Annotated in this window: 95 protein-coding genes and 3 tRNA genes (2 of these 98 cut by a window edge); 41 read left to right on the top strand and 57 right to left on the bottom strand. The window is 46.8% G+C overall.

Features of this window, described 5'->3' with window-relative positions; genetic code table 11:
* From FN124_RS19500 to FN124_RS19490, 3 genes are all read right to left on the bottom strand, one after another.
* Positions 1–1,897 carry the 5' portion of a GumC family protein gene (locus FN124_RS19500; protein ID WP_142686427.1) on the bottom strand. 455 nt of this gene lie to the left of the window's left edge, so only the first 1,897 of its 2,352 coding nucleotides appear in the window; it begins with the start codon at positions 1,895–1,897; its stop codon lies beyond the left edge, outside the window.
* Positions 1,898–1,900: 3 nt separating this feature from the next.
* A complete protein-coding gene (locus FN124_RS19495) occupies positions 1,901–2,635 on the bottom strand; it encodes a polysaccharide biosynthesis/export family protein (RefSeq protein ID WP_260607519.1) in 735 nt (244 codons plus the stop codon).
* Positions 2,636–2,834: 199 nt separating this feature from the next.
* The gene (locus tag FN124_RS19490) at positions 2,835–3,554 is read right to left on the bottom strand and encodes a response regulator transcription factor (protein ID WP_142686425.1); all 720 of its coding nucleotides are present in this window, start codon (positions 3,552–3,554) and stop codon (positions 2,835–2,837) included.
* Between the two features lie 333 nt (positions 3,555–3,887).
* On the opposite strand from FN124_RS19490, the gene FN124_RS19485 reads away from it, so the two are divergent.
* A complete protein-coding gene (locus FN124_RS19485; protein ID WP_142686424.1) occupies positions 3,888–4,604 on the top strand; it encodes a sensor histidine kinase in 717 nt (238 codons plus the stop codon).
* Here FN124_RS19485 and FN124_RS19480 read toward each other — a convergent pair.
* Positions 4,601–5,701 (bottom strand): T9SS type B sorting domain-containing protein, encoded by a 1,101-nt coding sequence (locus FN124_RS19480; RefSeq protein WP_142686423.1) that lies wholly within the window; start codon positions 5,699–5,701, stop codon positions 4,601–4,603. The two genes, FN124_RS19485 and FN124_RS19480, sit on opposite strands and share 4 nt — an antisense overlap.
* A gap of 175 nt (positions 5,702–5,876) precedes the next feature.
* Between FN124_RS19480 and FN124_RS19475 the strand changes: the two genes are divergently transcribed.
* Positions 5,877–6,827 (top strand): DUF6845 domain-containing protein, encoded by a 951-nt coding sequence (locus FN124_RS19475; protein WP_142686422.1) that lies wholly within the window; start codon positions 5,877–5,879, stop codon positions 6,825–6,827.
* Positions 6,828–6,890: 63 nt separating this feature from the next.
* On the opposite strand, the gene FN124_RS19470 is transcribed toward FN124_RS19475, so the two are convergent.
* On the bottom strand, positions 6,891–7,835 hold the full coding sequence (locus FN124_RS19470) for a DUF6607 family protein (protein WP_142686421.1): 945 nt from the start codon (positions 7,833–7,835) through the stop codon (positions 6,891–6,893).
* A 264-nt stretch (positions 7,836–8,099) separates the two neighbouring features.
* Between FN124_RS19470 and FN124_RS19465 the strand changes: the two genes are divergently transcribed.
* The 3 genes from FN124_RS19465 to FN124_RS19455 all read left to right on the top strand — a co-directional run bounded on the left by FN124_RS19465 (position 8,100) and on the right by FN124_RS19455 (position 11,529).
* Positions 8,100–8,813 (top strand): pirin family protein, encoded by a 714-nt coding sequence (locus FN124_RS19465; protein WP_142686420.1) that lies wholly within the window; start codon positions 8,100–8,102, stop codon positions 8,811–8,813.
* A gap of 138 nt (positions 8,814–8,951) precedes the next feature.
* Positions 8,952–10,493 carry a sensor histidine kinase gene (locus FN124_RS19460; RefSeq protein ID WP_142686419.1) on the top strand — a complete coding sequence of 514 codons (1,542 nt, stop codon included), beginning with the start codon at positions 8,952–8,954 and terminating at the stop codon, positions 10,491–10,493.
* The gene (locus FN124_RS19455; RefSeq protein WP_142686418.1) at positions 10,471–11,529 is read left to right on the top strand and encodes a response regulator; all 1,059 of its coding nucleotides are present in this window, start codon (positions 10,471–10,473) and stop codon (positions 11,527–11,529) included. The genes FN124_RS19460 and FN124_RS19455 overlap by 23 nt, the downstream gene beginning before the upstream one ends.
* A gap of 5 nt (positions 11,530–11,534) precedes the next feature.
* On the opposite strand, the gene FN124_RS19450 is transcribed toward FN124_RS19455, so the two are convergent.
* The 3 genes from FN124_RS19450 to FN124_RS19440 form a co-directional block, all read right to left on the bottom strand.
* Positions 11,535–11,915: a hypothetical protein gene (locus FN124_RS19450; RefSeq protein ID WP_142686417.1), complete on the bottom strand. Its 381-nt coding sequence runs from the start codon at positions 11,913–11,915 to the stop codon at positions 11,535–11,537.
* Between the two features lie 11 nt (positions 11,916–11,926).
* Positions 11,927–12,613, bottom strand: coding sequence for a hypothetical protein (locus tag FN124_RS19445; RefSeq protein WP_142686416.1), 687 nt, complete (start codon positions 12,611–12,613; stop codon positions 11,927–11,929).
* 183 nt (positions 12,614–12,796) lie between these two features.
* Positions 12,797–14,320, bottom strand: a complete 1,524-nt coding sequence (locus FN124_RS19440; protein ID WP_142686415.1) for an ArnT family glycosyltransferase — start codon at positions 14,318–14,320, stop codon at positions 12,797–12,799.
* A gap of 674 nt (positions 14,321–14,994) precedes the next feature.
* Between FN124_RS19440 and FN124_RS19435 the strand changes: the two genes are divergently transcribed.
* Genes FN124_RS19435 through FN124_RS19425 form a run of 3 tightly spaced genes read left to right on the top strand, consistent with a single transcriptional unit; the run spans position 14,995 to position 19,792 of the window.
* The gene (locus FN124_RS19435; protein WP_142686414.1) at positions 14,995–17,496 is read left to right on the top strand and encodes a cation-translocating P-type ATPase; all 2,502 of its coding nucleotides are present in this window, start codon (positions 14,995–14,997) and stop codon (positions 17,494–17,496) included.
* A 9-nt stretch (positions 17,497–17,505) separates the two neighbouring features.
* Positions 17,506–18,480 carry a 2-hydroxyacid dehydrogenase gene (locus FN124_RS19430; RefSeq protein ID WP_142686413.1) on the top strand — a complete coding sequence of 325 codons (975 nt, stop codon included), beginning with the start codon at positions 17,506–17,508 and terminating at the stop codon, positions 18,478–18,480.
* A gap of 49 nt (positions 18,481–18,529) precedes the next feature.
* Positions 18,530–19,792, top strand: coding sequence for an acetyl-CoA C-acetyltransferase (locus FN124_RS19425; RefSeq protein WP_142686412.1), 1,263 nt, complete (start codon positions 18,530–18,532; stop codon positions 19,790–19,792).
* A gap of 322 nt (positions 19,793–20,114) precedes the next feature.
* Here FN124_RS19425 and FN124_RS19420 read toward each other — a convergent pair whose 3' ends face one another.
* The 10 genes from FN124_RS19420 to lepB form a co-directional block, all read right to left on the bottom strand.
* On the bottom strand, positions 20,115–21,257 hold the full coding sequence (locus FN124_RS19420; RefSeq protein ID WP_142686411.1) for a TlpA disulfide reductase family protein: 1,143 nt from the start codon (positions 21,255–21,257) through the stop codon (positions 20,115–20,117).
* A 211-nt stretch (positions 21,258–21,468) separates the two neighbouring features.
* Positions 21,469–22,026 (bottom strand): DUF1543 domain-containing protein, encoded by a 558-nt coding sequence (locus tag FN124_RS19415; RefSeq protein ID WP_142686410.1) that lies wholly within the window; start codon positions 22,024–22,026, stop codon positions 21,469–21,471.
* A gap of 168 nt (positions 22,027–22,194) precedes the next feature.
* Positions 22,195–24,843 carry a GH116 family glycosyl-hydrolase gene (locus tag FN124_RS19410; RefSeq protein WP_142686409.1) on the bottom strand — a complete coding sequence of 883 codons (2,649 nt, stop codon included), beginning with the start codon at positions 24,841–24,843 and terminating at the stop codon, positions 22,195–22,197.
* 223 nt (positions 24,844–25,066) lie between these two features.
* Positions 25,067–26,476, bottom strand: a complete 1,410-nt coding sequence (locus tag FN124_RS19405; protein ID WP_142686408.1) for a glycoside hydrolase family 30 protein — start codon at positions 26,474–26,476, stop codon at positions 25,067–25,069.
* Positions 26,477–26,612: 136 nt separating this feature from the next.
* A complete protein-coding gene (locus FN124_RS19400) occupies positions 26,613–28,175 on the bottom strand; it encodes a RagB/SusD family nutrient uptake outer membrane protein (RefSeq protein WP_142686407.1) in 1,563 nt (520 codons plus the stop codon).
* A gap of 20 nt (positions 28,176–28,195) precedes the next feature.
* Positions 28,196–31,549, bottom strand: coding sequence for a SusC/RagA family TonB-linked outer membrane protein (locus FN124_RS19395; RefSeq protein ID WP_142686406.1), 3,354 nt, complete (start codon positions 31,547–31,549; stop codon positions 28,196–28,198).
* Positions 31,550–31,855: 306 nt separating this feature from the next.
* Positions 31,856–33,028 carry a FecR domain-containing protein gene (locus FN124_RS19390; RefSeq protein WP_142686405.1) on the bottom strand — a complete coding sequence of 391 codons (1,173 nt, stop codon included), beginning with the start codon at positions 33,026–33,028 and terminating at the stop codon, positions 31,856–31,858.
* Positions 33,029–33,111: 83 nt separating this feature from the next.
* Positions 33,112–33,702 (bottom strand): RNA polymerase sigma factor, encoded by a 591-nt coding sequence (locus tag FN124_RS19385; protein ID WP_142686404.1) that lies wholly within the window; start codon positions 33,700–33,702, stop codon positions 33,112–33,114.
* Between the two features lie 100 nt (positions 33,703–33,802).
* Positions 33,803–34,765 (bottom strand): YheT family hydrolase, encoded by a 963-nt coding sequence (locus tag FN124_RS19380; RefSeq protein WP_142686403.1) that lies wholly within the window; start codon positions 34,763–34,765, stop codon positions 33,803–33,805.
* A gap of 231 nt (positions 34,766–34,996) precedes the next feature.
* On the bottom strand, positions 34,997–36,184 hold the full coding sequence (gene lepB / locus FN124_RS19375; RefSeq protein ID WP_142686402.1) for a signal peptidase I: 1,188 nt from the start codon (positions 36,182–36,184) through the stop codon (positions 34,997–34,999).
* Between the two features lie 320 nt (positions 36,185–36,504).
* Here lepB and FN124_RS19370 point away from each other — a divergent pair, with 320 nt between their 5' ends.
* The 10 genes from FN124_RS19370 to FN124_RS19325 all read left to right on the top strand — a co-directional run bounded on the left by FN124_RS19370 (position 36,505) and on the right by FN124_RS19325 (position 47,476).
* Positions 36,505–37,482 (top strand): sugar phosphate isomerase/epimerase family protein, encoded by a 978-nt coding sequence (locus FN124_RS19370; protein ID WP_142686401.1) that lies wholly within the window; start codon positions 36,505–36,507, stop codon positions 37,480–37,482.
* Between the two features lie 222 nt (positions 37,483–37,704).
* Positions 37,705–38,928: a tetratricopeptide repeat protein gene (locus FN124_RS19365; RefSeq protein ID WP_142686400.1), complete on the top strand. Its 1,224-nt coding sequence runs from the start codon at positions 37,705–37,707 to the stop codon at positions 38,926–38,928.
* A gap of 125 nt (positions 38,929–39,053) precedes the next feature.
* Complete coding sequence (locus FN124_RS19360) at positions 39,054–39,689, top strand: 2Fe-2S iron-sulfur cluster-binding protein (RefSeq protein ID WP_142686399.1); 636 nt, start codon at positions 39,054–39,056, stop codon at positions 39,687–39,689.
* Positions 39,686–40,666, top strand: coding sequence for an FAD binding domain-containing protein (locus FN124_RS19355; protein WP_142686398.1), 981 nt, complete (start codon positions 39,686–39,688; stop codon positions 40,664–40,666). The genes FN124_RS19360 and FN124_RS19355 overlap by 4 nt, the downstream gene beginning before the upstream one ends.
* Positions 40,663–42,900, top strand: coding sequence for a xanthine dehydrogenase family protein molybdopterin-binding subunit (locus FN124_RS19350; protein WP_142686397.1), 2,238 nt, complete (start codon positions 40,663–40,665; stop codon positions 42,898–42,900). The genes FN124_RS19355 and FN124_RS19350 overlap by 4 nt, the downstream gene beginning before the upstream one ends.
* Entirely contained in the window at positions 42,897–44,051 is a 1,155-nt protein-coding gene (locus tag FN124_RS19345) for an XdhC family protein (RefSeq protein WP_142686396.1), read from the top strand. Before FN124_RS19350 ends, FN124_RS19345 begins: the two co-directional genes overlap by 4 nt.
* On the top strand, positions 44,051–44,644 hold the full coding sequence (locus tag FN124_RS19340; protein ID WP_142686395.1) for a nucleotidyltransferase family protein: 594 nt from the start codon (positions 44,051–44,053) through the stop codon (positions 44,642–44,644). Before FN124_RS19345 ends, FN124_RS19340 begins: the two co-directional genes overlap by 1 nt.
* 273 nt (positions 44,645–44,917) lie before the next feature.
* Complete coding sequence (locus FN124_RS19335) at positions 44,918–45,811, top strand: phytanoyl-CoA dioxygenase family protein (protein WP_142686394.1); 894 nt, start codon at positions 44,918–44,920, stop codon at positions 45,809–45,811.
* Between the two features lie 12 nt (positions 45,812–45,823).
* The gene (locus tag FN124_RS19330) at positions 45,824–46,636 is read left to right on the top strand and encodes an SDR family NAD(P)-dependent oxidoreductase (RefSeq protein WP_142686393.1); all 813 of its coding nucleotides are present in this window, start codon (positions 45,824–45,826) and stop codon (positions 46,634–46,636) included.
* A 99-nt stretch (positions 46,637–46,735) separates the two neighbouring features.
* Positions 46,736–47,476 (top strand): DUF72 domain-containing protein, encoded by a 741-nt coding sequence (locus FN124_RS19325; protein ID WP_142686392.1) that lies wholly within the window; start codon positions 46,736–46,738, stop codon positions 47,474–47,476.
* A 23-nt stretch (positions 47,477–47,499) separates the two neighbouring features.
* Here the strand turns inward: FN124_RS19325 and FN124_RS19320 are convergent, their stop codons facing one another.
* On the bottom strand, positions 47,500–48,279 hold the full coding sequence (locus FN124_RS19320; RefSeq protein ID WP_142686391.1) for an Fpg/Nei family DNA glycosylase: 780 nt from the start codon (positions 48,277–48,279) through the stop codon (positions 47,500–47,502).
* Positions 48,280–48,494: 215 nt separating this feature from the next.
* On the opposite strand from FN124_RS19320, the gene FN124_RS19315 reads away from it, so the two are divergent.
* Positions 48,495–49,250 carry a murein L,D-transpeptidase catalytic domain family protein gene (locus FN124_RS19315; protein WP_142686390.1) on the top strand — a complete coding sequence of 252 codons (756 nt, stop codon included), beginning with the start codon at positions 48,495–48,497 and terminating at the stop codon, positions 49,248–49,250.
* Between the two features lies 1 nt (position 49,251).
* Here the strand turns inward: FN124_RS19315 and FN124_RS19310 are convergent, their stop codons facing one another.
* The 4 genes from FN124_RS19310 to FN124_RS19295 form a co-directional block, all read right to left on the bottom strand.
* Entirely contained in the window at positions 49,252–50,811 is a 1,560-nt protein-coding gene (locus FN124_RS19310) for a L,D-transpeptidase family protein (RefSeq protein ID WP_142686389.1), read from the bottom strand.
* A gap of 314 nt (positions 50,812–51,125) precedes the next feature.
* Entirely contained in the window at positions 51,126–51,716 is a 591-nt protein-coding gene (locus FN124_RS31190; protein WP_221887831.1) for a hypothetical protein, read from the bottom strand.
* 419 nt (positions 51,717–52,135) lie between these two features.
* On the bottom strand, positions 52,136–54,673 hold the full coding sequence (locus FN124_RS19300; protein WP_142686388.1) for a phosphocholine-specific phospholipase C: 2,538 nt from the start codon (positions 54,671–54,673) through the stop codon (positions 52,136–52,138).
* Positions 54,674–54,871: 198 nt separating this feature from the next.
* Positions 54,872–55,288, bottom strand: coding sequence for a hypothetical protein (locus FN124_RS19295; RefSeq protein WP_142686387.1), 417 nt, complete (start codon positions 55,286–55,288; stop codon positions 54,872–54,874).
* Between the two features lie 79 nt (positions 55,289–55,367).
* Between FN124_RS19295 and FN124_RS19290 the strand changes: the two genes are divergently transcribed.
* On the top strand, positions 55,368–56,234 hold the full coding sequence (locus FN124_RS19290; RefSeq protein WP_142686386.1) for a helix-turn-helix transcriptional regulator: 867 nt from the start codon (positions 55,368–55,370) through the stop codon (positions 56,232–56,234).
* Positions 56,235–56,296: 62 nt separating this feature from the next.
* A complete protein-coding gene (locus FN124_RS19285; protein WP_142686385.1) occupies positions 56,297–57,166 on the top strand; it encodes a hypothetical protein in 870 nt (289 codons plus the stop codon).
* Positions 57,167–57,207: 41 nt separating this feature from the next.
* Here the strand turns inward: FN124_RS19285 and FN124_RS19280 are convergent, their stop codons facing one another.
* From FN124_RS19280 to FN124_RS19265, 4 genes are all read right to left on the bottom strand, one after another.
* Entirely contained in the window at positions 57,208–58,347 is a 1,140-nt protein-coding gene (locus FN124_RS19280) for a hypothetical protein (protein WP_142686384.1), read from the bottom strand.
* Positions 58,348–58,416: 69 nt separating this feature from the next.
* Positions 58,417–60,225 carry an STN and carboxypeptidase regulatory-like domain-containing protein gene (locus tag FN124_RS19275; RefSeq protein ID WP_142686383.1) on the bottom strand — a complete coding sequence of 603 codons (1,809 nt, stop codon included), beginning with the start codon at positions 60,223–60,225 and terminating at the stop codon, positions 58,417–58,419.
* Between the two features lie 15 nt (positions 60,226–60,240).
* On the bottom strand, positions 60,241–61,218 hold the full coding sequence (locus FN124_RS19270; RefSeq protein WP_142686382.1) for a FecR family protein: 978 nt from the start codon (positions 61,216–61,218) through the stop codon (positions 60,241–60,243).
* Between the two features lie 10 nt (positions 61,219–61,228).
* A complete protein-coding gene (locus tag FN124_RS19265; RefSeq protein ID WP_142686381.1) occupies positions 61,229–61,804 on the bottom strand; it encodes an RNA polymerase sigma-70 factor in 576 nt (191 codons plus the stop codon).
* A 409-nt stretch (positions 61,805–62,213) separates the two neighbouring features.
* On the opposite strand from FN124_RS19265, the gene FN124_RS19260 reads away from it, so the two are divergent.
* Positions 62,214–62,663 (top strand): OmpH/Skp family outer membrane protein, encoded by a 450-nt coding sequence (locus FN124_RS19260; protein WP_185937271.1) that lies wholly within the window; start codon positions 62,214–62,216, stop codon positions 62,661–62,663.
* A gap of 139 nt (positions 62,664–62,802) precedes the next feature.
* On the opposite strand, the gene FN124_RS19255 is transcribed toward FN124_RS19260, so the two are convergent.
* The 5 genes from FN124_RS19255 to FN124_RS30925 form a co-directional block, all read right to left on the bottom strand.
* A complete protein-coding gene (locus tag FN124_RS19255) occupies positions 62,803–63,096 on the bottom strand; it encodes a GNAT family N-acetyltransferase (RefSeq protein ID WP_185937270.1) in 294 nt (97 codons plus the stop codon).
* Positions 63,097–63,276: 180 nt separating this feature from the next.
* The gene (locus FN124_RS19250; protein ID WP_142686378.1) at positions 63,277–64,149 is read right to left on the bottom strand and encodes an SMP-30/gluconolactonase/LRE family protein; all 873 of its coding nucleotides are present in this window, start codon (positions 64,147–64,149) and stop codon (positions 63,277–63,279) included.
* A 670-nt stretch (positions 64,150–64,819) separates the two neighbouring features.
* Positions 64,820–65,143, bottom strand: a complete 324-nt coding sequence (locus tag FN124_RS19245) for a hypothetical protein (RefSeq protein WP_142686377.1) — start codon at positions 65,141–65,143, stop codon at positions 64,820–64,822.
* Between the two features lie 306 nt (positions 65,144–65,449).
* On the bottom strand, positions 65,450–65,821 hold the full coding sequence (locus tag FN124_RS19240; RefSeq protein ID WP_142686376.1) for a hypothetical protein: 372 nt from the start codon (positions 65,819–65,821) through the stop codon (positions 65,450–65,452).
* A gap of 462 nt (positions 65,822–66,283) precedes the next feature.
* Positions 66,284–66,442: a hypothetical protein gene (locus FN124_RS30925; protein ID WP_185937269.1), complete on the bottom strand. Its 159-nt coding sequence runs from the start codon at positions 66,440–66,442 to the stop codon at positions 66,284–66,286.
* Between the two features lie 161 nt (positions 66,443–66,603).
* On the opposite strand from FN124_RS30925, the gene FN124_RS19235 reads away from it, so the two are divergent.
* Positions 66,604–67,584 carry a DUF2157 domain-containing protein gene (locus FN124_RS19235; RefSeq protein ID WP_142686375.1) on the top strand — a complete coding sequence of 327 codons (981 nt, stop codon included), beginning with the start codon at positions 66,604–66,606 and terminating at the stop codon, positions 67,582–67,584.
* The gene (locus tag FN124_RS19230; RefSeq protein ID WP_142686374.1) at positions 67,571–68,743 is read left to right on the top strand and encodes a hypothetical protein; all 1,173 of its coding nucleotides are present in this window, start codon (positions 67,571–67,573) and stop codon (positions 68,741–68,743) included. Before FN124_RS19235 ends, FN124_RS19230 begins: the two co-directional genes overlap by 14 nt.
* A gap of 101 nt (positions 68,744–68,844) precedes the next feature.
* Here FN124_RS19230 and FN124_RS19225 read toward each other — a convergent pair.
* The 5 genes from FN124_RS19225 to FN124_RS19205 form a co-directional block, all read right to left on the bottom strand.
* A tRNA-Gly gene (locus tag FN124_RS19225) sits at positions 68,845–68,917 on the bottom strand.
* Positions 68,918–68,944: 27 nt separating this feature from the next.
* Positions 68,945–69,020, bottom strand: a tRNA-Gly gene (locus tag FN124_RS19220).
* A gap of 227 nt (positions 69,021–69,247) precedes the next feature.
* Positions 69,248–70,474, bottom strand: coding sequence for a PepSY-associated TM helix domain-containing protein (locus FN124_RS19215; RefSeq protein ID WP_142686373.1), 1,227 nt, complete (start codon positions 70,472–70,474; stop codon positions 69,248–69,250).
* 164 nt (positions 70,475–70,638) lie between these two features.
* Entirely contained in the window at positions 70,639–70,839 is a 201-nt protein-coding gene (locus FN124_RS19210) for a hypothetical protein (RefSeq protein ID WP_142686372.1), read from the bottom strand.
* 110 nt (positions 70,840–70,949) lie between these two features.
* On the bottom strand, positions 70,950–71,960 hold the full coding sequence (locus FN124_RS19205; RefSeq protein ID WP_260607541.1) for a glycosyltransferase family 2 protein: 1,011 nt from the start codon (positions 71,958–71,960) through the stop codon (positions 70,950–70,952).
* A 127-nt stretch (positions 71,961–72,087) separates the two neighbouring features.
* Between FN124_RS19205 and FN124_RS19200 the strand changes: the two genes are divergently transcribed.
* Positions 72,088–73,236 carry a sensor histidine kinase gene (locus tag FN124_RS19200; protein WP_142686370.1) on the top strand — a complete coding sequence of 383 codons (1,149 nt, stop codon included), beginning with the start codon at positions 72,088–72,090 and terminating at the stop codon, positions 73,234–73,236.
* Positions 73,237–73,317: 81 nt separating this feature from the next.
* Positions 73,318–73,401, top strand: a tRNA-Leu gene (locus FN124_RS19195).
* Positions 73,402–74,006: 605 nt separating this feature from the next.
* Here FN124_RS19195 and FN124_RS19185 read toward each other — a convergent pair.
* The 6 genes from FN124_RS19185 to FN124_RS19160 form a co-directional block, all read right to left on the bottom strand.
* The gene (locus FN124_RS19185) at positions 74,007–75,131 is read right to left on the bottom strand and encodes a TlpA disulfide reductase family protein (protein ID WP_142686368.1); all 1,125 of its coding nucleotides are present in this window, start codon (positions 75,129–75,131) and stop codon (positions 74,007–74,009) included.
* 41 nt (positions 75,132–75,172) lie between these two features.
* Complete coding sequence (locus FN124_RS19180) at positions 75,173–76,678, bottom strand: PKD-like family lipoprotein (RefSeq protein WP_185937268.1); 1,506 nt, start codon at positions 76,676–76,678, stop codon at positions 75,173–75,175.
* A gap of 57 nt (positions 76,679–76,735) precedes the next feature.
* Positions 76,736–77,416: a DUF4843 domain-containing protein gene (locus tag FN124_RS19175; protein ID WP_185937267.1), complete on the bottom strand. Its 681-nt coding sequence runs from the start codon at positions 77,414–77,416 to the stop codon at positions 76,736–76,738.
* Positions 77,417–77,495: 79 nt separating this feature from the next.
* A complete protein-coding gene (locus tag FN124_RS19170) occupies positions 77,496–78,938 on the bottom strand; it encodes a RagB/SusD family nutrient uptake outer membrane protein (RefSeq protein ID WP_185937266.1) in 1,443 nt (480 codons plus the stop codon).
* Positions 78,939–78,948: 10 nt separating this feature from the next.
* A complete protein-coding gene (locus FN124_RS19165) occupies positions 78,949–82,077 on the bottom strand; it encodes a SusC/RagA family TonB-linked outer membrane protein (RefSeq protein WP_185937265.1) in 3,129 nt (1,042 codons plus the stop codon).
* A 1,139-nt stretch (positions 82,078–83,216) separates the two neighbouring features.
* Positions 83,217–83,675 (bottom strand): FAD-dependent oxidoreductase, encoded by a 459-nt coding sequence (locus FN124_RS19160; RefSeq protein ID WP_260607540.1) that lies wholly within the window; start codon positions 83,673–83,675, stop codon positions 83,217–83,219.
* Here FN124_RS19160 and FN124_RS19155 point away from each other — a divergent pair.
* Positions 83,575–84,048 carry an efflux RND transporter permease subunit gene (locus FN124_RS19155; protein WP_312847232.1) on the top strand — a complete coding sequence of 158 codons (474 nt, stop codon included), beginning with the start codon at positions 83,575–83,577 and terminating at the stop codon, positions 84,046–84,048. The two genes, FN124_RS19160 and FN124_RS19155, sit on opposite strands and share 101 nt — an antisense overlap.
* 175 nt (positions 84,049–84,223) lie before the next feature.
* On the opposite strand, the gene FN124_RS19150 is transcribed toward FN124_RS19155, so the two are convergent.
* On the bottom strand, positions 84,224–84,550 hold the full coding sequence (locus FN124_RS19150) for a DMT family transporter (protein WP_142686357.1): 327 nt from the start codon (positions 84,548–84,550) through the stop codon (positions 84,224–84,226).
* 126 nt (positions 84,551–84,676) lie between these two features.
* Here FN124_RS19150 and FN124_RS19145 point away from each other — a divergent pair, with 126 nt between their 5' ends.
* Both FN124_RS19145 and FN124_RS19140 read left to right on the top strand, forming a co-directional pair.
* Positions 84,677–84,964 (top strand): hypothetical protein, encoded by a 288-nt coding sequence (locus tag FN124_RS19145; RefSeq protein WP_221887830.1) that lies wholly within the window; start codon positions 84,677–84,679, stop codon positions 84,962–84,964.
* Between the two features lie 138 nt (positions 84,965–85,102).
* Entirely contained in the window at positions 85,103–85,468 is a 366-nt protein-coding gene (locus FN124_RS19140) for a DUF2200 domain-containing protein (protein ID WP_142686355.1), read from the top strand.
* A gap of 48 nt (positions 85,469–85,516) precedes the next feature.
* Here the strand turns inward: FN124_RS19140 and FN124_RS31500 are convergent, their stop codons facing one another.
* The 4 genes from FN124_RS31500 to FN124_RS19125 all read right to left on the bottom strand — a co-directional run bounded on the left by FN124_RS31500 (position 85,517) and on the right by FN124_RS19125 (position 89,152).
* Positions 85,517–85,993, bottom strand: coding sequence for an alpha/beta hydrolase (locus FN124_RS31500; protein WP_260607514.1), 477 nt, complete (start codon positions 85,991–85,993; stop codon positions 85,517–85,519).
* 99 nt (positions 85,994–86,092) lie between these two features.
* The gene (locus tag FN124_RS31495) at positions 86,093–87,118 is read right to left on the bottom strand and encodes an alpha/beta hydrolase-fold protein (RefSeq protein ID WP_260607513.1); all 1,026 of its coding nucleotides are present in this window, start codon (positions 87,116–87,118) and stop codon (positions 86,093–86,095) included.
* Between the two features lie 269 nt (positions 87,119–87,387).
* The gene (locus FN124_RS19130) at positions 87,388–88,539 is read right to left on the bottom strand and encodes a FecR family protein (RefSeq protein ID WP_185937264.1); all 1,152 of its coding nucleotides are present in this window, start codon (positions 88,537–88,539) and stop codon (positions 87,388–87,390) included.
* Positions 88,540–88,582: 43 nt separating this feature from the next.
* A complete protein-coding gene (locus FN124_RS19125; protein WP_142686352.1) occupies positions 88,583–89,152 on the bottom strand; it encodes an RNA polymerase sigma factor in 570 nt (189 codons plus the stop codon).
* 243 nt (positions 89,153–89,395) lie between these two features.
* Between FN124_RS19125 and FN124_RS19120 the strand changes: the two genes are divergently transcribed.
* The 9 genes from FN124_RS19120 to FN124_RS19080 all read left to right on the top strand — a co-directional run bounded on the left by FN124_RS19120 (position 89,396) and on the right by FN124_RS19080 (position 102,052).
* The gene (locus FN124_RS19120; protein WP_260607512.1) at positions 89,396–92,872 is read left to right on the top strand and encodes a SusC/RagA family TonB-linked outer membrane protein; all 3,477 of its coding nucleotides are present in this window, start codon (positions 89,396–89,398) and stop codon (positions 92,870–92,872) included.
* A 24-nt stretch (positions 92,873–92,896) separates the two neighbouring features.
* Positions 92,897–94,879, top strand: coding sequence for a RagB/SusD family nutrient uptake outer membrane protein (locus tag FN124_RS19115; RefSeq protein WP_142686350.1), 1,983 nt, complete (start codon positions 92,897–92,899; stop codon positions 94,877–94,879).
* Between the two features lie 44 nt (positions 94,880–94,923).
* Entirely contained in the window at positions 94,924–96,135 is a 1,212-nt protein-coding gene (locus FN124_RS19110) for a DUF5000 domain-containing lipoprotein (protein WP_260607511.1), read from the top strand.
* A 30-nt stretch (positions 96,136–96,165) separates the two neighbouring features.
* Positions 96,166–97,371, top strand: a complete 1,206-nt coding sequence (locus FN124_RS19105; RefSeq protein WP_142686348.1) for a DUF4998 domain-containing protein — start codon at positions 96,166–96,168, stop codon at positions 97,369–97,371.
* A 287-nt stretch (positions 97,372–97,658) separates the two neighbouring features.
* Complete coding sequence (locus FN124_RS31185; protein WP_221887829.1) at positions 97,659–98,246, top strand: SHOCT domain-containing protein; 588 nt, start codon at positions 97,659–97,661, stop codon at positions 98,244–98,246.
* A gap of 382 nt (positions 98,247–98,628) precedes the next feature.
* Positions 98,629–99,921, top strand: a complete 1,293-nt coding sequence (locus FN124_RS19095) for a DUF2130 domain-containing protein (protein ID WP_142686347.1) — start codon at positions 98,629–98,631, stop codon at positions 99,919–99,921.
* 10 nt (positions 99,922–99,931) lie between these two features.
* Positions 99,932–100,552 (top strand): HAD family hydrolase, encoded by a 621-nt coding sequence (locus tag FN124_RS19090; RefSeq protein ID WP_142686345.1) that lies wholly within the window; start codon positions 99,932–99,934, stop codon positions 100,550–100,552.
* 202 nt (positions 100,553–100,754) lie between these two features.
* A complete protein-coding gene (locus FN124_RS19085) occupies positions 100,755–101,399 on the top strand; it encodes a DUF4136 domain-containing protein (protein WP_142686343.1) in 645 nt (214 codons plus the stop codon).
* Positions 101,400–101,431: 32 nt separating this feature from the next.
* Entirely contained in the window at positions 101,432–102,052 is a 621-nt protein-coding gene (locus FN124_RS19080; RefSeq protein WP_142686342.1) for an outer membrane beta-barrel protein, read from the top strand.
* A 77-nt stretch (positions 102,053–102,129) separates the two neighbouring features.
* On the opposite strand, the gene FN124_RS19075 is transcribed toward FN124_RS19080, so the two are convergent.
* Both FN124_RS19075 and FN124_RS19070 read right to left on the bottom strand, forming a co-directional pair.
* Positions 102,130–103,146, bottom strand: coding sequence for an FAD:protein FMN transferase (locus FN124_RS19075; protein WP_142686341.1), 1,017 nt, complete (start codon positions 103,144–103,146; stop codon positions 102,130–102,132).
* 36 nt (positions 103,147–103,182) lie between these two features.
* Positions 103,183–104,361 (bottom strand): acyl-CoA dehydrogenase family protein, encoded by a 1,179-nt coding sequence (locus FN124_RS19070; RefSeq protein ID WP_142686340.1) that lies wholly within the window; start codon positions 104,359–104,361, stop codon positions 103,183–103,185.
* A 314-nt stretch (positions 104,362–104,675) separates the two neighbouring features.
* On the opposite strand from FN124_RS19070, the gene FN124_RS19065 reads away from it, so the two are divergent.
* The gene (locus tag FN124_RS19065; protein WP_185937263.1) at positions 104,676–104,960 is read left to right on the top strand and encodes a YciI family protein; all 285 of its coding nucleotides are present in this window, start codon (positions 104,676–104,678) and stop codon (positions 104,958–104,960) included.
* A gap of 71 nt (positions 104,961–105,031) precedes the next feature.
* On the opposite strand, the gene pyrF is transcribed toward FN124_RS19065, so the two are convergent.
* The 3 genes from pyrF to FN124_RS19050 form a co-directional block, all read right to left on the bottom strand.
* Positions 105,032–105,853 (bottom strand): orotidine-5'-phosphate decarboxylase, encoded by an 822-nt coding sequence (gene pyrF, locus FN124_RS19060; RefSeq protein ID WP_142686338.1) that lies wholly within the window; start codon positions 105,851–105,853, stop codon positions 105,032–105,034.
* Positions 105,854–106,067: 214 nt separating this feature from the next.
* Complete coding sequence (locus FN124_RS19055) at positions 106,068–106,694, bottom strand: FMN-binding negative transcriptional regulator (protein ID WP_142686337.1); 627 nt, start codon at positions 106,692–106,694, stop codon at positions 106,068–106,070.
* 68 nt (positions 106,695–106,762) lie between these two features.
* The gene (locus tag FN124_RS19050) at positions 106,763–107,860 is read right to left on the bottom strand and encodes an Mrp/NBP35 family ATP-binding protein (RefSeq protein ID WP_142686336.1); all 1,098 of its coding nucleotides are present in this window, start codon (positions 107,858–107,860) and stop codon (positions 106,763–106,765) included.
* Positions 107,861–107,985: 125 nt separating this feature from the next.
* On the opposite strand from FN124_RS19050, the gene FN124_RS19045 reads away from it, so the two are divergent.
* A complete protein-coding gene (locus FN124_RS19045) occupies positions 107,986–108,654 on the top strand; it encodes a carboxypeptidase-like regulatory domain-containing protein (protein WP_260607510.1) in 669 nt (222 codons plus the stop codon).
* Positions 108,655–108,712: 58 nt separating this feature from the next.
* On the top strand, positions 108,713–109,597 hold the full coding sequence (locus tag FN124_RS19040; RefSeq protein ID WP_142686334.1) for a 3-hydroxyacyl-CoA dehydrogenase family protein: 885 nt from the start codon (positions 108,713–108,715) through the stop codon (positions 109,595–109,597).
* 159 nt (positions 109,598–109,756) lie between these two features.
* Here FN124_RS19040 and FN124_RS19035 read toward each other — a convergent pair whose 3' ends face one another.
* The 4 genes in view from FN124_RS19035 to FN124_RS19020 are tightly spaced (at most 57 nt apart) and all read right to left on the bottom strand, a layout consistent with a single transcriptional unit that may run on beyond the window.
* Positions 109,757–110,368: an Imm25 family immunity protein gene (locus FN124_RS19035; RefSeq protein ID WP_142686333.1), complete on the bottom strand. Its 612-nt coding sequence runs from the start codon at positions 110,366–110,368 to the stop codon at positions 109,757–109,759.
* Between the two features lie 20 nt (positions 110,369–110,388).
* The gene (locus FN124_RS19030) at positions 110,389–114,717 is read right to left on the bottom strand and encodes a DUF6531 domain-containing protein (RefSeq protein WP_142686332.1); all 4,329 of its coding nucleotides are present in this window, start codon (positions 114,715–114,717) and stop codon (positions 110,389–110,391) included.
* 57 nt (positions 114,718–114,774) lie between these two features.
* The gene (locus tag FN124_RS19025; protein ID WP_142686331.1) at positions 114,775–115,203 is read right to left on the bottom strand and encodes a hypothetical protein; all 429 of its coding nucleotides are present in this window, start codon (positions 115,201–115,203) and stop codon (positions 114,775–114,777) included.
* A gap of 11 nt (positions 115,204–115,214) precedes the next feature.
* Positions 115,215–115,343, bottom strand: partial view of a DUF6531 domain-containing protein gene (locus FN124_RS19020; RefSeq protein ID WP_142686330.1) — the 3' end only. It continues 4,209 nt past the right edge of the window; only the last 129 of its 4,338 coding nucleotides appear in the window; its start codon lies off the right edge, out of view; its stop codon occupies positions 115,215–115,217.

Here is a 115,343-nt window from a genome sequence, read left to right as displayed (position 1 = left end):
GGTAGTTGCTAATGCCGGGGTCTGCACGCATGTTCAGCATTTTACTGACCATTGGCTTTCTCAGGTCAAACTCCAGCAATACTACTTTCTTTTTTGCAAGCGATAAGCTCATGGCCAGGTTAACGGATATAAAGCTTTTTCCCTCGCCTGATATGGAAGACGTGATCAGTAATGTTTTCCGGTCGCCGTTCAACCCTATGTAAGACAACGACGTTCTCAATGCCCTGAACTGTTCTGCCACAGCCGTTCTGCTGTTGTTGGACATTACTATCGCTTCTTTGCCGTCGTGGTACATGATCTCTGATGCAATAGGCGCGGTTGTTACTTTCTCAATATCTGCACGGAACATTACTTCACGGTTCATCATATCCTTCACCGACACGCATCCTGCCACCAGTGTCAGTGCCAGCAGTACAGAGATGCCGACCACCATTGGTTTCTGCGGACTAAAAGCATATGCTGCCGCCTCCGCGGCATCCACCACACGGCTATCTGATACTGCCGCTGCATATGCCAGTGCGGTTTCTTCTCTTTTCTCCAGCAGGAAGGTGTAGATATTATTTTTGATCACCTGCTGCCTGCTTACCTCCAGCAATGCTTTTTCTTTTCCTGGCACGCTGCGGATAATACCCATATTGCGGCTGTTCTCTGCCTGGAGGCGGGCCAGGCCGGCCTGAAGATTAGTGCGGAGGCTCCCGATATTCTCCATAATAGCGGGTTTCAGGCGATCTACCTGCCGGGTTAAACTTGCCAGCAACGGGCTGTTTTCACCGGTGGTTTTACGCAGCCTTTCCAGTTGCAGCTCCGTTTCAGAAAGCCTGCTTACCAGCTCCAGTAACACAGGATCAGATAAACCCAATGTACCCGGAACAATATTACCACCAGGGTTTTGGCTGGTAACGTATTTTTCAATGGCATCCAGTACAGATAGCTGCATATTGGCTTCGCTGATCTTGCGGTCATTTTCCTGTACGCCGGCAAGGAATATTTTACTTTGCTCACTGATATCAACAATACCCTGCGCGGTTTTGAAATGTTCCACTTCTGTTTCCGCCTGCCCCAGCTCTGCACTGACAATGCGCAGGCGCTCTTCCACAAACCGCATGGTATTGGCGGAGGTCCTGTTCTTATCTTCCACAGCTGCCTGGCTATACACACGGATCAGTTCATTCACAATATCTTCTCCACGTTCCGGTGCGGCATCAGTATATTCAAGATCCACTACACTGCCGGCTTTTGCGGCAGGCATAATTTTCATGGTAGCGAGAATGATCTGCATCCACGTTTTTTCATTCATGATATGCAGTACATAACCGGCGGTTGTATCTGCATGTTTGCCCTGCGCTTTGATAAACATCTTTCCCCAGCGCGTTTGTATGGTATCATTCAGCGGATATTTCTTACCGTCAATGGCTACACGTTTTTGCACAGGATCGTATGTAAAAGGCCAGTTGCCGGTAAATGCCAGCTGTATTGCTTCCGGTTCCAGGAAAATGAATTTCAGCGGACTGTCTTTATAAAGAACCACATCTCTGATCTTTCCTTTTTCTATTACTTCTCCATAAAGATTAAGATTCCTTATTACTTCTTTTGTAAGGGTACGTGATTTTAGTATTTCAATCTCATTCTCCATTACCGTTTTGTTGCCACCCATAAGATCAAGCGATTGCAACATATCACTGGCAGCAAGACCATTCGTAGCTTCCTGTACCAGGAGCACGCCGGAAATTTTATATAAAGGAGTAGCATAACGGATATAAAGAAAAGCAACTGCCAATGCTATTACTACCGCTCCTGCAAAAAAAGGCCAGTAAGGCAGATAGCGCGAGCGGATAATAGTAAGCAAACTCTGGGGAGTTTCCGCGTGCTGGATTTTATGTCCGTTAACTTTTTGCATAGCCTAATTATTAATAACTAACCGGTCGAGGATAATAACGAGTAAAGAGAGACTGCTGAGAATAATAGGCAGTATCTGCCGGGAACGGTCAGCCGTCGCTACTTTTGATTTATTGGGCTCCACATACAGGATATCATTTGGTTGCAGAAAGTAATAGGGAGAATTCAGGACACGCTTGTCGTTCAGATCGATGCGCCGTATAATCCGCTGCCCGTCTATCTCCCGGATCAACAGGATATTATTGCGTTTACCAAACACTGTTATATCACCCGCCATTCCCAATGCTTCCAGCACTGATATTTTTTCATTGGTTACATTTACTACGGTCGGTTTATTCACCTCCCCCAGTATAGTTACGCGATAGTTAAGAAACCTTATGCTCACCACCGGGTCTACCAGGAGTTTTCGTTCAACGAGCTGATCATGCAGGTATACAGTGAGTGCTTTCTTAGTAAGGCCGGTTACTTTAACAGCGCCCAGTATCGGGTACTGTATATATCCCTGTTCGTCTACCAGGAAACCTCCCAGCATAGCGCCGGCTCCTGCATTTGCGCCACCTGCACCGGAAGCGGAGGTCATATTGGATACATTATAGATGATCACATCCTCCGGGTTCAGACTGCTTACATTGATCTGTAGTATATCGTTCTTCTGGATACGGGGGTCCAAACTGCTATCTGATGGTAATAGCACCGTATCTCTCACATCATTGAAATAAACAGCATTTTTGGTTGACACGCACGAAGTAAACAAACAACTTAAGCATAGCAATCCCAATCCCATCCAGGTTAAGCAGGTTTTCAATATCATCGTATGGCATTTAACATCATCACTTACACTGTCCGTTCACCGCAATACAATATTACTTCAGAAGCAGGTGGCATTCAATTACTCAACACAGTACAAATGAGGATGATCGGCATGATGTCCTTACTTATCAAAGTAAGTTAGCATCCACAGCCATGAACATATCAAATAAATTAAAATCTGAACTAATTGCTTGAAGTAAGATAAAAAAGAGGGTGGTGAATAAATTATTTGAAAGAATTTTTGAGATTAATTCAGCTTTGGTTGAAACGTTTAGTTTAAAATACACTTTTTTCAGATGTTGGTTTACTGTAAACACGGTTACAAACAACTTGGCTGCCATTTCCTTATATGAGTAACCTTCTTTCAGAAGAGCCACCAATTCATATTCCCTGCGGGTAAGTTTGTCTTTGATACTTTCCAGCGGATCTTTATTAATATGAGTAATGAGTAAATGTGCAGCCCGTGGTGATAAAGAAGCGCCGCTTTGCACGGTATCCATCACCGACTGATAAATATCACTGAGGCGGCTGGATTTAATAACATAACCGCTGGCGCCGTTCTTTATGGCTTCAATAATGTATTGCTGCTCTTCGTGGCCCGACAATACGATCACCTTTGTATCAGGGTATAGCCGCTTTACTTCGCGGAGCCCTTCAATACCGGATATTCCCGGCAGGGTAATATCAAGCAGGATTACTTTCACATCTGGATAAGTAATGGGCAAGGCCATAAATTCCTCTATTGATTTACAGGCAAACATCACCTTACATTCCTGGAAATCTTCCAGGAACTCACGGTAATTACTTAGCAGAAAATGGTTGTCTTCTATGATTCCAAGGTTGATCATGGCAAAAAAGGGGTATGGTTCGAAATGATATGGTTTATTAAGATAATCTGACAGTAAATATAACTGTAAAAACGATAGCTAAATAGTATTAATTATTATTAATGTATTTCACGTTAATAAACAATGAATAATAAAATATAAGGTTTTTATCAATCAAATTATAAAATATTATATGTAGATAAATAATGAGCACATGTTAATTAAATAATACCAAATCATACTTTTTTAAAAATATAGATAAGTTTCGTATATTGTGTGCATAACCAGTATTTGTCCGCTAACCCGATATTCTTCGAAATAGGAACCTTATTCAGAATCAACCAAAATAAAAGTATGCTGAACGATATCAACAGGCATGCAGAAGACCAGAGATCGTTACCCGAAATGCGATCGGACCTTATAGCAATGGCTACGCATGAATTTAAAACACCGATCACCGCCATCTCATCTTCCATAGAATTACTGGAAACGAAAATGCAGCGGGACGAGTTAATGCTACCGTTTTACGAGCGTAACCTATCCCGGATTAAGGAAGAAATAGGCATCCTGAGCAACATGGTAGACGATATACTTGCTACCGGCAGCATGGTGGCCGGCAACCAGGTAGCCCAACCGGAAGAAACAGATCTGCCCGTATTTGCTACCATGATCCGGCAACAATATTTCAGTCGCCGTACCGACCAGCGGCAGCTTCGTATCAGGATATACGGGCGCCCCCGCACTATACTTATCGACAGGAGCCACCTCGCTGGCATTCTTACCAATCTCATTGGCAATGCTTTTAAATATTCTTCCGGCAATCCGTTGCTTAGCATACATTACCGGAAAAATAACCTATGCATCAAAGTAAAAGACAATGGTATCGGTATACCGGAAGCGGATATACGTTTTTTATTCACACCTTACTTCCGCGCCGCAAATGCACGCAGTAAAGAAGGCACCGGCCTCGGGCTTGCCATTGTAAAATCCTATGTAGCAGCCAACAACGGGCATATTACGGTAAACAGCGATACTACCGGTTCTCTTTTCATAGTTACCTTTAATTATTAACGGATCAGCGTTACTGTTCCTTTAAGCATATGCTGCCCGCCCCGGCTGTCGGTATAGGTACATATATATACATAAGCCTGCACTCCTGCCGGCATTCCTTTATAATTTCCATCCCATCCTGCTTCAGGTGCCTCAGCTGAAAAGACCAGTCCCCCCCATCTGTCGTATACCCGTAACCGGTAGTCATGTATGGCATCGTATACCTTTGGCCGGAACAAATCGTTTTGCCCGTCGCCGTTAGGACTGAATGCGCCGGGCATTACCACCATACAGTTTTTCCAGGGAGATTCAACTTTAATATTATCACCGGCGCTGTAATCATGCGCGTCTGCAATTTCCGCCATATGCATACCCGCTGCAAGCCCCGGGAAAACGCTGTCCGTTTGCCATTGCCCGTTGTCCAGGCGATACCTGTATGGGGGCGCTCCCCCCGATACATGCAGCATGATCCGTCCGTCGGCCACATCGCCACAACTGCAGGGCTTCACGCTGGCCTGTATCACCGGTGGTATGAGCGGATCAATAGCAGAAAGGTTGTCCATCAGCAGGGCAATACCATACATGCTTTTGTTACAGGGAGAAGTTGGATACGCCCAACAGGAAATATAAGCATAGTTATGATGTGGCCTGAGCACTGCATGGTACCGCCGCCAGTTTTCATGGGTAAAATTCCCCGACATCCATAACAGTTCCGCAGTATCACCAGGCGCATTACCTCCGAAAATGGCCATGTTGCCATAACAGGCCGGGTACAAATAATAAAGAGTATAGGCCAGATCCATGCTCAATATATAGGCGCTATCCTGCCTAAGCGGAACCGGTAATTGCTGTGCAATCCCCTCCAGGAAACCCTTCCCGCTGTGCATACCTATATAACTGTTACCTGCTGAAGGAGCCAGCAGGATCTCAAAAACGCCCGGCTGCGTATCCGGCGTACCATCTGCCACCAGCCAGTGAGCCGGGATAAGGCCTTTCCCGGTACGGCCTTCCAGCGAAGGGTTATTCAAGGATATTCGCTGTGCCTCCGCAGGCACATGCAACGCCAGAAACAGCCAGCAGCAAAGTATTCCACCTATAATCGAGAGATCTGAAAACATGCCGCCTATTTACCACGATAAAATTACCGGTTATAAAAATGACAGCATATACTCATAAGAGTAGTTTGTTACCCTACTTTTCTTTTGTTTTATGTGCCTGAAAAAATATCTTTGCCCACGTAAAAAGCCCCGGCACACCGTTGTGCCATTGTTTTAATCCGAAAAAATCTTTATCATGAAAAGATCCGTACTGTATTTTGCCCTGGGAGCCTCCCTGCTCACCACTTTTGTGTCATGTAATGAAACCGGCAAAAAAGACGGTAACAGTGCTTACGCGGATAAATCCGCATCATCAGCAAATGACGTGATTGAGTACACCAACCTGATCGTAGACCTGTCGAACAAAAACTCCGATTATGTAGAGCGCCTGGTAAACAATGCCGACCGCGTTACCGAAATGTTATCAGGGAAAGGCAATCCTACGTTTCTCAGCACTATTATCAAACCCGTAATGATCGGCATGATCAGTCATGGAAAGGTGAAAGTGGAAGAACCGGTAGATGCCTTAAATAAGGAAGATCAACAGTTCTTCAAAGAAAAAGTAGCCAGTTTTAAAGGCTCATTCGACAAATTAAAAACCACTTACACCCAGCTGGATGATTACCTGAGAGCACAGGACTATAAAGACGATAAAGGCGCAAAAGGCCTTGCACTGGCAGATTCTATCCGCAGCGGCGCCCAGGTGTTCTTCGAACAGAAAACCATCCTGATGAAAAGAGTGAGCGAAGTAGCAGACGCCAGTGAAGCCATCATCCTGAAAGACAGCCCTTTAAAAGATTATGTACTGGCCATGAAAGGTGATATGCAGGCAGTGCGTGATTACATTAACCTGCTTGGAGAAAACGGTGCGGACTTTACAAAAATCAGCGACAAAGCACAGGCAGCCTATGATGCCCTGGAAAAAAACCAGGCTGCACATGCCGGGCTCGATATGGCCAATGCTGCGAAAGAAAGCAAAGAAGGCTATTATAAGAGCTTCTACGACAGCTTCCACGACTTCCTCATCACTGCCAAAAGAATTATGCGCGATGCCAAAGAAAAAGGCCAGATGACGGACAGCCAGCTCGAAAGCCTCGACAGTGCACTCGATAGTATGATCAGCAGGTATAACAGCTTTACTAAGTAGGTTTTCCAAAAAAATAAAAAACCGCAGCCAGGAATGACTGCGGTGCTTTTCTTATCCACTCGTTTATCGTTGTAAACTCAACGCTGTATTATGCGAAAACTGTTGTAATGTAGCCGCTATGGTCTTTTCCAGTTCAGCGCCCGCCAGCTCTTTACGGAACGCTTTCTCCTCCAGTGCCAACATCACCTTATATAACGGTTCATTATTTACTTTCTTCTGCAGGTTAATTTCACTACTCTCACCATAGATCTTATCCCAGCTTTTGCGTACCACTGCCCAGAAAGATTTATGTTGCTCCCACCACTCTTTCGCCTGCCGGCATCTGCTTTCACCGGTGCGGTTGTAGGTGTTCAACCCCTTTTCTCCTACTATCACCTTATCCACACCATTGGCGCGAACCACCTTTTTGTTATCCTGCTCATGTATGGAACCCGTAGCAGTAATTTCATGATGGTTTACCCGGTGCAACACGTTATAGTCCTTGCGGGTAGTGTACTCCCTGCGAGGCAATGGCGCATCGGATGCGGCTTCCCAGTAATGACGGCCATCAGTGTGTACCCAGGTGGCGGAACCCTCGTAGCGGGGCTCATCATCCACGCCATATACCTTCTGCGACCACTGACCTTTTACCTGTGCAGCGGGCAGCGTTATCTTCTTCCACTGGTTATCCTGTGTATAGGCCAGCAGCTGCTGGTTCTCGTACTGCCAGTCTTCCGTCCAGTGCTTGATTACAAAACTATCTGCAATGAGCAGATGCTGCAATACAATACGGTGCGGATCTTCTGCAGCTACTGTTACATATTCAATAGCATCAACAATTTTATGATATCCTTTGGGTCTATAGCCGGTATCCGCCGGAAATGTTTCTGTATACTCAAAAGTCACCTCCTGGCAGCCGCACATACTTTTGATAGCAGCTTTGTCCTGTGCCAGTTTATCCCCTCCTTTCTGAGCGGATGCTACCAGCGTTGTGAATGTAATGATGATTAAAATGGAAATACGTTTCATAAAAAATAAAATGAGTGGTTAGCTGAAATTACGTGTGCCGTTAGACTGATAAGCAAACCTGAAATTATAATAGCGGCTGACAGAATTCTGGTCCGGTGCAGCCGGAGCGTCTTTATAATAGCTGCAAAAGTACGTGCATAAAAACAAGCGCCCTTACCAATTTGGGAAAGTTATTTACGAGATCCGGAAATTTGCATTTAACTTAGTTAACCCGGAAGACCACCGGTATGGAAATATTCTACATCAATACCTGATCATTAAATTATGAAAACAAAATACTTCCCCGCGGCCGACAGGGGCATTAAAGACATAGGCTGGCTGAAAAGTAATTTCTTTTTCAGTTTCAGCGATTTTTGCGATCCCATGCGCAGTGCTTTCGGAACCCTGTTCGCTTTTAACGACGATTATGTGGAAGCCGGTAAAGGATTTGGTATCCATCCGCATGTAAATATGGAAATCATTTCCATTTTACTGAAAGGAAAGATGAACCATAAAGATACCATGGGATACAGTACCGAAATAACTGCGCCCGCCGTACAGATCATGAGCGCCGGCAGCGGGTTAAGGCATGAAGAGTATAATATAGGTACGGAAGAAGTAAACTTCCTCCAGGTATGGATTGCTCCCAAACAACAAAACATTGCACCACGATACCAGCAGAGAAATTTCCCGCTGGAAAAAAGAAAGAACAAACTGGTAACGGTGGTATCAGGCGAGGAAGGAATGGAGCATTGCTGGATCAACCAGAATGCAAAACTGTCTCTGGGTTATTATGAACAGCCAACCAGCATTACCTATACTTTTAACCCGGTAAATAAATGCCTGTTCATTTTCTCCATTTCCGGCGGACTGAGAATACAGGAACAGGTGCTGCAGCCCCGCGACGCATTTGGAGTATGGGAAACCGGTGAAGTGATACTGCAGTGCGGGGAAAAAACCGAGTTCCTGATCATCGAAACACCTGTCAATCAAAAGTAAACGTGCTTAATACATATTAACTACAAACATATTATTACTTTTATAAAATATAACGTTCCTATTTTCTCATACAGGTAATTTATTCCGCCGGGAATCATTAAATTTATATAGCACCGCTCCAAAGGGTCAATTACCTGTATGATTAATATCTCTCAAAATAATTACATAGGTTTCGATGTACTCTTTAACCACGCCGCCACCAGTATACTGGTAGCTGACAACCAGCACCGCATCCTGATGGCCAACCCCTTCCTGCTTAACCAGTTTGGCTATACGAAAGAAGAATTAACGGGTCAGTTGGTAAGCCTGCTTCTCCCTCATAGCGGTAAAGAACAACAAGCCATACGGAAAAACGGCAGCCAGTTCCCTGCGGAAATAAGCCAGTCGGAGCACGCTACACCGGAAGGAATACTAACTATTATCCACATTACCGATACTACAGATCGCCGCAATGCAGAGATGACATTACGGGAGCTGTCGCAGCAGCGGAAAGAAGCTGCCGTGAAAGACAGGTCCCTTCAGCGGATGACCAGCTTCCTCAACAGTTTATGGACCAGCACCGGCGCTATGATCATCGTCATCAATAACGATGGCTTTATCAGGTGGTTCAATCCTGCTGCTGAAAGGATACTGGGATATAAAGCCAGCGAAGTAGTGGACGTATATACGCCCATGCTGTTCCATGATCCGGAAGAGGTAGCCCTGCGGGCAGAAGAATTTTCCGGACAGCTGAACCAGCCTGTTGCCCCAGGCATAGAAACCCTTATCATTAAAGCCAGGCTAAACCTGTGCAACGAATATGAATGGCAGTATATCCGGAAAGACGGCACCAGGCTCCCGGTATCTCTTACGGTATCCGCCATAAGCGATGCCAGCGATATTACCGGTTATATTGGTATTGCTATTGACCTTTCCCGCATTAAAATGGCCGAATCTGAACTGAGGAGCTCCCTGGAAAAAGAACGAGAGCTTAATGAGCTCAAATCCAGGTTTGTATCCCTGGCCTCCCACGAATTCAGAACACCACTCAGCGCTATCCTGTCTTCCATTTACCTGGTATCCAAATATGAATCAGATGATGATGTAGCTAAACGAAGCAAACATATCCAACGCATTATTTCTTCAGTGAATATGCTGACAGATATACTGAACGACTTCCTGTCTGTAGGAAAAATAGAAGAAGGAAAGATACAGGTACGCCATAGTGTTTTCGACGCCGGGAAACATATCAGCAACATCCTCGGCGAAATGGACGGACTTAAAAAATCAAAACAGAATATTTACTATGCCCACCATGGCGCGGCCCAGGCCTGCATGGATCCTACACTGTTAAAGCACATTGTTATGAACCTTGTATCCAATGCCATCAAATTTTCCCCGGAGGGGGCCATTATTTCCATCCGTTCACAATGCAGCGACGGCGCATTCCGTTTGTCCGTAAAAGACAAAGGGATAGGTATCTCGGTAGAAGACCGCCAGCATCTTTTTGAGCGGTTCTTCCGCAGCCAGCACGTATCCAACATCCAGGGCACGGGACTGGGATTACATATTGTAGCCAGGTATGCAGAACTGATGAACGGCTCAGTTTCCTGTGACAGCAGCCCTGAAAAGGGTACTGAATTTATTGTTACGGTTCCTTTCCCCAAAACTGATCATAATGGAAAAAATATTGCTGATTGAAGATAACCCGGCTATCTGTGAAAACGTAGCGGAAATCCTGGAACTGGCCAACTACCAGGTGCTTACCGCCACTAACGGAAAAGAAGGAGTGGCCATGGCGCTGGAACACCTTCCGGATCTGATTGTATGCGACATTATGATGCCCGTGCTGGATGGCTATGGCGTATTGCACATGCTGCATAAAAACAAAGCTTTGCAAACAACGCCGTTCATCTTCCTTACAGCCAAAGCAGAAAGAACAGATATGCGGAAAGGAATGGAACTGGGGGCAGATGATTATATCACCAAGCCTTTTGAAGGCACAGAATTACTCAGCGCTATTGAAAGCCGCCTGAAAAGATGCGCAGAGATCAAACAGGATACGGTAACCGGTTTGCATGGGCTCCAGGTACTGCTGTCTGCCAGTACCGGTAAAGATCCGCTTACCATGCTCAGGGAAGACCGCAACACCAATCATTATAAGAAGAAACAAAGCATTTATGCGGCGGGCAACCGCCCGGACTACCTGTATTACCTGCTGCAGGGAAAAGTAAAAACATACAAACGTAACGATGAAGGCAAGGAACTGATCATCGGTTTGTATAATAAAGGAGATTTCCTGGGATATAATGCCTTACTCGAAGGCGGTAATTACCAGGAATATGCCGAAGCTATGGAAGACACACTGCTGGCGGTTATCCCGCAAAAAGACTTTGAACAGCTGATCAGCAGTAACCCCGAGGTGCTGGGTAAATTCATCCAGCTGTTATCCAAAGAAATGGCAGAGAAAGAACAGCAGCTGATAGGACTGGCATATAATTCACTTCGCAAAAAAGTAGCAGAAGCATTACTGACACTCGACAAGAAATATAACACTGAAGGCAATAAACACTTTACGATTGATATCAGCCGGGAGAACCTCGCCGCAGTGGCAGGGGTGGCAAAAGAGTCGCTGATACGGACATTGGGCGACTTCAGGGATGAGGAACTGATTACATTAAAGGAGGGACAAATTGCCGTGCTATCTGTCAAAAAACTGGCAGCACTGGTTAATTAAGGGAGCTACACTTTTTCTGCCGCAATAAAAACAAGGAAGGCCACTCTCAACCGTTCATATTCCTGCATCATTCCTTCCATATCACTTTTCAGCACGGCATACAAGTGAGGGGAAGGCACTCCTGCCGGTTGCTTATTCAGCCACTCCAGCTGCTCGCCAACTTCATGTCTTAACAGGATAAGCGATTCCTCCCTGTCCAGCATGGTAAGCTGGAACTCTTCCGCCTCTTCAATAAATGACCGCCGCGTTGTTTCCTTCAACGCTGCCGCCAACCGGTTGATCAGCGAGGCATTATCTTCTCTTAAGGCTTTCAGTATCCTGATCCAGTTACTGCATGCTTCCTTGTAAGCGGCAATATCTGCTTCAGTCAGAGGTTCATAAGACATATTGATAATTGCTAGTTGTAATAGGTTTGCTGCATCTGCAGGCCCTTATCCGCACTCCATCTCTTCAACAGCTGACATAAATGTTGCTGATGATGGTTCATCTGGCGGATGCCGGACATTAAGCCCATTAAATGCCGGAGATACTGCTCACCCGGCAAATAATTCTCCTTCTTTGCCACATCTTCCAGCGCAACCATCATTGATTTACTTTGTAAAACAAATTCCCTTACTACTTTATATAACTTGTTAATATGTTCCTGCCCCGGTTCTGCAACAGGTTCCCTTTTCCTGGATCTTACAGACGGCTGCAATTCCTGTTTCATGTTACGCAGGATCACATTATGGTAAATGGACACTTCCCGGTAAAAATGAATGAGCAGGTCGCTGAAATCGATATACAATCCCGGCAAATTACCTGAAGACGCCTGCACCTGTGTGTAAAAATCCTCCAGCATTTCCAGTACCCTGGCTGTTTCGGGCCCGGCTTTCTCCACAATACAACGCTGTATCTCCTCAGCATACCGGTCGTTGTTGCCCGGCATTCCCAGCTGCATATCCAACAATGTTTTCACACCGGCATGACGACCATATTGCCTGAAAATATAATTCCCATATTTACGCAAATGCCTGATGGGGAAAAAAAGAAAACCTTCACAAAATTTCCGCTGACGGGAGGTAGGAGTTAATCCGCTGAACATGATTTGCATTTTTTTAAGAGGTAAAAGTACCACCGCTGATAGAAACGATGATACCTTCTCAACAGCACATCTCACTTTTTGTTTACACCAGGGAATCCAGGTGGATGTCCAAATGTTATAACAAAACTAACCAAGGATCTGCTATTGAACAATGACGCACATTACCCCTCCCGATGACTGTCATCATTTTTTAAGATGACGGGGATCATTCTCTCCCTGCGGAGGCTGGTAATCCATGCAGCGGTAAACAAGGAATTTCCTTACTACACGGCCATGCTGGGTAACAATAATAGGGGGCAGGGAACGGATGGTACTGAAATATGGCGTCAGTTCCTCTTCTACAAACTCCCGCTCATCCACATCATCATTTACATCGGTGAGCGAATTGATGAACAGGGCATTCTTTCCTTTTAAGGCATGTATATCAGTACCTATAAAATCGAACTGCAGGGCGTTTTCGCCGATGATATTGCGGGAATAAACCATTCGGCCCAGGTACAGGTTCAGCATTGCGCTGGTCTTATAATCATCTGCAGAAAAAATAAAATCATCAGGATATTCCTTTGCCAGTGTTTTTACGCCTGCTCCCAGCCCTTTCCACCCTATCATGGTATCATCGGAATGAATAGGCACCGGGTAAAAAACAATTTCCACCGCCAGCGCAAGATGTATTACTAATGAGCAGATCCACTGCCAGCGCACATATTTGAAAGTGATCCAGGTGCTCACCCATATAATGCCTGTAATATAAGCGGGCATCATCCAGTTGATCTTTACCCAGTAAATGGGGGAGATCAACAGGAAAATGGCAAAAATGGGGATAAAGAAACATAACAGGAACAGCGGCCGGGCAGAGATCCGGTGAATATGCCATCCGTATTTGCGTACCAGCCTGTACACGTAATACAACAAGGCAAAAAATAACACTGGTAACAGGATGGCCGCCTGGTGGCCAATTACTCCAAAGAAATCCAAGGGGCGGAATTCTATTCCGCCTACCCTTTCGGACGACTGGAACCTGAAAGAAGCGAAGTTGTTATCTACATTCCAGATCACTACCGGTAAAATAGTAATAAAGAAAAAGAGAATGCTGGCAAAGAACCAGGGCGACCATAAATACCGCCGGTGCTGCCCGGACAGCAACAGGAAGAGCACTGCGCCGGCTGGCAGGAAAACAGCCGTATATTTACTGTCGAAGGCCAGTCCCATGGCAATCCCCGCCCATATCCAATAAGCTTTACGCTGTTCAAACACTGCCCGGTACACGGCTATCAGCGATAGGGTCCAGAACAGCAGCAAAGGCACATCCGGTGTGGATACCAGCGATAAAATGGTGATCATCAGCGTGGCCCCCAACAGCAACAGGCCATTCCAGGCCCGCTCTTTAGGAAGGAAACACCGCGCCAGGGTATAAAAAGCCAGGAGCGTACCAATGGTTACGAGGGTATCTGCCAGTTTGATCACAAACACATGACTGCCCAGCAGGTCTGTAAAAGCACGCAGGATCCATGCAATGGCCGGGGGATGATCGAAATACGACAGGGCAAAATGCTGCCCGTAAAAATAATAATACGCATCCTGGGGCATGGCCCCCATAATGCCTATAAAGGAAAATCTTAGCAGTACGATGAACCCTATCGCAGCGGCCATCCATTTATTTGCTGTGATATAGGCAACAAAATGCTTACTCCCCGATAGTTCCTGCATATTTAGGCTGACAGTTAGTTGTGACAGATGTTGTGACCAGATGCTCCCGTTTTCCGCAATCTCTGTGCCGCTTGGTAATTTTACCAGGCGGCTTAACTATAATTAACATAAGTATCCTCTTCCGGTTCAGTCTTAAATACACCCGGATGCTGACAGGCCTGGCAGATTATAACAGCTGTAAACCCGTAACGGTAAAGGCTTTGAAAAATGCACCGGCAACCGTTATTGCCGGCAGGTACCAGTTGAAATTGCCTGGCAGGTAATTCAACTGGTACCTGCGTTTGAGTAAATACCAGGCTATGGGTTACAGCTATCAGCGCAGGGAGGATCACCAGTTTGAGGAAATCCCCTGACAGCAATGCCACAATTCTTTCCTTACTGGCAACTGATACCAATTTTGCGCGCCTATGCCACGTAAACGCATCAACGTTTTTACCAGCTACAGGTTACCGGGATCCGGGCGCCTCCGCGCAACAAACCAACCGGCATTTTATTTAGTCACAGGAATACGACGGCCCGCCTCCTGGTATTACCCCGCGCTGACCTTATCAAACACTATCTTTTTAAAACTCAAAAAAATAAATCCATATAATCCGCACAATCATGAGTCAGACAAAATCCGCGCTTTTAAAATTCGTAAATTTATTGCAGCACTTTCACCAAAACGACCCTGCATGGCTGGACAGATCAATTTACCGGAGCATATCAAAGGTTTGGATGAAGCAGCTGTTACAGCTTCAAGACAACAATATGGCAGCAATACCCCACCGCAGCCCGCTACCAGTCCACTGATGGCCGTACTGAAAGAGATCATGGAAGAACCCATGCTGGTGCTGCTGATAGTGGTTACCGCCATTTATTTTATAATGGGCGAACTTGGCGAGGCCTATTTCATGCTGGCCGCCATTGCACTGGTATCGGGCATCTCCTTTTACCAGGACAGCCGTAGCCGTAAAGCGCTGGAAGCACTGGAAGAAATGAATGAACCACTCAGCAAGGTTATCCGTAATGGGGAACTTGTCAGTATCCCAACCAGCGAAATTGTTAAGGGAGATATGATGCTGGTCTCTGAAGGGAATACGATCAATGCCGATGGGATTATTGTACACAGCAACGATTTCTCGGTCAATGAATCCGCCCTTACCGGCGAGGCCTATGCCGTATTCAAACAGGCCGGCAACAATGATAGTAATGTATACAGCGGTACCATGGTAGTATCCGGGCTTGCCATCTGTGAAGTGCAGGAAATCGGCGTGCAAACAAAGATCGGCAAACTAGGCACCGCTATGCTGAACATCAAAGAAGAAACCACTCCCCTGCAATTACAGATCCGACAGTTCGTAAAATGGATGGCCGTAGCCGGTATAATCGTTTTCCTGGCAGTATGGCTGTTCAACTATATCCGCAGCGGCAGCGTTACCGATAGTTTGCTGAAAGGCTTAACGTTGGCCATGTCTATCCTGCCGGAAGAAATACCGGTAGCCTTTACCACTTTTATGGCATTGGGTTCCAGGCGACTGATGCAGATGGGCATCATTGTAAAAAAGATCCGGACTGTAGAAGCACTTGGCAGTGCCACGGTGATCTGCACCGATAAAACGGGCACCATAACTGAAAATAAAATGAGCCTGCAGGCGGTATATAACGGAACCGACTATACGCTATATGAAAAAGAACACTTTCCTCTTGCGCTGATCACTACCGCCATGTGGGCCAGCGAGCCGGTACCGTTTGACCCGATGGAGAAAACACTGCACCGGCTATACGAAGAAATGACACCGGCAGATGAACGGAGCAGTTATACAATGGTTCATGAATACCCGCTGGAAGGCAAGCCTCCGATGATGACGCATATTTTCGGCAATGCCGCCGGGAAACGCATCGTGGCAGCGAAAGGAGCGCCGGAAGCGATACTGCAGGTTTCCCATCTCCCGGAAAAAGAAAAACAGCAGATCCTTGACCAGGTAAATGAGCTTGCCGCAAAAGGATACCGGGTACTTGGCGTAGCTACTTCCGGCTTTACCGGCAACAACTACCCCGCTACACAACAGGAACTGCCCTTTGTTTTTACAGGTTTACTGGCCTTTTATGATCCGCCCAAAAGCAATATCGGTGAAGTATTCAGGCACTTCTACCAGGCAGGCATCAAGGTGAAGATCATTACAGGCGACAACGCCGTTACCACCCGCGTGATAGCCCGGCAGGCAGGATTAGAGCAGGCAGATGAAGCAATAAACGGTGACACGCTGATGCAAATGGAAGAGAAAAAGATGCAGTATGCCCTGCGGTCCGTCAACATCTTTACGCGCATGTTCCCCGAAGCTAAACTTGCTGCCATCAATGCTTTGAAAGCAGACAACGAAGTAGTGGCCATGACCGGCGACGGCGTAAATGATGGCCCCGCACTCAAAGCGGCCCATATAGGCATTGCGATGGGCAAAAAAGGAACGGAGATCGCCAAACAGGCGGCTGCGCTGATCCTTGTGAACGATGATCTCAGCGGTATGGTGGATGCCATTGCCATGGGACGCAGGATCTATACCAATATCAAAAAGGCCGTGCAATATATTATCTCCATCCATATCCCTATCATACTCACGGTATCCCTCCCACTGTTCCTGGGCTGGGTATACCCGGACATTTTCACACCGGTGCATGTTATTTTCCTGGAAGTGATCATGGGGCCCACCTGCTCCATTGTATATGAAAATGAGCCTATGGAAGAAAACGCCATGCAGCAGCCACCACGGCCTATTACACAAACTTTCCTGTCTTTCCGGGAAATGAATATCAGCATCCTGCAGGGGCTCATGATCACCGCCGGCGTAATGGCCGCCTACCAGTGGAGCGTAGCACGCGGAGCAGATGAAGTGCTCACCCGCAGTATGGTATTCACCACGCTGGTATTCGCCAATATTTTCCTTACCTTGGTTAACCGTTCATTCTATTATTCCTTTATACACAGCATGCGCAACCGGAATCAGCTGATGGTGGGCGTTATCGGCATCACCCTGCTGCTGCTGGCTGCTATGCTATATGCACCCCCGGTGGCGCGATTCTTCAGTATTACTGGTCTTTCACCATATGAGCTGCTGCTATGCACAGCTATCAGCGCAGCATCGGTATTATGGTTTGAAATATGGAAACTGGGGAAAAGAAAATTTCAAGGCAATTAAACCGATGATATGAAGGTATTCACAACAAGGGTCATCCCGGAAGAAGGATTACAACTGCTGCAACGTGCAGGCTTTACCGTTACTCAATGGCAGGAAGAAAAAGAGATGACGCCTGCACAGAGAGTGCAGTTCTGTAAAGAAAGTGACGCCATGCTTTTTGCCGGTGGCGAAAAACTGGACCGCGCATTTTTAGAACAATGCAGGCACCTGAAAGTGATCAGTCTTTTATCTGTAGGATATGACAACGTAGACCTGAAAGCAGCAACAGAACTGGGATTGCAGATCACCAATACACCAGGCGTGCTGAGCAACGCCACTGCTGATACCGCTTTTTTACTGATGCTGTCCGTAGCCCGCAAAGCATTCTACCAGCACAAAAGGATTATAAAAGGCGAATGGGGGTTTTCCACACCCACTGCTAACCTGGGAATCGATATAGAGGGGAAAACGCTGGGGATATGGGGATTAGGCAATATAGGAACGGTAATGGCTAAACGCTGTAAAGCAGCTTTTGGTATGAAAATCATTTATTGCAACCGTCATCGCAATGAGGCCGCCGAAAAAGAACTGGATGCCACCTTTGTTGGTTTTGATGAACTGCTGCAACAAAGCGATGTTATCAGCATACATACCTCCCTTACCCCGGAAACAAAAGAAAAGTTTAATAAAGACGCCTTCCGGAAAATGAAGCCCACCGCTATTTTTATTAATGCGGCAAGGGGAGGCATCCACAACGAAACAGACCTCATTGCCGCACTGCAGGACGGCGAAATATGGGGCGCAGGCCTGGATGTTACCAACCCCGAGCCCATGCAGCCCAACAACCCGTTGCTGAACATGCCTACAGTAGCGGTACTGCCGCATATCGGCTCGGCTACGCAGGAAACCAGGAACGCCATGTCCAGGATCGCGGCACAGAATGTAATTGCCGCATTAACCGGCGAACCGGTGCCCAACCCGGTAAATCATCTTTACAACCTGTAAAGGCTGCCGGTTAATACATATTCATTAACTTTAGTGAAAGCTCACCGGCATGAAAAAGGTCGCTATCATAGGCGGGTTACGCACCCCTTTCGTAAGGTCCTTTAAAGAGTACAATCATATCAGCAACCAGGAGATGCTGACCACCGTACTGAATGCATTGGTCGATAAATACCAGCTATCAGGGAAACGGTTGGGAGAAGTGGCGCTGGGCGCATTGCTTAACCGTTCCACCGACTGGAACTTTGCAAGGGAATGCGTATTGGGCACTGCACTGGACCCGCATACGCCCGCCTATAGTGTACTGAGGGCCTGCGGCACCAGCCTGGATACCACTATACAGCTGGGCCTGCGCATCGGCTGCGGGCAAATCGATACCGCCATCAGTGGCGGCAGCGATACCAACAGCGATATACCCCTTCTTTTCCAGCAACAGCTCGCGTGGAAACTAACCGATCTCCGTGCAGCCAAAACCTTTTCACAACGATTGAAAATACTGGCCTCCATTCGCTTCAAAGATCTGAAACCACTGTATCCTTCTATCGTGGAACCCAGAACAGGGCTGTCGATGGGACAGCATACCGAAAAGATGGTGAAGGAATGGGGCATTACACGCGAAGCACAGGACGCACTGGCCTACCAGAGTCATATGAATGCCGCAAAAGCATATACCGAAGGCTTCTTCGATGATCTTATTGTTCCCTGTAAAGGTGTTAAAAGAGATACCATTGTTCGTGCAGATACCACCCCTGAAAAACTGGCCGCATTGAAACCGGCTTTCGACTTCAGCGGCAACGGTTCCTTAACTGCCGGCAACAGCACACTATACACCGATGGCGCCTCCGCCCTGCTGATGGCTTCTGAAGAATATGCGCAACAACAGAACTGGCCGGTACTGGCCCACCTGGTGGATGCGGAAACCGCCGCTGTGGATTATGTTAACGGCGAGGGCCTGCTGATGGCCCCTACCTATGCCGTAGCCCGCATGCTGAAACGCAATCACCTGAAGCTGCAGGACTTTGATATTTACGAGATCCATGAAGCTTTCAGCGGGCAGGTACTCTGTACACTGAAAGCCTGGGAAGACCCTGCCTACTGCAAAAAACTGGGTTGGGATACGCCGCTGGGCAGCATCGACCGCAGCAAATTGAATACAAAAGGCGGCAGCGTGGCCATCGGCCATCCGTTTGCCGCTACCGGCACCCGCATTGTGGCACAAACAGCCAAGATCCTGCAACAGCGCGGCAGCGGACGCGCCCTGATATCTATCTGCACTGCCGGTGGTATGGGCGTAACCGCCATACTGGAAAGATAAATACTATACACGCCAAAATACAACCCAGGAGTTTTTTGATCCTAAATTTCTTCGCTCACGCACAGGCAACCTGGCCGGAAATAGTTAATTGTTAATATTACACGCATTTTTTCTCCCATAAAAAAACCGTCCCGGGAAACCGGGACGGTTGGTCCATTGTCATCCATTTCACCGAATAAATAATTCGTACCGCCTGTAATGCAGATACCATGCCGGAAATGATTCACCAGGGGCGCCTTCAGCGCGAATTTTATCTGACCCGGTATACTATTTTTTATTCTTTGATGAAGGACAATGAGAATAATTTAATGGAACAGGAAACTTAATGCAGTACTTTCTCAAGTTCTTTCTCCAATGCTTCTCCTCTCAGGTTGGTAGCAATGATACGTCCCTGCGGATCGAGCAGGAAATTCTGAGGGATGGAACGGATCATGTATAATTTAGCGATATCGCTTTTCCACCATTTCAGATCGCTTACATGATGCCAGGCAAGACCATCTTCTTCAATAGCAGCAGTCCACTTCGCAGCATCACCGGTTCTGTCGAGGGAAACACCCAGGATATCAAAGTTCCTATCCTTGAATTTATTGTATGCTTTTACCACATTGGGGTTCTCCGCACGGCAGGGACCACACCAGCTGGCCCAGAAGTCGAGCAACACATATTTGCCCCGCAGATCGGACAACTTCATGGTTTTACCATCAGGAGTAGGCGCCGAAAAATCAGGAGCTACCTGGTTCTTACCAAGCAACGCAGATGCTTTCAGCAGCGCAGTAGCTTTTTGTCCAACACCGGACTGGCGTAAAGCCAGCGGAAATTTATCCAGCAATTGCTGCGTACCTTCAATATCTTCCACGCGGCCTCCCATATTTTCATAAAGCATAATAAGGCTTACATAATAATTGGTGTGCGACAGCATGAATTTTTCCTGCAATTCGTCCTTTTCTTTTGCCAGTTTCATGTAAGCTACAACCATAGCGTAATAACCGGTGGTATCTTTGTTTTCCTGCATCATCATTTTCTGCGCCAGCATGTTGAGCGAATCCATACCTTTTGTAGCAGGTGCCAACGCAGCATCCATTTCAAGTTGCTGCCGGGTAAGTTCCGATCCTTTAATCACTGCACCGGACATGGCATTGGGTCCTCCGGGTGCCTTCAATGTAAAGGTCATCTTGTCGCCGGGCGTGATGAATAACGGCTGGTTGCCACCCAAAGGCTTATCTCCTTTGGTGCTAAGCGACAACATGGCCTGCAGGGTATCCGCTACTTCATACTGCAGTTTAAAAGCACCTTTCTCCACCAATGCGGAATCCAGTTTCTGGTACCCGTTTTCGGATGCGCTGAAGAGATAGATATATTCGTTGTTAAAGGCAGCCGGTACTTTACCTGTGATGACCGACTTCTTTTGTGCAAATGCACCTGAAACAGCTACCATTGTAAGGCAGCCGAGCATTAATTTTTTCATAATGATCAATGATTGGTTGGTTTTGCCCGAATGTATAAAAATGCAACAGCGCTTTCAAGTGCTTAATGACAGGCGGTCGTAGGGCGGTGACTACCGGCATGGCCAGGGGAGAGCAGTACCAGCCTCCTCCGTCCACGCCGGGAATAAATGGCTCATCGCCACTGGTAAGAGAATGTCGCCTTGGCAATGGGCCCTAACCGTGGCGACGCCCTCATAACTTATGCAGCTGAAAATATCCCAAATGAATCTGATCGGGTACTATATCCGTTACCGGTGTAATCTCCAGTGCGTATTTATCTTTCAGATGCGCCGGTAAAATATCCTTCACGGCATGCACATCATCCACATCCACACCGTATTTGTCATCCACGTGTGAAGTGGCTTCTCCGAAACCTGTATGTTTAAAAAAAGTAGTTTGCTTTGATGCCCGTATAGATGCTCCTATATCCTTTTGCACACTGAGGATCTTGTAATGGAATTCTTCCATCTCATCCGGCTTATAACCACCCAGGTTCAGGAAAAATAACTGCGCGCCCTGTTGTAAAGGCGCTTTCTTTTCTACTACCCTGATCCGGTGGTCGTCCACGAAATTAACCTCCCGGTATCCGTCAACATGCAGTTTATCTTTGGCTTCCGGCCAGAAGGCTTTCATATCGGGAACCAGGTCGCGCAAATGTTGACCGATTCCGAAGAATACGTCGTGCTGCTCGGTATGACGCCCTTCCAGTGTACATCCCAGCACTACCATGAACAATTTTAACGTTGCCATCTTTTACTGTTTACAGTAAGAAAGATACAGCATTTTCAGCTCCCGCTCATGCTTTCCTGAGTTGTTGTTCTTTACCTGCGTTTCCCGGTATCTGCAATCCAGGCTCATTTAAAACGGAAGAATAGAAATATAACTGCCACGGGTATATGAAAACATATTTTCATAGAATTATACAATAGTAAGATGAAGTTGCTGACCTGCCTCCAGCTGCAGCGGTGTAGCCAGCTGAATAGTTACGTAACCATTTTCTTCCCTGAAGGTGGCCGGCGTTTTCTTATCTCCCAGTAATACTTCTTTCACACCGGTATGCTGAAAACACAATGTTTGTAGTTGTAACCGGCCATACTTCAGCTGCAGCGTATGGCTACCGCCTTTTTGCGTATAGGTGCCCCATCCTTCCGCAGTAACAAAGGGCGCTTTAAAATTCTCCTTGTTCATAGCTGGTGCAAAGGCAATAAAGCCTTTAGGACCATGATAACGGAACCCGCTGGCAGTAATGAAAGTGCCATAGCTCGCCATTGCCCGTGCGTAGTGGTCGCTGCATTCTATTTCATTGAATGGATTGCGCTTCGCTGCGTGATAACGGTCGTGGATGGCGCGGGTAAGCGTGAGCGCTTCATCTGTCATGCCTTCTGCCATCATATGCGCCGCTACCTGGTGCTCAAAGCCACTCATACATTCATTAAAGTAGCCCAGCTGCCATGCATCTTTCACACCAAAAGGAAATTCTTCATTGCGGGGGTTTGTATTCATGATCATGCCTCCTTCTCCTGCGAGGGCATAGGGCCGGCCGCCGGGATGCGCAGCAATATAAGGCCCTACATCCGGCATGAAATTATATTTATACAGTGCCTTTAAAGCCGACAACGTTTTTGCTTTGTCTAACACCCGGTCCATGCCTACCTGGAATGCCCAGCTCTGGCCATATACCTGGTCTATATGACAGGTATTGTAAGAGCCGATGACTGATCTTCCCTTTACCTTATCCGGCTGGTGAATAAAGTACTCGCCGTTGAACAGCTGGGTTTCCATGTTCCGTTTTCCTTTTTCCGTATAGTCGTTACAGATAGCTGCAAAGGCAGTATCATTTACTTCTGTTGCCATCAGAGCAGCGGCTTTAACAGCAGCAATGCAGAGCCCTACGATCCATGCAATTTCCCCGTCCCATATGGCGTCCAGTGTATTTTCCATAGGCGTGTCTTCCATGCCGTCGTTGTTACGGTCCTGGCGAATGAGGAACAGCGTGGCCTTTTTAATATTAGGCCAGTTCTTTTGCAGGAAAGTACTGTCTTTACTCATCTGGTGCTCGCGGTAAATACGCAGTATGGTACCTGCCTGTCCGTCTATAGCCGGTCGTTTCTCAGCTTCTCCACGGAACAGGATACCGCCGTCGGGCATCTGCCCGATGCCGAGATCCACACGTTGCCGGGTATCGCGCTCAAGTGCAGGGAATATGCGGCCTACGGCCTGTGCATACTGCCATACATGTGTGCAGGTACCTTCGCAGGTACCTACGCCTTCCCAGGCATAGAAGCGGCCGGAGCGAAAACGATGAGCGGTGGTAGTAGCCAGTGTGGAAATATTGAGGAAAGTGCGTTCCATAAACCACCATGGCAGCGATGCATCATACCAGGTGTTTTTCCAGAGACGGCTTTCAGTACTCAGGCGGGCATAATTCTCCTGCACATATTTCATAACTGCTGAAGCATCAGCAAATTTATTGGCATAATAACGCCCTTCTCCCTGTATGTCTTTGAAATGCAGGTTAGCCGCATACCAGCTGATAGCAAAATCGGTACGTATAGTCTTCCCCGGTAGTATGTTATGACGTGTGCCTACGGCGCCGGTCAGCTTCTCTTCCACGTTCCTTACCACCTGCCTGGCAGGCATCGGTGAAAAATGCGCAGCAGTTAATTCTCCCCCAGGCATGGCAGGATTTAATATTACTTTATTACCTGCGGCTGCAATACAAAAATTTCCGTAATCATACTGTTGCTGAAAGTATTTGCTGCTGCCATTCTTTGTACGCACGGTTTCATAAACACCCTGCCAGTTCTTTCCTTTCACGATAGTATTTACACGCTCGTGCGCATCTCCGGCAGAATAAATCGCTGTTTTATTTTCCAGCCATCCGAGTATGGTAGCGGTTACCGGTGTTGTACTTTTATTTTCTATTTTATAAGATAAAATGGTTACCGGCAAACCGGAATCATCTTCATTCAAAGGAATAAAGGGCGAAAATGCTTCCAGGGTAATGGCTACCGGCAGTACAGGGTCGGTATAACGGATAGTGGCTATAGGATAAGTTGCTTCAAAGCTGATCTCCGGCCAGCTTTCCTCATCAAATCTGCGGATAATGGATTGCCCGTTCCAGGAAAGCTGTAAAGCAAACCCCTGGTCCAGTGGCCGGATATTTTTGGAGGGTTCAATATAACAGGCGCCATCACGGGAACGTACTTTTTTTCCGCCATCCAGCACATTGGCGCTGTAGTTAACCACCTTGGGCTCTATCCCTTCCTGGTTCTTATTGAAAATATCCCAGAGCCACAGGCGCCCGTCTCCACCAAGGTATACGGTACCACACATGATACCGCCCACCGGCATACCGATATACTGCAATTCATTTTTGCTTTTCAGATAAGTGGTAACGTTGCCCCGTTCATACAGGGAAGCGATCCATGCCGCATCCGGCCCAGGGGCAAGCGGCAACCGGCCGCTGCCTGCGAAGGCGCCGCCTAATACCGGCAGACGCACTGTCAGCGCACCAGCCATTGTTAAGCCTACATTTCTTAAAAATTTTCTGCGTTCAATACCCATAAAAAAAGAGTTTTATTTCCAGGCAGCCGGCATTGGGATGGCAGGCGCTGGCGCAGGTATAATGCCTTAAAGGCATTACTATCATTGTTCAATGTTATATTTCTCTGCGAGATGATCATAACGAGTGGAACCAATATAGGCAACCTTTGGGGAAGGTTCACCCGCTATGTTAATGCAGTGCCATAAAATGTGAAGAATTCATTAGTGATTGCATCTTTGGCAGTTACCAGACAAACGTAGCCACTTCCCCGCCTCGCAGGGTTGCAGCAGCCACCCGGTTCTTTTCCCTGATCTGGAAATCCTGCGTAGCCGTATCCGTGTTTACCACTACCAGTACGGTTTTGCCAGCCGGTGTTAAAAACGCTACGTTGTCCAGCGGACCGGTTATACCGGAAGCAATCCTTACAGAGCCCGCAGGCACAAATTTGGATGCATGACCTATCACGTAGTATGATGAATTGCGGGAAATTGCCTGGCCATCAATGGTAATGCCACCCAGGCACCGGGAGCATCCGCCCTGGTCGGTATGCGGGTTCCATTGTGCATCTGCAGCCAGGTTCCATTGCAATACGTTGCGGCTCCAGTTACGGGTAGCGCCTACAATCAGTTTGCTCACATTATTTGTTAGCTCACGGGAAAAACTGCCTTTACCATCGGACCATTGCTCGGTGAAATAAAGATGCTTCTCCGGAAACTCATCATGTACCTTACTCAGTGCATCGATGGTGCCTCCATACAGGTGAAAGGCAGAACCATTCACATAAGGATAGGCTGCTTTGTCTCTCAGGATGGTGAGCGGGTATTCCGGCTTATCACAGTTATGATCGTACAGGATGATCTTTGTTTTCACACCGGCCTTTTTAAATGCGGGGCCCAGGTGATCTTTGATGAACACGGCCTGGTCTTCTGCCAGCATCAGCATACTGGGATTATTTTTAGGATGCAGCGGTTCATTTTGTATGGTGATGGCATCAATGGTAATACCTTCGGCCTTCATGGCTTTTACATACTTCACAAAATATTGCGCATAAGCGCCATAGTATGCTGGTTCCAGGCTACCGCCAATAAACGAGTTATTCGTTTTCATCCACGCGGGTGGTGTCCAGGGGGAGCCCAGTATTTTTATAGCGGGGTTCAACGCCACAATTTTTTTCAGCACAGGGATCAGGTCTTTCTTTTCTTCATCAATATTGAAATGCTTCAGCTCCGGATCTGTTTGCCCCCCGGGCATATCGTCATAGGTGAATACGGATGCGCTCAGGTCTGAAGCGCCAATACTGAGCCGCAGATAGCTGATGCCTATGCCATTACCTTTCGACAGGAACAATTCTTTAAGCAGCGCATCCTGCTGTGCGGTAGCCAACTGATGAATGAGGGTGGCACTGCCGCCGGTAAGGGTAAAACCAAAACCGTCTATAGGCTGGAACTTCTTTGTGGCATCCACTTCAATGGTGGCAATACCTTTATTCTGCGTGGTAAAGAGCAATGTGGGCTGCTGTTGCAGTGCTGCAGATCTATCGGGAGATGTTAACCAGTAACTGATCCGGTTATTCTTTTTCTGCTGACCTTGGGCCGTTTGTAAACCTCCCGCCAGTAAGGCAACACATAACAGTAGTCCGGTTCTCTTTATCATAGCAAAACGAATTATTAATCGGTAAAAATATCAAGGATTTCCCGGATTTTCATATGAAAGAACGGTTGTTCCCGGCAATATTTTTCCGGGGAACAACCGTTCTTTATCAGCTATACAGAAACGCCGGCATAAAGCGCTACTCCCACTCCTTGCTCTGCTTCAGACTTGTGTTTTGCAGCTCCAATGCAGGAATAGGCAATATTTCATTTTTAGGTTTAAAGCTTCTTTTATCAATAGCGTTCAGTACCGCCGATGCCTGCCCGGTTCTTACCAGGTCGGGGAAACGGTGTCCTTCTCCTGCCAGCTCAAGGCGTCTTTCTTTAAAAATATTGTCGAAAGTAGCATCAATAGGCGCGAGCCCTACACGGGCACGCACGGCGTTGAGCAGCTGGTAGGCGCGACTGCCGCTGCCTCCTCCTTCACCTGCTTTTACACGGGCTTCTGCTTCCATCAGGTAAGTATCTGCCAGGCGGATCTCATACAGGTTTTGCGGGAAATTCAGTTCCATATTGCCACCGCCTTTGGAAATATTGGCAGTGCGGCCCACAAACTTATTCAGGAAGAAACCGGTGTTGTCAAAACTTTCGGAATATGTTGCTTTACCCGCTGCTACAAGGCTTTTCATATCCAGTATGGTGGCGTTATAGCGTGGATCATTATGCATAACGCTTTCCAGTTCTTTGGATACAATGAGGAAGCCCCAGCCGGCCACATACTGGGAAGCTTCGCTGGTAGCGGGCGTTGCCACCAGGCTACGCGGACCGCAAAGGATGTTCAAAATATTGCCGTCGGTATTGGCAACACCCGAAGTCCAGTTGCCACCGGAAGCGGAAGTATAGGATATTTCAAAGATAGATTCGCTGTTGAACTTAATCACATCGTCTGATCTCCAGAGATCAGCGAAGTTAGGGATCAGGTTGTAGTTGTATTTAGCGCTGGGCTGACCAGGCGTTTCCCCGTTTACTTCTTTCAACTCAGCAGCAGCTTCCGCCCATTTTTTTTCATACAGATATACTTTCCCAAGCAAGGCATGCGCGGCGCCTTTACCCACACGACCGCCTTCAGTAAGGCGCGGCGGTACATCAGGCAGGTTGGTTTCGGCGATCGCCTCTTTCAGATCCTGCTCAATCTGCTTATACACTTCTTCCGGTGCAACCTGTGTTACTTTCTTTATATCAGCAATAGGAAGCGGCGCCGTCATCAATGGCACATTCCTGAACAAGCGCACCAGGTCGAAATAAAAATATGCCCGCAGCAATTTGGCTTCCGCAGCATACCTCTTCTTCAGATTTTCATCCATAGGTACTCCCGGCAGCTTGGACAAAAGGATATTGGCACGGCTAACGCCGGAGAAATTTCTCTTCCACAGCTCGTCCTGCGGCCCGGTAAGCGGGGTAAGCAGGTCTAACCGCGTCATTACCTGGAACACATTGATATCACCAGGTCCGGCGCCGCCTGTCCAGTGGTCGTCGGATGCGGCATCCATAGCGCCTACTTTGGTAGTATAGTTGCCCGCCTGGTAACCCACCATGTCGTAAATGGCCACCAGCCCGTTAAATGCTTCCTGCTGGTTGGAGTAATAAGTGCTTTCCAGGAAACTGCCTTTGGGAGGAACAGTGATGAATTTATCACTGCAACTGCTCATCAACTGCATACCTGCCGCTATTGCGATAATATATTTTAAATTCCTTTTTTTCATTTTTGATCAGCTTTAAATTATCAGAAAGTAACATTCAACCCACCTATAAAAGAACGCGCCTGCGGATATACGCCTCGGTCTATACTCAGGGCGTTAGTACCGCCTATCTCAGGATCGAAGCCGGTATATTTAGTGATGGTGAACAGGTTTTCGCTCATTACATATACACGTATTTTCTGTAAACCGGTTCTCTTAACAACAGTCGACGGCAGTGAATAGCCAACCTGTAATGTTTTAACCCTGAAGTAGCTGCCGTTTTCCAGGTAGAAGGAAGATGGCCTGCTGTAGTTTTTATTGGGATCAGATACGGTGAGCCGTGGATAAGTAGTGGATGGATTTTCCGGTGTCCAGCGTTCCAGTGCTTTGGTTTGCCAGTTGGCTTTTGGAATATCCAGGCGGCGTAATCCCTGGAAAATCTGGTTGCCGTTAACGCCCTGGCCAAATACAATGATATCAAATCCCTTGTAAGCTGCATTGATGGTAATGCCATAGGTCCAGCTTGGAGTTGGGTTACCAATAAATGTCCGGTCTTTATCTGAAATACTGCCGTCTCCATCAAGGTCTGCGAACTGGAAGTCGCCCGGTTTGGCAGACGGTTGTATCTTACCCCCGGCTTTGTTGGTATAAGCATCTATTTGTTGCTGGTTCTGGAAAATACCCATTAATTCGTAACCATAGAAAGAGTTGAATGCATGTCCTACTTCTGTTCTTACAATTTCAGGCATGTTCTGGAATTTTTCTTCTTTATCATTCAAACGGATTACCCCTTCGCCCAGGTAGGTAACTTTATTTCTCATGTAAGAAGCGTTACCATTGGCAGAAAATTCCACTTCGCCGATCTTCCCCCGATAGCCCAGTTCCAGTTCCACGCCACTGTTTTCCATGCTGCCTACATTGGCCGCGGAATTGGCAATAGCGCCCACAAATAAAGGCAGGCGGGGCTTCATCAGGATATCTTTTGTTTTCTTGTTGTACCAGTCGAAACTTAAGGTGATATTACGTAACAACGTGGCTTCAAAACCAATATTGGTCTGGCTGGTCGATTCCCATTTCAGGTTGGGATTGGCCGGTGCATTCGGACTGTATCCAACGGTATATCCCAGCGGACCGAAATTATAATTCCTGCCACTGCCAATGGTGGAAGCAAACGCCTGGTCGTCGATCTCATCGCTACCCACCGTACCATAGCCTCCGCGGAATTTCAGGAAATCCACCACTTTATTTTCCGGCCAGAAATTTTCTTTGGATGCTACCCATCCCAGTGAATAGGAAGGGAAGATACCATACTGGTGATTGGGGCCGAAGCGGGAAGAACCATCGCGGCGCAGGATACCTTCTACCAGGTATTTTTCAGCGTAGTTATAATTAATACGTCCGAAGAGGGAAGACACCCGGTGATCAATATTTTCTTTACCATCGGAGATGCGGTTGGCCGCTGCCGATTTAAAGTTAAGGGAAGCCTCTTCAAAGGTGGTGGCTGGAATATCGTAGAACATTACATTCAGCTCTTTTAACCGGTTATCCATGTAAGCGCCCTGCCCTGCCAGCAATGTGATGTTATGCTTATTAAAACTGCGGGTATAGGAAACAATATTTTCGATGTTCCATGCATAGCTTTGGTGCTGACCACGGTTAAAGGAAGTGCGGGTATTTTTGGAAGAGCTGTTCAGGTAATACACCGGTGTAAATGTTTCATCGCCCCAGAAGGAAATTTTTGCGCCCAGTGTAGAGCGGAATTTCAGTCCTTTCACGGGTTCCATTTCCAGGAAAGTGTTACCTACTATATTGTGCGACCAGTCATAATTTCCAAGACGGGTACTGATATAAGCCAATGGGTTGGTAATTTCCTGTGCCACCTGGTCGGAGATACCATAAAACTGGCCTGCTGCATTTTTCCTGGCCCCTGTTTGTGTATACTGGCCTCCGGCAGATTCTGCGGGATCAGTGATCACGGGTTTGGTAAACGGATCCAGGTTGATCGCAGAGCTCAGCGGTCCACCGAATTCATTATTGGTGTTGCCTATGCCGGTTGATTTTTCATAAGAATAGCCAACATTTTCGCCCCAGGTGAGCCAGGGAGTAATTTTATGGGTGGAATTCAACCGGAAGTTAGCCCGTTCGTATTTAGAGATATCCGAGGCTACCACACCTTCCTGTTTCAGGTAACCAAAAGAGGAATAGAAGGTAGATTTTTCGCCGCCACCGCTGATACTTAATTCATGATTCTGCCGGATGGCGCTATTATTGAAAATTTCCGCCTGCCAGTCGGTACCCTTGCCATAGGAAGATGGATTGGCAAAGGGCGCAGTGCCGCCATCGTTGGTAACCGCTTCATTTCTTAATGTAGCGTATTGGGTGGCATCCAGCAGTTTCAGTTTATGCGCCGGTGCGGAAGTACCGAGGTAGCCATTATAGCTGACAGAAATTTTACCGCTCTTACCTTTTTTGGTGGTTACCAGGATAACGCCGGCTGCAGCGCGTGCACCGTAAATAGCCTGGGAAGCAGCATCTTTCAATACTTCCACGGATTCAATATCGTATTGATTGAGGTAACCGATGCCTCCATTATCTACCACTACTCCATCTATTACCCACAGGGGATTATTGTTGTTGAAAGAAGTGATGCCTCTTACACGCACAGATGATGCGGATCCTGGCTGACCGGAACTGGCGGCTATTGTTAAACCGGAAGTACGGCCCTGAAGTACCTGTTCTATGCGGGTTACCGGCTGCGATTCAATATCGGAAGCACGAACGCTGGAAATGGCGCCGGTAACTACGCTTTTCTTCTGGATACCATATCCTACCACTACGGTTTCTGTAAGCGCAGTGTTGGAAGGTTTCAGGTGAATGTTGAGCGGACTGGCAGAAACGGCCACCACTTTGCTGTCGTACCCAATAAAGGATACTATCAGCAGGCTCCTGTTGCCGGGCACTTTAATACTGAATTTACCTTCGGCATCAGCTGCTGTTCCGCTATTGGAGTTCTGCAGGCGGATGGTGGCCCCGGGAATGGGCTCGCCCGTTTCATTCAGCACCCTGCCGCTGACAGTGATACTGGAATCGGCAGCGCTTTTACCGGGAATTTTTACCAGCGTAATGCGCTTCCCTTCCATTACGTAAGCCAATGGCTGATTTTTCAGGCAGATGTCCAGGGCTTCCTTTACCGATACATTGCTAACATTTACGTTAACAGGTGCAAATGAAGATAATAGGGCTTCGTCGTACACCACGGATACACCGGCCTGCCGGGCCACTTCTTTCAGCACTTTTTTCAGGGGCGCATTTTTTTCCGAGAGCGTAATCTGCTGCGACAATCCTTTTGCGCTGATATGCAGGCAAGCTGTAAGAAGCAAAAAGGCGGTCATTTTCATAACGCAGAACATTTTGGTTGATAGTAATTTCCGGGTACAGGAAATTATACCACTAAAGTTTAATTGCATACTTTTGTAGTGTTTGGGAATTCTTGTAATGAAGTTCTTTGATTAAGGGACTGAAACTCAAAGGAATGCCCAGGCCATACCGGGAGTGTTGCGAGCACTTCCGGTTTTTTTCGGACATACCTTTCCCGATTAACTTGTTCCGGTTGTTGTCATCTGTTTAAAATTTATCGGTTCTTTTACGTGGATCGCCGCAACGTGGAAACAGCAATAACTGTGAATATTAAAAGTGTTGTCTTGTTACTTTATTACGGTTAATTTTCTTCCTTCCAGGTTAAACCTGGCACCACTGGCTTCCAGTAGTTTCAGCATTTCCGATAATGGCAGGTTCCTGTTGATCCTTCCGCCAAACAGCCTGTTGTCTGCATTTTTTATATCTATTTCTATATCATACCAACGGGCTAACTGTCTCATGATTACATTTATATTAGCATTGTCAAATTCAAAAAATCCGGTTTTCCAGGCGGTTACCGCGGCTACATCCACCGGGTGTACCAGCACAGCTCCCGTGCTGCTGCTGATCGCAGCCTGATCGCCGGGATGCAGCAATTTTTCCGCTTTGGCCGACTTCACCTTCACTGCACCGCTGATCAACGTGGTTTTTACTGCATCTTCATCAGAATAGGCCATGATATCGAAAGCGGTACCCAGTACCTGTATTTCTATCGCATTCACTTTTACCACGAAAGGGCGTTTCGCATTTTGCTTTACCTCAAAATATCCCTGTCCTTCCATTTCCACGGTACGGTTGTTACCGGTAAAAGCGGTCGGATAACGCAGGCTGGATGCGGAATTAAGCCAGGCAATGGTGCCATCTGGCAACTCAACGGTAAATTGCCCGCCCCGCGGTACTTTCAGCGTATTATATCCTACCACTGCATTCCCTCCTGATACGGCGTATTCCAGCTTTCCATTCTGCTGCTTTACAACAGTAGCACCCTGTTGTATCACCTGTTTGCCGGTACTGTCGAGCGTTACCACCGTTCCATCGGCCAGTGTAAGTACCGCTTTGTTGGTTCCCGGCATTACATCTGCCACCTGCGCGGCAGCCGGCAAGGGAACTGCCGGCCTGCGCAGGGTGTAAAACAAAGTAATGCCGGATGCTACCAACAAGGCTATTGTTGCCGCTATCGTCCAGTTACGGCGGAACGATACCCGCATCGGTACCGTTTCCTTCTTACTGGTGTTGATAGACTGCAGCAACCTGCTTTCTATCCGGTTGCTCAATTCTTCAGGAACTACCGGCCGCTCCTTCATAATACGCTCAAAATCCTGCTGCATTACAGATAACAGCGGCCGATGCGCATCGGAGGTAAGCAGCCAGCTGTATAAGGTGGCTATTTCCTCCGGCGTGCATTGGCCATCGAGGTATTTTTGCAATAGTGCTTCCTGTTGTTCTTCCGGTAAGTTCATTATAATACCAGGCGCTTTAATACAGGCCCTGCATATAATATCCGGAAATAAAGAAAGAGGGTACCCCTCGGGAAAAATATTTTTCAGATAATAGTGGTAAGAAGATAGGTGGCTACCAGAATGTCGCCATGACGGAAGATATAATCCTGTATGAACCGCATACTGAGCACCATGTGCTTTTTAACGGTATCGCGGGAAATGCCCAGAATGGCGGCAGCTTCATCATAGGTTTTGCCTTCCTGCCGGCACAGGCGGAACACATTTAACCGCTGGCTGGTCATCCGGCTCAACGCTTCCTGGAAAAGGCGGTCGTATTCCCTTGACCGGATAGCAAGATCGGTTAACCCCGCATCATGTTGTGAAAGCTGCCGGAACAATTGCTCGCGCATCTGCTCATCTGTGACCAGTTTGGCAATAGTCTTAAAAACGTGGTTACGGGCAATCCTGTAGAGGTAACCACTAAAAGAGAGCTGTGGGTTAATCCGCTCCCTGATCTCCCATATTTTCAGGAATACATCATGAACAAGGTCCTCCGCCAGGGAAGGCACTTTGCAAAAGCGTAACAGGTAGATATAGAGAGAAGAATGGTAGTGCCGGTAGATACTGGAAAAAGCCAATTCATCACCGCTTATCATCCTCAATAACACCTCTTCTTCAGATGGCATTCGCTCCATATGTGTTTTACTGATTTAAATGTTGCACACCGTTCCGCTGTAAATTATAAAAAACCACGGGAAATACAAATAACACTAATTTGACTGCCTGCAGGTGGGTTTACATCTGCTGTATAAAGGCCAGCGCCCTTTTTTCGGACCAGTAAAAATCTTCCCCGAATCTTACAAATCCAACATGACCACCCTGGTGCGGGGTTTCCAGGAAAACATACTTACTGCCGGCCGCTATTTCATAAGGATAGCATTCTTTCCCCAGGAATGGGTCATCTTTCGCATTGATCACCAGTACCGGTATACGGATATCCGGCAGCAATGGCCGGGAGCTGCATTGCTCCCAATAGGTAAGGGCATCTTTAAACCCATGCATGGGCGCAGTATAGCGGTCATCGAACTGCCGGAAAGACCGGACCTCCGCGTAGTGGTCAAGATTGATGCTCCCCGGGAATTGCAGTGCTTTCAGTCGCAACTTCTCTCCCAGGTCCCGGATAAACCGCTGCATATATATAATATTATGCCTTTTCTCCAGCTCTGCGGAGCCGCTTTTCAGGTCGCAGGGCACAGATATGGCTACCGCCGACCTGATTGTCCCATCCACCGTTGCGCCCCTTTCTCCCAGGTACTTTAAAGTCACATTCCCGCCCAGGGAAAAGCCTACCAGATGAATAGCCGTATATTTCTTCAGCGATACCAGGTACCCGATCACAGCATGCAGATCTTCCGTTTCGCCGCTGTGATAAAAGCGGAGATTTTTATTAGGCTCGCCGCTGCATCCCCGGAAATTCATGGATACGGTATCAAAACCGGCGCCATTGAAAATATGCACCATTCCCAGTACATACTTGCGGCTGGCATTACCTTCCAGTCCGTGCAGGATCACCACCAGGCGACTGCTTCCCCTTTCACTGAAATCCAGGTCCAGGAAGTCCCCGTCGGGCGTAGTGATCCGTTCCCTCCTGTATGCCGCCGGCCGTATGCTGCGGAATAAAGATGGATAGATGGTAAGCATATGGCGGTTCTGCAGTAAAAACGGCGCCTGGTAATCTGAGTTATGTAATACGGGCATCCCACAAAAATACGAATTCAAACGCGAAGGTTGCCGTATGCGGATTTTGTCTTGGAACACTGATCACACTGATTCTGATGATTTCGCTGAGGTTTTTTTAATCTTATAATAATAAAGAGAGAAAGATGTGGATTTTACCCACATATCTCTTCCTGCTTTTTATAAACCACTTAAAATAAAATCAATGAAATCATCAGAATCAGTGTGATCAGTGTTCCAAGACAAAATCCGCTACTTTATCGCCGAAAAAAGCCGTCCCCACCTGATACGGTTATGATGAATGCTCATCCAGATGATCCAGGCTTTTCCCACAATATGATCCTCCGGGACATAGCCCCAGAAGCGGGAATCCATCGATTCCCGGCGGTTATCCCCCATCATCCAGTAGTAATTCATTTTGAAGGTATAACTGTCTGTTTCCTGGTTATTGATATAGATTTTTCCGTTTACAACACGCAGTGTGTTGTGTTCATAAGTAACTATAATACGGCTGTAAAAAGGCAAGGTAAGCGTGTCCAGCTTTACTGTAGCGCCTTTACGGGGAATATACAGGGGGCCGAAGCAATCCTCGTTCCATTCATAATGCCTGGTATCAAAAGGGAACACCCTGGAGTCGGCAAACGCATCGTATACATACCGTTTTACGATGCCTCCCATAGCTTTCAGCGTATCAATGTTTGCAGTGGTAAGGTTGTAGATGAACCTACCCGAATCCCTGGTGGCACGCTGGATATGATCTGTTCCCAGTACATCGCGCATAGAGTCACTGAGCTCTTTTTTATCCGGCATCGTTACATAATACCTGGCTTCAAAATGCTCCGGGGATGCCATAGCAGTATGGTTGATATACACAATACCGTCAATGATCTGCAGGGTATCGCCGGGTATGGCAATACAGCGTTTGATCCAGTTCTCCCTTTTATCTACTGGCCGGGTAACCGGCGGAGGATAATTTTTACGCAGATACTCCGCTCCCAGTGAGCGCATATTTGTATAGTAATCCTCATCATCCCCGGCGATGGTTTTCAGTACCGTATCGCCGCAGGGATAATTGAATACCACCACATCATTACGATGTACGCTACTGAAACCGGGAAGCCTTGTATAAGGCCACTGAACAGCGGTAGAAAAGGGTTTGGTGTTTTTGGTAAGCGGGAGGGTATGATGGGTGAAAGGCCAGGCCAGCGGGGTAATGGGAACACGTGGGCCATAACTGATTTTGCTGACAAAAATAAAATCATTGATCAGCAGCGTTTTTTCCATTGAGGAACTGGGGATAACAAAAGCTTCAAAGATAAAGGTACGGATAAGGGTAGCGGCAACCACAGCAAAAAGAGCAGCTTCTATCCATTCTCTCAACTTCGACTTCTTCCTGGCGCCTTCTTCCGGCTGCTTTACATCGCTGAAAGAAAAATTCATTTTAAACGTGGTTTTGGATCAGTAACTACTAACAATTTAATTAATTATACCCATATCTTTTCAAAATTTATATAAGCCAAAATCCCTGCTGTAGCGGCGCAGTAAGCAACATGCAGAATTTCTCCCCCATTGTATCATTACTACTGCGATGAGGCATCACCGTTATAAAAATCAGTATTATTATACCCGATCCTGCAAAAAAGTATCATGCCTGGTTTTTCTTTTTAAAAATTTTCAGGAAGATAAAATCGTTTTATTAAATTGCTCTGCGTAACCACTTCAGTAGTTATACATTTACCCACGTTACAAACATATTTACCATGCATACGTCGAGGCGTTCATTCATACAACAAACTGGGCTGATAGCCGCCGGTATGATGTTACCGGGCGCTTTGTCTGCCATGACCGGCAACAAAGCGCTGCCAAAGAAAATAGGTTTGCAGCTGTACACCCTGCGCGACCAGCTGGCCAAAGATCCTAAAGGCACATTGGCCAAAGTAGCGGGCATCGGCTATAAGGAAGTGGAAACCTTTTATGGCTTCCAGGGCACGGGCGACAAAGGCGAGTTCTGGGGATTGAAACCTGCGGAGTTAAACGCCGTATTGAAACAACACCAATTGAATACGCCCAGTGGCCACTATCAGCTCAATGATTATCTGACCAAAGGCAATGGTAACGCCGATGCCCTGCAACCGCAAATCGACCTGGCAGCAGCACTCGGCCAGCAATACTTTATTGTACCCGTATTACCGCTCTCCCTGTGGGATAAAAAACTGGGAGCAGATGATTATAAGTTCATGGCAGAACAACTGAACAAAGCCGGTGAACAATGTAAAAAAGCAAATCTGAAGATCGGTTATCATAACCACTACTGGGAATTCAAACCACTGGCCGACAGCAACAGCACCGGATACGAAGTAATGCTGAAAGAAACAGACCCTTCACTGGTTACCTTTGAACTGGATCTTTTCTGGGCCGTAAAATCAGGACGCGATCCCATCACCCTGTTTAAAGAAGCACCCGGCAGATTTGTAGCCTGGCATGTGAAAGACATGGATAAATCGAATACTGCCAGTCTTACCGCCACAGGCACTGAAAATAAAACCTCCATGGAACTGCTCTCCGGCGTCACCTTCGCAGAAGTGGGAACCGGCAGCATCGACTTCTCAAAGATCTTTGCCCAGGCAAAACTTGCCGGCGTAAAACATCTTTTCGTAGAACAGGACAAAATCACCATCGAACCATTCGATAGCATCACCCAAAGCTATAAATACGTAAAGAACGTATTGCTCAAATAGCGGGATTTGTCTTGGAACACTGATTACGCTGATTTTGATGATTACTTTGATTTTACTTTAAATGTTTTATAAAAAGCCGGGAGATATACGGGGATAAATTCGCCTATATCTCCCTTTATTATTTCAAAAATCAAAAAAACAAAATCAATGAAATCATCAAAATCAGCGTAATCAGTGTTCCAAGACAAAATTCGCGTAACTTGCGCCCAAAGCAAGTAACATATGGCGATGCATGAATTTGAGACACTGGTGGAACTGTCTGTTCTTTGCCTGGATAAAAGCCAGGAAGAAGGATTGGATCGCAGGAGCCTCTTTTTTAACCTGTACAAATTACAACAGCAATACGATACCGCGTTTACACATTTCCGGGTGATGGACGTGTTAATCAAACATCATTTCGTATATACTTTTCCCGTTAGCGCGCATCCGGCGTATGCCACCCATGCAGCCTGGTTCGATGCACTGGCCGCCAGCCGGAAATTCAGCTTCATATACCGTAACCCCACTGCGGAATGGGACCAGGAAAGCAATCCTGTGGCCGGTTACGCCAATTTCGATTTTGCTACCCAGTCTTACATTATGTACTGCGATGCCGGCTCTTTTCTCTGGGCCGATATGGTAGCCAATGGCACGCTCACCGGTGATGATGCCATAGCGCCGGAAAAAACGGATGTTTTCTCTCTTGCACATGAAGTGGCAGAAGCCGCAGGCGAACAAAAAGATAAAGACGTACTGGGCCTGTGGTACCAGTTGCTTCCTTACATGGTAATGGAAGCCGAACAGGAAGGTGAGCTCATTCACTACAAAGCGCTTGAAGCTATCCTCGACCTGGTGGTAACCAACGATGCCATACCCAACGAAGGATTGCCGCCGGCAGATGAACTGCCCGTTGGTGGTGAACTGGGCAAATTCTGCCAGTGGTGGTACGCTCCCGCAGCAGATAAAATGCCTGCCACTGCACCGGAGCAGGCAGAAGAAGAAATAGACCTTGAAGCTGTACCTTTTAAAGCACAGGTGGAAAAAAGCGCTGCATGGTACGAACAACAGGTAGTGGAAATTTTGCAGGAAGCTAATACCGCTATCACTGAAATGGAAGACAACGGCGTCAGCGAAGCTACAAGGCAAAGTGTTTTCAGCCGCCTGCAGGAAGGGCTGGCTTACGCTGATAAAGGATTGGAACTATCACCCAACGAGCCGGGATTACTGATGAATAAAGGCTCTATTCTCATGTTGCTGGAGCAGTACAACCAGGCGCTGGCTATTTACGATAAGGCACTGGCGCTTGCCCCCGATAATGCCTATGTGCATCTGAACCGGGCAGTGCTTTTTTATCATATGGAACAGGTCCCTGAAGCCATCGCCTCATTTGAACGGCTGCTGCAGCTGGAACCGGGAAATGAATTTGCACAGCAATGGCTCTCACACCTGAAAAACGACGGACAATAAACAGATACAACACTATCTTCTTTCGTGGTGGCAGTGGCGGCGCCCGGTGAAGCGCCGCTCATCTATTTTAAAAACCAAATACCGGATTTATTTACTAACTTATTAGGGATTAAATCCGGTAGAAAATGCCACAGGAAAACGACCAACAACACTATCCGCCCGGGAAGGGCAAACATGAAGCCCGCCGCGACTTCCTGAAACAATCTTCCGCAGTGATGGCACTGGCGCTCACGCCGCCGCTGGTAATAAAAGCGGCTCAGCACGATGAAGCCATCGCCGGCATTTTTGAGAAGATGCCCGTAAGTATGGAGATCAACGGAAAAAAAGTACAGGTTTCCGTAGAGCCACGCGTTACATTATTGGACCTGCTCAGAGAACAGCTGCAGCTTACCGGCACAAAAAAAGGTTGTGATCATGGCCAGTGCGGCGCTTGTACGGTGCATGCAGATGGCCGCCGCATCAACTCCTGTTTGACGCTGGCGGTAATGCAGGAAGGAAAAAAGATCACCACCATCGAGGGTCTTGCTAACGGTGAAGAGCTACACCCCGTACAGGAAGCGTTCATTAAACACGATGGCTTCCAGTGCGGCTATTGTACCCCGGGGCAAATCATGTCGGCTGTAGCCTGCATCCGTGAAGGCCATGCCGGATCTCCTGAAGAAATAAGAGAGTTCATGAGCGGTAATATCTGCCGCTGCGGCGCTTATGATAATATTGTTCATGCCATTATGGACGTAAAACAGGGAGGGAAAACAGTATGAATCAATTCTCCTATGTACGGCCTTCCAGCCTGAAAGCCGCTGTAGATGCCGTGGCGAAAGACAACTCCGCCCGCTTTATTGCCGGCGGTACCAACCTGCTGGACCTGATGAAAAGTGGCGTGGTAATACCGGAAAAACTGGTAGACATTAACCGTTTACCATTGAAAGATATACAGCTGAATGGCAACACACTTCATATAGGCGCCCTGGCGCTCAACAGTGAACTGGCTGCACATGAACTGGTAACCACACATCACCCGTTACTGGCCCAGGCCCTGCTGGCAGGCGCCTCGCAGCAACTCCGCAATATGGCTACTGTAGGCGGCAATATGATGCAACGCACCCGCTGCACCTATTTTTACGATACTACCATGCCCTGCAATAAGCGCAGCCCCAATAGCGGCTGCGGCGCTATTGGCGGCATTAACCGTATGCACGCCATCTTCGGGGCCAGCGATAGCTGTATCGCGGTACATCCCAGCGACATGTGCGTGGCGCTGGCTGCGCTGGATGCCACCGTACTGGTAACCGGCCCTAAGGGTAACCGCCGCATCCCTTTTACGGATTTCCACCGCCTGCCGGACAACACCCCGCAGCTGGATAACAACCTGGCAAAAGGAGAACTGATCACCGCCGTGGAAATCCCCGCTAACGCCTACACGAAAAATGTATATTATCTGAAAGTACGCGACCGCGCCTCTTATGCCTTTGCTCTGGTATCAGTGGCAGCAGCACTGGACATCAGCAATAACATGATCCGGAGCGCCCGCCTGGCCATGGGTGGGGTAGCGCATAAACCATGGCGACTGTATGAAGCAGAGAAAGCACTGGCGGGCAAAGCCCCCACGGAAGAAAATTTCCGCCAGGCTGCAGCTATCGCATTGCAATCCGCCAAAACATACCAGCACAACCAGTTTAAAACAGGTTTATCCGTAAACAGTATTCAAACCGCTTTACTAAAAGCCGCCAGCGTATGAAAAAGCAACAAACAGGACAGTCGATGGACCGTGTAGATGGCCGCCTGAAAGTAACCGGAGGAGCCAGGTATTTCGCAGACCATCACCTGCCGGATCTCTTATATGCCGCACTGGTATGCAGCCCTATCAGCAGTGGCACCATTAAAAGCATTAACACCACTAAAGCATTAAAGGCCCCCGGTGTGGCAGATGTAGTATCCCACCTGAATGCACCACCTGTGCCGGGGTATAAAAATGCCGATCCCGGCGCAAAAGATGGTCTTAAAATATTTAAAGACAACCGCATCTATTCCAACGGGCAACCCGTAGCCGTAGTACTGGCCAACACGCTGGAACGCGCTGTGCATGCTGCTTCCCTGGTGGAAGTACAATACAACCAGGAAACGCATTATACCGATATGAATGCCAGCATGGACAAAGCATTCCGGAATAACCGGATGAAAGACTATGTGCGCGGCGACGCAGATGCCTGGAAAAAAGCAGCTGTTACCGTGGATGCCACTTACACCATTCCATTGGAAGTACATAACCCTATGGAACTGGCCGGTATCATTGCCCACTGGGATACGCCGGATACACTGGTGCTCTACGCGAAAACACAGGGCGTAAAAAATGTGCAGGACACCGTGAAAAGATTATTCCAGTTACCGGAACAGAATATCACCGTTCACTCCCGGTTTGTGGGCGGAGGATTCGGTATGGCGTTGCGCGTATGGCCCATGGAAGTAGCCACCATACTGGCCGCTAAGAAAATACGCAAACCGGTGAAGCTCGTCATCACACGCGATCAGATGTTCACACTGGTAGGTTACCGCCCCAGTGCCATACAAAAGCTGAGCCTTGGCGCTACCTCCGATGGTAAGCTCACAGGCATCACCCATGAAGCGGTAGCCGTTACCTCTCCTTATGAAGATTTTACAGAAGGCATTGTGGCCATGAGTAAATTCATGTATGCATGCCCCAATGTAAATACCCGTTACAAACTGGTACCGCTCAACCTGAGCACGCCCGTCTGGATGCGTGGGCCCGGAGAAGCTACCGGCGCATTTGCGCTGGAATCAGCCATTGATGAGCTTTCTTACAAACTCAATATAGACCCGCTCCAGCTAAGGATACTGAACCACGCAGATACCGATCCTGAAAAAGACCTGCCTTTCTCCAGTAAATATCTGAAAGAAGCCTATGAACTAGGTGCTGAAAAAATCGGGTGGACTAACCGGAAGGCAGCTCCCCGCAGTATGCAGGAAGATGGAATGCTGGTAGGATATGGCATGAGCAGCGGTACTTTTGGCGCCTTCCGTGGCAGGGCTACGGTATCGGCTACACTAAAATCCGATGGGTCCCTTATCCTCCAGAGCGCCGCTGCTGATATTGGCCCGGGTACCGCTACTGCCATGGTGCAGATAGCGGCAGATGTAACCGGCATTGCTCCTTCAAAAATACAATTCATGCTAGGTGAATCTGCTTACCCTTTTGCACCGCAACAGGGAGGCTCTTCAACCGTGTCTACACTTGGAAGTGCTGTAACAGACGCCTGTAAAGCATTGCAGCAAAAGCTGGCATCACTGGCGGTCAGTAATGTACCAGCATTTAAAAACGCAACACCGGAAACAATTGTTTTTGAAGATGGACAACTGCTGAAAGCCGGGGGACAGGAAAAAATCACCTACGAATCCCTCCTGCAACAACAGCAGTTACCGGAAGTAAATGTAGTGGCTACCTCGCAAAGCGGGGAAGAAAGGAAAAAGTACTCCATGTACTCTTTCTCCGTACACTTCACCAAAGTACATGTACATCCTCAAACCGGTGTGGTGCGTATAAAACATATTGTGAGCGTGGCCGATGCAGGCACCATTGTAAACACTAAAACCGCGCGCAGCCAGATGATCGGCGGCGTAGTAGGCGGCATTGGCATGGCCCTCACAGAAGAAGCAATACTGGATCACCGCTTCGGTCGTTTTGTAAATAACAACTATGCCGATTACCACGTTCCCGTAAATGCAGATACACCACCCACCAATGTGTATTTCATCAATAAGAAAGATCCTTACATCAATCCCATGGGGTCTAAAGGCATGGGGGAAATAGCGCTGATCGGCTTTGCTGCAGCGGTTTCCAATGCCGTGTATCATGCAACCGGCAAACGCGTGCGCGATCTCCCCATCACCCCGGATAAGGTGCTGGATGAAAAAGCTGCACAGCAATGGAAAGTGGAAAATAAACTGAATACATGAAAGAACTGGAAGACATCGTAAAATCATATTACACTGCCTGCCGCCAGGGAATAAAAACGGCGCTGGCAACAGTAGTGCATGTAGAAGGCTCTGCTTACCGCCAGCCCGGCGCAAAAATGCTGGTAACGGAAAATGGTACGCTCACCGGCGCTATCAGCGGGGGCTGCCTGGAAGGCGACGCCCTGCGGAAAGCACAACTGGTAATGATGCAACAGCAGCCTATGCTGGTAACCTACGACACCAATGATGAAGACGATGCCAAACTGGGCGTAGGACTTGGATGCAACGGCATTATCCATATATTGCTGGAGCCTGTGAATGCAGAAGATCCGCTCAACGCAGTAGCCATGCTGGAGGAAGTAATATCCCATCGTGCGCCTGCCATACTGGTAACCCTGTTTACACTGCACCGGCGTAAAGGGCCACAACCCGGCACCTGCCTGGTGCTTACCGCAAATGGAAAAATGCATCAACGTATACCCGATCAGCATCTGCAGGATGCTATCATCACCGATGCAAATCACGCGCTGCGGTCACGCAGCTCTTTTACGAAAACATACCTCTCTACCGGTAACGATTATACGACACATACGTCCTACATACCACCAGCACCGCAACTCCTGGTTGCCGGCGCCGGCAATGATGTGATCCCGCTGGTGAAAATGGCCGCCCTTCTCGGATGGCATACCATTGTTATTGATGGCCGCCCCGGTTACGCCACCACCATGAGGTTCCCGGAAGCCACGCAGGTACTCATGGCCAAACCCGCGCAGGCGCTCTCCCAGCTGCAAACAGACCAGTATACTGCCGCTCTGCTGATGACGCATAACTATAATTATGATCTCGCCCTGCTGGCACAACTGTTGCCGCTGCCACTTGCGTATATTGGCGTACTGGGCCCTGTTAAAAAGCTGCAACGCATGCTGGACGAACTGGCGGAAAACAATATCTCTATTACCCAGCAGCAACGGGCACGCATACACGGTCCTGCAGGACTGGATCTTGGAGCAGAAACCGCAGCCGAAATTGCCCTGTCGGTGATCAGTGAAATAAAATCAGTGCTGTCTGCCGCCGCTGCCACTTCATTGCGGGAAAAAACAACATCCATCCATTCCCGCGAACAACAGGTCATCCTTCAACAGCAACTATAATGAAAACAACCGGTATCATTATCCTGGCCGCAGGCGCCTCCAAACGCCTTGGAACTCCCAAACAGCAACTCCCCTACCAGAACAAAAGCCTGCTGCAAAATGTAGTGCACACTGCCCATCACTGCGATATGCCCACCGTAGTAGTGCTTGGCGCCTTCGCCACACAGATCAGGGAGCAACTGATAACCGAAAAGGTACACACCATTGTAAATCCCCACTGGCCGGCCGGGATGGGCGGTTCTATCCGTACGGGCTTACAACACCTGCTGCGCATTGCGCCCCATGTAAATAATGTATTGCTGCTATTATGCGACCAGCCCTTTATCACCCCCTCCCTGCTGGAGGAAATGATAACGTTGAAAAATACCTCCGGTAAAGCCATCGTTGCCTGCACCTATGGCGACGCCACTGGTACCCCTGCCCTCTTTGGAAAGCCATTCTTTCCACAGCTGCTGGCGCTGAACGGACAGGAAGGCGCTAAAAAAATATTGCTGCAACACCCGGAGCAGGTGGCCACTGTGCACTTCCCGCAGGGAGCAATAGATATAGATACCACCGCCGACTATGAACAACTGCTCACCAGCGGGAAATGATCAACCCTGGAAATATTTTTTTGGTAAATAAAATGACATGCTTATATTTGTCTACAAGATTAGTAGACTAATAAATCGTATTCACCATGAACACAGATCAAAATCATCGGAATCCGCGCCTGTTAAGCGCATCAACCAACCGCCCCATAATAGCGGCGTCTTATTGTTGTTGTTAACACCCACCCCACCCTGCGGCCACTCCACCAATTGCCGCTATAGCATTTACTATTTCAACAACTGTTTTATTCACTGTCAACACAAAAAATTTTCGTCATGAAAACGACAAACCAACCCGTGTTCTCCCTCGCCGGGGGAGTAACTGCAGCACATCTTGCATGGTTCCGTACCTATGGTATCATACAGTTTAAAAACTTCCTGGACAAAAACGCTCTCGCCGCCGTACACGAAGAAGTACAACGCGTACAGGAACTACTGATCCGGAATAATATTCAGAAAGTAAACGGCATTCCCCTGAAATTCGGTACAGACGTGGATGGCAGCCCATTGATCCAACGCATCGCTTTCGCCTCTCACTACAGCAACGTGTTACGTGAATTATTGAAAGACCAGAGACTTCAGTCACTCACTACTTTACTGGGCCCCTACTCCGGCAGGATAGGTGAAAACGAAAAAGACGGCCTGGTGGTAAATCATTATGTAAACACTACCGAGAGCCAGTTCAAACAACTGGGATGGCATACGGATAGCCCGCGGGACCTGTTTCTCGGTTCACGTATCCTTCCCATGCTGAACGTGGGTATTCACCTTGACAACTGCCCGCTGGGTAACGGCGGACTGAGAGTATTACCCGGCACGCATGAGCAGGGCTTACTGAAACTCCTGTTCAGGAAAAAGTACTTCATCGATAATAATCCCGATGAGAGGGAAGTAGGTTTTGATATTGAGGCCGGCGACCTTACCGTTCACGATGGGCGCCTCTGGCACCGTGTGCAGCAATCGCCCTATACCGGCGAAAAAAGCCGCAGAAGAGTGATGTACATACCTATTATCACCGGTGCTTACCAACCAAAAACAGCGAATAGCCCTACCCCTTTTTATCATAAACTGGCGCATCTCAAACAACATCTGTATGGCGGCAAGCCGCAATGGGCGAATATAAAAGCCCGGCCCGAAAGCCTTGCAGAAGTAAACACTCCATCTCTCTAAAAATATAATCCGATGTCATACGCATTAATAACCGGCGCAGCCAAAGGAATAGGAAAAGCCATTGCTGCACAACTCGCGGAAAGAAACTATCATTTGCTGCTGGTAGATATGGATGCAAAAACCCTATCTGCCACAGCAGAAGCAATTGCAGCGCAGTATCACGTTAATGTACATACGCTGCACCAGGACCTGTCGGCCCCCGATGCCCTGCAAAACGTCACTGCCTGGAGCAGTACCTGGCATGATTCGCTTTCCGTGGTGGTGAACAACGCCGGTTATGGCGTCAACGGGCCTTTTGAGCAGCTTACGCTACAGGAGCAGTTCAATATCATTGATGTAAATATCAAGGCACAGGTGGGTTTGTCGTACGCCTATATACCGGTACTGCGGAAATTCCCAAAAGCATACCTGCTTAATCTGGCCAGTACTACTGCTTATCAAACGGTGCCTTATCTTAACATCTACGCATCTACGAAAGCCTTTGCGCTTTCCTTTACCCGCGGGCTCCGGTATGAGCTCAGGCATTCGCCCATATCAGTGAGCGCACTGAGCCCCGGCAGTACCGACACCGATTTTGTAAACCGGGCGCGCATGGGCGATTATACCCGCAACGTGGCCAACCGTTTTAACATGACGCCGGAAAGGGTAGCAAAAATAGCTGTGGAAGGGCTCTTCAAAGGCAAGGCCGAAATTGTACCTGGCTTTACCAATAAACTGAATGCCTGGCTACCAAAATTCTTCCCGAAATTGTTCGTAGAAAAAATTGCGGCGGGCATTTATGAGCCCAAAGAAAAAGAGGCTGGCACCATTGCACTCACTACCTGATACACAGGGCCCTGCTTAATGAGAAAGCGGCACCGGAAATGGTGCCGCTTTCTTATGTATTATGGGAATAACATTTGTAGTGCTGTTATAAAAAAAGATATGGCAACTACAGGCATTCATATAGGCACATCGGGCTGGAGCTATAAACACTGGAGGGAAGTATTTTATCCTGCCGGGCTGAAGCCTGCCGGTTATCTTTCTTTTTATGCAGAAAAATTCAAGGTCACAGAAATAAACACCAGCTTCTATCATCTGCCCAAACCATCTACTGTAAAAGGATGGATAGAAAAAGTACCAGCCCGTTTCTATTTCTGCCCTAAGATCAGCAGGTATATCACCCATGTAAAAAGGTTGCTGGACCCCGAAGAATCGTTACCCAGATTCTTTGACATTTTTGATCCCTTTATAAAACACCTGGGGCCGGTGCTGATCCAGTTGCCTCCTTCTGCTGCGTTTGAAACAGAAAGGGTGGACCACTTTTTCAGGGTACTTACAAAAACCTATCATGGCTATCATTTCGCACTGGAAGCACGGCATAAAAGCTGGCTCTCCGATGAAGCCATGGCAATGCTGCAGCAGTATAAGATCGCCTGGGTTATTGCCCTGTCGGGACAGCGGTGGCCATTTGCAGAAGCCATTACCGCAAAGCATATTTACGTTCGTTTCCACGGGCCGGACGGCAGGTATGATAAACTATATCCTGAAAAAACGATGGATACCTATGCGGGAAAGTTCAGGGAATGGCAGCAGGACAAACATACTGTCTGGGCATTCTTTAACAACGACGGGCACGGCTATGCGCTTCAGAATGCAATACAGCTCATCACATTGCTCAAATAATTCTTTGTCTACAAGCGATTATCTTATTCAAATAATTCCTGCTCGTCGGTATAATAGGTTTTCCGGCCTCCGCTGCTGTCTTTCTTAATAGGCGCTCCTCCCGGGCTTTCGCTTAATTTGGCATTGTGTACCAGCATAAAATCGCGCACTTCACCGTTGATGATATCAGGATTACTTTTCAGGATCTTCTTTTCAGCGGCTTCCAGGATTTTCTTTACAGATTTCAAAAGCGCTTTGATCTTAGGTGCGGGTATTTTATTGGAGATGGAAAAAGGAGAGATCTTTGCGTCCCACAGGATATCATCTGCATAAGCATTCCCGATTCCCAGCACATTGTGCTGATCCAGCAGGTATTTCTTAATGGTAATTTTTTTCTTTGCCAGTTGCTCTTTGAGATAACTTTCGTTGAAGTCGTCCGACAACGCATCAGGCGCTGTTTTTTCTTCCGGATCCAGTTGAACATTAGCAGCGGCCTGGAAGTCTGTTAATGCCAGCCCTGTGCCATCTGCAAACAACAACTCTACAATGGTATGCTTTTGTTCATTTTCCTTTTCAAATAAATACAGCTTTCCATGCAACATTAAGTGCATTCCCAGCACGTGTTTGTTTTTGAATACAAAATGCAGCTCCTTGCCCACCCGTTGTATGTGCTCTAAAAACTGCCCCTCCAATGCAGCTCTCAGGTCGGCTTCTTTAACACGCAGCTTCTTTGCATTCTTCACTGTAACGGATTTCAGCTTTTTATGCAACAGCGCCTTTTCCAGGTTATGACGGAAGGCTTGCAGATCGGGTAATTCAGGCATAACACTATTTTTTAAAGATAAATTAAGGATTATGACGGAAATAACCACCTATACATATTTTTCATGTATGTGAACAACCTGTTAAAAGTAACTGTCCAGCAGCCTCAGACGGCACTTTTAGGGCATTTTCACTCCAAAAAAGGTTATCTTTGCTGTCTATGTTTTTTCTAAAGCAGTTATATTTTCTCTAAACCAATAAACCACGGAGTGTGAACATGAAATTGAAGCAAGTGATCAGACCGTTGATTTTTATAATTACTATTAGTCTTTTCGTATTTCTATTTACAAATTTTACAAATCTGGGTCCCGCGAAATCCACAGCCACTGCGCAACCGGCTACTGCTGTTAAAACGGATTCCGTACAACGGGAAAGCCTCTACGATATTATGCGGCTGGATACCACCGGTCTTTCAAGAGACGCATTTGAAAATGCCATGACCGGTTACGAGCATCTGCAGGAAAACGGACGGATTAAAAACCCGGATGTATTGTCTATTATCGACTTCTCCCTCCCCAGTACCCAAAAGCGTTTGTTTGTAATAGACCTGAAGAATAAGCTGTTACTTTTTAACACGCTGGTATCCCATGGCCGGAATTCCGGTAAAGACATGGCCAATACGTTTTCAAACAAGATGAACAGCTTTAAAAGCAGTCTTGGTTTCTATATCACCGGCGATACATATAACGGCGAACATGGCTATTCCCTTCGCCTGGAAGGAGAAGAAGCCGGCATTAATGATAACGCCCTCAGCAGGGGTATTGTCATGCATAGCGCCGATTATGTAAATGACAAGCTCGGTAAATTACAAGGCTATATCGGCCGTAGCCTGGGATGTCCCGCCATTCCTGAAAATGTGCACCGTAAAGTGATCAGCAGCATCCGTAATGGTACCTGCCTGTTCCTTTACAGCCCCGACAAATATTATTCCGCACATACAAAGATCCTTGTGAAAGACAGCAGCGCGTCTTAAACTATTTAAACAGCTTTTGTTTAAATACTACATCATGCGCATATACATCGGAGGCAAAATGTAATTTGCCTCCTTCCATCCAAGCAGTGAAATAAGTAATGATCACTGGTACCGGATCTTTTACCGCCACAAATTTTTCTTTCCCGCTATTCATGGCACTGTCAATTTTTTCGTTGGTCCATTGAGGTGAGTCCTCCAAAACAAACTGCGCCATTTTTACAGGGTCTTTTAACCGGATACAACCATGACTATAAGCCCTGTTATCCCGCTCAAAAAGCGCTTTCTCAGGCGTATCATGAAAGTAAATATTGTAGCTATTGGGAAACAGGAACTTAACCCTACCCAACGCATTATGCGCTCCGGGCTTCTGGCGGATGACCGGCAAGCCATTGGCCTCCCCTGTTACTTCCATGTGTTTGGAAGCCAGGTAGCCCTTGTTACGCTGAACTGCAGGCAGGATCTCTTTCCGCACAATGCTGCGGGAAATATTCCAGTAAGGGCTGAACACCACCTGGTTCAGCATTCCTGAGAACATAGTAGTACTATGCCCTTCTTTTCCCACAACAATATCCATATCAAACAGGCGCTTATCCCCATCCGTCACATGCAATACAAAGGCCGGTATATTTACGAGGATCAGCTTTCCCTGCGGCTTTACAGGCATCCATTTCATACGCTCCATATTCAGCAGCAGTTGTTGTAACCGTTCTTCAGCGGAAATATTCAGGGCGTTGATCACGGTATCGTTCAGCATCCCGTTCGGCGTGTACCCGTTACTGTTACGGAAGGAATTGATAGCCGCTTCCAGTTCGTCATTAAATACATCTGTACTGTCACCGGGCTTTAACTCGCCGGTTATCTGCAGGCGTTTTTTTACGGCGATGATTTCCGGAGCTGATTGTCCTTTCTTTAATCCCTTCTTTACTGGCTGCAAGGGCTGCCAGCCTCCTTTGCCGACATATTCCCGGTAGGCTTTGAGCGGTTCTTTCATGGGGGCTACTGCCGGGAATACTTTATCATTGGTTCGAAGCATGGAATCGGCCAGTTCCATCACCGGATAGCGCTGGGCCGGCACCATATGCTCGAGTTGACCAATACTGCCGCCGGTTTCCCGGAAATAATTGATAAGCCGCCAGGTAAGCTGCAGCTCTGTTTTAATGATCTCTTTATCCGAAGAGCTGATCACCAGGCTGTCTTCATTCATCAGGTCATCCAGCCGCCTGTCAAGCGCTCGGTTGCTTATGCTGTCCCTGCTGTAATTATACAGGCTCCGGAACGCAGCTGTCTGTTCCACTGGTCCCCGGCTGTCGAACCATGCAAATTCAAAATTGCGGGCATTATAAAAGCTGCGGATCCTGTCGGCAATGGTGTCGTTCAGTTTTTGCGAAGTAATGAATGCCGCTATCGCTGTGCTGTCCAGGAACAGGTCGTTATAGGCGTTTCCGGGAGTAATTCCCGTATTGCGTGGGCTGATATGTTCATCAGAGCTGGCCGGGGCTGAAGGGGAACTACAACCATGCAGCATGTATGCAAACAATGTGATCAACAGGAGCTTCTTCATACCCTGTTTCCTATCAAATTAAAAGCCGTTTACAGGAATAGGCCGCTATACAGGATCCACGCTCCAGCGGGCGTAGCCGCTACGGAACAAACTGTGCATATACTGCAACAAAGAGAGGCTGTATCAAAAGTAATCTGAAGGTCCTGAGAATTGCGTAAACGAAAATTCTCACCATCAGGTACCCGAATAAAATCGAGTAAAAATTACTTTTGATACAGCCTCTCTTTTGCTCAGTTACCCGGATGGAGGCGGCAGCCGGTTAAAGCAAAACGCCTTCATTTATTTTTGATACCCCTTTCATAAGGCATACGCTGTTAATCTTTTAACCCCAGGTATTTTTGCACTGATTTATAATCTTTCCAGTCTACTCCACCACTGGCGCTGCGGGCAGCCACACCTCCCGGTACCAGCACATAGCGGAACTGCCGGATCACTTTTTCACCGGGGAAACTGCCCGAGCTGAGATCATGACTCGAAAGAATGAGAATTCCACCCTCAGCCGCCTGGAAGCTCACAAACATGTAGGGATCCAGGTATGGCAATGGCACAATGTAAGGTGCATCTGCAGAGTCGAGGTTAAAATAAACATTGACAGCGCCATTGGTCAGTATTTCTTTGGTAAGCTTTGGGACTTCAATGGCGCCAACAAAACCATCGCCGGTGGGCACCCCGTTCTGATCGCGGATACTGTCGAAAGCTACATCAAGCCAGTCAGAATAAATCACATTGGCCACACCGGTATCCCCTTTAGGGCCGGCAGGACCAGCAGGGCCAGCAGGACCACCGGGGCCGGCAGGGCCAGGATTACCGGCAGGCCCCTGGGCTCCGTCTTTGGAGCAGGCAGCAAATGCCAGGATTACGGCAAACAGGAACATTAAAGGCAGGTGACGGGAAGATAGTTTCATAAAGGACGATTTTGGATGATTTAATATATTTAATGATATGTGGAGTTTCGAGGCATCGGGATCTTTACACGTTAGTTAAGATACAAAAAAACAAATAACAAAAATGTGATAATTTAATTCGGTTAGTTATCGTTATCATGAAACAAAATAATGACCCTCTTGGTTAAATAAAACGTCCCCATTTTTTAATCTTTTCCCCGTTGCAATTTACCGACTACAAGTAAATGATGATGTTCCTACGGGTTAAACACATTTGTTTTCAATTCCAGGATACATGACGGATGATATGGATACAGCTGGAACCTGACAGAAGAAATTACCCCTGGAGATGGTAATGTAAAATACTGGTGGCGGCAATAAAAAAGGAAAGCGCTTCCTTTAAGGGAAAACGCCTTCTTTCCTGTCGTTGTGAATAAAAATTATACTCTTCCCATTACCGGGTCGCTGATGCTTTCCTTACCTGTTTCCACCCTGCCGGCATAACGCTGCGAGAAAAGATCGCTGCCGGAAGTCTTTACTGAAAAGTCGTACCAACCCTGGCTCTTAGCCAGGTCTATTACCAGTGTGGCGGTGGTGCGTGCAGCCACCGTTTTCTTCAGCACACCTTTTTTATATCCCAGGTCAGCAATGGTAAATGTAGCCGGTTGTATACCACGATTTACCAGTTTCAGCTCCACGTTGCCGGTTAGTTTTTTGCTGTTGGTAATACTGCGTTGGTAATTGCATATTATCTCCACCTCAGGATCGGAGGCATCACCGGTAAATTCCCGGTAAAACCCGTTAGGGCCATATACCCTCAGGTGATAATGCGCGTCTTCAAAAGATGACAGCGGCCAGGTATCTTTCAGCTGATCGCCCGCCTTTACGGCATAGGACCAGGTTCTTACAGGCTCCATCGTTTGTGTGTCTTCCTGCAAATATTTACCTGGTGCATACACGTTGAAAGGAGCGCCTGCCGCGCGATCGCCAAACACTTTGTTGCCGGCCTCAAAACTGATCCCGAATGATCTTTTGCCGGCATCCAGTTTTCCTCCCACATACAGTTCATAAGGCAGTGCGTTGGAAACACGGGTGCCCTTTTCCTGCTGTGGCATCCATTCTGCCGTAGCGGGGTTGGCATTGATCTTTGCAATTTCTTCTGCGGTAAGCAGCTTGAATTCATCCGGTAGTTTCTTGAACTTCGCGTTATAGATAGTTTCAATAAACTCGTTCCTTTCCGGGAAAGGAACTGAAATTTTTTCACCGTTAAAAGGCCGGAATACAGAAGTAAGATCACTGCAAACAGTACGGCGCCAGGCGGAGATATTGGTTTCCTTAATTGGCTTGCCGGTTTTATGTTGCAGGAAATGCTCCATCAGCTGCAGGATGGACGTATGGTCGCATACCTGTGAATTCACATAGCCACCACGGCTCCAGGGCGATGCTATGACCAGTGGAACACGGTATCCCAACCCGATGGGGCTTTCGCGGATCTCGTCTGCTTCCAGGTATTTCTTGGTCTGCTCTTCTTCGCGTGTTACATATTCCAGGCCGGTGTCAATTCCTGCGGATACCTTGCCGGTACCAGGCTTATGCGGCGCGGTGAACGGAGGTACGTGGTCGAAATAACCATCATTCTCATCATAACATAAAATAAAAATGGTTTTCTTCCATACCTCTTCTCTGCGGGTGAGGATATCCAATACCTCAGACACATACCAGGCGCCATACCATGGTGATCCCGGGTGGTCTGAGAACTCACCCGGCGCTACCAGCCATGAAATGGTGGGCAGCTTGCCCTCATTTACGTCTGTTCTGAACTGGTGCAGTATATCGCCTTTAGGCACCTGTACGGTTCTTTCCGTATCCCCATCCTTATAGGTAAGGGTTTCCAGCTCGTGGTAGTCGGGGTCGGCAATGTTGGTAGTAAATGCTTTGTTATGGAGATTTTGTGCGCGCCGGGATAATTTGGTAAAGTTAGCTGCGGTAAATTTTTCAGCATCCACCTTTACCTGTTCCAGTGCTGCTTTCTGCCGCTCCAGTTTCTTTTGCAGTTTGGCGGCTTCTTCTCCTGAAGCGATGCCCAGCTTTGATTCCAGGCTTTTTATTTCTTCCGGAAGTTCTTTTATTTTACGTTGCAGGTATTGAATATGACCAGCAGCAAAACGTACATTATAGGCGGCAAACCATTCTATGGGATTATCTGTAAAGTTAGCCAGCATCCCGTCTTTCTCCCCTTCCAGGCCGGCTGCACTGATTTCATTCTGATAAATTTTCCAGGAAATACCGTTGTCTTCCAACCGTTCGGGAAAACTGGTCCAATGCGCTTCACGTCCGTAATCCACATCCTCATTCCATACATTGGCTTTGGCATCTGCCTTTTGTTCGTCGCGCAGGGTGCCCGTCCACAGGTAAAGCCTGTTTGGTGTGGTACCGGTTAAGGAAGAACAGAAATTCTGATCGCACACTGTGAAAGCATCGGCCAGGGAATAATAGAACGGGATATCTTCCCGGTTATAATAACCCAGGGTGAGCGGCATAGGCGCCCATTCTTTATTGCCTGATTTCTTTACCAGCAGCCACTGATCGTATTTACCGTTGTTACGGGCATCTACCTGGTTGCCCCATGAATGCGGCAGGCTGCTCATCCAGGTGGCCTTTGTGTCCTTCATATTAAGCCGGAAAGGGGCATAAGTTTCATTCTTTGCATTACTCTGCAGCCATACCAGGTTCTTGTTGGGCAGTTGTATAGCACGTGGATCATTATAGCCCCGCACTCCCCGGAGCGTTCCATAACAGTGGTCAAACGACCGGTTTTCCTGCATCAGCACTACAATATGCTCTGCATCCACGAAAGTGGTACCGGGCTTCGGGTCAATGGCCATTGCCCGCTGAATAGAGGCTGGCAAGGCGCTGAAAACACCGGCGGCCCCGGATAGCAATGCTGCCTTTTTAATAAAATCTCTTCTGTTATCCATTAGTCGTTATAAATTTTCATGCACACTGTAAAGGGATCATACGAAAATGGAAAATAGTAAAATTCCCGTGGTATCTGCTATTTACTATGAAGAATGGTCGTTATCTTATTATTATGGTTATGCAGTAACGGGGCATAAAAAAAGCTTCCGCTCAATACGGAAGCCTTTCTATATATGTTGAGAAATGGTAAAGCCGGTTTACTGCGCGGAAGGCACCAATACGATTTTGATCCTCACTTTGGTAGCTGGCTTCTGTGAAGCAGCGCCATTCACCCCTTTGATATCTACTTCTACTGCCTTGTCATCATGGATAACGAAATAAGATTGATTGTCATACACCTGCGGCAGTAATTCAAATGCCTGCGGCTCCACTGTCGAATTCGCCGCATCATACCTGGCCATGGAAACAATTACGCCATCCAGCTGGTTTACGTTATTTAACTCGGGTACCTTAATAAGATAGAAGAATTTTCCGTCAGGATCCTGTTCCCAGCTGTTCGGGTTTACATCAACCAGGATCGTTTGGTTAGGAATAACTACTTCATTGGTGGTTTTGGTGCAACCGGGCAATATAAAACCCAGTAACAGCAGCGGCAGGTAGAACCATGTTTTCATATTGTGTTGCGTTTAACATCATTTCACCAAATACAATGCCATAAACATATAATTCCACGCTAATCCGTACTTTTATGGCATGTTACCACGATACCCGAAAGCTTTTGAAAATATCCCCGCCGTTCAGTTGCAACACGCCGGGAAATCGGTGGTAGCCTGGTTCAGGCAATCGGCCGAGGCGGGCAAAGAACAGGGCTTCCTTACAGAAAACTGCCTGGTATTCATTCTCCGGGGCACTAAACAACTGCACTTCCGGGAAGGCGACCTGATTGCTCACGCGGGCGACCTCCTGCTGCTGAGAAGGGGGGTGTATTTTATGACTGATTTTATTACGGATGGTACCGATTACCAATCGCTGATGGTATGCATGGATGATACGCTCCTGCGCTCCTTTGCCAGTGAAGACGGCGCCCACGGCCCTGCCATCAAAACAACACTGCCGGTAGTCATCCCCTGTAAAACTGAATTGCTACAGGTGCGCAACAGTATCCTGGGCTACCTGGAACATCCCCACATACATACCAACCGGCTGCTGGAATTAAAAATAAACGAGATCTTACTGCTGTTGCTCTGCGGCGAATACCGGCAGGAGGTCCGGGCTTTCCTGTCGCGCCTTTTCGAGCACAGTGCGGAAAATATTTCCCTGGTCATCCGCAATAATCTCTTTCAGCCTTTTACCCTGGAAGAATATGCGAAAATGTGCGGCCTAAGCCTAAGCAGCTTTAAAAGAGAATTTGCCCGCCTCTATGATGCCCCTCCCAAAAAATGGATCAATGAAGAGCGCCTGAAACATGCCCGTGAACTGCTGCTGCATTCCAGCAACAATGTCAATGAAATTGCCTATGAGTGCGGTTTTGAAAATGTATCTTACTTTATAAAACAATACCGGCAGATTTATGGCGTTACGCCCAAAAATGCACAACGAACCAAAAATGCTATTTTTTGAACGATTCCTGCTATTGCTTCATTCCCGGCTGTGATACCTTTGATAAAAAATAACAGATAACTATGAAACGTATACCGATGATGGCTTTCATCCTGATGACCAGCCAAGCCTTTGCACAGCAGCGGCTCAATAACGCATCCTTTATGCATGCCCCCGAAAGCGTGGCTACGGATAAAAGCAGCTACTTTATTGCCGATATAGGCGAAGGTGCAAATCCTACCAAAAAAGATGGTAACGGGATCATTTTCCGGATGAACAAAAAAGGGGATCACCAGGTATTGGCCACGGGACTGGATGCCCCCAAAGGCGCATTCATCCTGCATCACACCCTTTTTGTAGCAGATATCGATAAAGTGAAGGGATATGATATTATTTCAGGTGCGCAATTATACAATATAAACCTGGCGCCCACCACTGCTTTTCTCAATGATATTACAGCTGTTGATGATTCCACACTGGTGGCCTCTGCTACTGATGTAAATAAACTCTTCCTGGTACACCTGGGAAAAAATCCCCGCACGGAAGAACTGGTATATACCAATCCCATAAAAGGCACCAATGGCGTAGTGTACGATGCGCACAGCAAAAAACTGTATGTATGCGGCTTTGGCAGCAATAATACTCCAGGCGGGCAAATAGGATATATAGATATGAATACCGCAGAAAAAGTGTTCACTCCACTTACCAACCGGTTGGGTTATTATGATGGCATTACACTCACGGATCACAATAAACAACTGGTCATATCCGACTGGGTAGCTTTCGAGAAGAAGGGAGTACTGCTTAAACTGGATCTGGCCAGTGGCCGTGTTAGCACACTGAATAAGGAACTGATTGCTGGTCCGGCCGATTTTACACTGGATGCTGCCGGCAACGCTATTGTGCCTGCAATGCTGGAAGGAAATGTATTGAAATATACTATCTCAAAATAAAAAAGTAGCGGAGGAAGCCCGTTTCCTCCGTTAAATAACAATTATATCCTTACCTGTACACCCGCTGTCCCGCCGATGTATCCTCCATGGAACTTATCGTTCCTCCTGTATTCCGACCAGATATAATGGGTACTTATTCCCTGCCCGACACCATGTTCTGTTTGCACAAAATTAAATGTAGGACCGGCAAATACTTCTACCCTGCTGCCAAAGCGATAGGCGGGAAATATACCCAGCGATTGCCGGTGATAATATCCTTTTTTGAAATCAGTGAGCACCAGGGTGGTAGCTTCTGCATTGATCCTGAAATGTGACAACAGCGGCCAATGCGCGCCGATACCAGCTTGCAGGGCATACAAAGGATTAGGGTTATCCTTTAAATTATATCCTGCCCCAAGGATACCGTACAATATTTTTCCACCGGATTTGAAAGAAGCAATAGTGGTAGCCGTTTCATCGATGCTTACACTCACCTGCATTTCTCCGCCCTTCACAATGTTCACCGCACCTATAGGGCATTCGCTGCTATCGGCAATATTGATAAAACCTACCTGCACGCCCTTTACCTTTTTCGCAATATTGATAAACCCTGCTACCTGTGAGTGCACATTTTTAGCCGTGTTCATAAAGCCTGCTACCTGTACATTGGCGTCTTTTTTTGCTATATTGATAAACCCCGCTACCTGTACCTGCGAATTATTAGCTGCCATATTCATAAAACCGGCTACCTGTGTACCATCTGCATTATGCGGCACCAGGTTGGCAAACCCCGCCATCTGGACACCATGCATACTACCGGCCGTATTCAGGAATCCCGCTAACATAGCGCCGTTGCCGCTGGTTTTTACCTGGTTCATGAAACCCGCCACAGTAACAGCGTGAAATGTTTTACCGATATGATTGGAGAAAGCAGCTACCTGCGCGCCGGTAGCGTTGTCTTTAATGATATTGGAAACACCTGCGATAGCTGCGCCGGTTTCAGCTTTGGATACACCGGCAATAATATGTAAGGAAAAATGATTGGTATAAGCTGCTGCATTTTTTCCGTTGCTGCTCAACGGATACACAAAACCAATATGCGCAGGACTGGTCAGCGGCGTTTGTGCATACGCCGCAGTAGCAAAGAATAAAACGGAAACAAAAAAACAAATGATCCGGCTGCTGAAGTAAAATGTTCTCATGGTGTGTTAGTTATTTCGTACTGTATAACGACACGTTGAAGAACTTATACCCCTATGCAAAAATTGAAATTAAAAAAGGCTGATGCCAGCCTGCCATCCCAACCATCCGGTAACAGCATTACCTATCTTAAAAGAGGGATAGTGCGCGCCAAAATCGGTGGACTTATAACCCGGCATGGGCACTACTGAATCATCTGTATAAATAGCCAGCGCAGGTCCTGCGAACAGGGTGATCCGTTTGGATAATTTTATATTGAGAGAAGGTTGTATACGGAAAATCTGTGCATCGTTTTCCCAGGCGCCCAGGAAAAGATTCTGCCCGGTGATTTCGGTGGATAAAGACAATCTTTTATTGAATGGAATAATTTTTCCTATGCCGTAACCCAGCGACCACGCCTTGCTGTTTTCACCGAAGTCGGCGCCTCCCAGCAGGATGCTATACAGCTCACTGCGACCGGTTTTCCAGGCAATATTAAACGGCAGCACATCCGTGCTGAACAATACTACTTTCTTATAACCCCTGCGCACAATACTGATGATGCCGATACTGTACCCGTTTACCGTATCTGCAATATTCACCAGGCCAATCTGTACCCCGTCCATTTGTTTTGCATAGTTAAAAATGCTGGCAATCTGCACCCCTTTCATCACTCCGCGGTTGATGTTGCCTACGCCTGCAATCTGGGCGCCGTGAGCGTCTTCTTTATTGTAGTTGCCAAGGCCGCTCAACTGCAGCCCATCAAGGTTTTTGCCGTTATAGGTGAATGCACCTGCCACCAGCCAGCCCTGCGTATGGCCGCGGTTAATACCGCCTATGCCACTAACGGATACGCCCTCCATATTCTTACGCACCTGGCCAATAGCGCCGGTAAGCTGCACGCCTTCCATATTTCCCTCCGTAATATTGCTAACACCTGCTACCTGCAAGCCTTTCATGGAATCCAGCACATTGTTGTGCAACCCTGCCAGCTGAACGCCCTTCGTTTTTCCTCCCACAATATTTACCAGGCCCGACACCTGTACATGCTGCATATCATTTTTCACAATATTGAACACGGTGCCTATTTCCACACCATCTACCCCTGCAGCATAACCGCCCAGCATATTCATAGAAAATTTATTCACTACCTGCCCGCTCATCCGGCCATGCGTACCCAGGCCCGGTGTAAGCGATACCTGGTAAGGCTTATCAGCCAGGAAGCCGCCAATATTCAAACTGGTTAATTTCTGACGGGAGGATAAAAACATATTTCCCAACCAGGTTTTTTCTACCCGTGCATGCCCGGTAATATCCACCACTTTCAGCTGGTATGTAGCAGGGGCAATGCTTACCGCTATCTCCTGGTCGTAGCCTGTGGTAAGCAGCAAAGAGGTATCTGCATAGAGGTCCTTACTAACACTAATGGCTGCGGTAGGATATTTATCCCTTAACCGCAGCCTGAAGTAGCCGTCGTTGTTTGTTAGTGTAGAAATGAGTTGCTGTCGTTCATACACACTCGCATTGGGTAGCCGTTGTCCTGTTTTCCGGTCCGTGACTATCCCGCTGATCAGGTAGTAAACCTGTCCCTGTGTTTTTTTCAACAGGATGATATAGTTCCCTGATTCTTTATATACAAAATCACCGTTGAATAAAATATCGAGTACCTGTTTTACACTTTTATTTTTTACGGAGATGTTCACCAGGCTGTCCTGCGGGAGGATAGTACTGAGATAGGAGAAATAAAAATCCCCCTGTTTGCTGATAGTGGTCAGTACTTCCGAAAGCGGCCGTTGCTTTACGTCGATGCTGACCGTTTTATTAAGCAGCTGCTGTGCAGCCAGTGGTAATGAAAAACAACAAACAAATAAAAATGTCAGCAAATGCTTAGGTGGTAACATACAGTACGAAGGCTATTATTTCAGTGTAATTTGTGATCCCTGTTTTTCAACGGCAATCTCATAAGTAAGCCCGATCACTTTTAAAGTACTATCCAGCGAACTGTTGGTAAAGGTAGAATTAATCTGTAAATCGCGTTTGTCATTGTTAGCAATAACGATGTTTACACCATACGCTTCATTGAGGATCTCTACCAGCTTCCATAAAGGAGTATTGTTGCACACAAACGTTTGGGTGCGGTAATAGCTGTACAGTTCATCTGTATTGCTTTGCTTGCTGGGCGCTTCCTGCTGCTCGGTTACCACTGCTTTTTCATGTTGTTTCAGCTGCACACTGTTCTTGTTCTTGGTTACTTCCACGGCACCGGTTTCCACAATTACTTCGGTTTTGCCGCGTGTACTTTTAACATTGAAGGAAGTGCCCAGTACCCGTACCGTCACATCATTTACTTTGATCACAAAGGGTTTGCCCGGATCCTGCGTCACGTTAAAAAATGCTTCTCCTTCCAGTTTTACCAGGCGTTGTTTATTATCGCCTGCATAGGTGATGGTAGATTGTTTATTCAGCGTTACCTGTGAGCCGTCCGGCAGCACATCCTGTTTAATTTGTTCGCCTGAGCTTACGACTAACGGGGCGTTACGCTGGCTGGAAATATACCACGCGCCGGCAGCGCCTATCATGATAATGAGTACTGCTGCAATCCGGAGAATAGGTCGCCAGGCGAAGCCCGTATCCATTTTTACAATGCGGGTAGTATTTTCGTCGGCTCCTACCCGTTGCTGAAAGCGCGACCATGCGTCGTTTTCATTCACAGTGCTTACAGCAGCCAGTTTCCGGCTCTCTTCCCATATCAGGCGGAAATGTTCAAAGTAGCGCTGGTGCTCCGCTTTCTCTGCCAGCCATGCGGTTACAGCTGCCTTTTCGGATGGTGTGGTGATATCCAGCAGATGTTTTACCAGCAGGTCGTCATTTATATGTGTAGATGTATTTTTCACGGAAGCACTTTTACAGGTGGAGCAAAATTATTAACAAGGGCAGGAAATCCACCAGGTTGAGCCGTAGTAAGCGCAATGCCTTACCCATCTGGTTTTCCACAGTTTTTATAGAGATATCCAGGCGATCTGCTATTTCCTGGTATTTCAGTTCTTCAAAGCGGCTGAGCTGAAAAACGGTACGGCATTTCTCCGGCAACGCCATCAAAGCTACTTCCAGCTTCTCTTCCAGTTCACGCAACATTACCTTGCCTGATGCGTTTCCAATATCCTGGTCGTTGCTCATCTGGTACTTTGTGTGCGCCTGGTGGGCTGCTTTTACTTTCTGATGCCGCAGGTAATTAATACATTCATGATATACCGCCCGGTACAGGTATCCCGAAACAGATTGCTTTATCTTTATATCACCTGATTTTTCCCACAGTTTACAAAAGACATTCTGTACCATCTCTTCTGCCATCACTTCGTCTTTTAATAATGTACATGCATAGGCATGCAAGCCTTTAAAATGAGTTTTAAAAACCTGTTCAAATGTTAATGAGTTTTCTATTACCGGTACTGCAGCGTTAGCCGGATTTATAAATTCCATGCCCAGGGTTTGATATCTAACGTCAAATATAATTCCTTCTGCCAATTGAACTGATTTATTATACGACACCTTTCTATGCGTTTACCCCTACGCGGAAATTGTCTTGGGACACTGATTTAGATGATTATGATGATTCCGTTGATATTTTTCTAAACATAATATAAAATTACATTCATAACATAAACGTTATCAAGTAAAATTAATGGTTATTATTAACTGGTATCTTAATCAGCAGAATCATCATAATCATCTAAATCAGTGTCCCAAGACAATTTCCCGCGTTACTTTAACATTACTTTATATTCGTGTTAAAGAATATTTCACAACTGGACTATTATCATTGTAGAAATTATCCCGGATGAAATATATCTGTACACTTTGCATTTTACTGTTAGGGAAAACTGTTCTTTTGGCCCAATCCAAAACGGGCTATATCAATTTTCAGCAAATGATTGCCATGATGCCGGAAAGTAAACTGGCAGGGGATTCTCTGAATATTTTACAGGATAAATTAAATACAGACGGGCAGCAGCTGGTAGCCGAGTACACGAGAAAAGTGACGGAATACGACAGCACGCAGAACAAAATAAGCGAAACGCTGAAAGAAGTTAAGCTTAACGAGATCAAATCATTATCTGCCAATATCCAAAAATATAAAGAGATGTCTGAACAGGCCATGAGTAGCAGGGAGCAGCAGTTGCTGGCACCTATCCTGGATAAGGCAAAAAAGATTTTAAAGGCGGTAGCTAACGAAAAGGGCTATACGCTGGTGATTGATAACTCCAGAGACGCGGTATTAGTATCCGCAGAAGCCGACGACCTGATGGGTGCAGTAAAGGCGAAGATGGGGATCAGGTAAGAGGACATTTGAATATTTAGTTATTTAGTTATTTGACTGGTATCTGTGTCTGATGAATCTTCCGCCATTCTTACTCTCTGATGATACAGACGGGCCGGCAAATAATTAAATAACTAAATGTCAAATGTAAAATAAAGAGCTATATATGTAAACCGTGCGCCAGCAGGGTTTTCCATTTAGGATTACTGCGAACAAATTCTGCTACTTTTTTACTGGACGGCACCATGCGGATATTCTGTGCAGAAATTTCCTCCATAACCTTTCCCAGCATCATTGGTAACACACCTTGCTTTTCCAGCACCGGCGGCACTTCAGCCCCGGTCAGGAAAATACGGGTTCCATTCCTCTCATAAATTACTTTAGCCAGCTGTCCGGCAATATGCGCCTCAAACTGCCTGGCCTCTTTGTTGTCAATGATTTTAAAATCCTTCATGATCATAATTATTTTTTACATGATGTTTCTAGCGGTAGAATACTAAGGGAAGTATCTGCAAAGGGAAAGTCGAAATAAGATAGTACGAATGGTATTAAAGTACCCTGAAAAAGCCGATTCCGTCTGCAAATATACTAATAATATAGCAGAAAACCGTGAAACAATAACATGTAAAAATAACTAATACCTAAAGTAGTTGGCTGGTAAGCCTTTAATTGGAAGTCTCACGTGAAACACACTACCACTAAGGGGATATTCAGCCATCTGTTCGGCAGTCATATGCTCCCGGGCGGTAGTGATCAGCATCTCATCCATTCCCGGGCCACCGAAAGCGCAGGAAGATACATGTGGTGCCGGCACTTCCACCTTTCCCAGCAATTCACCTGTTACAGGATTCCAGCGATACACGCCATAGCCGCCCCAATGAGCAATCCATAGCATGCCTTCACTATCTATAGCCATTCCATCCGGCCAGCCCAGTTCCGGCGGAATGCGTACTGCCACCCTTGTAAAGGCAATGGCGCCTGTTGATTCATCGTAACTGAATTCCTGTACTGTACGTGTATGCGTGTCGTTATAATACATTTTGTTTCCTGCCCATACCAGCCCATTGGAAATGGTAACACCGGCCAGTTTCAGCTCCGGTGCGGCCTTTCCGCTGATACAATAAAGATTGCCGGTCCCTTCTTCGGGTGGCATCTGCATCGTACCAATCCACAACCTGCCAGCGGGATCACATTTGCCATCGTTGCAGCGCACCCCCCTGTGTTCTTCCAGTACAGCGATACGACTGCCCATTCCCTGCTCCGGCGAAAAAAATGCAATGCCATCTTTTAATCCTGCCACCAGTTCATTCCTGCCGGCTACCGGCGCCAGTGTGGTTACATAACCGCCGGTGTCAAACCGTTGCTGAAAACCTTTTGCATCCCGTATATAAATGGTAAAGCCAAGTATATCCACCCAACACCAGCTGTTCCTTTCCTTCCACCAGCAGGCCCCTTCGCCTAATTCGCAGGTCAAAGCAGATAATATGGAAGCCTGGTATGTTTTCATATTTATATTGTTGATTTGATAAAAGCTGCGCTGCTGTTCATTTCTATATCTCAAAAATATAGTTTTGTGCGTTGCAATGAAATAATGTATGCTTTGTGAGCCATCATAGAGGAGATAGACGTAGCAAATAAATTTTATGACTAATCTGGAGGCCAATAAAAGAATAAATAGAATTGTAATGTATATGTATGTTATATTGACAATCAGAAATATTCGCGGTTAGTATTAGGCGGTTCACCAGTTATCCTTTCCGGAAAAATCCTTATTTCCTTTCATAGTCTTTTTTAATTCATCAATAAACAAATTGATATCATGATTTGTCTGGACTTTTAAGCGTTTCCAAGATTTTAGAGGTAAGTTAATGTGTCCACAATCAGGTACCTCATTTGTTAGTAACCCACCGGAATCATGTATAGTGCTGGTTGCAGATTGGTTATGAATCAAATCTGTAACCGAGTATTTATACCTGCCTGGACGGCACTGCACGGTAAAGAAGTCTAAAGAATTTATTGAGAACAAAGAGGCTGTCTCAAAAGTAATTTTTTCCCGATTTTATTCGGGTACCTGATGGAGAGAATTTTCGTTTAAGCAATTCTCAAGGCCTTCAGATTACTTTTGAGACAGTCTCTTTTGAACATTGAATAAAACTTATACCTCTTTTCAAATTGAACTACTCATCATCTGGTTCATCTGGATCGGGTGTGGGAGGTGGTTGAATTGCTCTTTCATAAGAAGAAAACTCCACTATCTCAAGAGTAGAAAAATCTTTAAATTTTGTGGCCAGTAATTGCAGAATTTCCAAAGGGCACGAATCTGCGGTTAAATATTTGGAATACTCTTCACGAGTAATCAAAAGCGCTTCTGCAATTTCATCGTCTGCGATAGGCGTTCCCGCTTTTTCAGACTTATTCTTTATTTCGTTAACAGCGAATGAGAAAACGCTTTCATGAGGGCCACTTCCGTCCCTATACTTTATAGTTGTTTGATGCTCCATGATTTGACCTTTAAAACAAAATTATTTACAAATCCTAATATCCGTAAAATACTCCTGTTCGGTCTTAGGTGGTGAATATGGAGCATATACAAAGTAACAACTAATATAGTAATTCCACTCGCATATTGAAACTGGTACATTAATAAGACCAGGAACAAACGTTAACCCTATAATAGTAGCAGTCCGTGTTACATAATAACCCCCATAGCGATAATAAGCAGACTTGTTTCTTGTAATTTCTACCCAGGGCCTCGCGAATCCTACTATCAAATTTTCTGCTTTAAGTAAAGTTACGTGGGGTCGGGTCTATACTTGAGGCCCAATTCCATCCTTTTCATCTTCCCTATAATAAATAATACCAGGATATTTTCCAATAGGATACTCTGGCGTTGGTATAGGAGCTTCTGGAAAAGTAGCCTCCACCGATGTTTCACCTTCTATTCTACCACTACTCAAACTCTCCTGTGTTACAAAAGGTGTGGAATCAATTGGAATTTTCTCAATACTCTTAGTCCCATCTGTATATTCGATGGTCATAACTCCTTTTGTAAAATCCCTGATAGTGTGTTTTCTTACTTTATATACAGGAGCATCCTCGTTTGCTTTTTCTTTGGTACAGGAAAGCGCTAAAGCAATGCTGGCGAATGCCACACTAACCACTTTAAAATTAAACTTCATAGTCTTATTGTTTATGGTTGGTAAATTAATCCTTACAAATAGGTAAAGTTTTCTGGGGTCCAGGTTAACCACTTCTTTCCGAAGATAAGACATAAAACGGCAGTTGGTCTTAAACTTGTATATTTATACCGTAGTACTATGCTTATATATATTATATTGACTTCAACGAAATAAACCAGGATAAAAGATCCCACACCAGGTAAAAGCGATATATTCCACCAGCGACAGATTCAGCACGAAAGTAACCTGCTCAAAGGCCCCAATGTTTTCACCCCCCCCAATCCCAAAACTTATTTATAATACCCTCAGGCGCGTTTGGCGCCAGGCTGTAGTTACCAACTTTCTGCCCCCGCTGTTATAGTTATGGCTACTTGCGAAAGGATACACCGTTACATCTGGCTGCATTCCGTGATAAAATAAGACCCGCATATCCCAACTACTATATTTCCCGGTTTTCCCATATTAGTTTCCTGTCTGGTTGACCGTTGGAAGTAACGCCTGTACATAGGAACCATCCGGCATCCTGCGCCAATCCTTTAACCGCTGGCTCACAGGTGTAATAGCCGCCTCTATGTTGTCTGTAATGCTGGTCGGCTCATAGTCGTAGATGTTATCGGCCAAAAATTCCCAACGGTAGCATGCATGGGAGTGTTAATTGGGAAAGTGGCGCCCGTGTGAAACCTGCCTGGATGAGTTATACACCGAAGCCAGTAAATTTTGCCGCCTGATATTGTATATTGCAGCGTGTAATGATTGTTAATTCCAACTTCTTAACGCCATCTATGAATATCAAAGTATTTGAAAAACTCCGTGCAGCGGAACTGATAAATGACACGGAGCTTGGGGCAGTGAAAGCTGCGGAAGATCAGCGGCTATTCTCCCTCCACTGGGAAATCAAAACATTGCTTTATCTCGGCGTACTGTTGCTGAGCGGCGGCTTAGGTATCCTGATCTATAAAAATATCGATACCATTGGCCACCAGGTGATACTGCTGATCATTGGGGCTATCAGCGCCGGTTGTTTCAGCTATTGTATCCGGAAAAAAGCGCCCTTTTCATGGGAGAAAGTAAATTCGCCCAACGCCTTTTTCGATTATGCGTTACTGTTAGGCTGTCTTACCTTTGTTACTTTTGTGGGTTACCTGCAGTTCCAGTATACTGCCTTTGGCACTGCTTATGGATTAGCTACCTTTATCCCGCTGGCCGTACTCACGGTAAGCGCTTATTATTTCGATCACCTGGGGGTACTGTCTATGGCCATCACCAACCTGGCAGCCTGGATGGGTATTGCGCTCACACCTTTCCAGGTGCTGTCGGCCAACGACTTTGGCAACGAGCGGCTTATCTATACCGGCGCCATACTTGGTGTGCTCCTGCTTTCGCTGGCGCTTATATCTGCCCGGAAAAATCTTAAAAAACATTTTGCCTTTACCTATCAGAATTTCGGTGCGCATATTATTTTCATTGCCTCTGTGGCAGGCATGATCGTGTTTGACACAGGCTGGATTGCCTGGTTTGCATTTATGGCAGTTGTTGCATACTTCCTGTACCAGGAAGCATTTAAAGAACGGTCTTTTTACTTCGTGCTCATCACCGTGCTGTATAGTTATGTGGCTATAAGCATTGCCGTGGTGCGCTTGCTTATTTTAACAAATGATATTGGCGGTATATACCTCGGACTGTTGTATTTCATTGCCTCCGCCATTGGTGTAATTGTGTTACTGATTAACCTCAACAAAAAAATCAAACATGCTCGCGTATAATTCCACAACACTCGATAACCTTGAAATAAAAGAAGAAGCAGAAAAAGCACTGCGCAAAAATTGTATAGAGCTATCTACCTACAAAGCCATTGAGGCTGCACACCCGGTAAATTTCTATACGCCTAACCCGGTGATCAAGATAGGGCTGTTTATACTTACCGTTGTTATCGTGTCCTTTTCGCTTGGCTTGTTATCGCTGATGATGCTTGATCTTCTCCGGAATGAAGATGGCTTCGCCGGGCTGTGTATCCTTGCAGGACTGGTATGCTACGGCGTCCTGGAGTTGTTTATCAGGGAGAAGAAATTATTTCGTGCAGGCGTAGACGATGCCCTGCTGTGGGGAGCCGTTTTACTGATTTGCAGCAGCATGGCCATAGTTGATCATGTTTCTGCCGGCACCATCTGCTTTGTGGTATGCTTTGTTACCCTGTTGGCCACCTTACGCTTTGCGGATATGGTGATGGCTGGAGTATCCTACCTGGCCTTCCTGGGTTTTATATTTACGGTAGCCATGGAGCTGGGGCCTGTTGCCAAAATCATTATGCCTTTCCTTATCATGGTAATATCCTTTACCGTGTATGTTGCTGTAAAAAAAATATCGGGATATCATTTCAGCAGGCATTATAAACACTGCCTCACGGTTATATCCGTGCTTTCCTTACTCACGCTTTACCTGGCTGGTAACTATTATGTGGTAAGAGAGCTGAGCAATGTTATGTTTGGCCTGCAGCTGCAGGACGGGCAAAGCATTCCCGGCGCTTTGTTCTTCTGGGCCTATACAGCGGTTGTTCCACTGGTATACCTGTGGCTGGGCATCCATAAAAAAGATGCAGTGTTACTGCGCACCGGGATGATATTGCTGGCTGCTATTGTATTTACCGTGAGATATTACCATAGCGTGCTCCCGCTGGAAACAGCCATGGTGCTGGGCGGACTTGTACTTACCGTTGGCGCCTGGGCATTGATCCGTTACCTGAAAACGCCCAAACATGGGTTTACTTATGTGGAAACGGAAGATCCTTCCCTTGCAGATAAATTAAAGCTGGAATCCCTCATTATTGCACAAACTTATGTGCCGGGCGCCCAGCCTGCTACTACCAATGATATACAGTTTGGAGGCGGCTCCGGTGGGGGCGGTGGCGCCAGCGGGGATTATTAATTGCATTATAAAAGCAGGCCTCTTCTGTTGCGGGAGAGGCCAATGCCAGCCTCGTTTGCAGGCATAAAAAAAGCCCGGCTGAATGATCAGTCAGGCTTTAGAGCGAAAGACCGGGCTCGAACCGGCCACCCCGACCTTGGCAAGGTCGTGCTCTACCAAATGAGCTACTTTCGCAGATGTATTAAGAACTTTATAAAAAACTGGAGCGAAAGACCGGGCTCGAACCGGCCACCCCGACCTTGGCAAGGTCGTGCTCTACCAAATGAGCTACTTTCGCAGGTATTAAAAACTTTCTTATTTTAAGAACTTTTCCCATCGAAGCGCATTCTTTCGTTTGCTTTGCCCCGCGGCGTTTTCGTTGGGATTGCAAAGATAGGAAACGGACTGAAAACACAAAATTTTTTTTGGAATTTTTATGGATTTTTTTTGCTCACCGCTGTATAACAACTCGCTGGAACACAACAGGGAGAAGCATTTCATCAAAAAATAAGTAATACTTTTTATTTACATTGTGCTCGCTACCGGTGCTTCGCGGATCACTACCGGCTTCTTCTTCGACTTCTTCCGTTTACCCCACCATACATAAAAACCTGTTACAGGTAAAGACGCGCAGATCAGGCTGATAACAAATGCCAGGATCTTTCCGGGCAGGCCGCCAATAGCGCCCACGTGGATATCGTAGTTCATTTCTATTAACCGCTCTCCGTTGTTCTTGTGCGAATCATTCCTTCTTCCGAGAAAAGCGCCACTATACCGGTCAAACGTCAGCTGGTCGCTTCCGTAGTAGGTTTCCACGCTTTTATTCCCGGTAACGGTGATCACTCCCTTCGGCCTTTCATCAGCATAAATATAAAAGCGCTTTGCCTCTTTCAGCATTGTCAGGGCCTTGCTATAAGCAATGTCCAGCGGATTGCTGCCTGCAGGCACCGGCGTTTGGGCAGATTCATATTGCTTTACTTCGGGGGGCGTGGTGGTGCCGGCGGCCACTACATATACCGTAGCCTCGAACCATTTAAACGCCCATACCATACCGGTAAATGCAATGACCAGGGCTATGAGCATCGCGTAAAAGCCCAGCACATTATGCAGGTCATAATTAACCCTTTTGAAACCGGCTTTCCATTTAATTTTAAAGCTTTTGTCGCGGTTGGCTTTATTCCACTTCTTAGGCCACCACATAATCAACCCGGTGATCAGCAGGATCACAAAAATAAAAGTGCTCCAGCCTACAATGGGCTGCCCGTATTTATCGTTCAGCAACAAGCTCCAATGGATACCTTTCACCACCGAAAAGAAATTATGCTTGTGATCAAGTCTTCCTGTCACCTGCCCGGTATAGGGATTGATCATTACAGATTCATAATACTCCAGGGTACCGAAATAGGTAAGCGCGGTATCGTTGCCTTTATAGGCCATAAATTCCCAGGCCAGGTGGGGCTGCCGGTAAGTGGTAATGGATGACAGTGGTTTATCGGGACCGAGTACAGCCTCAGCAGTCTTTTTCAGCTCGCTTACAGGATGTAAGGGGCTTTTTTCCGGGGTAACATATAATATTTTACGATAATAGAAATCATTCACTTCTTTCTGAAAAACAAACAAACAGCCGGTAATGCTTACAATAAGAACAATAATGCCTGCGCCCAGGCCGAGCCAGAGATGCAGTTTGTCCACAACTATCCTGAACAGCGACTTGTGCTGCTTCTTCTTTAACTTATCCGTCCGTTTAAACATACCAAACCACCGGTAGATATCATACCAGGATACAAAAGTCGATTCAAAAGAGCAAAAAACAGGATCGGATCGGGAAATTCTTTTACGCAAAACGGAATCACCGGCATAAAAAAACCTCCACCGGAATACCGGTGGAGGCTGGATAATTATGTTTAAGCGGCTGCTTACTTATATTTCGGATTGTACAGTGAACTTTCCTGCACCTTTACTTCCGGTTTGCCCTTGTATCTGTGTGCATAAAGTCCGTAGCTAACTCCCAGGATAAAGGCTACCAGACAAAACAATTGCACATAAAAGAGCCAGCGGGAACGGGAAACCTTGTCTATAGTGATGTCGTACTTGTTTTCTACTGTATTCTGTTCCATAATCAGTTTATTTCCGGTGCAAACCTACATAATGATTTTGAAATTTTCGAATTTTCGCGCTGGTAATTTTGGGAGATAAAAAGTTTTTCCGGGAGACAGATCAGCATTGATCAGATCAATTCAGAAAAATGTTTATGCCCCAGGAAGTAGTAACGCCAGATCATAATACCATGAAACACGCCGTTCATTTTCATCAGCTTCATCTCCGGCAGATCATCTTTCTTCACATACTTCCTGCGCCAGCGATAGTAATCTTTATAGGCGCGGTAAATGGCGGTCATATCCCTTGGTTTTCCCGCCACCAGGCTTTTTACACCTGCCAGTATGTCCAGGAAAAACCGCTGCACCAGTACTATCCAGCGGTCTTCGCTATGCAGGTTCTTCCAGAGCATCATGAGGTTGTTCCTGAAGTTCAGGTACAGCTTACGGGGATTTCCCTGCGGCAGGCTGCCCCCTCCCACATGAAACACCCTGGAATCCGGGCAGTAGCAAATCCGGTAACCTGCCCGCTGTAAGCGCCAGCAAAGGTCCACTTCTTCCATATGTGCAAAAAAATCGCGGTCGAAGCCCCCTACCTGGTGATAACAGGCGGAACGGATAAACAATGCCGCCCCCGTGGCCCAGAAAATATCCTGTACATCGTCATACTGCCCGTTGTCTTTCTCGGTAGTATACAGGATCCGGCCCCGGCAAAAGGTATAACCCAGGATATCCATCCATCCGCCGGCGGCGCCTGCGTACTCGAATTCCTCCGGGTCTTTGTAAGCCCTCATTTTAGGCTGGCAGGCGGCTATCTGCTTATCCTGTTCCATAAGGGCCACTACCGGCTCTATCCAACCCGGTTCCACCTCCACGTCCTGGTTCAGCAACACGTAAATATCGGCCTGCACATGCTGCAAGGCATCATTATACCCTCCGGCAAACCCATCATTATGCGGATTCCGGATAACCCGGATCTGCGGATAATGCGCTGTCACAAAAGCCACGCTGTCGTCTGTGGACGCATTGTCGGCCAGCACCAGCTGCAGGTTGCCATAGGTAGACCGGCATACAGAGGGCAGGAACTTCTCCAGAAAAGATCTCCCATTCCAATTTAAAATCACAACTGCTACGGATGGCAATACGGACAATGAATATTACGTTTATGCGTGAACAATTATTTTTGAGATGCAAATATGCAACAAACGATCCTAATATTTGCGAATCATTACAGAATCAGGTAAGCTGAATAAGGCTTAAATTAGAAGTATGTTTAAACAGTATATCGGTTGGAAGTTTGTACTGGCCTCCATAGCAGTGCTGATCATTGGCACCACTATCTGGTTTGTAAGTAATTTATCCCACAATATCCAGGAAGAAGAAAGAAAAAAAGTGGCCACCTGGGTGGAAGCCAACCGCGAGCTCCTGCGGGCAGGTTCTGAAGCTAACCTGAACCTTGCTGTCGACATTGTAACCAACAACACCACCATCCCGCTGATCCTAACAGACAAAACAGGTAAGATCCTGGACAGCCGTAACCTCGACTCCCTGCGCATCATCCAGGACCCCAACTTCCTCCGCAACGAGCTGCAGGCTTTTAAAAAGCAACACCCGCCGTTCATCATGGAAGTGGATTCCAGGCAAAAATTATATAACTACATCTACTACGGCGATTCGCTGATCCTCCGGCAGATCCGCTACTATCCGTACATCCAGCTGATAGTAGTGACCCTTTTCATTGCCATTGTGCTCTTTGCCCTGTCCAGTACCAACCGCGCCACCCAAAACCAGGTATGGGTAGGCCTGGCCAAAGAAACGGCCCACCAGCTGGGCACTCCCCTGTCGTCCATGGAAGCCTGGCTGGAAATACTGCGCGATAATGAGGCCAATGCCACCATTGTTACAGAGCTTTCAAAAGATGTGGACCGGCTTAAACTCATCACCGACCGCTTCTCCAAAATAGGAAGCGTTCCCAAACTGGAAGAGAAAGACATCGTGGCACAGATAGAGAACATGGCCAATTATATCCGCAAAAGAGCGCCTCAGAAAGTAGTGCTTACCGTTCACAGCGCAGAAGAAGAGCTCCCCGCCATGTTCTCCCCCCCGCTTTTCGACTGGGTGGTGGAAAATCTGTTAAAAAATGCCCTTGATGCGATGGAAGGAAAAGGAAAGATCGATATCACCATAGAAAATCACCCCACCTTTATCACAATAGATGTGGCCGATACGGGTAAAGGCATCCCGAAACTAAGCTTTGAAAAAGTGTTCAAACCCGGCTTCAGCACCAAAAAGCGGGGATGGGGATTAGGACTGTCGCTGGCCAAACGGATCATAGAAGAATACCACCGGGGCCGGCTGTATGTAAAATCCTCCGAAATAAATAAAGGCACCACTTTCCGGATCCTGTTGCGGAAATAATTGCCTTTTTCATGAAAATATGAATAAATAAATTTGCTTATTTTAAAAAAGCCATTATTTTTGCACCCCATTCTACCAGATGCGAAGGTGGCGAAATTGGTAGACGCGCTACTTTGAGGTGGTAGTGCCTGAAAGGGCTTGGGAGTTCGAATCTCCTCCTTCGCACAAAAGGAAACGATCGGTTTTGATCGTTTCCTTTTTTTATGCAATCAACAGGCTGATTTGCATTGTTTTATTGCTCCATTTGTGGTGCAATAATTGTGTTCGGGATCTTTCAGAAATTCTTAAGCCCCGATTTGTCATATAGCCAAACTGCAATGGAAAGGCTAATATCGGGTGTTCGATTCATTCATTAGGGTTCAGACTCTGCGAAGTTATCATTTCCTTCTGCGTTTTATATGTCCTCGCAATCAAGTAAAGGAAATCCAGTATTATTTCTGCCTTTTCCCTGCTTACCTTTATGCCGTTCCGGGATAGTAATCTAATGGCTTGATCAACAGATACCTTTCTACCTGAAAAACTACTCCGATTTTTATAATGAAACTCACTCTCATGTCCCGCACCAGATGGGAGTTTATTCTCTGTAAAGGATTGTTCAATAATGAGCAACCCTTTTTCTTTGGCATCCCTCAAAGGACAAATACCCTTATCCGCCTGAGGCTATCGATGTTATGTGCAACAGACTGCATCCTTCTGATAAAGGCAATCGGCTCATCGTGGATATGCTGGTGAAGATCATGAAGAAATGAGGCGGAAATTTTTTTGTAACATTATTTGGTCCCGAAGAGTTCTCTGAGCTTTTTATCGAGCGGGCCATCGCTTCCGCCAAAGCCTACTTCTTTCAGCAATATTTTGCCGGCCGGATCGATCAGGATAGTTGTAGGCACGCCAGTTACCGCAAAATGGCTTTGAGAAATATCTTTCGTATCCAGCGCCTGCAGCCAGGGGAGCTCTTGTTCTTTCAGACCTTTCAGCCAGTCTTTCTTATCCTGATCGATAGAAATGCTGTAGATCTCGAACTTGTCGCTTTTATATTTCTTGTATATCTCTTTCATATGTGGGAAAGACTGCTTGCAGGGACCGCACCAGCTTGCCCAGAAATCGATCAGTACGTATTTCCCTTTCAACTGGCTGAAACTGAGCGGTTTTTCTTCAGGCGTGTTCAGTGTGAAATCTTTTACAGTGCTACCGATGGCGGAATTCTTCATGCCTTGCATAAACTTTGCTATGTTTTTCCCTTCCTCTGTTTGCTGCATCTGGGGGGCCAGCATTGCGTAGAGTTTCTCCAGTTGCGATGTTTCCAGCAGGGAGAATACCCCATTCAGTGCCACAGCAGATGCATAGGAATCGGAATGTGATCTGACGAAATTTTCAAGCTCACTGCTAATACCGGCCCGCTGCAGCCTTTCGTATTCTTTTGTAGCCTCTTCAATTTTGGGATTGTCCTGCGTATACCATTTGTCGCCAAACTTTTTTTTCAACTGCTCCTGGACCTGCCTGGACACTGAATCCTGTCTTTCACCCCATTGACTGAATGCTTCGGCGGATTTCATACCGGAGATTTTCATACTGCTCATTCCTTTCGCAATATCGCCGCCAGACAGCGTGATGGTTCCTGCCTGGTCTACCACTAAAGCGTAGGGCACATACCCGCCTGTCATATTCAGGTCATATTCCGTATAGAACAGCGGCATGAACAATTTTTCGAACGGAAGGGTAAATTCGAAATGTCCATCGGTCATTACCGCGGAATCGGTCTTTACGCCCGTCCCGTAAATGTAGATCTTGTTGTTGCCCTTCGTATCGCCGGCAAAAGTACCTTTGATCACCACGTTCTGTGCCATGGTTTGCACAGCGAGCAACACGAGCGCTGGCAGGATTATTTGTTTTTTCATATGCTGTTTGGTTTTATTTTAACAGGTGTATTACGTTTCAGTTACCTTTCTCTGAACGTAAAACTTACAATTTTACCAAAGCCCTCGAAAAATTGTCTTGGCTCCAGCGGTTTATTGCCATCAGGAACTTTGTAAATACTGAGTTTCCCTGTGTTGGAAGGATTACTGTTCTTATATGTACATACAATAAGGTCCCGCTCCATCTCCAGGTACATAGCTGCATAGGGAGTAATATTGGCGTCGGGTTGCTGGAATTTATGGAAAGCTATTTTGCTGATGGTTTCGCCGTCAAGGTCCAGCATTTTAAAAGACTGCTTCAGGTCGAAGTCATATTCATACAACTTGCTGCCAGATTCGTAAAAAATATAGCCGGTCACCGGGCTCACAGCAAATTGTGTTGCCTGGCCAATTTCCTCTGCTGGCATTTCTGCGTAATAATTTGTTTTGCCATCGGCGGTAAATCGCAGCAGGTAATGTTTCAGGGAAGCGGTATCTTTCAGTATGGCAACAGCTTCTCCTCCGTTGTAGGATATATATGTCATATACACAAGGTCAAGGCCCCGTTGCTGAACTCCTGGCATTTCAAGTGGAAACGTGAGGGTTCCCGATCCGGGGTAACGATAGAATTTTTTATTTTCTGAATTAAACAATATCATTACATTATCTGCCGCGCCGGCGAAATATGGAGCAGCTTTATACCTGACTGCCCTGCCAGGGCTATTATTATCTGTTATTTCTTCCAGGTTGTTGACAGGCCCAACGAATCTATCATCCCAGTAGCCCTTGTGATAGACGTTGCCATTGTTATACATGTCTACATGGAAAATGCTGTATTCCAGGCTGGCTTTATCATAGCTGGGAGGATTTCCGGGAACAAGCTGATCGAAACCGGCTTCTGGTAAATTTTTTAGTTCATCTCTGTTTGTGATCCAGCCTCCCTCGGAAGTTACAATGACATTGTAAAACATACCCCCATCACTCATGCCATTGTACCGCAGAAATCCCACGGAAACCGGTGCACCGGAAAGCTTGACATCGGAATGCATGGTGTCCAGGATGTTTTTATACAGCCTGTTCTCTGCCTTATAAGTAGACAACATGTCCAAACGCGCTTCCCCATTGACATCGGATAAAACGAGCCATCCCATGTATGCTTTATTGTATATAGATAACAGGAAGGGTTTCAGGGTGTATATCCCGGTACGTTTGTCCGTTACCCGAAAGTACATCTGGGTGGTCCCAAGGTCCATATTCAGCACGGTATCTATATTCAGGCCGGAAAATATCAATTGGGGTCTCCAGCCTGTGAATCCTTTCTCAAGTCCCTGAAACCATTCATACCTATAGTTGGCAGTATCTGGTTGCGCATCTTTGGAAAACACAAGCCTGGGGCTAATCCTCAGCGGATCTCCATTAAAAACATAGTATATCGAATCAAGATCATTAATGGTAATCTCATTGATATCATGATAAATGTAATTGCCTTTGTCTTTCTGACAGGAAATGGCGAGTCCGTAAACACCCAGGATCAGCAATAACCTGGTCATCGTACTTTTTATGGTATTTATCATTTTCTGGTTATCATTTATGCAATAAAAAACATACTACTGGGCATCTCCTCCCATTTTTATGACATTGCCATTTTCATCCCGGATGATATTACCCTTTTCTTTTTCATTATTCAGGTATGACTGAAGCTTCCGGGCAAAGGTGCGGCATTGGGCAGTGTTATAATTTTCTTTTAACGATTTCTTATAAAACCGTATAATATCGATGCCAGTTATCTCTATAAGCAACTTTATTTTTTTCTCTGAATAAGTGCCCAGGTAGGAGCGGTAGGTATCCCAGTACGGCGGGATATAATATCTATACCCAAAATATATGCTGAAGCGATCCTTGTGAAGCACTTTGCCATTTGATAATGGCACGGCAGGCCGTGGCTCTACAGCGAAATATTGATTGGGGAGGACCTTTAATGCCAGCACGAATATCTCGCCTGCCTGGGCCTTTTCTTTCAGCAGCCTTATCCTGATCGTAGCCTTATCTGTATTTGCTTTTACCGAAAAGGTATCTTGCAATGGCAGATAATTTATCCCCGCTACAGCAGTGGATGCAATATCATCTATCACCACTTTGACAGGTCTGTCTTTATCGGACATCCGGCCCCAGACCTTTACAGTAACATCATAGTCGGTATAAGCCGTAGTATCCCGGTAAAAGGACACAGTTGCAGAATCACTGGAATTATTATTAAAGAAAATATTGTCTGAACCTTGATAGGTCATCAGTTCCGACTTTTTACAGCTTGCCAGCAGACACCCTAACAGGATGTATATTATGATAAAGTGTTTCATCAGTTCGTTTTTAGCGGTTACGGGTTTCAGAATCAGGCAAGGGAATCTTGTATTGCCTTTTTCCCATGGATATGGTTGCTTCCGGGCTCAGCGGATCAGGGATTGCAGGGAAGTTATTTCTTTTGTAATAGAAGAAAAGCTGTCCTTCGCCCCAGAATTCCCTGGCGTATTCTTTCGTCAGTTCCGTGCTGATATCATTTACGGCTGTAATATCCGGTAGCCCACGGTTGGCGCGGACCCTGTTCAGATATACGCTTGCCCCGGCAGTATTGCTGGTACATTCTGCCGCGATGTAGTACATTTCAGATATCCGTATCAGGGGCTGGAAATATCTTACCGGGCTTTCCTTGTCGTTTACTTCTGTGAACTTGTAGAATGTTTTGTAATTTTTGTTGGAGGACTGATCCAGTATCCAGGACGATCTATAACGGAAATCATTGGAATAACCGTAAACGGATGTCAGTTTATCAGATGTTGGAGCGAGCAGTTTTCCTGCGGTTATGCCCGCATTGAAGTAATTGCGTTGAAGGGTATACAGATTAATGTTCTCAATACCGAAGAGAATCTCAGAAGAAAAGATCCTGTCAGGATTTTCGATCCCGGGCAAAGACGCAGCGGCCGGCGACCAGGGAAAATATGGAGTAGCTTCGTCAATTACCTGTTGTGCGCATTTCAGTGCCAGGGCTTTATCATTCTTATATAGCGCTACCCTCGCTTTCAATGCCAGCGCTGAAAAATAGTTCATCCGGTGATTACGCAGCTTATAAAAATCCGCAAATACATCTGTCCCTGAAAGAGGCTTTACGCCTTCTGTACGGACCGGATCACTGCCTAGCTTACTGATAGCGCTATCAAGGTCGGCCAACACTTTATCCAGTACAGCTGCTGCCGGCAGCAAAGGGTTGGCAGCTTTGGAGGGCTCGCTGTAATAGGGAATCGAGATTTCAGACGGTGCTGTAGCCACTACCGGCCCAAACACCCGCAGCAGCTCGAAGTGGTGCATAGCTCTTAAGGCATACATTTCACCCCGGAGTACCTCTTTCCTGCTGTCAGCAAGCACTGTTGACGGAGTGGCAGCGATCTTTTCCAGGAGCACATTTATATTCAGCACATTACGGTAAGATTGTTCCCATACTGCACTAAATTTCTCTTTAACTTCCTTTTCATCATAGCTAAATTTAACTACGCCGTTGAAATCAGTTTTTTCGAGATTATTAGGGCTGTAATATTGCGCCAGTACGTCCATGGTGGTTGCCGTTAAATTACCGCCATACAGCCCTTCATCAGCCATATTCATATAGATGCCGGTAACTGCGCTATTAATGGAGGCTTCGCTGTTATACACGGTCTCTTCCAAAAATTCATCTACCGGTTTTACGTCCAGGAATTTTTTGCAGGAAACTGCGCAAAACAAAGAAGAGAGGAGTGCCAGGCAATTTATGTACCGGTTCATGTGTTGTGTTTTAGAAATAAGCATTGATCGTAAAAGAGATGTTCTCCGCAAAAGGATAGTCTGTACCTCTTTCTACCTGCACATTGGTGAGGCGGAAGATATCATTCATGGTCACGGAGCATCTGAGCTCCCGCATGCCGATGTACCGGAGCCAGCGGCCCTTGTCCTGCCGAAAGCTATAAGACGCATTGATTGATTCGCCGGCAAGAAGATTTTCTGTTTGTACAAACCTGGAAGACCTAGGAGTAGTTTCTGTAGTGGAAATGGCGCGGAAGAAACTCACATCCCCCGGATTTTTCCATCGCTTATACAGGGCCCTCTTATCCTGGTTGTTCCTCAGATCGACAAATGATATGTTTTCTACTTTATTGTAGAGCGTTTCATTGAATGACGATGCTCCCAGTGTATACCTCAGGTAAGCGGATAGCCGGAAGTCTTTGAAACTCAGGCTACTGCTGATCACCCCTTGAACTTTGGGTTGACTATTGCCTATTTTTACAATGTCTTCAGGCCGATAATGATCTGTATACATGTTGTTTTTTGTTAGAAATATCTCGGCTCCGGTCATAGGGTCTATTCCAAGCGAACGTACTGCCCATATGTCATCAGGACTGTATCCATCATAATAACGCTGGAGAGAATTTGATTCCCCGGCCGCTTTGTTGAAATTCTGAAGCAAGCCAGACAGCTTGCTGTACTTGCCTTTTACGATAGCGCCGTTAATACCCAAGGTCCACAAAAGATTGTTGGCCGGGCGCCGGATGGGGGTCACCTGCAGGTCCAGCTCCATACCAGTGATAGTGAGCGCTCCTACGTTGTTTGAAATGTCTGAAAGACCGGTTGAAGTAGGCATAGATACGGGTACTACCAGGGGATCGGTGAATTTACGGTAAGCATTTAATGTCATGAACACACGCCGTTTGAGCAAACTGAGATCCAGTCCAAGGCTGGTTTGGGTGGTTTTTTGCCACTGGAGATCAGGATTGCCCAGCTGTTTGATATTCAAACCCTGACCGAAGAGCCCTGAACCAGGCAAGTACTTGTAGGAGGTGTTAGATAGAAATCTTCCGAAACCCTGGTTGCCATTGATACCAATGTTGCCCCTTAGCCGGAGCTGGTCGAGCCATCCTGCAGATTGAAAGAATTTCTCCCTGTTAATATTCCAGCCAATGCCTGCTGACCAGAAGGGGGTAAAAAGGTTATTGGATCCAAAGCTATTGGAACCGTCAATGGTATAAGTCAAATCCAGGTTGTATCTTCCATCGAATGAATAGTTCAGGCTGCTCAGCAGGCTAACGCTTCTGGATGTGACGTTAAAGTATTGAGGTTTGGAATTGGGGCGATAACCGAAAGCGAAGGAGGGAATGCCATCCACACCAACCGGGAAGCCCACAAAATCTGACTTGATGCTTTCGTTCTTACTATTCTGAACGCTTCCTCTTACATTGAAGGTGATACTGTGCACATCCTGTATTATTTTGTTATAGGCTGCGCCCAGGAATGCCTGGTAACCAAGATCGTTGCTTTTCCCTTCACGCATACTTCCCTTCTCATAAACGGTCTTGCCATCGAAGCTGGTATTAAATGCCGGCACGTATACGCTGCTATTGTGAAATGTTTTACGTATCTGCAGGCCAGCAGAAAGCCGGATGTCTTTAAGAACATCCCATATCAGGTTCAGGTCATTGGAAATGGTGGTGCTATTGGATTTGTCGAAACCATTCAGCGTTGCATTATAGAGGGGATTGCCGATCTGGATAACCTCAGGCAAGGCGTAGTTGCCTGGATCGTATTGATATTCCTCGAGGTACCTGTTGGTATTCAGATTGCCTGCTCCGTCCGTTTTCCGGTAATAAGGACTGAGGGTTACATATTGGGAGAAGCTACCGTAGGGGGAGTTGGTGCTTTGGCTTCCATCAATGTACAGCTGGTTCGTAATATTGATCTTCCCGGTTCTATATCCCAGGTAGATATTGCCTCCCCAGGTTGTTTTGCCGGATCCCTTCATAATGCCTTTGGCATCCTGGTAGTTTAACCCCAGTCCATAGGTGACTTTCTGATCGCCGCCAGATATACTAAGAGAATGACCTATATTGAATACATTTCTTAAGGGAATGTTGAGCCAGTAGCTGTTTACACCCTTCTGCACTTCCTTTAGTCTTTGGTTATAAAGATTGATATTAGGGAAGCCGGCTACATAGTCGTTTTCTTTATACATACCGGAAAGCCGCTGGAATTCGAGGTGCTCTGCTGCATTCATCATATTATAACTACGCAGGTCGGGAATTTGCAGGTTTCCGTTAGCAGCATAGGAGATCCTGAACTCCCCGGCTTTGGGCCTTACGGTTTCAATTACTACTACGCCGTTGGCAGCTTTAGAGCCATACAAGGCGGTAGAAGCCGCATCTTTCAGAACGGTAATCAAGGCTACCCGGTTGACATCCAGGTCTACGATCCGCTGGAGAGTGGTTTCCATACCATCAAGGATGAATAAGGGTTGATTGGGATCGCGGGCATATATGTCATTGATAGCCTGGCCAGACATTGGATTAATGCTGGTTTTACCTCTTAATTCTATTTTAGGAAGCTGATTGGGGTCTGAACCCATCACATTGTTTCCCTGGATGATGAATGAGGGATCAAGTGTTTTCAGGCTTTGTAGCACATTGAGCGTACCCGTCCTTCGCAATTCTTCTCCGGTAAATGTGCTGGTGGCGCCGGTAAATGACTCCTTGCGCCTGTTGAACATACCAGTGGTAACGTAAACGTCCTGCAGGGTGGTGACTGCCCGGCTTAGCTGAACATCCAGGAAGTCGGCCCCGGCAACTTTGATCTTCCTGGTCTGGTAGCCCACATTGCTCACCGTCAGCGTTACGTACATACTGTTTACCGGAATAGCGAAACGGCCATCTTCATCACTGAAGACGCCGGCGCTTTCATCGGATGACCGGATACTTGCGCGTACTACCGGCTTCCGTGTTTCGCTGTCTGTTATCCTGCCCTTCAGCATTCGGGTACTGGCGCTATCTTCCTTGATTTGCTGCGCGGCGCCGGCGCCAATCGGAGTATCCGTTTGCGCTTGACCTTTGAAAAATGAGCAACAAACGGCAAGGAGTGCCAGAAGCATCCCCCGCTTCATAACACAAACCATTTTCATTACTTGTAGCGGAAACTGCAACACGTCTTGTTTACGCTTTTCTGTTGGCAGTGAAAGTGGCATATGTGCCATGAAAGAAATACAGGGCCGGCAATGCAACTTTTTTTGCATAGGTACAATGTATTTTCGGTTGATTTAAAATTTCTAAATTTGTGCCCTTAACATCAGCCAGGGTAATTAAGATTTTCTTTTCTTCATTTTAAGTATCAGCTGCAACTTTTAATTATGTCCCTTATTTTATTAGAAATGACCTAAGTTTCCTTATACCTTAACTCCATTCGAAAAATTGGCTATCAGACCAGGCTCCTGAGCAATGAATTATGCAGGGAGGTTTTTCATGAACTTTTTGCAAAATAAGTACACCCAGATAAAATATTATTAAACCTGTTTAATAAGTTGTGGCGCTACCCGCTTTATCAGTGGAAAACGGGAAGACTTCTGTTGCTGTGTTTGGCGTATGCTATGGGGATGATATGTTTGTCAGATAAGGGATACCTATGAGAAAGACGGGAGGAAGGTGGTCCTGATGTGGAGAGAATGTGTACCCGATGTGGAGGGGAAGTGAAGAGAGGTTAAGGGAGCTTTTCTGTATTATTGCAGGGAATAATACGTTTTTCCTGCCGGAGGAACCTTCATATCAATTTTTGTCACCCCCCTCAAAACCTCGCCACTCGTCTTTGACAGCCCTATCCAAAGCTCTTGGAATTTGCCTGAAAAGTTCTAACCCACTCCCATCTCCCGCACTTAAGGAAACGATCAGGTTTGATCGTTTCCTTTTTTTATCCAAATCAACAGGCTGATTTGCACTATTTTATTGCTCCATCAGCAGACCTGTCGCCGCCCGCACCCCTCGGTTATAAATTACTTTATCCAGGTTAAGATCCAGATCAATTGGGAAGATTTCTATCGATGACGAACCAACAAAAACGATCTGGCTTTTTTGGCTGTTTGATTTTCTACAGCCTATCTGGTTAAAATATCATTTTGAAATTTAATGATATCCGGATGCAGATCCGTAAGTTCAGTGGCTTTGTCTGACATACTATTTTTTCTTGTTGATTCGGTTTGTCTTGGTTAATTGTCGTTTCTTTTTAGTTCGTTTGCTCCCAACGACTCATTTTTTACGCCGTTATCCCTTTGAAAAACTCAACTATCCTGCCCTGCGCATTTTCGGCGTGCATCCATTCTATCATCTCAAATGATGTCGCTGCCTCTTGTGCGGCACGTTCACGCATAACTGTTTCATAAGCTGCAATGGCAGTTTGTGTGTCTTTAAAATGCTCATTAGTGAGACATTCACTTAATTCAAGCGCATCAAGCATAGCCAAATTTACCCCTTCACCGGAAGGCGCCATGATGTGAGCCGCATCTCCAAGTAAAGTCAGGTTGGGTTTCGCCTCCCATGTTTGGTCTAAAGGAATGGAATATTGAGGTCGTATCAATACCGGCACATTAGCATTATCGAATAGCTCAAACCATATGTCGCCCCATTCCGCAAACGTTGTTTTGAACCATTGCCTCACCAGTGCGCTGATTGGTGCATTGCTGGCGCTGGCCCTGACTATGGAAACATTAAACATCTTTACGATCATTGGGATGATTATGCTTTTGGTGTTGGTCTCCAAAAATGCTATTCTCATTGTCGACTTTACAAATAAACTCAAAGAGGAGGAATATGGAACTGTGGAAGCGCTGATAGAAGCAGGCAGGGAAAGGCTTCGTCCAATTCTGATGACAACGCTCGCAATGATTTTTGGTATGTTGCCCATAGCAATGGCAAAAGGCGCGGCAGCAGAGATAAAAAACGGGATGGCCTGGGTAATCATTGGGGGGCTCACAAGTTCTATGATCCTCACGCTTTTTGTGGTGCCTGCCATGTACCTGATTGTAGATGGTATACTTGACCGTCTTTCCCGACGTCGTAAGCGGCCCTCCATCGGGTGTACCTCATAAGTGGCAGGAAGGCTGAACATAAAACAGATTATATCTTCTGTTCACTTATGGGTAACAATTACACATACAGTGTAAACAGTTGTAGGTTAGGTATACGGCCCCGATGTTTATCGGGGCTTATTCCCTTCGGCGCAAAACGCCTAATCCGCGTGTATATCGCTTCATCTTAAGATGATTAATGTGATGCCGCCTTCAATCCAACAATAGAGGCTATCAATGTTACAATAAAGAACATTCTCCAAAAATGGGCAGGTTCATTAAAAACGAAGATCCCCATCAGGGCAGTACCAACTGCGCCAATACCTGTCCATACAGCATAGGCGGTTCCCAGAGGCAGACTTTGAGTAGCCTTCATCAGTAAAAGCATACTGGCCACTAATGAAAACAGGAAAGCACCGTACCATAAATACATGGCTGTACCTGTTGATTCCTTTGCTTTTCCGAGGCTGGAGGTAAATGCTACCTCGAACAGGCCAGCGATAATTAAAATAATCCAGTTCATATCATTAATTTTAGCGTAATAAGTTCACGCAATAAAGCGAGCAAAAAAGGTTATTACTATTAAAATTACGGCATCATACACAAACGTTACTCAAACCTCTGATTACGAAATACCTAAAAATAAGTTATGGGCAAGATCAAAATAGCGGCATTTTCAGTTTCCATGGATGGGTTCGGAGCAGGACCACGTCAGAGCCTGAAAGATCCACTCGGCATAAGAGGCGAAGAACTTCACACATGGATGTTTCAAAAAACGGATGGTAACAGCGGGACAGGTGTGGATAACATCGTTCAGAAGTCAATGGAGAATATAGGCTCCTGGATCATGGGGCGTAATATGTTCGGACCACAGGTGGTATCGAGCCTGCGCTTGAGGAAGCCAAAAAGGTGGCAAATGGAAAAGAAATGCAATTGACATTCTCACCCGTTTTTTCGGATCAGGAGAGCACCTCTTTTCAGGAATTGATATACCTGCCCTGGGTTTCAATCAAGTCGAAAAAATAAACGGGGAAAATGCAACACACATTATTCTAAAACGTTAAAAATACAGGATATGGGCAATTCAAACACACAGGATCAGCGTATCGCAAAAATGATCTTTGCCTCGGTCTATCCATTGTACGTCCAAAAGATAGAAAAGAAAGGCAGAACAACCGAGGAGTTACATCAGGTCATAGAATGGCTAACAGGCTTCGATAACAGGAAACTGCAGGAATTAATAAAAGAAAAAGTAACTTTTGAAACGTTCTTTCAGCGTGCTTCGCTAAACCCCAATGCTCACCTCATTACCGGCGTAATTTGCGGGTACCGTGTAGAGGAAATCGAAAATCCTTTAACGCAACAGGCCCGGTACCTGGATAAACTGGTGGATGAATTGGCAAAAGGGCGGAAAATGGAGAAGATCTTGCGCGGATCGTAAGGTGGCCTGCTGCAACACTTTCACCTGCACTTCCAGTACGGACCGCTTTTAAAGCGTATGTATGCCTCCCATAGATAAACCGGCCAATGCCCTTTTCTTTGCAGAGGTGTCTGCACGGTAATTTTTTTCCACCAGCGGAATAATAACCTCTTTTAGCTCTGCTTCAAATGTTTTCAACGGAGATTCACTGAAAGCAGTGCCGCCAACATTCGCATCAGGCATAACCACCAGCATAGGCCCCGCTTTCCCTGAGGCGATCAGGTTATCCATGATCAGATCCGTTTTACCTTGCATGGCCCATCCCGTTTCGTCTTCGCCGCCACCATGCAAAATATAGAGCACAGGATATTTCTCGTTGGTATTTGCCTCGTAACCCGGCGGAACATAGATACACAGCTGTCGCCATGAACCGGTAACCTTTGAGAAGTATTTCCTGGTCCGGATCTCTCCATGCGGCACATCTCTTAATGCGTAATAATTACCGCCGGCAAACGGTATTTCAATACCGCTTGCCATTCTTCCCATGCCGTAAAAGGTTTCACTGGCGGGATCTGCAACTGCTACATCGTCTATCAGCAGGGAATAATAATGAAATCCTTCGCTTATGGAATCCGTTGTTACTGTTCATACACCGGTGCTGTCTTTCACCATGTCATACTTGCGGCCCAGGTCAACCTGGACCTTCCGCGCTTCGGGCGCTTTGATGTGGAAAACAACCCGGTGGTCGGCCAATACCTGTGGATACTTTGCATTGCGTACATTGGTTTCGGCAGGTGCGCCCTCTACGGGGTATTTTGAGAACGTAGCAGTATCCACCGGTTTAAATATCAGCTGGGAAAACATAAACAACCCGTTTTTCCATACCTTAAAGTCATGTACGCCAGGCTCAATGTAATAGATATGCGGCACATTGTTTTTTTGCAGGTAATCATGTGTACGTTTGCTGAAGGAAATTAACCCGTCGCTGGCGCCGCAGGAGATCCAGAGCAGTTTTATTTTCTGTCTTGCTGCTGCAGGATCCGGTACCAGCTGTTCCGGTGTTTTGGTGTTCGGAGCAGACGAAAAGCCGCCTATCCAGGCAAACGTATCCAGGTTACCCAACCCAAAGTTCAGCGACTGCCCTCCTCCCATCGACAAGCCGGCAATGGCCCTGTGTTCCCTGTCTGTGTAAACGGGATATTTCTTTTGTATATAGGGAATAAGATCGTTCAACAGATCTTTTTCAAAAGTGGCAAACGCCTGCACTTTGTCGGGAGCCATGATATTACCGGTAGCCCGGTCGTCTTTCATAGCCCTTCCGTTAGGCATAACAACGATCATTGGCTCAATTTTCCCCCCGGCATACAGGTTATCCAGCACTACCTGTGGCGTGCCGCCTTTCAGCCATTCCATTTCGTCGCCGCCAATGCCATGCAACAGGTATAACACCGGGTATTTATTCATCTTTGAAAATCCCGGTGGCAAATATATCAGCGCTTTACGCAGATTGCCCACTGTTACTGAGTTATAGGTGATGGTATCAATGCGGCCATGTGGTATATCAGCACGCAATGCGTCAAAACCGGGAGGTGCATGCTCAATAATATCCTGGGTAAAAGCAGTTATAGTAAACAATAGAAGAAAGGTAAGATTAGATACTATTTTTTTCATGTGGAACGGATTTTTTTACTGTTGTCAATGTCGTGCTAACGCCTGCTGATAAAACAAAAATACAGGAACCCGCTTTTAAGCAATGGCTTATTTGTCGAAATTGATAGTATAATTGTCTCACAGACGCTAATTTAATACGGTAAGAAATAATTAAGCGATGATATAATGCTTTTAAGACCAGGTGGCGATACAAACAAAAAAAATGCATCCTTTATCAGGGATGCAGGTAAATCGGTTCCCTTTTAAGGAAGATTTTAAGCAGGCATTGCTCAAAGGATCTGGAGCACGCTTCCCGTGAGCTGATACTTAATATCCGTGGTCTTCGACAAATTATCCATAAACTCCGGCAACCCGTCTTTTTTGGTGAGCACGCCGCTAACTGTAATTCCTTCTGCCCCCGGTGTATTAAATTGTACGGTCACATCAAACAGGCGCCTGATTACAATGGCTATTTCTTTTAACGGGGTATTCCTGAAATAATATTTTCCTTCCAGCCATGCAAGCGTATTCCGCGCATTAAACTCGTCGATCCTGAAACCATTGCCCTGTTGGGGATTGTAAATGGCTTCATATCCGGGCAACAGCTGCACGCTTTGATTACCTGTTTTACTTTTCAGGGACACTTTGCCCGATGAAAGCGAGAGCCGAGGACTGTTGCTGCTGTAGGTATTGATATTAAATGCGGTGCCCAGCACATTAACAGAAAACTGCCCTGTATGCACAATAAAAGGATGGTTAACATCTTTATGAACGGAAAAATACGCTTCCCCGTTTACAAAAACTTCCCGGGTACGCCCGTTGAACGACACCGGGAACCTGATTTCAGACATGGCGTTCAGCCATATTTCTGTACTGTCCGGCAATGTAAGCTTGTAATCTTTCCCGGCGGGCACCTGCAGCAGGTTCATCGTTGCAGGGGCATCGGCGCTGGCCGACTCATATTGCAAACTTTTGGGCGATACCCTCATCTGTGCAGAGCCGATGCTGAGCAACGACGACTGGGTGGTATCAGAAAGATTAACAGTTTGCCCGTTAGCCATCTGCAGGATAATACTATTGCCCGGCGCGGTGTGTTTTACAGCAGCAACAGGATGTTGCGCCTGTTCCCGGGAAAAGAAAAAAAACAGGTATGCAGCGCTTCCCAGCAGCAGCAATAAACCGGCAGCTACCCGGTATAGTACCTTCGTATTATTTTTCTTAAAGAGATGCTTTCTTTCTTCCCACAACTGTGATTCGTTCAGCTGTTGCAGGTATTGCCGGGCGGCAGGATCATTGAGCTGATGCTGCAGGCGGGCGAACATATCTTTTAACGCCGGATCGGCGGCCATAAGCTCCTGCAGCGCATGGTCGTCTTCCCCGGAAATGTTCCCGGACAGCTTTTCCAGCATTAATTGATCAATATATTGCTTATAAGAGGTCATTGATAGTAAACTTAATGAGAGAAGTAAACGCTTACAGTACATTTCATTCCGATACTGGTGGATGCAGTTTGCTACGCAGTGTTTTAACAGCTATTTTAAGATGGGTTTTCAGTGAATTGATGCTGATACCCATATTGTCGGCCACTTCATGATATTTTTTCTGCTGCATATATACAAGCGTAAATGCCCGCTGGCGCTGGGCCGGAAGCTCGCTCAGCAATTCATGCAGCTGCCGGTGCAGTTGTTCCTGCGCGCTCCATCTGTCGTCTGTGTCCTTTTCCGGTATGCACAGCTCATCAACTGTTTCCGCATATCTCTCAATCTTTCTCAGCGCCCTTTGTTTCACTTTATGGTAATCATTTATCTGGTTACGGACAGCAGTGAGCAGGTAACTTTTAAGACAGCCTTTTATATTCCGGTACAACTTCTTTTCCCACATACTGCTCAATACCAACTGAACAAGATCGTCTGCCGCCACCGCATCGCTGGTGCCGAGATATGCTTTGGTCCACATCAGCCGGTAATACTTCTTAAAAATAACCTCGAAGGCGTCACCGGCATTTCCTGTTTTTAATAATGTAAGTATAACTTCATCTCCCGGATATTCAGGCATAAAAATACTTTTTAGGCTGGTTGATTAGATAAAGCGGATAATATTCGTTTGGGACATTGAGGTTAAATATAAGGCGTCTGTATGATAAAATGTTAATTTGACAATTATTAATTTTTTTAAGCAAGCGGGATAACGGTTTTCTCATTCACCCATTTTCCAAATGTGTCGTCTTAGTATAGTGCGCCACAAAAATCAAGCACTTATAGTCACCACGTTACAGTCATTGTCAACCAAACAAGGAAAATGAAAAGAAGTATCCCGTTATTGAATACTGGCCGGCGCTCTTTTGCCGGGCCCAGGGCGTTTATCGCCGCTTTTTTGCTCTTTTTTTTAGGTTTTACTGCGCGAAGTCAGAATATTCCTGCATCCACAGTGTCTATCAAAGGAAATAATATGACGCTGGAGAGTATTTTCCAGGCGATTGAAAAACAAACAGACCTCACCTTTTTTTACAGCGACGACCTCCTGAAAAGTGAAGTGATCAGCGGCCCCATTGATTATACAAATACCCGGGTAGCCACTGTGCTGAACGAAGTGCTGAAAGGCCGCAATTTGCTGTATGAACTGAAGAAAAACGTGGTGCTGATCAAACGGGGCAGGAACCCTGCCGCCGGGGAAGGCAATCCTGCTGAAAAAAAGAGCGCCACGCAGGAACGGCAGGTCTCAGGCCTGGTGCTCGCCGAAGATACCCGGTCGCCCCTCCCCATGGCAACAGTAATGCTCAAAGGAACCACCACCGGCGCTAAAACAGACCAGGACGGGCACTTCAAATTAAAAGTTACGGGTGACAATAAAATACTGGTAGTACAATACATAGGTTATGTGTCAAGGGAAATACCCGTAAAAAATGACGTGGGCAATTACGAGATATTGCTTTCCCCCCGGGACAATACCATTAAAGACGTGGTGGTGGTAGCTTATGGTACCCAGAAGAAATCCAGTATGGTGAGTTCTATTACCGCCATTGAGCCCAAGGAACTGAAGGGGCCTACCGGGAACCTCACCACTATGCTGGCCGGCAGGATCCCCGGGGTGATCTCCTACCAGCGGAGCGGGGAGCCGGGCGCCGACAATGCGCAGTTCTTTGTAAGGGGCGTAGGCACCTTTGGCGCCGGGAAAGTAGATCCCCTTATCTTAATTGATAATATAGAATCATCTTCCAGGGATCTTGCCAGGTTGCAGCCAGATGATATCGCTGGTTTTTCTGTTTTGAAAGATGCCACGGCTTCCTCGTTGTACGGGGCCAGGGGCGCCAACGGAGTGATACTGGTAACTACCAAAACCGGCAACCTCGGAAAGATGCGCTTCAATTTCCGCATGGAAAATTCTACTTCTGCCAACACCCAGAATTTTAAACTGGCAGATAATGTTACCTACATGAAACTCGCCAATGAAGCGGTGCTAACCAGGAACCCGCTGGGCGTATTACCATATTCACAAAATAAAATTGACCATACTGCCGCAGGAGACGATCCCTTATTATATCCCAACAACAACTGGATACAGCAGCTGATCAAGGACCGCACTACCAATCAACGTTTTAATATCAATGCCAGCGGGGGCTCAGACAAGGCAAAGTACTACCTGGCCATGACCTATAATATTGATAATGGCATCCTCAAGGAAAACAAACTGAATAATTTCAGCAATAACATCAAGCTCCGCTCCTATTCCATTTTATCAAACGTTACTTTAAACCTTACCAAAACAACAGAAGCACTGGTAAGCCTTAAAGGGCAGTTCGACGATTATAACGGCCCCATTGGGGGCGGCGCCGCTACTTTTTATAATGCCATCTGGAGCAACCCGGTGGCGTTTCCGGCAGTATACCCCTCAAATCTTCTGCCCTATGCCAAACACCCGCTGTTCGGAAACGCCCTGATACCAGGTGGCGGCGGGCTATATGTGAATCCATATGCCCAATCGCTTTCCGGGTTCCAGGCCACCAATACCAGCACGCTTACCGCGCAGCTCAGTTTGCGCCAGGACCTGGAAGCCATTACACCCGGGCTTTCTGCCAGAATGATGGCGTATACCGGCCGGTATGCAAATTTTGCAGTATCCAGGCAATACAGTCCTTATTATTACCAGTCGAGCGCAGTGGACGGAAAATTTACCGGCCTTACCCTCATCAACGATGGTAACGTGGGCAGCGTTGGCCCAACGCCCACAGAATATCTCACCTATGCGCCCGGCGATAAAAATGTAAATACCACCACCTATGCCGAAGCCGCTGTAAACTATTCCAGGATCTTCAACAAGGTACACAACGTAGGAGGCATGCTGATAGGCACCATCAGGAATTACCTTACCGGTAATGCTTCCAGCCTGCAGCTTTCCCTGCCCGCCCGCAACCAGGGCATATCCGGCAGGTTTACCTATGGATATGATGACCGTTACCTTTTCGAATTCAACTTCGGGTATAATGGCTCTGAAAGGTTTGCCGCCAACCACCGGTTTGGCTTTTTCCCCTCAGTGGGAGGAGGCTGGATCGTATCCAATGAAAAATTCTTTAAGCCACTGGCCAATACTGTTGACCAGCTGAAATTCAGGTTCACTTACGGACTGGTGGGCAACGACCAGATAGGCAGTGCTACCGACCGTTTCTTTTATCTCTCGGATGTTAATTTAAATGGCAATGCAGCAGGATACTTCGGTACCAACTTCACTTACAACCGCCCTACCGTAGCCATCAACCGTTATGAGAACCGTGACATCACCTGGGAGCTGTCTAAACAAACCAATATCGGGATGGACCTCACCATGTTTAAAAACCTTACCATCACCGTAGATGCCTATGAGCAAAACCGCAGCAATATCCTCATGGTAAGAAACACTGTGCCCAGCTCAATGGGCCTGCAGGCAAACATTTCTTCCAATGCAGGAAAGGCCTACAGCCGGGGAGTTGACCTCGTGACCGATTACCGTAAAACGTTTAATAATTCACTATGGGTGCAGGCACGCGGTACCTTTACCTATGCCAAAAGTAAACTGCTGGTAAACGAAGAACCGCAATACGCGGAAAACAACCGGAACCTGTCTAAGGTAGGTAACTCGCTAGGGCAGATCTATGGCCTGATCGCAGAGAAACTGTTTATTGACCAGGCAGAAGTAAATAACTCCCCCGTGCAATACGGCAGCATCATGGGAGGGGATATTAAATACCGGGATGTGAACGGAGATGGAAAAATTACTGATGCCGATTATGTGCCGATCGGGTATCCTACCACACCGGAAATTATATATGGTTTCGGCTTTTCTGTTGGATATAAAAATTTTGACCTGAGCACTTTTTTCCAGGGCTCCGCCAGGTCTTCTTTTATCATTAACGCCGCCAATACTACTCCATTCTACCTCAACGGCGGTAACCAGAATGGCTTGCTGCAGGTGATCGCCGACAGCCACTGGTCGGAAGACAACCGCGATTCCTATGCTTTCTGGCCCAGATTAAGCAACACCATCTCTGCAAATAATACACAAACATCTACCTGGTGGTTAAGGGATGGTTCCTTTTTACGTATGAAATCAGCAGAGATCGGGTATAACCTTACCGGCAATATTTTGAAGAAACTACGCCTGACCAGCGGGCGCATTTATGCCAATGGATTGAATTTATTCAGCATCAGCGCCTTTAAACTATGGGACCCCGAAATGGGCGCATCCGGGTTGGGATACCCGGTTCAGCGGGTGTATAACATCGGGGTAGCGATTGGTTTCTAACATTCAAATAAAGCATTAATTCATATGAACGATAATAAGTTTAACAGCAATCGCCTGACAGGAACACAGGCTTGCAACAGCAGCCAGTATCACGTTGCCCGTTCCATCTTCTTCCTGCTCATCATGATCCTTTCCGGAGCAGCGTGTAAAAAACCTTTCCTGGATGTAGTGCCTGATAATGTGGCCACCATCGACAATGCCTTTACTTCCAAAACAGAAGCTGAAAAATATTTATTTTCCTGTTATGCCTACATTCCTGTTAATTATGACCCCACCTATAACGTAGGGCTATCTGCCAGCGACGAGGTATTTGTGCTGGACCCCACGAATAATATCAGGTCTACCAATGTATTAAGACTTGATTATGGAGATCAGAATACATCTGATCCCATCGCCAACTACATGACCGGCGACAGGGACGGTGTGGCCTGCTATAAGGCTATCAGGGACTGTAACATCTTCCTCGAGAATGTAAGCGATCAGGGTAAAGTGGCGGATCTGGATATCGATACAAGAACCAGGTGGATAGCAGAAGCCACTTTTCTGAAAGCCTACTACCATTTTCTTATGTTCAGGGCTTATGGTCCTATACCGGTGATAGACAAGAACCTCCCTATCAGCGCCTCTATCGACGAGATGTATGTTAAACGCCAGCCGGTAGATTCAGTTGTAAATTATATCGCCGGTTTACTGGATGCAGCAGCAACGAACCTTCCGGTGAGCATCGCCAATATATCCTCTGAATCAGGGCGCATTACCAGGCCCGCCGCATTAAGCTTAAAGGCCAAATTACTGGTAACAGCTGCCAGCCCTTTGTTCAACGGCAACTCCGACTATGGGTCTTTCAAAAACAAAGACGGTGTACAGCTTTTCAATACTGTTTTCAGCGCCGCCAAATGGCAACGTGCCGCCGATGCATGTAAAGCAGCTATTGACCTCTGCGCTGCACAGGGAATCCGCCTCTATACTTTCCCTGAGCAGACAATACCGCTGAGCGCTACTACCATGACGCAGATGAGCGTCCGCAATTCCATGAGCGAGCCATGGAACAGCGAATTGGTTTGGGGCTCTACCAGCGGCGTTACCTGGGGCTGCACCTTCCTGCAACGCTGCGGTATCGGGCAGTTCGATTTTCCCAATGCAGTAGCATCAAAAACGGCAGGGCATCCGTTACTGGGCCCTACCATCAAGATGGCCAAAATGTTTTACACGCAAAACGGCGTTCCCATTGATGAAGATAAAACACTCGATTTTTCAAATATCGCGGCACTGCGGGTAGCTACACATGCCGAAAGGTTTAACATTAAAGAAGGAGAAACCACTGCCCGCTTAAATTTTGACCGGGAGCCAAGATATTATGCCGACCTGGGATTTGACAGGGGCATCTGGTATATGGCCAACAGCCCTTCTAAGAATGATGAAAATACATTCTGGCTGATGGCCCGCGGCAGTGAACTGAGCCAGTCGTCGCCGGTACCTATTGCAGGTTTTTATATGAAGAAAGTAGTGAACTGGCATATGGACTGGAACACAGTCACCTATCCTCCTTATCCCTATCCCGAAATACGCCTGGCAGATCTGTACCTGCTCTACGCGGAAGCACTGAATGAAGTACAGGGTCCCGGAGAAGATGTATATGATTATGTTAACAGGATAAGGGCCAGGGCCGGTTTGCAAACAGTACAAAGCTCATGGTCCAACTACAGCAGGAACCCTTCCAAATACACTACCAAAGAGGGAATGCGGGCCATCATCCAACGGGAAAGGGCCATTGAGCTTTGCTTTGAAGGACATCGTTACTGGGACCTGTTACGCTGGAAAACCGCCGCACAGGAGCTCAGCGGCAATATCACAGGCTGGGTGGTAAGCGGTCAGACCGCAGAATTGTACTACCGTGAAATTTCTTTTCTCTCCAGGCATTTCGTAGCTCCCCGCGATTACCTGTGGCCGATAAAAGAAAATGACCTGCTGGTGAATCCCAATCTGGTGCAAAATCCCAACTGGTAAACTGCACAGCGTGCGGATGTCTTTTAACATTAAATCATTAAGAAGTGAAAACAATAAAATCAAATACGATCTTATATACAGCGTTTTCCCTGGTACTGATATCAGGCTGTAAAAGAGAGGAACTGAATAAAGCCGTGGTTACCAATACCAATCCTCCGGGCATGGTAACGGGCATCACCGTGACGAATGCAAATGGAAAATCAGTGATCACCTATTCGCTTCCATCTGATCCTGATCTTTCCTATGTAAAAGCTGTGTATGAAACCTCCCCGGGGCATCCTGCGGAAGTAAAGGCTTCACACTACGAAAATACACTGACGGTAGATGGTTTCGGAGATACACTGGCCCATGTCATTAAGCTGTATTCCGTCAACTCCAGCGAAGTATCGTCGCCTGCAGTTTCCGTTACGGTAAATCCCCTCACACCCGCTATTAACCTTGCATACAGGTCGCTGGTGGTGGAAGCCACCTTTGGTGGTTTCAATCTTACCTGTAACAATCCCACGCTGGAAAACCTGGCCATTATCCCGCTTGTTGATTCTTCCGGTACCGGCAAATGGGTACAAACAGTAGGGATGGACAATGTATACAGCAATGACCCCGTGATCAAAAGCGCAGTGAGAGAGCAGCCTGCTGTCAAAAGAAATTATGCTTTTGTGGTGAGAGACCGGTGGATGAATTTTTCAGATACCCTGTTTGTATCGCTCACGCCATTTTTTGAACAGCTGTTACCCAAATCGGAGTGGAGCAATTATGTATTGCCGAACGATGCCGGGATCCTGAATAATGGCGGCCGTACAGATGTGCCGTACATATACGACGGCGATTTCCACCCGGGATGGCCGCGTTGCCTCTTCACCCTGGAACAGGCCGGCAGTCCGCAAATGGTAACACTGGACCTGGGCAAGGCGCACATCTTCAGCCGTATGCAGGTAAATCCCTACAAAGAGCTTGGCAACAATTACTATGTAAGAGGCAATGTGAAAGATTTTGAAATATGGGCCTCCAACAGCCCGGGTCTCAACGGCAACCTGGATGAAAGCTGGACCAAACTGACCACCTGCCACGTGGTAAAACCATCCGGTTCACCTTATGCCACGGAAACCGCTTCCGATCAGACACTGGCTTACAACGGCTGGCAGTTTGATTTCCCGGCCGGGCAAACCGCCTACCGCTATATCAGGATCAGGAGCTTGTCGAACTGGCAGGGATCTTACTTTATCAATATCGCGGAATTTACATTGTGGGGTAACTAGTTAATGATCAATCAACGAAATTCAAAACAAATGAAACAGCATCAACTTACAGCTTCCTGTATAATACTGGCGCTGGTGTTTATCATAAGCGCCTGCACCAAAATGGATGAATACAGGGATAAATATATGGCGGGTGGCGCAATCACCTATCCCGGTAAAATGGACTCTGTAAAGGCTTTCTCCGGTAAAAGCAGGGTAATGATCACTGGTCTTTTTACCTCCGATCCAAAGATCACCGCTTATAAAGTATTCTGGAACAGCCGCCAGGATTCTGTTGAAGTAGCGGTTAAAAGAACGGCCGGTGTAGATACTCCGAAAGTAATTATCTCCGGTTTACCTGAAGGACTGATGAACTTTGAGATCAGGACCTACGATGCAGCCGGCCACGTTTCTATCCCGGTAAACACCTCTGCCAACGTATTCGGGCAGCTGTATGAAACTGCGCTTATCAACCGGGGCATCTCCAATGCGGAAATGCAACCCGACGGTTCTGCCCTGATCAACTGGGTGGATGTGAACGCAGATGCAGGCGTGGTAAACATGCTCATTAAGTATGAAGATAACACCGGCACACTGCACGATACCCTGGTTGTATCCGCCAATACCTCCTTCAGCACCTCGTTGCCCGCTTTCAGATCAGGCAGCGGTATCAGTTACCGGACGGCTTACCTGCCTAATCCTACCGCATTCGACACCTTTTATGTGGCCTTTCAACAGCATAGCGTAAAAGCGGATGTAACGGCTCAATACATGCAAAATACCGGTCCTTTTGTAAGGGCCACCTATGATGGCGGCAGATGGGGCACCCTGGCAGCGCCATGGATCACCAGCCCCAACGTGATGAACCATTCCGGTTTTGGCGGCTATGTGGCCGATGCCGGTGGTTGCCTGGTAATGGAATCGGGATGGGGTGGCACAGCCAACATCATCAATGGTAAAATATACCAGACCGTTACTTTACCTGCGGGGAATTATATTTTCCTGGTGAACTGCTACACAGAAGCGCTTGACCCGGTATACGTAGTGGCTGCCGCCGGCAATACATTACCGGATATAAGCGATCTGCCTGCCGCTGCGGGATACATTGCATTCCCCACCACCAGGTTCGCGAATGCCACGGTACAGTGCCAGTTTACCATTACGCAGCCCCAGGCGGTTTCATTAGGCTTTGTAGCTACCATGACCTCCGGCAACCAATACTGGCGCGTGCCTTCGGTTAAACTGATAAAAAACTGATCCTTTGTTTATCCTGTGCCTGCCAGAAAGCCTGTTCCTTTACCGGGGCAGGCTTTTTTAATCTGCTCCAATCCCAAAGCAATGTTAAGGGCAAAGCTTTTAACAAATGATCGCCCAACTGGTATAGTTATACAAAGATTTTTGTAAATTGGTTTGTATATACCCATTCTTCTTAGCACATGGACCAATAATTTTCACAAACACTCTATTATAACCCCGGACAGACCAGTTGGCACCCGAGTAATAATACAATACAATAAAAATAAATAACCCCTGAAATCAACATTATGAAAAAACTTCTATTTGCATTGGCAGCGTTATTCCCAATAGCGGCTTTTTCCCAGGATGCCCCAACAGTAATAGCACCCGGAACAAAACAAATGGCCGCGCAGGCCCAGATAGAAAAAGGCTATACAACCCCTTCCGGGTGGACAGTTAAGCCCGGTGATGAACTTAAGATTGGAAAAGGCTCCATGCCCAATAAAACATTTTCGTTCATTTATCAGTCGCCCGCCGGGTTTGCAACAGAAACTTCCGGAGACAATTACAGCAACAAGAGATATGCGGGCACCAATATGGCCGGTAAGTCAACAAAGGTAAAATCCCTGATTGCTTACGGAAATAAAAAAACCGGGTATACCGTTGTTGCAAGGGTGGGCTTCGGAGAACTGGTGAATTACTGGATCGAAATAGATAATGCTGTTGATGGAGGAGAACTCATTCCGCCTGCGGCATATGCCAAAAAAGAACAGGGTAGCGCCCCGGCGGGTGGCTCTGTAGCCGATGAACTGAAAAAACTGAAAGAGCTTTTGGATTCCGGCGCCCTTACGCAGGAGGAATACAACGCCCAAAAGAAAAAGCTATTGGGTCAATGATAACTCCCGGGCTATAGTATAGATACTCCCGGTTTCCGCCGTATTTTCACCGTATATACGCCATTGTTGCGCCATTGATAAGCCGTATTCAAGAGATACGGCTTATCCTCCCTTCTCCACCGGCTATAATCCCCGTATCCGCCAAAGAAACCGGCACCCCCCATCCTTAACAATTCCCTAACCTTCATTTAACCTCCGTCTAACAATCATTTCCCATCTTGCTGGCGTTAACCCGGCAGGAAATACTATCTATTGAAAAACCTGAATTACTGTTGTTTGTTTTAGCCATTATTCATGCAGGAGGAAGGAAGAGCCAACTACCTTCCTTTTTTTATTCCGTCCGCTAAACCCCTATCTTTACGTAATTTTTTACTGAAGTACTATGGGAACATCAATTACCTGTCCCAGTTGCAGGCACCAGTTTGTGATGGAGGATGCTTTTGCAGCGGATATAGAAAAGGAAATGCGGGGAAAAATGGAGTCGGAATGGCGTAAGCGGCTCGACTCCCTTCAGGCTGAAAAAAACTCCCTGCAATCGGAAAAAACAAAAATGGCGCAGGAACGCCAGCAGGTAGAAGCACTGAAACTACAGCAGGAGGAAGAAGTGAACCGCCGGGTGCTCGCCGAAAAAAAACTGCTCCAGGACGCCCTGGAACAGGAGCTGCGTAAATCCATCACCGCCGATCTCAGCAGCCAGCTATCGGCCCTGAAGGAAGCTAACCTGGAACAGGAGGAAAAGCTCAGGGAAGCCCGCAAACAGGAACTGGAATTCCTCCGTAAAGAGCAGGAACTGAAAACCAAAGAACAGGAACTGGAAATTGCCCTGCAGAAAAAACTGCTGGAAGCAAGGTCTGAACTGGCCGACCAGATACGGAGAGAAGAATCCGAACGTAACACACTGAGAGATACAGAGCACCAGTTGCGCCTCCGTGAACTGGAAAAACAACTGGAAGACCAACGCAAACTGGCCGAAGAAATGAGACGCAGGGCAGAACAGGGCTCCATGCAGCTGCAGGGAGAAGCACAGGAACTGGTGCTGGAAGAAATGCTGCGCCTTCATTTCCCGTTCGATGAAGTAACGCCTGTAGGCAAAGGCGTTCGCGGCGCCGATTGCATACAGCTGATCCGCAACCAGTACGGGCAGGAATGCGGGCGCATCATCTATGAAAGCAAACGCACCAAGGAATTTATCAGGGACTGGGTGGAAAAACTGAAAGCAGATATGCGCAGCCAGGGTGTGGATGTGGCCATCCTTGTTACCCAAACCATGCCAAAGGATATGGAACGCTTCGGTGAAAAAGAAGGCATCTGGATCTGCACTTTCGCTGAAGTAAAAGCGCTGGCTTATGTACTGAGAGATGGCATTATCAAAATTTCAGGCAAGCTCCGCTCACAGGAAAATAAAGGAGACAAAATGCACATGCTCTATGAATACCTTACCGGCGGCGAGTTTGCAGAGCAGTGGAAAGCTATCCGCGAGGGGTTTATGTCCATGAAATTATCCATCCAGCGCGAGCGCGACGCTATGGAAAAACTCTGGAAAGCACGCGAAAAACAACTCGAAAAAGTATTACTCAATGCGGCGCATATCAAAGGCTCCATTGAAGGTATTGCCGGCAGCGATTCGGTAGATCTTCAACTGCTGGAAGATGCTTCCGATGAACTTCCTGAATAAACAACACCCTATGCAATATAAAACGATCAACACCATTATATTCGACCTGGGAGCAGTATTGATCGACTGGAATCCCCGTCATTTATACCGTAAGATTTTTTCTTCGGAAGAAGAAATGGAAACCTTCCTCCGTGAAGTATGCACGTCCGACTGGAACGAAACACAGGATGAAGGCCGAACCCTGGCCGAAGGTACCGACCTGCTGGTGGGCGCCTTTCCTCTCCATGAAGAAAATATCCGCGCCTACTACGGCAGGTGGGAGGAAATGCTTGGCGGGGAAATTGAAGGCACCAAAAACATATTGCATCAGCTGAAACAAAGCGGGCAATATAAATTATATGCGCTCACCAACTGGTCCGACGAAACATTTCCCGTTGCATGGGCCATGTACCCTTCCCTTCACTGGTTCGACGGTATCATAGTGTCCGGCAAGGAAAAAATGCGCAAACCAGCCCCTGCATTTTTCCAGCTGCTATTAGATAGGTATAACGCTAACGCACCTACGTCATTGTTCATCGATGATAATATTCGTAATGTGAAAGCAGCGCGCGAGTTCGGTATAGACAGCATCCTGTTCGAAGATCCGGACCAGTTAAAAATAGAATTAGAAAAGAGATCTATATTAATTTAATCCACTACATTAATTATTGTACTGTTAACCCTTCTCCTACTTTAGGATTTCATTAACACTCCATTGATAAACTTTCTGTAACAATCAACCATCTAATCCGTTTAAGAGACATAACACGGAAATGGAATTGTCAGGACACCAACCTGACTGGTCCATAATCGTTAGCCCGTAGATTTATTTTTTTAAACTAATACGCTAGGACATGAAAAGAACATTGTTTTTATTCAGTGCCGCTGCCGCAGTGGTAGCGATGGTTTCATTCAGTAGCTGCCGTAAAGATCCCTTAAAAGATATGACCAATGAAGAGTCAAGGATCTACATCACCAATCACGACAGCACCGCCAATTTCACCTCATATTCCACTTTTAGCATAGTAGATTCGGTGGCTGTATTAACGCGGACCAGTGATTCAGCGAAGAAAGCGCTGACTGACTACGACAAAAAATTAATTGCTTCTGTAACTGCTGCCATGCAGCAACGGGGTTACACGTTAGTGAACAAAGCTGCCAAACCTGATCTGGCAGTGAACCTCACACGTATCGACAACTCCTACACCAACATCTCCTGGAACCCGGGATGGTGGGGCGGCGGAGGCTACTGGGATCCGGGCTACTGGGGATATCCCGGCGGCGGATGGTACTGGCCTTCTTACTACACTGTTTACCAGGTGAATGAAAGACAGGTAGCCATCGACCTGTTCGACCTCAAAAACCCCAAGAACAACAAGCTCACCGCTGTATGGAATTCATTATGGCGTGGCTCAGGCGTATGGAATACCGATAACATCGATTCCATGGTGCAGGCATCTTTTGCACAATCTGCCTACCTGAGTAAAACTGCTAATTAATGCTGATTGAGAACTTTTAAACTGACAGGAAAATGAAAAAGATAAGAAACTGGATATTGATTTTTGCAGGATGTTTTGCCGCACAGGCTGTATCTGCACAGGTTCGTCCACCTTTATCCGTAGATGTGAATTATTCCATTGCACAACCCCTGGGCTCATTAAAGGATTATTCCGATAAAACCAGCTTCCGTGGCTGGAGCGCCGGGCTACAATACCAGCTGAATAACCAGTGGTCCGTAGGATTACGTTCCGGGTTCCAGGATTTTTACCAGCGTCTCCCGCGTGCAGTATATCCCGATAAACAGGGAGATGTTTCTGCCGTTCAGTCACGCACCTTACAGGTAATTCCTATCCAGGCCACCGTAAGTTATGCGTTCACTTCTCCCTCTTCAGCGGTGATTCCGTATGCTACTGTGGGCGTAGGTACTGCAAATATGAATTATGAAAAATACTGGGGTGAATTTGTAGAGAAAGATAACAGCTGGCAATTCCTGGTTAGCCCGGAAATAGGCATCAATGTGCCTTTTGGAAAGGCGTCGCCACTGATGTTCAATGCCAGTGTGAGGTATAACTATGCACCGTATAAATACGGCGACATTACCAATTTCAATACCGTTCAGGGAAATATTGGATTGAAATTCTCACTGAATTAAATCCATTTGTGTCCATATTCTAAGAAGAAAGCGTGAGAGTGAGCCCCGTTCGTGAACCAGCGAACGGGGCATTTTTTTCAGAACTCCATGTATGCCTTAAAACCTTTACTGAAGGCTTCTTTAATGGCGCCATCCTTATCTTTGTAAATATAAATTGCTTCCAGCCCGTATTCCGGATGTTGTTCAATATAGGAAAGCCCCTTCTCTACTCCCATCAAAATAAGCGGGTTATCAAAAGCATCTGCCGTAAAACAATCTTTTGCGATCACAGTAACACTGATAATATTATTATGCAGCGCTATCCCTGTTCCCGGGTGAATGGTATGCGCAAAGCGTGTACGTCCCTGGTCAAAAAAACGGCGGTAATTTCCGCTGGTGGCAATGCCTTTGTCCGGAAGCCGCACCAGCCCCTGTACAGGCTCATACGTGGTATCGCCGGGCGCTGGCCGTTCTATTCCCACACGCCATGTTTTGTGCTGATGATTATGTCCCTTTGCACATAATTCGCCACCTACATCCACCAGGTAATTTTCTATTCCCTGCTGTGATAAAAACTGTCCTATCACATCCACGGTATATCCCTGGGCAATACCGTTACAATCTATCTGTACCCCTTTCTTTGCAGCATACAGCTGGTCGCCTTTTACACGCAGATAACGGTAACCAATATACGACATCGCAGCCCTGATGCTGTCTGTTGGCGGCACGCCTTTAAAGGAAGGTTTGGCAACACCAAATCCCCAGAGGTATACCAGCGGTTTCACGGTAATATCAAACAGGCCGTTGGTGGCTTTACTGGTGAACAGCGCCTTCCGGATCACGGCTTTCATGTGCTCATCCATGGTGATATGACCGGTTTCATTAAACCGGTTGATGGCCGATCCTGGTTTATATAACGATAGCGACTGGTCGATCACCGCAAACAGGGAATCGATTCGTTCATCCATTAACGTTGTATCGGCCGATAAATACTTTACGATATAGTAAGTGCCCTGTGCTTTCCCTTCACAGGTAATAAGTTTCAGGGCAGGCGCCTGCTGCGCCATCATATCAGTGCACCAGAGCAGGGTGGCCAGGAGTAAGAACTGTTTCATGTAATTGTTGGCAGTAAGCCGGGCAGCTGCCGGCTACTATTTAAATGCGTCTAAACCGGTAATATCCATACCGGTGATCAGTAAATGTATTTCGTGTGTTCCTTCGTAGGTCATTACGCTTTCCAGGTTCATCATATGCCGCATCACCGGGAATTCGCCGGTGATACCCATTCCCCCGAGAATGGTACGTGCATTGCGGGCAATATTGGCGGCTACTTCGCAGGAGTTGCGCTTGGCCATTGAAATTTGCGCTGCTGTTGCTTTTCCTTCATTTTTTAAAACGCCGAGACGCCAATTGAGCAACTGCGCTTTGGTGATTTCTGTGATCATTTCCGCCAGCTTCTTCTGCGTAAGCTGAAATCCGCCGATAGGACGGTCGAACTGTATACGTTCTTTGGCGTATCTGAGGGCCGTATCATAACAATCCATCGCAGCCCCTATCACTCCCCAGGCAATCCCGTAACGGGCGGAAGAGAGGCAGGTTAACGGTCCTTTTAAGCCCCGCGCTTCCGGCAGGATATTTTCCTTCGGTACTTTCACATTATCAAACACCAGTTCCCCCGTAGCACTGGCGCGTAAGCTCCACTTCCCTTTGGTTTCCGGCGTGGTGAAGCCTTCCATGCCTCTCTCCACGATAATACCACGGATCACGCCACTTTCATCCTTTGCCCACACCACGGCGATATCCGCAAAAGGGGCATTGGAAATCCACATTTTTGCACCGTTTAATATTACATGATCCCCTTCTTCCCGGAAGTTGGTGAGCATCCCTGCAGGGTTGGAGCCATGATCTGGTTCTGTAAGGCCAAAGCAGCCCATCATTTGTCCTGTAGCCAGTTTGGGCAGGTACTTCCTTTTCTGCGCTTCACTCCCGAAAGTAAATATCGGGAACATCACCAGCGATCCCTGCACCGATGCGGTAGAACGGATACCGCTATCGCCCCTTTCCAGTTCCTGCATCATCAGTCCGTAAGCAATATGATCCATTCCGCCTCCACCATATTCCACCGGTATGGTAGGGCCAAAGCAGCCCAGTTCCCCCAGGCCCTGCAATATTTGCGACGGGAAAGCTGCGCGCTGGCAATAATCTTCAATGATGGGGGATATTTCTTTCTTCACCCATTGACGAACTGCATCACGGGTCAAAAGGTGCTCTTCTTTCAGTAAATCATCTATGGCAAAATAGTCGGGCGACTGAAACAGATCTTGTTGCATTACTACAGGTTTAATACCCAATATAAGAAATTACCCGTTAGGAACCGCGTCCACCGGGAGATTTAAGCTTTTCGCCGGGAGCTGATTTTCATTAAAAATTCCGGGAAGGCAAACGCGTTATTTCATGACAAGTTTGTACCTTTCCTTCAAATTCAGTTGTTATGGCAAGCAAAGTTTTACCTGCGCTTTTGCTATTGGGATTTTTAGTCGTTGTGATGTTATCATTTCACCCCACACCATTACAATCTGTCGCCCTTCGTGTGCCAACCCCAAAAGTCAGATCAGGCATATCCCCTGAAGTAAAAAGGTACTGGATGGTGCTGTTAAAAAAAGGCCCTTTCCGGAACCAGGATACCGCCCTCGCCGCAAAAATCCAGCAGGCTCATATGGACAACATCAGCAAAATGGCTGCAGCCGGCAAGCTGGTGGTAGCGGGTCCTTTTGAAAATGATGAAACGCTGCGCGGTATTTTTATTATGGATTGTAAAGACAGCCTTGAAGTGGTGTCATTGGTGGAAAAGGATCCTGCTGTGGCGGCTGGCAGGCTGGTTTTCGAAGTCAAGCCCTGGTGGACGGTGAGGAACTGTCTTTTTAAATAACATCTCAGGGAGATGCCGGTACCTGGCGCCTGCGGCAAACCGCCGCTGCCTGGTACCGGCATAAAAAATTATTATACGGCTGCTACGATCTTGTTCAGGTACCCGGCCATTTCCACCTGGTATTGTTTGGCAATACGACGGGCATCTGTTGCAAAGTCTTCTCCGTTGCCTGCATAAATGATGGCGCGGCTGGCATTTACCAGCAGCCCGCAGTCTTTATTCATGGCCTGCAACGAAATTTCTTCCAGGCTGCCGCCCTGCGCACCTACACCAGGTACAAGGAAGAAATGATCTGGTACCAGTTTACGGATATATCCCAGCTGCGATGATTGGGTGGCTCCCACCACAAACATCAGGTTGTCTGGTGTGCCCCATTCCATACCGGCTTTCAGCACTTTTTCAAAGAGGAATTCATCCCCTATCTGCTGCATCTGGAAATCCTGGCTGCCCTCATTGGAAGTTAATCCCAGCAGGATAGCCCATTTTTCAGAGAACTGCAGGAAAGGCGTTACGCTGTCTTTACCCATGTATGGGGCCACGGTAACAGCATCGAACTTGTAGGTTTCGAAAAATGTTTTGGCGTACTGGGTAGAAGTATTGCCTATATCGCCACGTTTTGCATCAGCAATAGTGAATATCCCGGAAGGGATATATTCAATGGTGCGTTGTAAGCTTTCCCAGCCTCGCATGCCCATACTTTCGTAAAAGGCGGTATTGATCTTATAGGCCACACAAAGATCTTTGGTAGCGTCAATAATCGCCTTGTTAAAGGCAAACACCGGATCTGCATGAGAAAGCAGGTGTTTTGGAATCTTTTGTACGTCTGTATCCAGTCCTACGCACAGGTAAGACTGCTTTTCCTTAATCAGATTCACCAATTCCTGTCGATTCATAGTCGGTTAATTTGGGGCGCAAAGTTAAGAAAAACTTAAGCAATGACGCTTCTTTAAACATATTATGATTACCTGTATTTGAAAAACAACTTTTCTTTACTCACTGTGGTAGTTGTGGCTTACCGACAATGCTGACATAATTTAACGTGGAAGATTAAAATAAAGATATTCCTTTTTGGGATTATGACCATCAACAAAAAATAAAATGTTTTATCTATTTATTGGCTGACCTGCGGGCTTCCATTTCAGCTGCCACACGTAAAGAATTTTCGTCGCCCAATGCCCGTAAATGGGCAATGACGCTAAAATAATCGGTGTCTTTTTTATTTTGGCTGAGCTTATAATTAGCGTTTACATTGCGGATGCTCATTTCAAATCCAACGATAGCTTTTACATTATTCCGGAGGGTTTTATCATCAATATCGCTGAGATGTACCGGGCAGGCAGATGCTGCCTCATATTTATCCATGAGCGAGCCGAGCGCTTCCACTACTTCTGCCTCTTCCTGGATACGGATGGAGCCATGAATATGCACGGCCATATAATTCCAGGTGGGTATTTTATCTTTTTCATACCAGGACGATGAAATATAAGCATGATGTCCTGAAAACACGGCCAGCGCTTCGCTTTTTTCAAACCATTCCCATTGCGGGTTGATCCGCGCAATATGGCCACGCAAAACAAATTCTCCCGGTGTTTTCTCCGCCAGCGTCATGGGAATATGAGTGGCATGCGGTGTTCCTTCGTTATCAGTATTGATCAGTAAGCCAAAACCATTTTCGCTGATAAAACCGGCAATGGTGTCCCAGTTGGTTTCCCTGGTGAATTTTGGAGTATACATTCGAAGATATTATCGGAAGATAACGGATTACAGATATTTCTATCCGTAATCCGTCAACCCTGGTGCTGTTATACAATAATTTCCACTATTTTGGTGGGAGCCACATTGGCGTTGCGCATAGCGATGCTGCGGGCAGCCGCGCCGGCAACATCCAGGAAGGCCTTGCGGGTTATTTTCTCATCGCCGGCCATAACGGGTACACCGGCATCGCCGCCTTCGCGGATGCTTTGTACCAGGGGGATCTGGCCAAGGAAAGGAATATCCATTTCTTCTGCCAGGTGTTTTCCACCCTCCTTACCAAAGATGTAATATTTATTTTCCGGCAGCTCAGCAGGCGTGAAATAGGCCATATTTTCCACTAATCCGATAATTGGCACATTGATCTGCTGCCCCATGAACATAGCAATACCTTTTTTGGCATCTGCCAGGGCTACATCCTGTGGTGTGGTAACAATCACTGCGCCGGTAACGGGCACGGTCTGTACCAGGGTGAGGTGAATATCGCCGGTGCCGGGAGGCATATCAATTACCAGGTAATCCAGTTCATCCCAGTATACATCGGTGATAAACTGCTTCAGCGCGCTGCTGGCCATAGGCCCGCGCCAAACAACCGCCTGTCTTTCATCTATCAGCAAACCAATAGACATTACCTTGATCCCATATTTTTCAATCGGCTGGATCATGCCTTTACCGTCCACATTCACCATCATCGGTCTTTCTCCCCTCAACCCAAACATAATGGGAACAGAAGGCCCGTAAATATCCGCGTCCATCAGTCCTACCCTGGCGCCATCACGGCCCAGCGCCAGCGCCAGGTTGGCCGCTACAGTGGATTTACCCACGCCTCCCTTACCGGAAGCCACTACGATGATATTTTTTACATTAGACAGTACACCCTGCCCGTTTGTTCTTTTGGAACTGACATTGGCCGTCATGACAACTTCCACCTCCGCATCCTTGCTCACCAGCATATGAATGGCATTCACACAGGCATTGCGGATCAGGTCCTTTAACGGACAGGCCGGTGTGGTGAGAACGACTGTAAATTTCACTTTATTGCCATCGATCTCTATATCTTTCACCATGTTCAGCGTAACGAGATCCTTCCCCAGATCCGGCTCTTCTACGTTGCTCAGGGCCTTTAAAACCTGCTCTTTCGTGATCATAAATTGTTGTTAATTTTGAATCCAGAGAGCAAAGTTAACCCAATTGGGATTTAATTTACAATTTCTCTGGGCAGGCGATCAACTGCATGGAACACGTAATTAAATTTTTATATCTTAGGGCCGGCATGCATAAGAAAAGATCCTACATACTGTCACTCATCATTATTTTCGTTTTATCTCCTTTCCTTTTGAAAGCTCAGATCGCGGAATTCAGAGACAGCGTTATACAGATTTCGGGTATTACCATGACTGCAGACAGTTTGCGGGCCATTCCTGCGGTAAGCATCCTGGTAAAAGGGCAGAACAGGGGAACTATCTCCAACAGATCCGGTATTTTCTCTATCGTTGTATTCAAGGGCGATACGCTCTCCTTCAGTGCTGTAGGCTTCAAACATAAAAATTACCGTATCCCCCCGGATATCAAAGGAAACAGTTTTTCCCTGATACAGCTGATGGTGGAGGATACCACCTATCTCCCGGTAACTATTATCAAACCCTATCTTTCCAGGGAAGAATTTGAGCGCGCCTTCGCTAATATGGATATCCCCGATGACGCCTACGAGGTGGCACGGAAAAATACGAGCAACGCCAGGCTTCGCGCCATGGCCCGTTACATGCCCATCGATGGCAGGGAAGGCACCAATCAATATCTCAAGAAACAGGCACAGAACCTCTACTATGCAGGTCAGCCGCCTCCGCAGAATATTTTTAACCCACTGGCATGGGCCCAGTTTATCCAGGCCTGGAAGCAAGGCGACTTCAAACGGAAAGACGACAGTTACGGCAGTTACTGACGGTAACGTGTAATACCTTAAATTAGCGCCTTATTCAATCCCGACAAATCACTACACCATGCAAAAAATTGCGGTTATCGGCGCTGGTACTATGGGAAATGGTATTGCGCATGTATTTGCCCAACACGGCTACGCCGTAAACCTGATAGATGTTTCAGCCCCGGCACTGGATAAGGCCCTGCAAACCATCACTAAAAACCTGGACCGTCAGGTGGCCAAAGGCACTATTACTGAAGCTGCAAAGGCAGATACGCTTGGTAATATCTCCCTGCAAACCGACCTGGCAGCAGGCGTAAAAGAAGTATCACTGGTAGTGGAAGCCGCAACAGAAAACGTGGCCCTCAAGCTGAAAATATTCCAGGACCTTGACCTGCACGCTCCTGCAGATGCGATACTCGCCACCAATACCTCTTCTATCTCCATTACAAAAATTGCCGCCGTTACCAAACGCCCGGAAAAAGTAATAGGCATGCACTTCATGAATCCTGTACCGGTAATGAAACTGGTGGAGATCATCAACGGCTATGCCACCGATAAGGAAGTAACCAGCGCCATCGTATCACTTTCCGGAAAACTGGAGAAAGTTCCCTGCGTTGTAAACGATTATCCCGGCTTTATTGCCAACCGTATACTGATGCCCATGATCAATGAAGCCATCTGCTCCCTCTTTGAAGGAGTGGCCGGCGTAGCTGAAATTGATACCGTAATGAAACTGGGAATGGCGCATCCTATGGGGCCCTTACAACTGGCGGATTTCATCGGGCTGGATGTTTGTCTTTCTATATTGCAGGTGCTGCACGATGGTTTTGGCAATCCCAGATATGCGCCCTGCCCGTTGCTGGTAAACATGGTAACAGCAGGCTACCTGGGCGTTAAAAGCGGGGAAGGATTTTATAAATATACACCAGGCAGTAAAGACCTTGTGGTAAGCCCCCGGTTTTAACGGGGAAGCGTTTGGTGATAGGCCGTTTATGATATCATAAACGGCTTATCATGATTCAGCAGTAACGCTCCTGTAAACGGTTGCCACTTCCTGTTCTTTTTTTGCAACGAAAGATGAAATGTTTTTCATAGTGTATCAGAGATGCAGACTTGTTAAGCGCTACAGGGAATAAATATAGCACCATTCCCAAATATTGTCTTTAGTAGCCTTTAGCCCAAATTTGTCAAAGAATACTTTCATCTCCCCCTCCAGATTCAAAAACTCCTTTTCTATTGCTTCCTGACATTTGGTTTTGCTTTTCAGTACCTTCATATCCCCGCCCGTCACCTCAACTATCTTCCTGAAAAATGGCAGAAGATAAGCAGTATATACTTCATACCTCCTGTTCATTACAGAGGGATCCGTCAGTTCTTTTTTTGAGGTAGCCAATAATGAAGTTAAAGTTCCATCTTCGATCAGGCGAATGATCTTTTTTTCACAATTCCGGAAAAATTCTTCGTCGAGGGTTTGTGTATATCCAATATCCACCTTAATATGGGCCGACAAACTATCAAGACCATCATCGGGCCTGTCGATAGGCCCTACCCACATAGTGGTTTGCAGGGAGCCATCGTGTTTATATACCCTTGCGATCACATAACAGTAAAAAACATCTTCTATATGTTTGGTCAATGCCACCAGATGAGGATACCAGACCTTCTTCGGTTGTTTAAAATCAAACCGCTCAATCATCTCTTCAAATTCATTGACTACGCTAAAAAACTCAGACATACTATATTTCTTATTTTTATTTAGTGACTACCAGGGTATGTTTTACCATGTGTATGGGTAATTCCGTTATCATCCATTTTCTTCAGGAGGTCCTGCATATCTGCCGCATTAGTTGGATCATGGTCGAAATGCCAGTGCGGATTGGCTCTTCCGGCAACCTTGTTGGCAATATCTTTATCCACCTGCTTATCCATCCTGGCTAAAGACTCTTTTGACCTTGGGCCTTTGGAAAAATTATCGGATTTGAACTCAATATCTTTGCCGTCGTAATATTTATCATAGTTACGTCCGCCAATGGACCGTCCCTGGTTACCCGTACCAAATATTTCATCTGCCCGTTTATCATGCCATTGCTTGGCCCAGTTTAACCAGCCACGGCCAGAGCCCGCACCGGCGCCACCAGCGAGGCCATATACATCTACCCAGCTATTCGGATCATGTACATAACCATACAATCTCATTCCGCCCAGCAACCCGATAGGATCCTGGGAAATATACATCCCGCTGCCGGAATCATAGTAGCGGAACCTGTTATAGCTCAGGCCAGTTTCTGCATCTTCATACTGACCCTGATAAAGATAATTACAAAATGTTTTATCACCATGCAGGTACCTTAGTTTTCCATAGCAATCCAGTTCTCGCTCCCACACTTTATTTCCTGATGTATCAAAAGCATGTACCGGTGTGCCAAGATGATCTGCAATAATGCTGTAAGCTCCTGCTGTTGTAAGTTTTGCGCAAGGCACCAGGGAACCCTCTTCAAATATCCAGGTCACCAGGTTATCTACCGGTTCCTGTTCTATTTGCAATGCCCCGTTGGTCGCCGCTTCCAGGTGAGGTGGATAATCACCGGTGTACTGCCATTCATGCAATGGTACATTTCCGTTCCAGAGCCAGCGGGTTACCTCCTGCTTCCGTTTGTTCACTTTTGCAATACGTCTTCCCAGCGGGTCATAGCTGAATACAATTTCTCCCCCTGCAGGAGTGATCACTTTTCCCAGCCACCCGTTTGCCTTCCATTCATATACCCAACCCGTGCGGCTTCCTTTCAATACTACTTTATTTGCTTTGGCCCATGCTTGTTTGTCTTCCGCTACCTGGTGATTGTGACGGAATTCTTTGCAGATGAGATTTCCTTCTCCGTCGTAATAATAGAAATAGTCCGGGCATTCCAGCAAACGCCCGCCTTTACCATACACACGGTCGGTACGGCCTGGTGTTCTGAAAAGATGCCCCAGCTTATCCGGTATCCGGTAAACGATGTCCATGCCGCTTCCCCGCTGGCTATAGCTGCCACTCACCAGGTTATCCAACTCGTCGTAAGAGAACAACGCCTGTGCACCGCTCAGTTCATTCACTATACTGCGCAGCTTCGAGTTTTTCCCCCAATCATAGCGGATCCGGCGCTGCTCCACGTTATGTACCCCGATCGACTGCCGTACTACTCTTCCCTGTTTATCGCGCTGTGTTTGCACATTCACTCCACCAGACAGCTGTCTCAATATTTCCAGCCCGCTTTCGTTATGTTTCCACTGCGCCTGCCAGGATCCTCCCGGTCCATGAGCAGCCTGCATCTTTTCCACATATCCCGCGGCATGATGCTCCAGCCGGATAGCAGCACCTAAGGTACTTCCCAGGAAAACCTGCTCTCCCCATTCGTTATATTCACGTGTCACCTCATAAGCACCCTGTGCTTCACTAACAGTACGACCATAAGCATCACGTTGAATGGTCACTGCCCCATCTTCATTGAAGGCGCCCGTCAGCAAGCCATCTTTGTTATATCCGTATGCGGTAACACTGCCGTCGCTAAACTCTTCCCTCACCAATTGTCCTATACCATCGTATTCACAGGAGGTCCAGCGGTTATCCGGCCGTATTATTTTTTTTACACGTCCTGCACCATCCCGTTCATAGTGATAATGTATGCCATCAAAACCCCATTCATTGATGATATTTCCATTGGCGTCCGGCTCCATCCTGTACAGTTCACCTCCTTCATTGGCAATACTGCGCAGCTGCAGCTCCCTGTCGTAGTTAAAGCGTACATTCACACCCCGTTGGGTTCTTCCCGTTAATACACCCAATGGTCCGTAGTTAAAACTTACCTCGCGGTGGCCATTAACAGCCTTTACCAGGTTATCAGCAGCATCATAAGTGAACTGATGTGTGTTGCCATCTGCTTCTTCCACGAGGGTAACATTACCGGCAACATCCTGCTCATAGACATAACAGTAGCCTGTTTCAGTGGTTTCTTTTACCAGCTGTCCCAGTTCATCATATTTCCAATGCCTTGCTGTTTTTTCCGGTGAGATGATTCCACTGAGATTGTGCTGTTCATCATATTCCAGCTCGAAGGTGCGCCCGTCTTTATAGACCACCTGCGTAACATAAGGACCTGTATACCGGTAACGGGTTACCTGTCCTTCCAGGTTCTTCTTCTTCACCACCAGGCCTTCTTCGTTATAGGTTAACTCCATTTTTCTACCACCGGGCGTTTTAATGCCCGTAAACCGTTGCTCTTCATCAAAATAAAACAAGGTTGATTCCCCGTTGCCATTGGTTTCCTTCACTTTATTTCCATAGGCGTCATACTCATACTTTTCAGTGTTACCGGCAGGGTCTATTACTACCTCCAGTTCCTCGTAAATATTGTAATGCTGTAAGGTAATCCCTCCGTTACCATCAATGATTTTATAGATCAGCCGGTTTTCGCGGAAACAGTAAACTGTCGTATGCCCAAGACCGTTAGTAACAACTGTCTTTCCTTTCTCATACTTTGCTTGATATTCCAGTACTCCTCCATCTCCCCAGGTATGTATACAACGGGCGTTTTCCCCGCTGCCGTCATATTCCCAGTAGAAGTTCATCCCGGTTTGGTTGGTGAGCCGTACCAGCAGATGTCCTTTGTAAAAAAAGTATTTGCTCACATCCCGCGCATTGGTGGTGCTCACCATATTTCCTGCTTCATCATAGGCATAGCGCACCAGGTTAATACGGGTGGCTGCTTTGTAGGTATGAATGCATTCAATACGGTCCTGCTCATCTGTGGTTACCTGCAGCACGCGGTTGCTGCTGTCGATGATCTGTTGCAGATAGCCGTGCCCGTTATACCGGAACTGTATATGGAATCCTGCGGGGTTGCGGATTTCAGAAAGCATACAACTTCCGTCACGTGCCGGTTTTGCATGGAACCGGTAAGTAAGTTGGTCTTTACTCTCCAGGTAATACCCGTTGTTGTCGCGGCGCCACCATAATTGTTCTATCCTGTTAAAGTAACTGCCGCCTGCGGGTAGTGCAGGCATTACTGTTTCGCGGCCGTCTGCCAGGCGTATACTGAAGTAACCATTACGCAGGTCATACACGCTGAGGTTATAGCTGTGATGCCAGTTGTAGCCCAATGGGCCGGGTACTTCCGCGCTGCTGTAATAGGTGCGTTCCCATACCAGTGGGATAGGCCCGGGTAACTGAAAATCTATATTGGAAGAAACCACCTGCCCGCTTGCTGCATCCACGGGCTCTCCAAACCTTTTACACTTAAAGTCCTGCAGTATGCCTGCCAGTTTGGGAAAGCGGCTTTCTATTTTATTGATCACCTTCTGCAGGGCCGCCCCTGCTGCTTTTGACAATCCTTTCAGGCCCAGCTTAAACATCAGCTGGAACAGGTCGATAATTGGTGGACCGCCTACCAGCACCGGTTTCCCGGAGGATGTCATGATCAGCAGTACTGAAGTGGGCGCCATCAGGGCGAAGGCGGAACTTTTTTTATTGAGCCGTGGCGGAGATGGTAACCCCACAAGGTTACACGATAATGCCGGGTGAAACTGGGTGGAAAAGGGACCACCATCTGCCAGCACGGTAGAACTGCCCATCCACATTTCGGAAGCGGCTTTCGGCTTCACAATGGGAAACGGCAGGTGTGCTATGATAGCGGGCAAATGCAGGATGGGTGTACCTGCATTTGCTACCCACTGGTTATGTACTTTTACTGAAGGGCTCAGGGCATGCACCAGCATTTGTGCCGTAGCTGCCAGCGAGAATGGTTGCTGCTCCGGCTCTTTTCCTTCCTCCACTGGCGGCGGTGGCGGAGGTGGCGGCACTACGCTGGCAATGGCGGCCATTATAGCTCCTATGATATCGAACACCATACCGATATGAGGCACCGGTAATAAGGGAGAAGGAGGAAATACCGAATCATGAAAATCTATGCCTATACCGAGGTCAAAATATTTTGCAGCGGGCATTCCGGGGAAAGCCGGTAATATACTGGCCATTCCTTTCTGGATATGGTCCAGTGAGTTTTTCTTTTCTGCAAATAATGCCCCGAAGCCTTTATTTTCTACAGCCATGATATGATTACTTTATTCCCTTGCGGGATATGGTCTTCAGTGATCCATCTGCTCCTGTTACCCCGATTTCACCTCACTTAATACCTGGTGAAACATTGAATGTATTTTCTTTGAGAACTCGGATTCTTCAATAAAATCAGGAACTATCAACACGTAATAATAAATCCTGCTGAACACCAGGTTGATATCATAGGGCTCAAAATCAGAAAGCCCTTCAAACTCAAACAAGGTAGCTATGCCATCCAGTTTAACCGTTTTCGCCTCCACGGAAAAACATCCCTCTCCGTTCAGTTCCGTGTTGTAGCCATTTTCCAGATGATATTCCAACATCTTTTCATCCTTATAAAACAATAAGGTTTCCTCTATATCGGTTTTATTATAGTCGGATTTATAAGACATTTCCAATGCCTTATTTTTTAATGCTTCAAATACTTCCTGTATTGGCTTTTCTGTATAAAAACCATACAGTTCTCCTGTCCAATTCATAGTTTATAATTTTAATCGACGCATCCCACTCCTGCCCTGACATCCTCTTTTAATCTATACTTTTTCCCTTTTAATTCTCTTAATTCTATATCTTCTTCAATATAAAGCCGTTTCACGCCATCTTGCCGGTCTACCCTCTT

The sequence above is a fragment of the Chitinophaga polysaccharea genome (assembly GCF_902150045.1).
Taxonomy (GTDB): Bacteria; Bacteroidota; Bacteroidia; order Chitinophagales; family Chitinophagaceae; genus Chitinophaga; species Chitinophaga polysaccharea_A.
This window is presented reverse-complemented; position numbering and strand designations above follow the sequence as displayed.

Bases quoted from the DNA above. Each gene is read 5' to 3' on its own strand.
- FN124_RS19235 (WP_142686375.1), top strand. From the start codon at position 66,604: ATGAATATCAAAGTATTTGAAAAACTCCGTGCAGCGGAACTGATAAAT.
- FN124_RS19275 (WP_142686383.1), bottom strand. From the start codon at position 60,225: ATGTTACCACCTAAGCATTTGCTGACATTTTTATTTGTTTGTTGTTTT.
- FN124_RS19115 (WP_142686350.1), top strand. From the start codon at position 92,897: ATGAACGATAATAAGTTTAACAGCAATCGCCTGACAGGAACACAGGCT.
- FN124_RS19080 (WP_142686342.1), top strand. From the start codon at position 101,432: ATGAAAAAGATAAGAAACTGGATATTGATTTTTGCAGGATGTTTTGCC.
- FN124_RS19310 (WP_142686389.1), bottom strand. From the start codon at position 50,811: ATGAAGAAGCTCCTGTTGATCACATTGTTTGCATACATGCTGCATGGT.
- FN124_RS19480 (WP_142686423.1), bottom strand. From the start codon at position 5,701: ATGTTTTCAGATCTCTCGATTATAGGTGGAATACTTTGCTGCTGGCTG.
- FN124_RS31500 (WP_260607514.1), bottom strand. From the start codon at position 85,993: ATGGGAAGAATGGCAAGCGGTATTGAAATACCGTTTGCCGGCGGTAAT.
- FN124_RS19185 (WP_142686368.1), bottom strand. From the start codon at position 75,131: ATGAAAAAACAAATAATCCTGCCAGCGCTCGTGTTGCTCGCTGTGCAA.
- FN124_RS19350 (WP_142686397.1), top strand. From the start codon at position 40,663: ATGAAAAAGCAACAAACAGGACAGTCGATGGACCGTGTAGATGGCCGC.
- FN124_RS19070 (WP_142686340.1), bottom strand. From the start codon at position 104,361: ATGCAACAAGATCTGTTTCAGTCGCCCGACTATTTTGCCATAGATGAT.
- FN124_RS19295 (WP_142686387.1), bottom strand. From the start codon at position 55,288: ATGAAAACATGGTTCTACCTGCCGCTGCTGTTACTGGGTTTTATATTG.
- FN124_RS19265 (WP_142686381.1), bottom strand. From the start codon at position 61,804: ATGGAATTTATAAATCCGGCTAACGCTGCAGTACCGGTAATAGAAAAC.
- FN124_RS19410 (WP_142686409.1), bottom strand. From the start codon at position 24,843: ATGGGTATTGAACGCAGAAAATTTTTAAGAAATGTAGGCTTAACAATG.
- FN124_RS19165 (WP_185937265.1), bottom strand. From the start codon at position 82,077: ATGAAGCGGGGGATGCTTCTGGCACTCCTTGCCGTTTGTTGCTCATTT.
- FN124_RS19395 (WP_142686406.1), bottom strand. From the start codon at position 31,549: ATGAAAATGACCGCCTTTTTGCTTCTTACAGCTTGCCTGCATATCAGC.
- FN124_RS19355 (WP_142686398.1), top strand. From the start codon at position 39,686: ATGAATCAATTCTCCTATGTACGGCCTTCCAGCCTGAAAGCCGCTGTA.
- FN124_RS19425 (WP_142686412.1), top strand. From the start codon at position 18,530: ATGAAAAAGGTCGCTATCATAGGCGGGTTACGCACCCCTTTCGTAAGG.
- FN124_RS19200 (WP_142686370.1), top strand. From the start codon at position 72,088: ATGTTTAAACAGTATATCGGTTGGAAGTTTGTACTGGCCTCCATAGCA.
- FN124_RS19230 (WP_142686374.1), top strand. From the start codon at position 67,571: ATGCTCGCGTATAATTCCACAACACTCGATAACCTTGAAATAAAAGAA.
- FN124_RS19075 (WP_142686341.1), bottom strand. From the start codon at position 103,146: ATGAAACAGTTCTTACTCCTGGCCACCCTGCTCTGGTGCACTGATATG.
- FN124_RS19140 (WP_142686355.1), top strand. From the start codon at position 85,103: ATGGGCAATTCAAACACACAGGATCAGCGTATCGCAAAAATGATCTTT.
- FN124_RS19335 (WP_142686394.1), top strand. From the start codon at position 44,918: ATGAAAACGACAAACCAACCCGTGTTCTCCCTCGCCGGGGGAGTAACT.
- FN124_RS19285 (WP_142686385.1), top strand. From the start codon at position 56,297: ATGAAACGTATACCGATGATGGCTTTCATCCTGATGACCAGCCAAGCC.
- FN124_RS19245 (WP_142686377.1), bottom strand. From the start codon at position 65,143: ATGGAGCATCAAACAACTATAAAGTATAGGGACGGAAGTGGCCCTCAT.
- lepB (WP_142686402.1), bottom strand. From the start codon at position 36,184: ATGAATTTTTCTTTCAGCGATGTAAAGCAGCCGGAAGAAGGCGCCAGG.
- FN124_RS19290 (WP_142686386.1), top strand. From the start codon at position 55,368: ATGTTACCACGATACCCGAAAGCTTTTGAAAATATCCCCGCCGTTCAG.
- FN124_RS19440 (WP_142686415.1), bottom strand. From the start codon at position 14,320: ATGCAGGAACTATCGGGGAGTAAGCATTTTGTTGCCTATATCACAGCA.
- FN124_RS19400 (WP_142686407.1), bottom strand. From the start codon at position 28,175: ATGAAAAAAAGGAATTTAAAATATATTATCGCAATAGCGGCAGGTATG.
- FN124_RS19330 (WP_142686393.1), top strand. From the start codon at position 45,824: ATGTCATACGCATTAATAACCGGCGCAGCCAAAGGAATAGGAAAAGCC.
- FN124_RS19475 (WP_142686422.1), top strand. From the start codon at position 5,877: ATGAAAAGATCCGTACTGTATTTTGCCCTGGGAGCCTCCCTGCTCACC.
- FN124_RS19460 (WP_142686419.1), top strand. From the start codon at position 8,952: ATGATTAATATCTCTCAAAATAATTACATAGGTTTCGATGTACTCTTT.
- FN124_RS19145 (WP_221887830.1), top strand. From the start codon at position 84,677: ATGGGCAAGATCAAAATAGCGGCATTTTCAGTTTCCATGGATGGGTTC.
- FN124_RS19320 (WP_142686391.1), bottom strand. From the start codon at position 48,279: ATGCCTGAATTACCCGATCTGCAAGCCTTCCGTCATAACCTGGAAAAG.
- FN124_RS19130 (WP_185937264.1), bottom strand. From the start codon at position 88,539: ATGACCTCTTATAAGCAATATATTGATCAATTAATGCTGGAAAAGCTG.
- FN124_RS19180 (WP_185937268.1), bottom strand. From the start codon at position 76,678: ATGACCAGGTTATTGCTGATCCTGGGTGTTTACGGACTCGCCATTTCC.
- FN124_RS19155 (WP_312847232.1), top strand. From the start codon at position 83,575: ATGTCGCCCCATTCCGCAAACGTTGTTTTGAACCATTGCCTCACCAGT.
- pyrF (WP_142686338.1), bottom strand. From the start codon at position 105,853: ATGAATCGACAGGAATTGGTGAATCTGATTAAGGAAAAGCAGTCTTAC.
- FN124_RS19050 (WP_142686336.1), bottom strand. From the start codon at position 107,860: ATGATCACGAAAGAGCAGGTTTTAAAGGCCCTGAGCAACGTAGAAGAG.
- FN124_RS19450 (WP_142686417.1), bottom strand. From the start codon at position 11,915: ATGTCTTATGAACCTCTGACTGAAGCAGATATTGCCGCTTACAAGGAA.
- FN124_RS19210 (WP_142686372.1), bottom strand. From the start codon at position 70,839: ATGGAACAGAATACAGTAGAAAACAAGTACGACATCACTATAGACAAG.
- FN124_RS19315 (WP_142686390.1), top strand. From the start codon at position 48,495: ATGAAATTGAAGCAAGTGATCAGACCGTTGATTTTTATAATTACTATT.
- FN124_RS19255 (WP_185937270.1), bottom strand. From the start codon at position 63,096: ATGAAGGATTTTAAAATCATTGACAACAAAGAGGCCAGGCAGTTTGAG.
- FN124_RS19390 (WP_142686405.1), bottom strand. From the start codon at position 33,028: ATGAACTTACCGGAAGAACAACAGGAAGCACTATTGCAAAAATACCTC.
- FN124_RS19120 (WP_260607512.1), top strand. From the start codon at position 89,396: ATGAAAAGAAGTATCCCGTTATTGAATACTGGCCGGCGCTCTTTTGCC.
- FN124_RS19030 (WP_142686332.1), bottom strand. From the start codon at position 114,717: ATGGCTGTAGAAAATAAAGGCTTCGGGGCATTATTTGCAGAAAAGAAA.
- FN124_RS19420 (WP_142686411.1), bottom strand. From the start codon at position 21,257: ATGAAAAAATTAATGCTCGGCTGCCTTACAATGGTAGCTGTTTCAGGT.
- FN124_RS19300 (WP_142686388.1), bottom strand. From the start codon at position 54,673: ATGGATAACAGAAGAGATTTTATTAAAAAGGCAGCATTGCTATCCGGG.
- FN124_RS19415 (WP_142686410.1), bottom strand. From the start codon at position 22,026: ATGGCAACGTTAAAATTGTTCATGGTAGTGCTGGGATGTACACTGGAA.
- FN124_RS19340 (WP_142686395.1), top strand. From the start codon at position 44,051: ATGAAAACAACCGGTATCATTATCCTGGCCGCAGGCGCCTCCAAACGC.
- FN124_RS19435 (WP_142686414.1), top strand. From the start codon at position 14,995: ATGGCTGGACAGATCAATTTACCGGAGCATATCAAAGGTTTGGATGAA.
- FN124_RS19160 (WP_260607540.1), bottom strand. From the start codon at position 83,675: ATGTTTAATGTTTCCATAGTCAGGGCCAGCGCCAGCAATGCACCAATC.
- FN124_RS19055 (WP_142686337.1), bottom strand. From the start codon at position 106,694: ATGTATACTCCAAAATTCACCAGGGAAACCAACTGGGACACCATTGCC.
- FN124_RS19250 (WP_142686378.1), bottom strand. From the start codon at position 64,149: ATGAAAACATACCAGGCTTCCATATTATCTGCTTTGACCTGCGAATTA.
- FN124_RS19175 (WP_185937267.1), bottom strand. From the start codon at position 77,416: ATGACCTATCAAGGTTCAGACAATATTTTCTTTAATAATAATTCCAGT.
- FN124_RS19040 (WP_142686334.1), top strand. From the start codon at position 108,713: ATGCAAAAAATTGCGGTTATCGGCGCTGGTACTATGGGAAATGGTATT.
- FN124_RS19085 (WP_142686343.1), top strand. From the start codon at position 100,755: ATGAAAAGAACATTGTTTTTATTCAGTGCCGCTGCCGCAGTGGTAGCG.
- FN124_RS19065 (WP_185937263.1), top strand. From the start codon at position 104,676: ATGGTGCTGTTAAAAAAAGGCCCTTTCCGGAACCAGGATACCGCCCTC.
- FN124_RS19045 (WP_260607510.1), top strand. From the start codon at position 107,986: ATGCATAAGAAAAGATCCTACATACTGTCACTCATCATTATTTTCGTT.
- FN124_RS19360 (WP_142686399.1), top strand. From the start codon at position 39,054: ATGCCACAGGAAAACGACCAACAACACTATCCGCCCGGGAAGGGCAAA.
- FN124_RS19125 (WP_142686352.1), bottom strand. From the start codon at position 89,152: ATGCCTGAATATCCGGGAGATGAAGTTATACTTACATTATTAAAAACA.
- FN124_RS19170 (WP_185937266.1), bottom strand. From the start codon at position 78,938: ATGAACCGGTACATAAATTGCCTGGCACTCCTCTCTTCTTTGTTTTGC.
- FN124_RS19325 (WP_142686392.1), top strand. From the start codon at position 46,736: ATGGCAACTACAGGCATTCATATAGGCACATCGGGCTGGAGCTATAAA.
- FN124_RS19385 (WP_142686404.1), bottom strand. From the start codon at position 33,702: ATGGAGCGAATGCCATCTGAAGAAGAGGTGTTATTGAGGATGATAAGC.
- FN124_RS31185 (WP_221887829.1), top strand. From the start codon at position 97,659: ATGAAAAAACTTCTATTTGCATTGGCAGCGTTATTCCCAATAGCGGCT.
- FN124_RS19455 (WP_142686418.1), top strand. From the start codon at position 10,471: ATGGAAAAAATATTGCTGATTGAAGATAACCCGGCTATCTGTGAAAAC.
- FN124_RS19215 (WP_142686373.1), bottom strand. From the start codon at position 70,474: ATGTTTAAACGGACGGATAAGTTAAAGAAGAAGCAGCACAAGTCGCTG.
- FN124_RS31495 (WP_260607513.1), bottom strand. From the start codon at position 87,118: ATGAAAAAAATAGTATCTAATCTTACCTTTCTTCTATTGTTTACTATA.
- FN124_RS19280 (WP_142686384.1), bottom strand. From the start codon at position 58,347: ATGAGAACATTTTACTTCAGCAGCCGGATCATTTGTTTTTTTGTTTCC.
- FN124_RS19380 (WP_142686403.1), bottom strand. From the start codon at position 34,765: ATGCCCGTATTACATAACTCAGATTACCAGGCGCCGTTTTTACTGCAG.
- FN124_RS19090 (WP_142686345.1), top strand. From the start codon at position 99,932: ATGCAATATAAAACGATCAACACCATTATATTCGACCTGGGAGCAGTA.
- FN124_RS19345 (WP_142686396.1), top strand. From the start codon at position 42,897: ATGAAAGAACTGGAAGACATCGTAAAATCATATTACACTGCCTGCCGC.
- FN124_RS19365 (WP_142686400.1), top strand. From the start codon at position 37,705: ATGGCGATGCATGAATTTGAGACACTGGTGGAACTGTCTGTTCTTTGC.
- FN124_RS19035 (WP_142686333.1), bottom strand. From the start codon at position 110,368: ATGTCTGAGTTTTTTAGCGTAGTCAATGAATTTGAAGAGATGATTGAG.
- FN124_RS19430 (WP_142686413.1), top strand. From the start codon at position 17,506: ATGAAGGTATTCACAACAAGGGTCATCCCGGAAGAAGGATTACAACTG.
- FN124_RS31190 (WP_221887831.1), bottom strand. From the start codon at position 51,716: ATGAAACTATCTTCCCGTCACCTGCCTTTAATGTTCCTGTTTGCCGTA.
- FN124_RS19095 (WP_142686347.1), top strand. From the start codon at position 98,629: ATGGGAACATCAATTACCTGTCCCAGTTGCAGGCACCAGTTTGTGATG.
- FN124_RS19470 (WP_142686421.1), bottom strand. From the start codon at position 7,835: ATGAAACGTATTTCCATTTTAATCATCATTACATTCACAACGCTGGTA.
- FN124_RS19445 (WP_142686416.1), bottom strand. From the start codon at position 12,613: ATGTTCAGCGGATTAACTCCTACCTCCCGTCAGCGGAAATTTTGTGAA.
- FN124_RS19240 (WP_142686376.1), bottom strand. From the start codon at position 65,821: ATGAAGTTTAATTTTAAAGTGGTTAGTGTGGCATTCGCCAGCATTGCT.
- FN124_RS19485 (WP_142686424.1), top strand. From the start codon at position 3,888: ATGCTGAACGATATCAACAGGCATGCAGAAGACCAGAGATCGTTACCC.
- FN124_RS19465 (WP_142686420.1), top strand. From the start codon at position 8,100: ATGAAAACAAAATACTTCCCCGCGGCCGACAGGGGCATTAAAGACATA.
- FN124_RS19025 (WP_142686331.1), bottom strand. From the start codon at position 115,203: ATGAATTGGACAGGAGAACTGTATGGTTTTTATACAGAAAAGCCAATA.
- FN124_RS19370 (WP_142686401.1), top strand. From the start codon at position 36,505: ATGCATACGTCGAGGCGTTCATTCATACAACAAACTGGGCTGATAGCC.
- FN124_RS19405 (WP_142686408.1), bottom strand. From the start codon at position 26,476: ATGATAAAGAGAACCGGACTACTGTTATGTGTTGCCTTACTGGCGGGA.
- FN124_RS19150 (WP_142686357.1), bottom strand. From the start codon at position 84,550: ATGAACTGGATTATTTTAATTATCGCTGGCCTGTTCGAGGTAGCATTT.
- FN124_RS19490 (WP_142686425.1), bottom strand. From the start codon at position 3,554: ATGATCAACCTTGGAATCATAGAAGACAACCATTTTCTGCTAAGTAAT.
- FN124_RS19105 (WP_142686348.1), top strand. From the start codon at position 96,166: ATGAAACAGCATCAACTTACAGCTTCCTGTATAATACTGGCGCTGGTG.